The organism is Serratia sp. CY31944 (genome assembly GCF_052169175.1).
GTDB lineage: Bacteria > Pseudomonadota > Gammaproteobacteria > Enterobacterales > Enterobacteriaceae > Serratia > Serratia sarumanii.
The window spans coordinates 1-97,398 of record NZ_JBJNLG010000024.1 but is presented as its reverse complement, the minus strand read 5'-3'; the positions used below and the strand labels follow the sequence as shown (position 1 = coordinate 97,398).

General features: G+C 59.8%; 84 protein-coding genes, 2 pseudogenes and 1 riboswitch. Of the genes and pseudogenes, 43 read left to right on the top strand and 43 right to left on the bottom strand.

Going from position 1 to position 97,398, the window contains the following annotated elements; translation table 11 throughout:
• A pseudogene (locus ACJ8IN_RS21700) lies at positions 1-82 on the top strand (IS200/IS605 family transposase); the annotation flags it as partial.
• Positions 83-167: 85 nt separating this feature from the next.
• On the opposite strand, the gene rpoD reads toward ACJ8IN_RS21700, so the two are convergent.
• From rpoD to rpsU, 3 genes are all read right to left on the bottom strand, one after another.
• Positions 168-2,009, bottom strand: a complete 1,842-nt coding sequence (rpoD, locus tag ACJ8IN_RS21695; protein WP_033636080.1) for an RNA polymerase sigma factor RpoD — start codon at positions 2,007-2,009, stop codon at positions 168-170.
• Positions 2,010-2,166: 157 nt separating this feature from the next.
• Complete coding sequence (gene dnaG / locus ACJ8IN_RS21690) at positions 2,167-3,915, bottom strand: DNA primase (RefSeq protein WP_060424558.1); 1,749 nt, start codon at positions 3,913-3,915, stop codon at positions 2,167-2,169.
• A 136-nt stretch (positions 3,916-4,051) separates the two neighbouring features.
• Complete coding sequence (gene rpsU, locus ACJ8IN_RS21685; protein WP_001144069.1) at positions 4,052-4,267, bottom strand: 30S ribosomal protein S21; 216 nt, start codon at positions 4,265-4,267, stop codon at positions 4,052-4,054.
• Positions 4,268-4,592: 325 nt separating this feature from the next.
• On the opposite strand from rpsU, the gene tsaD reads away from it, so the two are divergent.
• On the top strand, positions 4,593-5,606 hold the full coding sequence (gene tsaD, locus ACJ8IN_RS21680; protein ID WP_033654813.1) for a tRNA (adenosine(37)-N6)-threonylcarbamoyltransferase complex transferase subunit TsaD: 1,014 nt from the start codon (positions 4,593-4,595) through the stop codon (positions 5,604-5,606).
• 30 nt (positions 5,607-5,636) lie between these two features.
• Here tsaD and plsY read toward each other — a convergent pair whose 3' ends face one another.
• Entirely contained in the window at positions 5,637-6,275 is a 639-nt protein-coding gene (gene plsY / locus ACJ8IN_RS21675; RefSeq protein WP_033636078.1) for a glycerol-3-phosphate 1-O-acyltransferase PlsY, read from the bottom strand.
• Positions 6,276-6,382: 107 nt separating this feature from the next.
• On the opposite strand from plsY, the gene folB reads away from it, so the two are divergent.
• Complete coding sequence (gene folB, locus ACJ8IN_RS21670; protein ID WP_033636077.1) at positions 6,383-6,742, top strand: bifunctional dihydroneopterin aldolase/7,8-dihydroneopterin epimerase; 360 nt, start codon at positions 6,383-6,385, stop codon at positions 6,740-6,742.
• A 136-nt stretch (positions 6,743-6,878) separates the two neighbouring features.
• Positions 6,879-7,703, top strand: coding sequence for an undecaprenyl-diphosphate phosphatase (bacA, locus tag ACJ8IN_RS21665; protein ID WP_041036750.1), 825 nt, complete (start codon positions 6,879-6,881; stop codon positions 7,701-7,703).
• Between the two features lie 39 nt (positions 7,704-7,742).
• Here the strand turns inward: bacA and ACJ8IN_RS21660 are convergent, their stop codons facing one another.
• Together ACJ8IN_RS21660 and ACJ8IN_RS21655 are read right to left on the bottom strand one after the other, a co-directional pair.
• Positions 7,743-8,987 (bottom strand): multifunctional CCA addition/repair protein, encoded by a 1,245-nt coding sequence (locus ACJ8IN_RS21660; RefSeq protein ID WP_033649056.1) that lies wholly within the window; start codon positions 8,985-8,987, stop codon positions 7,743-7,745.
• A 122-nt stretch (positions 8,988-9,109) separates the two neighbouring features.
• Positions 9,110-9,730, bottom strand: coding sequence for a TIGR04211 family SH3 domain-containing protein (locus ACJ8IN_RS21655; RefSeq protein ID WP_019453078.1), 621 nt, complete (start codon positions 9,728-9,730; stop codon positions 9,110-9,112).
• Positions 9,731-10,008: 278 nt separating this feature from the next.
• On the opposite strand from ACJ8IN_RS21655, the gene ACJ8IN_RS21650 reads away from it, so the two are divergent.
• From ACJ8IN_RS21650 to hldE, 3 genes are all read left to right on the top strand, one after another.
• A complete protein-coding gene (locus ACJ8IN_RS21650; RefSeq protein ID WP_060424557.1) occupies positions 10,009-11,316 on the top strand; it encodes a CYTH domain-containing protein in 1,308 nt (435 codons plus the stop codon).
• Positions 11,317-11,361: 45 nt separating this feature from the next.
• Entirely contained in the window at positions 11,362-14,199 is a 2,838-nt protein-coding gene (gene glnE / locus ACJ8IN_RS21645) for a bifunctional [glutamate--ammonia ligase]-adenylyl-L-tyrosine phosphorylase/[glutamate--ammonia-ligase] adenylyltransferase (RefSeq protein ID WP_308326056.1), read from the top strand.
• Positions 14,200-14,276: 77 nt separating this feature from the next.
• Complete coding sequence (gene hldE / locus ACJ8IN_RS21640; RefSeq protein ID WP_033636072.1) at positions 14,277-15,707, top strand: bifunctional D-glycero-beta-D-manno-heptose-7-phosphate kinase/D-glycero-beta-D-manno-heptose 1-phosphate adenylyltransferase HldE; 1,431 nt, start codon at positions 14,277-14,279, stop codon at positions 15,705-15,707.
• A gap of 58 nt (positions 15,708-15,765) precedes the next feature.
• Here the strand turns inward: hldE and ubiK are convergent, their stop codons facing one another.
• Complete coding sequence (ubiK, locus tag ACJ8IN_RS21635; protein WP_033654817.1) at positions 15,766-16,041, bottom strand: ubiquinone biosynthesis accessory factor UbiK; 276 nt, start codon at positions 16,039-16,041, stop codon at positions 15,766-15,768.
• 147 nt (positions 16,042-16,188) lie between these two features.
• A riboswitch (FMN riboswitch) is annotated at positions 16,189-16,349 on the top strand.
• A gap of 109 nt (positions 16,350-16,458) precedes the next feature.
• On the opposite strand from ubiK, the gene ribB reads away from it, so the two are divergent.
• A complete protein-coding gene (gene ribB / locus ACJ8IN_RS21630; protein ID WP_033636071.1) occupies positions 16,459-17,112 on the top strand; it encodes a 3,4-dihydroxy-2-butanone-4-phosphate synthase in 654 nt (217 codons plus the stop codon).
• Between the two features lie 53 nt (positions 17,113-17,165).
• Here ribB and ACJ8IN_RS21625 read toward each other — a convergent pair whose 3' ends face one another.
• The gene (locus ACJ8IN_RS21625; protein ID WP_308326055.1) at positions 17,166-18,698 is read right to left on the bottom strand and encodes an alkaline phosphatase; all 1,533 of its coding nucleotides are present in this window, start codon (positions 18,696-18,698) and stop codon (positions 17,166-17,168) included.
• A gap of 322 nt (positions 18,699-19,020) precedes the next feature.
• Between ACJ8IN_RS21625 and ygiD the strand changes: the two genes are divergently transcribed.
• Positions 19,021-19,803, top strand: coding sequence for a 4,5-DOPA dioxygenase extradiol (gene ygiD, locus ACJ8IN_RS21620; RefSeq protein ID WP_161764890.1), 783 nt, complete (start codon positions 19,021-19,023; stop codon positions 19,801-19,803).
• Between the two features lie 47 nt (positions 19,804-19,850).
• Here the strand turns inward: ygiD and ACJ8IN_RS21615 are convergent, their stop codons facing one another.
• Both ACJ8IN_RS21615 and ACJ8IN_RS21610 read right to left on the bottom strand, forming a co-directional pair.
• Positions 19,851-21,011 (bottom strand): glutathionylspermidine synthase family protein, encoded by a 1,161-nt coding sequence (locus tag ACJ8IN_RS21615; RefSeq protein ID WP_033649062.1) that lies wholly within the window; start codon positions 21,009-21,011, stop codon positions 19,851-19,853.
• 3 nt (positions 21,012-21,014) lie between these two features.
• Positions 21,015-21,677: a DUF1190 family protein gene (locus tag ACJ8IN_RS21610; protein ID WP_025304315.1), complete on the bottom strand. Its 663-nt coding sequence runs from the start codon at positions 21,675-21,677 to the stop codon at positions 21,015-21,017.
• 68 nt (positions 21,678-21,745) lie between these two features.
• On the opposite strand from ACJ8IN_RS21610, the gene ACJ8IN_RS21605 reads away from it, so the two are divergent.
• The 5 genes from ACJ8IN_RS21605 (at position 21,746) to dhaM (ending at position 26,337) form a co-directional block, all read left to right on the top strand.
• Positions 21,746-21,877 carry a hypothetical protein gene (locus ACJ8IN_RS21605; RefSeq protein WP_268257843.1) on the top strand — a complete coding sequence of 44 codons (132 nt, stop codon included), beginning with the start codon at positions 21,746-21,748 and terminating at the stop codon, positions 21,875-21,877.
• A 153-nt stretch (positions 21,878-22,030) separates the two neighbouring features.
• Positions 22,031-23,131 (top strand): glycerol dehydrogenase, encoded by a 1,101-nt coding sequence (locus tag ACJ8IN_RS21600; protein WP_047570470.1) that lies wholly within the window; start codon positions 22,031-22,033, stop codon positions 23,129-23,131.
• Between the two features lie 51 nt (positions 23,132-23,182).
• Positions 23,183-24,253, top strand: a complete 1,071-nt coding sequence (dhaK, locus tag ACJ8IN_RS21595; protein ID WP_047570472.1) for a dihydroxyacetone kinase subunit DhaK — start codon at positions 23,183-23,185, stop codon at positions 24,251-24,253.
• A 9-nt stretch (positions 24,254-24,262) separates the two neighbouring features.
• Positions 24,263-24,895: a dihydroxyacetone kinase subunit DhaL gene (gene dhaL / locus ACJ8IN_RS21590; RefSeq protein WP_308326054.1), complete on the top strand. Its 633-nt coding sequence runs from the start codon at positions 24,263-24,265 to the stop codon at positions 24,893-24,895.
• Positions 24,896-24,906: 11 nt separating this feature from the next.
• Complete coding sequence (dhaM, locus tag ACJ8IN_RS21585) at positions 24,907-26,337, top strand: dihydroxyacetone kinase phosphoryl donor subunit DhaM (RefSeq protein ID WP_060439223.1); 1,431 nt, start codon at positions 24,907-24,909, stop codon at positions 26,335-26,337.
• Between the two features lie 4 nt (positions 26,338-26,341).
• On the opposite strand, the gene dhaR is transcribed toward dhaM, so the two are convergent.
• Both dhaR and hasF read right to left on the bottom strand, forming a co-directional pair.
• Positions 26,342-28,291: a dihydroxyacetone kinase operon transcriptional regulator DhaR gene (gene dhaR, locus ACJ8IN_RS21580; RefSeq protein ID WP_060439222.1), complete on the bottom strand. Its 1,950-nt coding sequence runs from the start codon at positions 28,289-28,291 to the stop codon at positions 26,342-26,344.
• A 150-nt stretch (positions 28,292-28,441) separates the two neighbouring features.
• Entirely contained in the window at positions 28,442-29,959 is a 1,518-nt protein-coding gene (gene hasF, locus ACJ8IN_RS21575; protein WP_060439221.1) for a multidrug efflux transporter outer membrane subunit HasF, read from the bottom strand.
• A 347-nt stretch (positions 29,960-30,306) separates the two neighbouring features.
• Here hasF and nudF point away from each other — a divergent pair, with 347 nt between their 5' ends.
• The 6 genes from nudF (at position 30,307) to ACJ8IN_RS21545 (ending at position 35,743) form a co-directional block, all read left to right on the top strand.
• The gene (gene nudF / locus ACJ8IN_RS21570) at positions 30,307-30,939 is read left to right on the top strand and encodes an ADP-ribose diphosphatase (RefSeq protein WP_060439220.1); all 633 of its coding nucleotides are present in this window, start codon (positions 30,307-30,309) and stop codon (positions 30,937-30,939) included.
• Positions 30,939-31,364: a DUF1249 family protein gene (locus tag ACJ8IN_RS21565; RefSeq protein ID WP_004937244.1), complete on the top strand. Its 426-nt coding sequence runs from the start codon at positions 30,939-30,941 to the stop codon at positions 31,362-31,364. Before nudF ends, ACJ8IN_RS21565 begins: the two co-directional genes overlap by 1 nt.
• 27 nt (positions 31,365-31,391) lie before the next feature.
• Positions 31,392-32,219, top strand: coding sequence for a 3',5'-cyclic-AMP phosphodiesterase (gene cpdA, locus ACJ8IN_RS21560; RefSeq protein ID WP_033636061.1), 828 nt, complete (start codon positions 31,392-31,394; stop codon positions 32,217-32,219).
• Positions 32,219-32,803, top strand: coding sequence for an esterase YqiA (gene yqiA, locus ACJ8IN_RS21555; RefSeq protein ID WP_025304306.1), 585 nt, complete (start codon positions 32,219-32,221; stop codon positions 32,801-32,803). Before cpdA ends, yqiA begins: the two co-directional genes overlap by 1 nt.
• Positions 32,804-32,849: 46 nt before the next feature.
• Entirely contained in the window at positions 32,850-34,745 is a 1,896-nt protein-coding gene (gene parE / locus ACJ8IN_RS21550) for a DNA topoisomerase IV subunit B (protein ID WP_025304305.1), read from the top strand.
• Positions 34,746-34,828: 83 nt separating this feature from the next.
• Entirely contained in the window at positions 34,829-35,743 is a 915-nt protein-coding gene (locus tag ACJ8IN_RS21545) for a LysR substrate-binding domain-containing protein (protein ID WP_049212936.1), read from the top strand.
• Between the two features lie 5 nt (positions 35,744-35,748).
• Here ACJ8IN_RS21545 and ACJ8IN_RS21540 read toward each other — a convergent pair whose 3' ends face one another.
• Both ACJ8IN_RS21540 and ACJ8IN_RS21535 read right to left on the bottom strand, forming a co-directional pair.
• Entirely contained in the window at positions 35,749-36,057 is a 309-nt protein-coding gene (locus tag ACJ8IN_RS21540; RefSeq protein ID WP_033638602.1) for a putative quinol monooxygenase, read from the bottom strand.
• A gap of 33 nt (positions 36,058-36,090) precedes the next feature.
• Positions 36,091-36,672: an NAD(P)H-dependent oxidoreductase gene (locus ACJ8IN_RS21535; protein WP_060439219.1), complete on the bottom strand. Its 582-nt coding sequence runs from the start codon at positions 36,670-36,672 to the stop codon at positions 36,091-36,093.
• Positions 36,673-36,987: 315 nt separating this feature from the next.
• On the opposite strand from ACJ8IN_RS21535, the gene parC reads away from it, so the two are divergent.
• From parC to ftsP, 4 genes are all read left to right on the top strand, one after another.
• On the top strand, positions 36,988-39,261 hold the full coding sequence (gene parC, locus ACJ8IN_RS21530; protein ID WP_033636058.1) for a DNA topoisomerase IV subunit A: 2,274 nt from the start codon (positions 36,988-36,990) through the stop codon (positions 39,259-39,261).
• 3 nt (positions 39,262-39,264) lie between these two features.
• Positions 39,265-39,447, top strand: coding sequence for a hypothetical protein (locus ACJ8IN_RS21525; RefSeq protein ID WP_133159880.1), 183 nt, complete (start codon positions 39,265-39,267; stop codon positions 39,445-39,447).
• 60 nt (positions 39,448-39,507) lie between these two features.
• Positions 39,508-40,242 carry a 1-acylglycerol-3-phosphate O-acyltransferase gene (locus tag ACJ8IN_RS21520; RefSeq protein WP_033636057.1) on the top strand — a complete coding sequence of 245 codons (735 nt, stop codon included), beginning with the start codon at positions 39,508-39,510 and terminating at the stop codon, positions 40,240-40,242.
• A 132-nt stretch (positions 40,243-40,374) separates the two neighbouring features.
• Positions 40,375-41,790 carry a cell division protein FtsP gene (gene ftsP / locus ACJ8IN_RS21515; protein WP_033654827.1) on the top strand — a complete coding sequence of 472 codons (1,416 nt, stop codon included), beginning with the start codon at positions 40,375-40,377 and terminating at the stop codon, positions 41,788-41,790.
• Between the two features lie 17 nt (positions 41,791-41,807).
• On the opposite strand, the gene ACJ8IN_RS21510 is transcribed toward ftsP, so the two are convergent.
• Positions 41,808-42,719, bottom strand: coding sequence for a LysR family transcriptional regulator (locus ACJ8IN_RS21510; RefSeq protein ID WP_033654828.1), 912 nt, complete (start codon positions 42,717-42,719; stop codon positions 41,808-41,810).
• 137 nt (positions 42,720-42,856) lie between these two features.
• Here ACJ8IN_RS21510 and xapA point away from each other — a divergent pair, with 137 nt between their 5' ends.
• Both xapA and ACJ8IN_RS21500 read left to right on the top strand, forming a co-directional pair.
• A complete protein-coding gene (gene xapA, locus ACJ8IN_RS21505; RefSeq protein WP_308326053.1) occupies positions 42,857-43,678 on the top strand; it encodes a xanthosine phosphorylase in 822 nt (273 codons plus the stop codon).
• A gap of 81 nt (positions 43,679-43,759) precedes the next feature.
• Positions 43,760-45,010, top strand: coding sequence for a nucleoside permease (locus ACJ8IN_RS21500; RefSeq protein ID WP_308326052.1), 1,251 nt, complete (start codon positions 43,760-43,762; stop codon positions 45,008-45,010).
• A 34-nt stretch (positions 45,011-45,044) separates the two neighbouring features.
• Here the strand turns inward: ACJ8IN_RS21500 and ACJ8IN_RS21495 are convergent, their stop codons facing one another.
• Positions 45,045-45,977 carry a PfkB family carbohydrate kinase gene (locus tag ACJ8IN_RS21495; protein WP_308326051.1) on the bottom strand — a complete coding sequence of 311 codons (933 nt, stop codon included), beginning with the start codon at positions 45,975-45,977 and terminating at the stop codon, positions 45,045-45,047.
• Positions 45,974-47,371 carry a purine-cytosine permease family protein gene (locus ACJ8IN_RS21490; RefSeq protein ID WP_025304294.1) on the bottom strand — a complete coding sequence of 466 codons (1,398 nt, stop codon included), beginning with the start codon at positions 47,369-47,371 and terminating at the stop codon, positions 45,974-45,976. The genes ACJ8IN_RS21495 and ACJ8IN_RS21490 overlap by 4 nt, the downstream gene beginning before the upstream one ends.
• Before the next feature lie 658 nt (positions 47,372-48,029).
• On the opposite strand from ACJ8IN_RS21490, the gene ACJ8IN_RS21485 reads away from it, so the two are divergent.
• Both ACJ8IN_RS21485 and ACJ8IN_RS21480 read left to right on the top strand, forming a co-directional pair.
• Positions 48,030-48,764: a GntR family transcriptional regulator gene (locus tag ACJ8IN_RS21485; protein ID WP_308326050.1), complete on the top strand. Its 735-nt coding sequence runs from the start codon at positions 48,030-48,032 to the stop codon at positions 48,762-48,764.
• A gap of 80 nt (positions 48,765-48,844) precedes the next feature.
• On the top strand, positions 48,845-51,013 hold the full coding sequence (locus ACJ8IN_RS21480; RefSeq protein WP_041036717.1) for a YgiQ family radical SAM protein: 2,169 nt from the start codon (positions 48,845-48,847) through the stop codon (positions 51,011-51,013).
• Between the two features lie 63 nt (positions 51,014-51,076).
• Here the strand turns inward: ACJ8IN_RS21480 and ACJ8IN_RS21475 are convergent, their stop codons facing one another.
• The 3 genes from ACJ8IN_RS21475 to yqhD form a co-directional block, all read right to left on the bottom strand.
• A complete protein-coding gene (locus ACJ8IN_RS21475; RefSeq protein ID WP_197846498.1) occupies positions 51,077-51,682 on the bottom strand; it encodes a transglycosylase SLT domain-containing protein in 606 nt (201 codons plus the stop codon).
• Between the two features lie 142 nt (positions 51,683-51,824).
• Positions 51,825-52,649: a 2,5-didehydrogluconate reductase DkgA gene (gene dkgA / locus ACJ8IN_RS21470; protein ID WP_047570489.1), complete on the bottom strand. Its 825-nt coding sequence runs from the start codon at positions 52,647-52,649 to the stop codon at positions 51,825-51,827.
• Between the two features lie 287 nt (positions 52,650-52,936).
• Positions 52,937-54,100 carry an alcohol dehydrogenase gene (gene yqhD / locus ACJ8IN_RS21465; protein ID WP_308326049.1) on the bottom strand — a complete coding sequence of 388 codons (1,164 nt, stop codon included), beginning with the start codon at positions 54,098-54,100 and terminating at the stop codon, positions 52,937-52,939.
• A 226-nt stretch (positions 54,101-54,326) separates the two neighbouring features.
• On the opposite strand from yqhD, the gene ACJ8IN_RS21460 reads away from it, so the two are divergent.
• Positions 54,327-55,214: an AraC family transcriptional regulator gene (locus ACJ8IN_RS21460; protein ID WP_194243347.1), complete on the top strand. Its 888-nt coding sequence runs from the start codon at positions 54,327-54,329 to the stop codon at positions 55,212-55,214.
• Between the two features lie 67 nt (positions 55,215-55,281).
• Here ACJ8IN_RS21460 and ACJ8IN_RS21455 read toward each other — a convergent pair whose 3' ends face one another.
• Both ACJ8IN_RS21455 and metC read right to left on the bottom strand, forming a co-directional pair.
• Positions 55,282-55,944: a DedA family protein gene (locus ACJ8IN_RS21455; protein ID WP_033636044.1), complete on the bottom strand. Its 663-nt coding sequence runs from the start codon at positions 55,942-55,944 to the stop codon at positions 55,282-55,284.
• Between the two features lie 130 nt (positions 55,945-56,074).
• Entirely contained in the window at positions 56,075-57,286 is a 1,212-nt protein-coding gene (gene metC, locus ACJ8IN_RS21450; RefSeq protein ID WP_047570493.1) for a cystathionine beta-lyase, read from the bottom strand.
• A gap of 431 nt (positions 57,287-57,717) precedes the next feature.
• On the opposite strand from metC, the gene exbB reads away from it, so the two are divergent.
• Both exbB and exbD read left to right on the top strand, forming a co-directional pair.
• Entirely contained in the window at positions 57,718-58,695 is a 978-nt protein-coding gene (gene exbB, locus ACJ8IN_RS21445) for a tol-pal system-associated acyl-CoA thioesterase (RefSeq protein WP_072265252.1), read from the top strand.
• Positions 58,696-58,698: 3 nt separating this feature from the next.
• Positions 58,699-59,121: a TonB system transport protein ExbD gene (gene exbD / locus ACJ8IN_RS21440; protein WP_004937307.1), complete on the top strand. Its 423-nt coding sequence runs from the start codon at positions 58,699-58,701 to the stop codon at positions 59,119-59,121.
• Positions 59,122-59,180: 59 nt separating this feature from the next.
• Here the strand turns inward: exbD and ACJ8IN_RS21435 are convergent, their stop codons facing one another.
• The 8 genes from ACJ8IN_RS21435 to ACJ8IN_RS21400 form a co-directional block, all read right to left on the bottom strand.
• Positions 59,181-60,215 (bottom strand): LacI family DNA-binding transcriptional regulator, encoded by a 1,035-nt coding sequence (locus ACJ8IN_RS21435; RefSeq protein WP_041036713.1) that lies wholly within the window; start codon positions 60,213-60,215, stop codon positions 59,181-59,183.
• Between the two features lie 30 nt (positions 60,216-60,245).
• A complete protein-coding gene (locus tag ACJ8IN_RS21430) occupies positions 60,246-61,655 on the bottom strand; it encodes a sucrose-6-phosphate hydrolase (RefSeq protein WP_060424592.1) in 1,410 nt (469 codons plus the stop codon).
• Positions 61,655-63,025: a sucrose-specific PTS transporter subunit IIBC gene (locus ACJ8IN_RS21425; RefSeq protein WP_060424535.1), complete on the bottom strand. Its 1,371-nt coding sequence runs from the start codon at positions 63,023-63,025 to the stop codon at positions 61,655-61,657. Before ACJ8IN_RS21425 ends, ACJ8IN_RS21430 begins: the two co-directional genes overlap by 1 nt.
• Positions 63,026-63,088: 63 nt before the next feature.
• On the bottom strand, positions 63,089-64,498 hold the full coding sequence (locus ACJ8IN_RS21420; protein WP_033654846.1) for a carbohydrate porin: 1,410 nt from the start codon (positions 64,496-64,498) through the stop codon (positions 63,089-63,091).
• 195 nt (positions 64,499-64,693) lie between these two features.
• A complete protein-coding gene (locus ACJ8IN_RS21415) occupies positions 64,694-65,620 on the bottom strand; it encodes an aminoimidazole riboside kinase (protein WP_033636040.1) in 927 nt (308 codons plus the stop codon).
• 179 nt (positions 65,621-65,799) lie between these two features.
• Entirely contained in the window at positions 65,800-67,326 is a 1,527-nt protein-coding gene (gene abgT, locus ACJ8IN_RS21410; protein ID WP_028127596.1) for a p-aminobenzoyl-glutamate transporter, read from the bottom strand.
• Positions 67,327-67,426: 100 nt separating this feature from the next.
• Positions 67,427-68,878, bottom strand: coding sequence for a M20 family metallopeptidase (locus tag ACJ8IN_RS21405; RefSeq protein WP_060424533.1), 1,452 nt, complete (start codon positions 68,876-68,878; stop codon positions 67,427-67,429).
• The gene (locus ACJ8IN_RS21400) at positions 68,875-70,191 is read right to left on the bottom strand and encodes a M20 family metallo-hydrolase (RefSeq protein WP_060424532.1); all 1,317 of its coding nucleotides are present in this window, start codon (positions 70,189-70,191) and stop codon (positions 68,875-68,877) included. Before ACJ8IN_RS21400 ends, ACJ8IN_RS21405 begins: the two co-directional genes overlap by 4 nt.
• 272 nt (positions 70,192-70,463) lie before the next feature.
• Between ACJ8IN_RS21400 and ACJ8IN_RS21395 the strand changes: the two genes are divergently transcribed.
• Positions 70,464-71,360: a LysR family transcriptional regulator gene (locus tag ACJ8IN_RS21395; RefSeq protein WP_025304273.1), complete on the top strand. Its 897-nt coding sequence runs from the start codon at positions 70,464-70,466 to the stop codon at positions 71,358-71,360.
• A gap of 27 nt (positions 71,361-71,387) precedes the next feature.
• On the opposite strand, the gene ACJ8IN_RS21390 is transcribed toward ACJ8IN_RS21395, so the two are convergent.
• From ACJ8IN_RS21390 to ACJ8IN_RS21335, 12 genes are all read right to left on the bottom strand, one after another.
• Positions 71,388-73,511, bottom strand: a complete 2,124-nt coding sequence (locus tag ACJ8IN_RS21390) for a TonB-dependent receptor family protein (protein ID WP_308326048.1) — start codon at positions 73,509-73,511, stop codon at positions 71,388-71,390.
• 160 nt (positions 73,512-73,671) lie between these two features.
• Entirely contained in the window at positions 73,672-74,808 is a 1,137-nt protein-coding gene (locus ACJ8IN_RS21385) for an ABC transporter substrate-binding protein (protein WP_308326046.1), read from the bottom strand.
• 86 nt (positions 74,809-74,894) lie between these two features.
• Complete coding sequence (locus ACJ8IN_RS21380; RefSeq protein ID WP_308326045.1) at positions 74,895-77,042, bottom strand: phosphocholine-specific phospholipase C; 2,148 nt, start codon at positions 77,040-77,042, stop codon at positions 74,895-74,897.
• A 123-nt stretch (positions 77,043-77,165) separates the two neighbouring features.
• On the bottom strand, positions 77,166-78,005 hold the full coding sequence (gene queF, locus ACJ8IN_RS21375) for an NADPH-dependent 7-cyano-7-deazaguanine reductase QueF (RefSeq protein WP_033649092.1): 840 nt from the start codon (positions 78,003-78,005) through the stop codon (positions 77,166-77,168).
• The gene (locus tag ACJ8IN_RS21370) at positions 77,983-78,879 is read right to left on the bottom strand and encodes a queuosine precursor transporter (protein ID WP_004937338.1); all 897 of its coding nucleotides are present in this window, start codon (positions 78,877-78,879) and stop codon (positions 77,983-77,985) included. Before ACJ8IN_RS21370 ends, queF begins: the two co-directional genes overlap by 23 nt.
• A complete protein-coding gene (locus ACJ8IN_RS21365) occupies positions 78,880-79,494 on the bottom strand; it encodes a helix-turn-helix domain-containing protein (RefSeq protein WP_033636033.1) in 615 nt (204 codons plus the stop codon).
• 529 nt (positions 79,495-80,023) lie between these two features.
• Positions 80,024-81,325, bottom strand: a complete 1,302-nt coding sequence (locus ACJ8IN_RS21360; RefSeq protein ID WP_033649111.1) for a cytosine permease — start codon at positions 81,323-81,325, stop codon at positions 80,024-80,026.
• Between the two features lie 20 nt (positions 81,326-81,345).
• The gene (locus ACJ8IN_RS21355) at positions 81,346-82,035 is read right to left on the bottom strand and encodes a helix-turn-helix transcriptional regulator (protein ID WP_060422946.1); all 690 of its coding nucleotides are present in this window, start codon (positions 82,033-82,035) and stop codon (positions 81,346-81,348) included.
• 27 nt (positions 82,036-82,062) lie between these two features.
• Positions 82,063-82,473 (bottom strand): GNAT family N-acetyltransferase, encoded by a 411-nt coding sequence (locus ACJ8IN_RS21350; protein ID WP_004937348.1) that lies wholly within the window; start codon positions 82,471-82,473, stop codon positions 82,063-82,065.
• Between the two features lie 426 nt (positions 82,474-82,899).
• On the bottom strand, positions 82,900-83,814 hold the full coding sequence (locus ACJ8IN_RS21345) for an alpha/beta hydrolase (RefSeq protein WP_060424585.1): 915 nt from the start codon (positions 83,812-83,814) through the stop codon (positions 82,900-82,902).
• 603 nt (positions 83,815-84,417) lie between these two features.
• On the bottom strand, positions 84,418-85,302 hold the full coding sequence (locus ACJ8IN_RS21340) for an ATP-grasp fold amidoligase family protein (RefSeq protein ID WP_047570512.1): 885 nt from the start codon (positions 85,300-85,302) through the stop codon (positions 84,418-84,420).
• Between the two features lie 50 nt (positions 85,303-85,352).
• Positions 85,353-86,648 (bottom strand): lysine N(6)-hydroxylase/L-ornithine N(5)-oxygenase family protein, encoded by a 1,296-nt coding sequence (locus ACJ8IN_RS21335; RefSeq protein ID WP_047570515.1) that lies wholly within the window; start codon positions 86,646-86,648, stop codon positions 85,353-85,355.
• 885 nt (positions 86,649-87,533) lie between these two features.
• Here ACJ8IN_RS21335 and ACJ8IN_RS21330 point away from each other — a divergent pair.
• Together ACJ8IN_RS21330 and ACJ8IN_RS21325 are read left to right on the top strand one after the other, a co-directional pair.
• Positions 87,534-88,292 carry a winged helix-turn-helix domain-containing protein gene (locus ACJ8IN_RS21330; RefSeq protein ID WP_060439213.1) on the top strand — a complete coding sequence of 253 codons (759 nt, stop codon included), beginning with the start codon at positions 87,534-87,536 and terminating at the stop codon, positions 88,290-88,292.
• Positions 88,282-88,767: a hypothetical protein gene (locus ACJ8IN_RS21325; protein ID WP_033636027.1), complete on the top strand. Its 486-nt coding sequence runs from the start codon at positions 88,282-88,284 to the stop codon at positions 88,765-88,767. The genes ACJ8IN_RS21330 and ACJ8IN_RS21325 overlap by 11 nt, the downstream gene beginning before the upstream one ends.
• 136 nt (positions 88,768-88,903) lie before the next feature.
• Here ACJ8IN_RS21325 and ACJ8IN_RS21320 read toward each other — a convergent pair whose 3' ends face one another.
• Positions 88,904-89,680 (bottom strand): transcriptional regulator, encoded by a 777-nt coding sequence (locus ACJ8IN_RS21320; protein ID WP_049196207.1) that lies wholly within the window; start codon positions 89,678-89,680, stop codon positions 88,904-88,906.
• 507 nt (positions 89,681-90,187) lie between these two features.
• Between ACJ8IN_RS21320 and ACJ8IN_RS21315 the strand changes: the two genes are divergently transcribed.
• The 9 genes and pseudogenes from ACJ8IN_RS21315 to ACJ8IN_RS21275 all read left to right on the top strand — a co-directional run.
• Positions 90,188-90,733: a fimbrial protein gene (locus ACJ8IN_RS21315; protein ID WP_047570521.1), complete on the top strand. Its 546-nt coding sequence runs from the start codon at positions 90,188-90,190 to the stop codon at positions 90,731-90,733.
• A 91-nt stretch (positions 90,734-90,824) separates the two neighbouring features.
• Positions 90,825-91,367 (top strand): fimbrial protein, encoded by a 543-nt coding sequence (locus ACJ8IN_RS21310; RefSeq protein WP_223307136.1) that lies wholly within the window; start codon positions 90,825-90,827, stop codon positions 91,365-91,367.
• Positions 91,368-91,411: 44 nt separating this feature from the next.
• Positions 91,412-93,952 carry an outer membrane usher protein gene (locus tag ACJ8IN_RS21305; protein WP_060424522.1) on the top strand — a complete coding sequence of 847 codons (2,541 nt, stop codon included), beginning with the start codon at positions 91,412-91,414 and terminating at the stop codon, positions 93,950-93,952.
• 14 nt (positions 93,953-93,966) lie between these two features.
• Positions 93,967-94,722, top strand: coding sequence for a fimbria/pilus periplasmic chaperone (locus ACJ8IN_RS21300; protein ID WP_094860153.1), 756 nt, complete (start codon positions 93,967-93,969; stop codon positions 94,720-94,722).
• 56 nt (positions 94,723-94,778) lie between these two features.
• Positions 94,779-95,312, top strand: a complete 534-nt coding sequence (locus ACJ8IN_RS21295) for a fimbrial protein (protein WP_080298879.1) — start codon at positions 94,779-94,781, stop codon at positions 95,310-95,312.
• 35 nt (positions 95,313-95,347) lie between these two features.
• Positions 95,348-96,010, top strand: coding sequence for a fimbrial protein (locus ACJ8IN_RS21290; RefSeq protein ID WP_047570525.1), 663 nt, complete (start codon positions 95,348-95,350; stop codon positions 96,008-96,010).
• A gap of 13 nt (positions 96,011-96,023) precedes the next feature.
• Positions 96,024-96,527 carry a fimbrial protein gene (locus ACJ8IN_RS21285; protein ID WP_052133481.1) on the top strand — a complete coding sequence of 168 codons (504 nt, stop codon included), beginning with the start codon at positions 96,024-96,026 and terminating at the stop codon, positions 96,525-96,527.
• Between the two features lie 46 nt (positions 96,528-96,573).
• Positions 96,574-97,086, top strand: coding sequence for a fimbrial protein (locus ACJ8IN_RS21280; RefSeq protein WP_047570527.1), 513 nt, complete (start codon positions 96,574-96,576; stop codon positions 97,084-97,086).
• 62 nt (positions 97,087-97,148) lie between these two features.
• A pseudogene (locus ACJ8IN_RS21275) lies at positions 97,149-97,398 on the top strand (hypothetical protein); the annotation flags it as partial.

Here is a 97,398-nt window from a genome sequence, read left to right as displayed (position 1 = left end):
AGAAATTATCAGGCGATACGTGAAGCATCAGGATAAGAAGGACCAAGAGATCGAACAGCAGATGGAGCTGTTGCAGGATTAACTCGAAAATGGCCCCCTTTTAGGGGGCGTCGTGTAAAGCCACCTCCTCAGGAGGTGGTCTTTTACTTTTGCTGCGGCAGCCGGACTTAGTCGTCCAGGAAGCTGCGCAGCACTTCGGAGCGGCTTGGGTGACGCAGCTTGCGCAGCGCCTTGGCTTCGATCTGACGGATACGCTCACGGGTAACGTCAAACTGCTTGCCTACCTCTTCCAGCGTGTGGTCGGTGTTCATGTCGATACCGAAACGCATGCGCAGCACTTTCGCTTCGCGCGCGGTCAGGCCGGCCAGCACGTCGTGGGTGGCGGAACGCAGGCTTTCCGAGGTCGCGGAGTCCAGCGGCAGCTCGAGGGTGGTATCCTCGATGAAGTCGCCCAGATGCGAATCTTCGTCGTCGCCGATCGGCGTCTCCATCGAGATTGGCTCTTTGGCGATCTTCAGCACCTTGCGGATCTTGTCTTCCGGCATCAGCATGCGCTCGGCCAGCTCTTCCGGCGTCGGCTCGCGGCCCATCTCTTGCAGCATCTGGCGCGAAATACGGTTGAGCTTGTTGATGGTCTCAATCATATGCACCGGAATACGGATGGTGCGCGCCTGGTCGGCGATGGAGCGGGTGATAGCCTGACGGATCCACCAGGTGGCGTACGTCGAGAACTTGTAGCCGCGGCGGTATTCGAACTTGTCTACCGCTTTCATCAGGCCGATGTTGCCTTCCTGAATCAGATCCAGGAACTGCAGGCCGCGGTTGGTGTATTTCTTGGCGATAGAAATAACCAGACGCAGGTTGGCCTCAACCATTTCTTTCTTCGCGCGGCGCGCTTTCGCTTCACCGATCGACATGCGACGGTTGATGTCTTTGACCTGCTCAATGGTCAGGCCGGTTTCTTCTTCGATCTGGCGCAGTTTCTGCAGGCTGCGCTGCACGTCTTCAGCCACGTCTTTCAGCTTTTCCGACCATGGCTTGGCCATCGCCAGCGCGGCTTCGAACCAGGAATCGCTGGTTTCGTTGCCGGCGAACAGGGTGACGAAGTTTTTCTTCGGCATTTTGCACTGTTCAACGCACAGCTTCATGATGATGCGTTCCTGGGTGCGAACGCGATCCATCATGGTGCGCATGCTGTTGACCAGGAAGTCGAACTGTTTCGGCACCAGGCGGAACTGCTTGAACACTTCGGACAGCTTCAGGATCTCGTCCGCGGCGCTGGCGTGGCTGCGGCCGTTCTTCTTGATCACCAAGCGCGTCGCTTCATACTGATCGCGCAGTTCGGCGAACTTCTGACGCGCCAGCTCAGGATCGATGCTGTTGTCGTCTTCGGTGTCGTCCTCTTCGGCATCCTCATCTTCTTCGTCGTCGTCTTGCTCTTCGCTCGACAGTTCGGAACCGATGTGGGTGGCGGTTGGGGCGATGTCCTCTTCCGCGTTAGGATCGACGAAGCCGGTGATCAGGTCGGACAGGCGCGCTTCGCCCGCTTCGACGCGATCGTACTGTTCAAGCAGGTAGGTAATGGCTTCCGGGTATTCGGCAACCGAGCACTGCACCTGGTTGATGCCGTCTTCGATGCGCTTGGCGATGTCGATTTCGCCTTCGCGCGTCAGCAGTTCGACGGTACCCATTTCGCGCATGTACATGCGCACCGGGTCGGTGGTGCGGCCGATTTCGGATTCCACGCTGGACAGAACCTGTGCGGCGGCTTCTTCCGCATCTTCGTCCGTGCTGTTCGAGTTTTCGGCGAGCAGCAGGTCATCGGCGTCCGGTGCTTCTTCCATCACCTGGATGCCCATGTCGTTAATCATCTGGATGATGTCTTCGATCTGATCGGAGTCGACGATATCTTCCGGCAGATGGTCATTGACCTCAGCATAGGTCAGATAGCCTTGCTCCTTACCACGGGTGACAAGTAGCTTCAGCTGTGACTGCGGGTTTTGCTCCATAAGACGGTATCCACACTTCAGAGTATTTAGGTTGGTGTCGGTCGGCGAAACCGCCAACAATAGCATTTGGGGCGTTTTCGTTATCGCCGCGGCCCACTATGGCGGCACTGTGCAGGGCTCTGCCCTCGCAATTATCGGCACTTAAGCCGTTTGGTATTCAGTTTTTCTTCGCTAAAACCTGGTTGAGGGAACGGACTTCTTCACGTTCCTCCGGGCTCAGGCCACGCGTTCTGGCCTGGGCGATCAGCGTTTCCAGCCGTTGCTCGAGCACCGAGTCGTACAGGCTGGCCAACGTATCCAAAAAGGTCTGCTCGACCATATCCTCAACGATCATATGGTTCCAGGTCGCCAAGGTTTCAAGCTGCTGGCTGAATTTGTTGTCGCGATACAACTCCAGCAATTGCCCGGTCGTCAGGCCCGGCTGCGCCAAACAGGTCTGCACCAGTTCGACGAACAGCGGCAATCCCGCCTGTTTGGTCTGCTCCAGCCCTTCAAGCGAAGGGATAAGTGTAGCCAACTGCGGATTTTGCACCAGTAACCCTATCAGTATACGCATGGTTGTGCGTTTTAGCTGGGGCGCCTGATAAGGATTCGCATTTTCCGCCTGCTTGGGCATCAGCTTGTCGAGCTGGCTGTCGTCCAGCAGCCCCAGCTTGTTGCCGAGCTCCTGGCGCAGGTACAAGCGCAACGTTTCGCCCGGCACCTGAGTAATCAGCGGCAGCGCCAGCGTGCTCAGCTTGGCGCGCCCGTCCGGGCTGCTCAGATCCACCTGCGGCAGCAGGCTTTCGAACAGGAAAGTGGACAGCGGCTGCGCCTGCTCCATTCGCTGTTCGAAGGCTTCTTTGCCTTCCTTGCGCACCAGGGTGTCCGGGTCTTCGCCGTCAGGCAAAAACATGAACCGCAGCTGGCGCCCGTCGTTCAGGTATGGCAACGCGGTTTCCAACGCCCGCCATGCCGCTTCGCGGCCGGCGCGGTCGCCGTCGTAACAGCAGACGACGTTGTCGGTGGCGCGGAACAGCAGCTGAATGTGTTCAGCCGTCGTCGAGGTTCCGAGCGAGGCGACGGCATAATCGATGCCGAATTGCGCCAACGCCACCACGTCCATATACCCTTCCACCACCAGCAGCCGCTGCAGGGTAGGGTGGTTCTGCTGTGCTTCATACAGGCCGTAAAGCTGGCGGCCCTTATGGAAAACTTCGGTTTCCGGCGAGTTCAGGTACTTCGGCATGCCATCGCCCAATACGCGGCCGCCGAAGGCGATCACGCGCCCGCGTTTGTCGCGGATGGGGAACATCACCCGTTCGCGGAAACGGTCGTACGAACGCCCCTGATCGTTAGTCACCAGCATGCCGGCATCGTTCAATGCGCGGCGCGAGTCGGCGTCGCGGCCGAAACGCTTCAGGGCGTTGTCCCATCCCGCCGGCGCGAAGCCGATGGCGAAATGGCGAATAACGTCGTCACTTAATCCGCGCTGCTGCAAATAGCTGCACGCCGGTGCCCCGGAGGACTGCTGCAGTGACTGTTGATAGAACGCGCTGAGCTGCTCCATCAGTTGGTACAGGCTCTGGCGCTGATGGCGTTCGATCTGGGTTGGCCCGGTGCCCGCTTCGTAAGGCACTTCCAGCCCGTGCATGGTCGCCAGCTCTTCGATGGTTTCGACAAACTCAAGCCGGTCGTAATTCATCAAAAAGTCGACGGCGTTGCCGTGCGCACCACACCCAAAACAGTGATAAAACTGCTTTTCGCCATTAACGGTAAAGGAAGGCGTCTTTTCGTGGTGGAACGGACAGCACGCGTGGTAGTTCTTGCCTTGCTTCTTGAGCTTCACGCGGGCGTCGATCAGATCGACGATGTCGGTGCGAGCCAGCAAGTCATTGATAAATACGCGCGGAATTCGTCCAGCCATAAGCCCTTACTTCATTAGCCTATAAACGAGAACAAGCCGCGCATTCCTTTCGGAAAGCACGGCCTTCGTATGCAACTACTCGGTCTGCGCGATTTTGAAAATCAGAAATTCACGCGGTGGGGTTGCCCCCGAAGAATTAATACAGACGAGTGCGGCGTGCGTTTTCGCGAGCCAGTTTCTTCGCGTGACGTTTCACAGCAGAAGCTTTAGCGCGTTTACGTTCGGTAGTTGGTTTTTCATAAAACTCACGACGACGAACTTCAGCTAAAACACCCGCTTTTTCGCAAGAGCGTTTGAAACGACGCAGAGCAACGTCAAATGGCTCGTTTTCACGTACTTTAATTACCGGCATGTGCCTCTCACCTCAATAAAATTCGGTTTGCTGCTGGCCAAGCGCCAGCCTTTTCAAAATGGTGCGGAATTTTACTCCAATGGATGCTGCTTTGTAAAGCACCACAGCAAATTGAAACCCGCGTCGCTCTGCCGCAACGTGCGCAATTTTGCACCGGGCGCTGATTATAGACTAATCAGAAAAAAATGCTCGTGTTTAATCGCCTGGGCATTTTCTGCATGAATCATCGACATAGGTGCGAGCCGGTGACAAGATGCGCCGCGCCGGCGGTAAATGCGGCGGAATGTGGTAGACTGGCGGCCGCACGTGAATGATGGGAAATGTAATGCGAGTACTGGGTATAGAAACGTCCTGCGATGAAACCGGAATTGCAGTGTATGACGATCAAACCGGTTTGTTGGCCAACCAATTATACAGCCAGGTGAAGCTGCACGCCGACTACGGCGGCGTGGTGCCGGAACTGGCCTCCCGCGATCACGTGCGCAAAACCGTGCCGCTGATTCAGGCGGCGCTGAAAGAGGCCAACCTGACCCCGGCCGACATCGACGGCGTGGCCTACACCGCCGGGCCGGGCCTGGTGGGGGCGCTGCTGGTCGGCGCGACCGTCGGGCGCGCGCTGGCGTTCGCCTGGAACGTGCCGGCGGTGCCGGTGCACCATATGGAAGGCCATCTGCTGGCACCGATGCTGGAAGACAATCCGCCGGCATTCCCGTTCGTCGCGCTGCTGGTCTCCGGCGGCCACACCCAGCTGATCAGCGTCACCGGCATCGGTGAGTATGAGCTGCTGGGCGAGTCGATCGACGACGCGGCCGGCGAAGCGTTCGACAAGACCGCCAAGCTGCTCGGGCTGGATTATCCCGGCGGGCCGATGCTGTCGAAGATGGCGCAGCAGGGCACGGCGGGGCGCTTCACCTTCCCGCGGCCGATGACCGATCGTCCGGGTCTGGACTTCAGCTTCTCCGGGCTGAAAACCTTCGCCGCCAACACCATTCGCTCCAACGGCAACGACGATCAGACGCGTGCCGACATCGCCCGCGCCTTCGAGGATGCGGTGGTGGATACGCTGGCGATCAAATGCAAACGCGCGCTGGAGCAGACCGGCTTCAAGCGCCTGGTGATGGCCGGCGGCGTAAGCGCCAACCGCACGCTGCGCGCCAAACTGGCGGAGATGATGCATAAACGCGGTGGGGAAGTGTTCTATGCCCGCCCGGAATTTTGCACCGACAACGGCGCGATGATCGCCTATGCCGGCATGGTGCGCCTGAAGAGCGGCGCCAACCCGGAGCTGAGCGTTTCGGTGCGGCCGCGCTGGCCGCTGGCGGAATTGCCTGCGGTATAAAACAAAGGGCCGGACTATCCGGCCCTTCTGCTATTCGTCTTTCGGCTGGTCGCCGTTATCCGCGTCGTTTTTCTTCTTGCGCAGCTTGCCCCAAATCTTGCCTTCCTGGCCGCGCCACAGGCGCTGAATATTGTCGTGATGCCGCATCAGGATCAGGCAGGAGAGCATCGCTACCGGGAAGGTGAACTGCGGTTTGAACCACCAGACGTAGAACGGGGCGATCAGCGCGCTGACGATGGCGCCGAGCGAAGAGTAACCGCTGAGCAGCACCGTCAACAGCCAGGTACCGGTCATCAGGCCGGTCAGATCCCAGCCGATAGGCGCGATGGCGCCAAATGCCGTCGCCACGCCTTTACCGCCACGGAAGTGGAAGAACACCGGATAGATGTGCCCCAGACAGGCGGCGATCGCCGTCAGGCCGAGGTACAGCGGCGGCACATCGAGTTTGTAGGCCAGCCATACCGGCAGCATCCCTTTCAGAATATCGAACACCAGCACCGCCGCCGCCGCCAGCCGGCCGCCGATGCGCAGGACGTTGGTCGCCCCGGGGTTTCCTGAGCCATGTTCACGCGGATCCGGCAGCCTGGCGATCCGGCAAACCAGGATCGCACTGGAAATCGAGCCGCACAGATACGCGAAGATAATCATGCCAAGCGCGGTAGCACTCATAACGCGGTTCCGTTTAATAATGGTCGTTTTACTCGCAACATCCATGGATAATACGCACATTCCGCTGGAAGTGGTATCCGGCAAGGCCAAAAACAGAGAATGACGTGATGGATATCGTATTTATTGAAGAGCTTACCGTAATTACCACCATTGGCGTTTATGAGTGGGAACAGGGCATTCGTCAGAAGCTGGTGTTCGATATCGAAATGGGCTGGGATAACCGGCCGGCCGCCGCCAGCGACGACGTAACTGACTGTCTGAGCTATGCCGACGTCAGCGACGCCGTGATCCGGCACGTTGAATCGAACCGGTTCGCGCTGGTGGAACGCGTGGCGGAGGAAATATCCGAAATTTTGCTTCAGCGCTTCAATTCCCCGTGGGTCCGTATTAAGGTCAGCAAACCGGGCGCTGTAGCACATGCCAATCGGGTCGGCGTGATCATTGAGCGCGGCACTCGTCCCGCATGATTTTATGTCATCTGCTTGCAACGAAAGACCGTTAAGCTGGTCTTAATCCTGAGAATTGTTTTAGCGGCATTGTCTTTAAGCACTGCCGCTTTTTTATGTTTATGTTAGTCGCAAATTTATGGGGTGAGCGAAGCACATGACGGACATGCATTCACTGTTTATTGCGTTTGTTCTTGGGGTTGTCGAGGGATTAACCGAATTTCTGCCGGTGTCTTCCACCGGGCATATGATCATCGTTGGCGAGTGGCTGGGCTTTACCGGCGACAAAGCCAAGACCTTTGAAGTCATCATCCAACTGGGGTCGATCCTGGCGGTGGTAGTGATGTTCTGGCGCCGGTTGTTCGGCCTGATCGGCATCCATTTCGGCGGCAAGCCGGTGGAGCACGAGGGCAAAACCCACGGCCGGCTGAAGCTGGGGCACATCCTGTTGGCGATGATCCCGGCGGTGGTGCTGGGGTTGATATTCCACGATGTCATTAAATCGCTGTTCGCGCCGAAAAACGTGATGTACGCGTTGGTGGTCGGCGGCCTGCTGTTGTTAACGGCGGAATGGCTGAAGCCGAAGAAACCGCGTGCGGAAGGGCTGGATGACATCACCTACCGGCAGGCGTTTTTGATCGGTTGCTTCCAGTGCCTGGCGCTGTGGCCGGGCTTCTCCCGTTCGGGTTCCACTATCGCCGGCGGTATGCTGGTGGGCGTGAACCGCTATGCGGCGTCCGAGTTCTCCTTCATTTTGGCGGTGCCAATGATGATAGGCGCCAGCGGTCTGGATCTGTATAAGAGCCTGCACTTCCTGACCTGGGGCGACCTGCCGATGTTCGCCGTCGGTTTCGTTACTGCCTTCGTAGTGGCGCTGATTGCGATCAAAACCTTCCTGTCGCTGATCAAACGCATCTCGTTCGTGCCGTTCGCCATCTACCGCTTTATCGTGGCGGCCGTGGTTTACATGGTATTCCTGTAAGCCCGATGCCAGGAAAAAACCCCGCTCTGCGGGGTTTTTTTATGCCTGATCGTTGAGGATGGTTTGATTGAGCTTCCAGTCGGCCAGCGCCTGCTGGCGACGGCGTTTGAGCTCGTCGCGGATCGCGGTGCCCTGCAGCCCGCTGGCTACCACTTCTTTAATAGATACCGCGTTCGCCACCTGATACGCCTGGCGCAGATAGTCGCCCTGCGGATAAGGATTCTCCTCAAAGCCGGTGCGGCCGCGCGCATCCGCTTCGCTGGTCAGGATCATCTGCTCCAGCCGTTGCGGTTTGCGCCAGACGTCGATGGCGTCGAACAGCTTCAACAGGGTCTCCGGACGCAGCTTGTTCACGGTGTGGATCAAATCATGGTACTCGGCCACCAGCTTGCTCAAATCCCGTACCGGGTTGGGCACCCGCAGCCGCTGGCACAGCGCTTCGACCAGCCGCACGCCCGCCGGGCCGTGGCCGTGGTGATGCGGCCAGAACTCTTTCGGCGTCAATCCTTTGCCGAGATCGTGGCACAGGGTGGCGAAGCGCACGTCCACCTCCGGCGTGAGGCGGGCGGCAATCGCCAACGCCATCAGCGTGTGTACGCCGGTGTCGATCTCCGGGTGCCACTTGGCGGGAGCCGGCACGCCGAACAGCGCATCGATTTCCGGGAACAGCACCGCCAGCGCACCGCAATCGCGCAGCACCTGAAAATACACCTGCGGGCTCTGGCTTTGCAGCGCCTTTTCGGTTTCCTTCCAGACGCGTTCGGCGGTCAGCGCGGCCAGTTCACCGCTGTGCGCCATCTGGCGCATCAGGGCGAGCGTTTCGTCGGCGATGCGAAAACCCAGATGGGCGAAGCGGGCATTGAATCGCGCCACGCGCAATACGCGCAGCGGATCTTCGCCGAACGCGTCGGAAACGTGGCGCAGCACGCGCGCCTGCAGATCGGCCACGCCGCCGTAAGGATCAATCAGCTCTCCTTCGGCGGAGCGGGCGATGGCGTTGATGGTCAGATCGCGCCGCAGCAGATCTTCTTCCAGCGTCACGTCCGGCGCGGCATAGCAGGTAAAACCGGTGTACCCCTGGCCGGATTTGCGCTCGGTGCGCGCCAGCGCGTACTCCTCGTGGGAGTCGGGGTTGAGGAACACCGGAAAATCTTTACCGACCTGCTGGTAGCCCAACGCCAGCAGCTCTGCCGGCGTGGCGCCCACCACCACCCAATCATGATCGACCACCGGAATATTGAGCAGGCTGTCGCGAACGGCGCCGCCGACCAGATAAATCTGCACTGTTGACTCCTGAATATCGTGTAAGGCTCTGTCTATCAGATTACATGAATTGGCCGCGGGATGTCGGCGCCAATGAAAAGGGCGCCCGCAGGCGCCCATACTCAAACTGAACGATACTGAGATCAGTTCATCCAGCGGTTGTTGTTCTTGCGGCGCGGGATCAGGTGCGGCAACAGCAGGCCCAGCAGCAAACCGACGCCGGCGACGCCGCCGCCGTACATGAACCACTGCAGGATAATGGTGCGCTGCTTGTCGTCGAGCTGCAGGTTAACGGCGTTGACCTTCTTCTGCGCGACCACCAGCTGGTTTTTCAGATCCTGGTTTTCCTTCTGCAGGCTGCTGATGGTGCTGTCGCTGCCCGCGACTTTTTCCTGCATTTCCGAGGTACGCTGGTTCCAGGTGTTGTCGATGTTGGCCAGCTTGTCGGTCAGGGTTTTCACCTGCTGTTCCAGTTCGGGCACGCGGGTGCGCAGGCTTGGTGTCTGGCTGAGCTGGTCGAGCGGGATCCAGGTGGTGCGGCCTTTCGGATCGCGGATCTGGCCGTAGTTGGTGCTGTCGTTGACGCTCAGCAGGGTCACTTCTTCACCGGCGTTGAGAGTGCCGACAATACGGTACTGATTACCTGGGCCGCTATGGACGTAAGTGCTTAACTCATCGGAGATATAGCGTTTATCTTCGGCATGTGCGGCCCAAGTGATGCTGAAGCTCAGCGCGGCAAGGCAAATCAGGCGTAATTTCTGCATTAGTTCATCGTTTCTGGGTGAATTTATGGAACGATAGTAGAGGGTTCAGTCTGACGACGCAACGCCAAAACCGGAATGAGAACTATCTTACTGTGGCTGATTCTGTGAGTTGCGCAGTGTTTTATAACGTAACAGGTTTTTTCTACAGTTAGCAGGGTTAAGGCGCCGGGAATCGCGGTAAGATAACGGCAACTGTGCGTCAGTGGGCAGCATACGGTGGGCCGAACGCGCCGCGCTGAAACCGACGTGAATGCATAACTTATTGGTGTTAAAGAATTATGACCGTTGAAATTGAACTGAAATTCATCGCCGCGCCGCAAGCGGTGGCCGCTCTGCCACACTGGCTCGCCGCCTGGCCGCATCAGCATTCCGCGCCGCAAAAACTGACCAACATTTACTTCGAAACGGCCGACAACTTCCTGCGCCGTCACGACATGGGGCTGCGCATTCGCGGTTTCGACGATCGCTATGAGATGACCATCAAAACCGCCGGTAAAGTGGTGGGCGGCCTGCACCAGCGCCCGGAATACAATGTCGCTATCGCCGAGCCGCAGCTGGCGCTGGCGCAGTTTCCTGCCGACATTTGGCCGCAGGATTGCGATATCGCAGCGTTGCAGCAGGCGTTGCAACCGCTGTTCCGTACCGATTTCGTGCGTGAGAAGTGGGTGGTTACTTACGGCCAAAGCGAGATAGAGATTGGCCTGGATCAGGGCGAGGTGCGCGCCGGTGATCTCAGCGAAGCCTTGAGCGAGATCGAGCTGGAGCTGCTGAAAGGCAATACCGCCGATCTGCTGGCGTTGGCCGGTGAGCTGGCGGCGTACGACGGGCTGCGTCAGGGCAGCCTGAGCAAGGCGGCGCGCGGTTACCACCTGGCGCAGGGCAATCCGCCGCGCGAGGTGCGCCCGCTGCAGGTGCTGAAGCCGGCGGCGAAGGCGACCGTCGAACAGGGGATGATCGCCGCCTTCGAGCTGGCGCTGAGCCACTGGCAGTACCATGAAGAGCTATGGCTGCGCGGCGACGCGCAGGCGCGCGCTTCGGTGATTGAGGCGGTCGGCACGATCCGCCAGGCGCTGGTGATCTTCGGCGGCCTGGTGCCGCGCAAGGCCAGCGCCGATCTGCGCGCCCGCCTGACCGAGCTCGAGCCGCTGTTGGCGGACAAATCCGCGCAACCAGAGAGCCTGTGCTACAGCGCGGCCTACCTGCAATGTAAGTTAGCGCTCACATCATGGCTGGTGAGCGGCGCCTGGCGGCCGTTTATCGACGCCAAAGGGCAGGCCAAGCTGGACGGTTCTTTCAAACGCTTCAGCGACATCATGCTGGGGCGCAGCGGCGCGGAGTTGAAAGAGGCCTTCAGCCGTACGCTGAACGAAGATGAATATCAGGAACAATTGCCGCGCCTGACGCGTCAGATTTCGGCGCTGGTCCTGCTGTCGGGCGCTTACCCCGACGAGCAGACCGGGCCTTACATCGAGGCCTGGCGCGAACTGCAGGCGGCGCTGAGCGAGCGCCGCCAGGGCTGGTATGAAGCCAGCCGCAAACAGGCCTTATCGCATGCGCCATTCTGGTTAAACGGCGCGCTTCGTTAATCAAGCCGGCCCGCCAGCCGTGGGCCGCAGAACGGGTCATACACTATGTCGCCATTTTCAGCCGCGTTACAGGCTCAGGCACAGCAGGTTGTGCAGCGTTTTCAGGAAGTTCACGGTGCGGACAGCGCCTTTAGCGAGCAGGAGCAGTGGGTGCTGGCGTCGAGCGACTTCGTCAGCGACGCACTGCTCGCCCAGCCGGCCTGGCTGGCGACGCTGCGCGAACAGCCGCCGGCGCCCGGCGAGTGGCAACACTATGCCGCCTGGCTGCAGGACGAGCTGGAAGAGGTGCGCGATGAGGCGCAGCTGATGCGCACGCTGCGTCTGTTTCGCCGTGAAACGCTGGTGCGCATTGCCTGGGCGCAGGCGCAGGGGCTGTGTTCGACCGAAGAAACGCTGCTGCAGCTGAGCGGGCTGGCAGAGACGCTGATCGTCAGCGCGCGCGACTGGCTGTACCAAACCTGCTGCCGCGAGTGGGGCACGCCGTGCAACGCCGCCGGTGAGCCGCAGCCGCTGCTGATCCTCGGCATGGGCAAGCTGGGCGGCGGCGAGCTGAATTTCTCGTCGGATATCGATCTGATCTTCGCTTATCCGGAAAACGGCCAGACCCAGGGCGGGCGGCGCGAGCTGGACAATGCCCAGTTCTTCACCCGCCTGGGCCAGCGGCTGATCAAGGCGCTGGATCAGCAGACCATCGACGGCTTCGTCTATCGCGTCGACATGCGGCTGCGGCCGTTCGGCGACAGCGGCCCATTGGTGATGAGCTTCGCGGCGCTGGAAGACTACTATCAGGAACAGGGGCGCGACTGGGAGCGCTATGCGATGGTGAAGGCGCGCCTGATGGGAGGGGCGGAAGACGCCTACAGCCAGGAGCTGCGCAAAACGCTGCGGCCGTTCGTGTTCCGTCGCTATATCGATTTCAGCGTCATCCAGTCTTTGCGCAACATGAAGGGCATGATCGCCCGTGAAGTGCGGCGGCGCGGCCTGAAGGACAACATCAAGCTGGGCGCCGGCGGCATTCGCGAAATCGAATTCATCACCCAGGTATTCCAGCTGATCCGCGGCGGCCGCGAGCCGGCGCTGCAGGGGCGTTCGCTGCTGCCGACGCTGCAGGCGGTGGGGGAGCTGGGGCTGCTGGAGGCCGAGCAGGTGCGGGCGCTGAGCGCCGCCTACCTGTTCCTGCGGCGGCTGGAGAATCTGCTGCAGGCGATCGGCGATCAGCAAACCCAGACGCTGCCGCAGGATGCGCTCGACCAGGCGCGGCTGGCCTACGGCATGGGGCTGGCGGATTGGCCGGCGCTGATGGCGACGCTGGAGGTGCACATGCAGGCGGTGCGGGCGGTGTTCGACGATCTGATCGGCGACGATAGCCCGGATGTCGGCGAAGATCCCGACTACCAGCACTATCACAGCCTGTGGCAGGACGCGCTGGAGGAAAATGAGCTGGCGCCGCTGACGCCGCACCTGGACGAAGAGGGGCGCCGACAGATGCTGCGCACCATCGCCGATTTCCGCCATGACGTCGACAAGCGCACCATCGGCCCGCGCGGCCGCGACGTGCTCGATCAGCTGATGCCGCGCCTGCTGGCAGAGGTGTGCCCGCGCCAGGACGCGCCGACCGCGCTGGTGCGGCTGGCGCAGCTGCTGCTCAGCATCGTCACCCGCACCACTTACCTCGAGCTGCTGGTGGAGTACCACGCGGCGCTCAGCCATCTGATCCGTCTGTGCGCCGCTTCGCCGATGGTTGCCAACCAACTGTCGCGCTACCCGCTGTTGCTGGACGAACTGCTGGATCCGGCCACGCTGTATCAGCCGGTGGCGCTGGACGCCTACCGCAGCGAGCTGCGCCAGTACCTGCTGCGGGTGCCGGAAGACGACGAAGAGCAAAAGCTGGAGGCGCTGCGCCAGTTCAAACAGGCGCAGCAGCTGCGCATCGCCGCAGCGGATATCGCCGGCGCGCTGCCGGTGATGAAAGTGAGCGACCACCTGACTTATCTGGCGGAGGCGATCATCGACGCGGTGGTGCAACAGGCCTGGAGCGACATGGTGGCGCGCTACGGCCAGCCGACCCATCTGCAGGAGCGCGAAGGGCGCGGCTTTGCGGTGATCGGCTACGGCAAGCTGGGCGGCTGGGAGCTGGGTTACAGTTCCGATCTCGATCTGGTGTTCCTGCTGGATTGCCCGCCGGAGGTGATGACCGACGGCGATCGCTGCATCGACGGCCGCCAGTTCTACCTGCGGCTGGCGCAGCGGGTGATGCATCTGTTCAGCACCCGCACTTCCTCCGGCATTCTGTATGAGGTGGACGCGCGTCTGCGGCCTTCCGGCGCCGCGGGGATGCTGGTCAGCACCGTCGAGGCGTTCGCCGATTACCAGCAAAACGAAGCCTGGACCTGGGAGCATCAGGCTCTGGTGCGCGCGCGCATCGTGCATGGCGACCCGGCGCTGCACCAGCAGTTCGACGCGATTCGGCGCGAAATCCTGTGCAAAACGCGTGATGCGGAGACCCTGAAGCGCGAAGTGCGCGAGATGCGCGAAAAGATGCGCAACCATCTCGGCAACAAGCAGCGCGATCTGTTTGATATCAAAACCGATGAGGGCGGCATTACCGACATCGAATTTATCGCCCAATATCTGGTCTTACGCTATGCGCCGGGTGAACCGCGGCTGACGCGTTGGTCGGACAACGTGCGCATCTTCGAGCTGATGGCCAATTACGACATCATGCCGGAAGAGGAAGCGCGCGCGCTGACCCAGGCCTATGTCACCATGCGCGACGAGATCCACCATCTGGCGCTGCAGGAGCATTCCGGCAAGGTCGGCAGCGAGCTGTTCACCGCCGAGCGCGAGCAGGTGCGCGCCAGCTGGGCCAAATGGCTGGATTAATACCTTTTTGCGGGTATTCCGGCGGTCTGTGGTAATATCTGCGCCACTAAAATTTTGTTCTTTTTTGGAGTTATCGGATGAAAGTTACGCTGCCTGATTTTCGCCGCGCCGGTGTGCTGGTGGTCGGTGACGTCATGTTGGATCGCTATTGGTATGGGCCGACCAGCCGCATCTCACCGGAAGCCCCGGTGCCGGTGGTCAAGGTCGACACCATCGAAGAGCGTCCCGGCGGCGCGGCTAACGTGGCCATGAACATCGCTTCGCTGGGCGCCAATTCCCGCCTGGTGGGCCTGACCGGCATCGACGATGCGGCGCGGGCGCTGAGCGCCAAGCTGAATGAAGTCAACGTGCGCTGTGACTTCGTCTCGGTGCCGACCCATCCGACCATCACCAAGCTGCGCGTGCTGTCGCGCAACCAGCAGCTGATCCGTCTCGACTTCGAAGAAGGCTTCTCCAACGTCGATCCGCAGCCGATGCTGGAGCGCATTCAGCAGGCGCTGCCGCAGATCGGCGCGCTGGTGCTGTCCGATTACGCCAAGGGCGCGCTCAGCCAGGTGCAGGGCATGATCCAACTGGCGCGCGCCGCCAAGGTGCCGGTGCTGATCGATCCGAAAGGCTCTGACTTCGAGCGCTATCGCGGCGCGACGCTGCTGACGCCGAACCTGTCCGAGTTCGAAGCGGTGGTGGGCCACTGCAAGGATGAGGCGGAACTGGTGGCGCGCGGCATGAAGCTGGTGGCGGATTTCGAGCTGTCGGCGCTGTTGGTCACCCGTTCCGAACACGGCATGACGCTGCTGCAGCCTGGCGTTGAGCCGCTGCACCTGCCGACCCAGGCGCAGGAAGTGTTCGATGTGACCGGCGCCGGCGACACCGTGATCGGCGTCTTGGCCGCTTCGCTGGCCGCCGGCAATTCGCTGGAAGAGTCCTGCTTCCTGGCCAACGCCGCCGCCGGCGTGGTGGTGGGTAAGCTCGGTACCTCTACCGTGTCGCCAATCGAGCTGGAGAACGCGGTGCGCGGCCGGGCCGAAACCGGCTTTGGCGTGATGACCGAAGCGCAGTTGAAAACCGCTGTTGCTCAGGCGCGTCAGCGCGGCGAGAAAGTGGTGATGACCAACGGCATTTTCGACATTCTGCACGCCGGCCACGTCTCCTATCTGGCCAACGCCCGCAAGCTGGGCGACCGCCTGATCGTGGCGGTGAACAGCGACGCCTCGACCAAACGCCTGAAAGGGGAAAAACGCCCGGTCAACGCGCTGGAGAATCGCATGATCGTGCTGGGCGCGCTGGAAGCGGTGGATTGGGTGGTGCCTTTCGAAGAGGACACGCCGCAGCGCTTGATCGCCGACATCTTGCCGGATCTGCTGGTGAAGGGCGGCGATTACAAACCGGAAGAGATTGCCGGCAGTGCGGAAGTGTGGGCCAACGGCGGCGATGTCAAAGTGTTGAACTTTGAAGACGGGCTGTCGACCACCAACATCATCAAAGCGATCAAAGACGGGCGCGGCTAACGCCGGGCGACCGAAAGAACAAGGGCGCGCGGTTCAGGTGCGCGCCCTTGGCGGGAATTTATTCGTCTTCCTGCTTGGCTGCCGGTGCCGCGCTCAGCTTGCTTTCCAGCTCGGCCAGGCGCTGTTCCAACAGCGCCAGCTTTTCGCGGGTGCGCAACAGCACCTGAGTTTGCACGTCGAACTCTTCGCGGTTAACCAAATCCAGGCGGGTCAGCTGCGACTGCAGCACCTGACGGATTTTTTTCTCAACGTCTTCCCCGAATTCACGAACGCCTTTAGGCATGGACTCATGAACCTGGCGTGCGATTTGTTCGATTTTTTTCGGGTCAATCATGGCGTATCCCTTTCAGAGTTTAATTGCTGCCGCTTAGTGTAATGCGAGTTGCCCGCCGGATAAACACCATTAAGCGCATTCGCCGCGCGTGGCCGAATTGTGCTTTTGCCAATTGCCCTGTCTACCCATTAGCGTTATAGTCATCCTGCTTATTCTCAGGGCGGGGTGAAAGTCCCCACCGGCGGTAAATCACCTTCTACGGTGAAAGCCCGCGAGCGCTCAGCCAGCCTGTAAAGGCCGGTTAGAGGTCAGCAGATCCGGTGCAATTCCGGGGCCGACGGTTATAGTCCGGATGGGAGAGAGTAACGGTATCTGCCGGGCTTGCGCCCGCTTGCGTTATTTTTTTAGCTATTGTTAGCTACTCCTCAAGATCGCCCTGGTTCTGGTAATCCATAATTTTTAATGAGGTTTTTTACCATGAATCAGACGCTACTTTCAGACTTCGGCACGCCGACAGAACGCGTTGAACGCGCGATTGACGCACTGCGCAACGGGCGCGGCGTAATGGTGCTCGATGATGAAAACCGTGAAAACGAAGGTGACATGATCTTCGCCGCGGAAACCATGACCGTTGAGCAGATGGCGCTGACCATTCGCCACGGCAGCGGTATCGTGTGCCTGTGCATCACCGAAGAACGCCGTCAGCAGCTTGAGCTGCCGATGATGGTGACCAACAACTCCAGCCAGTTCCAGACCGCCTTCACCGTGACCATCGAAGCGGCGCAGGGCGTGACCACCGGGGTTTCCGCTTCCGATCGCCTGACCACCATCCGTGCGGCGGTGGCAGACAGCGCCAAGCCGAGCGACCTGAACCGTCCGGGCCACGTGTTCCCGCTGCGCGCGCAGCCGGGCGGCGTGCTGAGCCGTCGCGGCCACACCGAAGCGACCATCGATCTGGTTTCCATGGCCGGTTTCAAACCTGCCGGCGTGCTGTGTGAACTGACCAACGACGATGGCAGCATGGCGCACGCGCCGGAAGTGATCGCCTTCGCCAAACAGCACGACATGGTGGTGCTGACCATCGAGGATCTGGTGGCCTACCGCCAGGCGCACGAGAAAAAGGCCAGCTGATAGCCGGTCGCTTTCAACGATAAAAAAAGCCGCGTAACGCGGCTTTTTTGTGGCTATCGTTCTGACAGGCGTTCGCCGATGCGGCTGGCGTAATTCATCACGTGGAAGGTGTAGTTCTCTTCCACCGTACCCTGGAACAGATGGGCCCAGGGGCCGATGGCGTAGATGCCGAGATCTTCCCCGCCGTGGGTCTCGCTTTTCAGCGGCACCAGCGCCGGCTGAATAAAGTCGGGCGCGGTGGCCTGTTCCATGGTCAATGTCGGGCGTTCGGTCAGCGGGATCGTGCCGCCGGGGCCATTGGCGAAGCCGACGGTGGTGTAAGGCTTGCCGTCGCTGCCCAGCCGCGGTTTGCCGTCGACGCCGACGGAAATGCCGAGGATAGGATTACCCCGCTTGGCATAGCCGGCGATGGTCAACGTGTGGCTGTGATCGCCGGTCACGATCACCAGGGTTTCGTCCAGATTGACCTTGTCGACGATGGTTTTCACCGCCTCGTTCAGGGCGACCGCGTCGCTCAGCGTGCGGTAGGCGTTACCGTTGTGGCTACCGTGATCGATGCGTCCGCCCTCCACCAACAGCAGGTAGCCTTCGGGATTCCTGGCCAGAATATCGATGGCCTTGCCGGTCATTTCCGCCAGCGAAGGCTCTCCCGCCGCGTCTTGCCGCCGATCGTGCTCGAAGTTCATGTGCGACGGCTCGAACAGGGCCAGCAGATGATCGACCTTACCCGGTTCGATTTTGTCGAACTGCGCCTGATTCCAGACGTATTGCCCGCGCTCGCCATAGCGTTGCAGCCAGGCCTGCGTCAGATCGCGGCCATCCTTTCTGGCGCCTTTCTTGCCGGGGTGTTCCGGATCGCTCACGCTATCGGGCAGGAAGTTGGCGCGCCCGCCGCCCATCGCCACGTTAAGGCCGTTGCCGTACTTCATTTCCACCAGCTGGCGCGCGATATCGCGGCAGCCTGCGGCCAGAGCCGCTGCCGGCATTTTGGCGTCGGATTCCCAATCGCGGTTGGCGATATGGGCATAGGTCGCGCCCGGCGTGGCGTGGGTGATGGTGGCGGTCGTCACGGCGCCGGTGGCCATGCCGAGCGTTGCGGCCATCTCCCACAGCGTGGTGACGGTCTTGGTTTGCTGATCCTCACAATTGTTGAGGGTGGCCGTATGGTTGAGGCCCATCAGATCGTTGATGGTTTTGACGCCGGTGGTCATCGCCACCGCGCTGGGCGCGGAGTCGGTGATTTGGGCGTCGGCGGAGTAGGTTTTGGCCGCCGCCAGATAGGGGAAGGCCTCCCAGGCCAGCACGTTGGATTCGCCGTCCACGCCGCGCTGCTGCCCTTCAAAAATGCGGGCGGCGGTCACGGTGGAAAACCCCATGCCGTCGCCGACCACCAGAATGACGTTTTTGGCGCGGTTGGTGTTTGGCGTCTGTTTCAGCCGCTGTTGCAGCTGAGCTTGCGCCTGAAGGAAGTAAGGATCTTCGCGCTGCGTCAGCAGCCCGTTGTCCGCCGCGCCGGCGGGGGACGTCCAGCCGGTGAGCAAGGATATGGAAAGCGCCAGGCGGGTTGCCAGTGTGAGTCTGAACATGAATTCCTCCTTGGTGAGACGTAATTCCCATCGCGCGGCGGGGTTGCCTGCTCCCGTCGGCAGAGGAGGAGTGTATAGATTGCGTTAACAAAAAATACATAAATTATTCACAAATTAGATCTGTGTGGCAGTAATGTCATGGCATTCACTGATCTTATTAATCTATTGAAATATATTAATTTTTTATCTTTCTGTCTGCCGGTGCATTCCTCCGCTTTTAATTCAAATTTATTGAATATCTTCATCACGGTTATCCGGCTGTGTTGGCGCGGCAAAGCGCGTAATGTAGCGGCATAGCACAATTTGAACTAAGGATCTCCCTATGAACACCTCTCGTATGCCGGCACTGTTTCTTGGCCACGGTAGCCCGATGAACGTGCTGGAAGACAACCGCTACACCCGAGCATGGCGTGCGTTGGGTGAGTCATTGCCGCGCCCGAAGGCGATCGTGGCGGTTTCCGCGCACTGGTATACCCGCGGCACTGCGGTCACCGCGATGGAAAAACCCAAAACCATTCACGACTTCGGCGGGTTCCCGCAGGCGCTGTTTGATACCCGTTATCCGGCGCCAGGTTCTCCCGCGCTGGCTGCGCAGTTGCAGCGCATGCTGGCGCCTGTGCCGGTGACGGCCGATCTCGGTGAGTGGGGGTTGGATCACGGAACCTGGGGCGTGTTGATCAAGATGTACCCCAATGCTGACATCCCGGTGGTGCAGCTCAGCGTCGACGGCACGCAGCCGGCGGCCTATCACTATGAGCTGGGGCGCAAACTGGCGGCGCTGCGCGATGAGGGGGTGATGATCGTCGCCAGCGGCAACGTGGTGCACAACCTGCGCATGGTGAAATGGCAGGGCGATACCAGCGCCTACCCGTGGGCGGAATCGTTCAATAACTTTGTCCGGGATAACCTGCGTTATCGGGGCGATAACCATCCGCTGGTGGATTTCATGCGCCATGAGGGGGCAGCGCTGTCGAATCCGACGCCGGAACACTATCTGCCGTTGCTGTACGTGCTTGGCGGTTGGGATGGCAAAGAGGCCATTAGCGTGCCGATCGACGGTATCGAAATGGGAGCGCTGAGCATGCTGTCGGTGCAGGTGGGCTAAAGAAAAACGCCAGTCAGAGACTGGCGTTTTTGTCTTCGGCGGGGCGATCAGCCGAGGATGGTGTGCGGATAGAAGCGCGACAGATCCTGCGTGATCAGTTCGCGATCTTCGCGCAGGCCGATACCGCAAGGCTGATCGTTCACCAGCCAGCTGCCGATCAACGTGTAGCTGTCTTCAAACTTCGGCAGCGGGTGGAACTGCTGCACGATCATGCCTTCTTCACCATAAGGTCCGTCCACACGCGCCACTTCCTGACCGTTTTCGACGATCTGGATATTGGCGCCTTCGCGTGAGAACAGCGGCTTGGTGACGTAATGATCCATCGGCGGATGATCGTCTTGCGCGAAATAAGCCGGCAACAGATTCGGGTGGTTCGGGAACATTTCCCACAGCAGCGGCAGCAGCGCTTTGTTGGAGATGATGCTCTTCCAGGCCGGCTCCAGCCAGCGCACGCCGGCGTCTTCCAGCTTGGTGGAGAACATCTCGCGCAGCATGAATTCCCACGGGTAGAGCTTGAACAGGTTGCCAATCACCTGATCCTGCAGATCGGTAAACTGGCCTTTCTCGCCGAGGCCAATCTCTTCCATGAACAGGAACTCGGTCGGCAGACCGGCTTCCTGCGCGCAGTCCTGCAGATATTGCACCGTGCCGCGATCTTCTTCGCTGTCCTGGCAGCACGCCAGGTGCAACAGGCCGAAGCCATGATGCGCTTTCAGTTCGGCGAAACGCTCGATCAGCTTCTCCTGCAGGCTGTTGTACTGATCCGATTCCGGATCCAACTTGCCGGCGTTGATCTGGTCTTCCAGCCACAGCCACTGGAAGAAGGCCGCCTCATACAGCGAGGTTGGCGTATCGGCGTTGTTCTCCAGCAGCTTCGGCGGGTTAACGCCGTCGTAGGCCAGATCGAGACGCGAATACAGCGACGGCTGATTGGTGCGCCACGAACTGCGCACGAACTCCCAAGTGTGTTTCGGGATGCAGAACTTGGCCATCAGCTCGTCGCTGCCGACCACTTTTTCCACCACCTGCAGACACATCTGGTGCAGCTCGGCGGTGGCGCTTTCGATCTCTTCAATCTGCGCCAGCGTGAACTGGTAATAGGCGTCTTCACACCAGTACGGCTCGCCGTACATGGTGTGGAAACGGAAACCGAACTCGGTCGCTTTTTCACGCCAGTCCGGGCGCTCGGTAATAGCAATACGTTTCATGCATCAACCGCCCATGCTGCGAGAGCCGGAGTTGGAGGTGGCGCTGCTGCGCTGCATGCTGGTCTGCTTGGCTACGGTCTCGCCGAAGCCGCCGCGGGTCACGGTGTTGGTGACCGCAGGCTTCGGCGCCATGGCGGTTTTCGGTACCGTCATGGTGCGGCCGCCGGCGGTGGCCGGGCCGTAGCTCTTGCCGCTGGCGTCGACAAACTTGCCGTTCGCCGGGCTGGCGGCGTTCTTGGAGGTGAACAGCGGCTGCTGCGCGAAGCCGGAACCGCCCATCAGGCGGCCCATCATGTAGCCCGCCATCAGCGGCATCCAGAAGCTGCCGCTGCTTTGCGATTCCGCCGCCATGCCGGCCTGTGCCGGCGCCTGGGTGCACTGCGCTTCGCCGAACTCGGCGACGCAGTCTTCGCGGGTGGCGTATTTCGGCGCGGTTTTCGCCGCTTCTTGCAGGGCGTTGTTGTAGGAGGTGGTGCACTGCTCGCTCATCGAAGGATTGGCGCGCGAACAGTCATCGGCATTCTGATACAGGGAGACCGTTTCATCGCTCTTCTCGCAGCCGGCCAGCATAAAGACGGCGCTGATCGCCAAGGCCACGGGCGCGACACGGTAGCTGCGCCAGGATTTGCGGAACGTCTCTTGGTTGATGTTTTTTGTCCGTTTCATCGTTATCAATCCCATCATGCGGGCTGTTTTCGCCCTTTCCCAGTAGTGGCGCTAAGGATAGGGGAAACATGGTCAAAATTAAAGCTGAAACGCCCGCAGAATCGACTCTTTACGCAGTTATACGTTGGGGTGTGCGCCAGTTCGCTTTCGCGGCGAAAAAACGCGCGCTGGCGTTTCATCATGAAACGTTTTCGCTATGATGATGTTCCATAATGGAACAAAAATCGCGAGGCTCGCCAGGCGGGCTGCGGGCGCTCATAGTCGAAGCACAACAACAAGCCGGCGGCGAAGTCGGCGCGTCATCACCTGATATCTGAACGTTACCATCGCCAACTCCCTACAAGGATCCGGTTATGTTGAGAATCATCCAGTCACCAGGCAAATACATTCAGGGCGCCAATGCGCTGGCCGCCGTCGGCGAACACGCCAAATCCCTCGCCGATCACTATCTGGTGATCGCCGACGACTTCGTGATGCAGCTGGCGGGCGACACCCTAATGGGCAGCCTGCAGCAGCACGGCGTGAAACATCATGCGGCCCGCTTCAACGGCGAATGCTGCCGCAAGGAGATAGACCGGCTCGGCCATGAGCTCCAGGCTCACGGCTGCCGCGGCGTGATCGGCGTCGGCGGCGGCAAGACGCTCGACACCGCCAAGGCCGTGGCGCACTACCAACAGCTGCCGGTGGTGCTCATTCCCACCATCGCCTCCACCGATGCGCCGACCAGCGCGCTGTCGGTTCTCTACACCGAACAGGGCGAATTCGCCGAGTACCTGATTTACCCGCGCAACCCGGACATGGTGGTGATGGACAGCGCCATCATCGCCAAGGCGCCGGTGCGCCTGCTGGTGGCCGGCATGGGCGACGCGCTTTCCACCTATTTCGAGGCGCAGGCCTGCTTCGACGCCCAGGCCACCAGCATGGCCGGCGGCAAATCGACGCTGGCGGCGCTCAGCCTGGCGCGGCTGTGCTACGACACGCTGCTGGCGGAAGGGGTGAAAGCCAAACTGGCGGTCGAGGCCGGCGTGGTGACGGAAGCGGTGGAACGCATCATTGAGGCCAATACCTATCTGAGCGGCATCGGCTTCGAGAGCAGTGGGCTGGCGGCGGCGCACGCCATTCACAACGGTTTTACCGTGCTGGAGGAGTGCCACCACCTGTATCACGGCGAGAAAGTGGCGTTCGGCACCCTGGCGCAGCTGGTGCTGCAGAACAGCCCGATGGCGCAGATTGAAACCGTGCTGGCGTTTTGTCATGGCATCGGCCTGCCGATCACGCTGGCGCAGATGGGCGTCACCGGCGATGCGGCGGCGAAGATGATGGCGGTGGCCGAAGCCAGCTGCGCCGCCGGCGAAACCATTCACAACATGCCGTTCAAGGTTACTCCCGCGGGCGTGCAGGCGGCGATCCTGACGGCGGATCGGCTGGGCGCCGCCTGGCTGCAGCATCATTGATATCGTTGGGGCGCGGTGCGCCGCGCCCCTGTTCTTACAGAGGAAACCATTGTGAAAAAACTGATTAATCAGGTCGAGTCGGTGTTGGAAGAGCAGTTGCAGGGGCTGGCGGAGGCCCATCCCGAGCTGCTGGTGCACGCGGATCCGCTGTTCGTGACCCGCGCCGACGCGCCGGTGGCGGGCAAGGTGGCGATCCTGTCCGGCGGCGGTAGCGGCCACGAGCCGATGCACTGCGGTTTCGTCGGCGAAGGGATGCTCGACGGCGCCTGCCCGGGCGAGATTTTCACCTCGCCGACGCCGGATAAAATGTACGAGTGCGGCCAGGCGATCGACGGCGGCGCCGGGGTGCTGATGCTGATCAAGAACTACACCGGCGACGTGCTCAACTTCGAAACCGCCACCGAGCTGCTGCACGACAGCGGCGTCGCGGTGGCGACGGTGCTGGTGGATGACGACGTGGCGGTCAAAGACAGCCTGTTTACCGCCGGGCGGCGCGGGGTGGCGAACACCGTGCTGATGGAGAAACTGCTGGGCGCCGCCGCGGCGCGCGGCGACGATCTGGACAGCGTGGTGACGTTAGGGCATCGCATCAATAACCACGGGCATTCGATCGGCATCGCGCTGGGGGCTTGCACCGTGCCGGCCGCCGGCAAGCCGTCGTTCACCCTGGCGGAGAACGAAATGGAGTTCGGCGTCGGCATTCACGGCGAGCCGGGCATTGCGCGCCGCTCGTTCACCACGCTCAACGCGGCGGTGGACGACATGTTTCATACGCTGATCGACCACGGCCACTATCAGCGCACGATCCGCGTCTGGGATCGTCAGCAGGGCGAGTGGCGCGACGAGATGCAGACCAAGCAGCCGCTGACGCGCGGCGATCGGGCGATCGCGCTGGTCAACAACCTGGGCGCCACGCCGCTGTCTGAGCTGTACGGCGTATACCATCGGCTGGCGGAGCGCTGCGCCGAGGCGGGCATCATCATTGAGCGCAATCTGGTGGGCTCTTACTGCACTTCGCTCGATATGCAGGGCGTGTCCATCACGCTGTTGAACGTGGACGACGAGCTGTTGTCCTTGTGGGATGCGCCGGTGAAAACGCCTGCGCTGCGTTGGGGTTGCTGAGGAGGAATCATGGCGTTGACCAAACAACAGGTTGTCGATTGGCTGATGCGTTGCGGCGAGGTGTTCAGCCGGGAGCGCGATTTTCTGACTCGGCTGGATACCGAGATCGGCGATGCCGACCACGGTTTGAACATGAATCGCGGTTTCAACAAGGTGGTGGAAAAGCTGCCGTCGGTGGCGGACAAGGACATAGGCTTCATCCTGAAAAACACCGGCATGACGCTGCTGTCGAGCGTGGGCGGCGCCAGCGGTCCGCTGTTCGGCACCTTCTTCATCCGCGCGGCGCAGGCGGCGAACGCCAAGCAAAGCCTGGATCTGGCGGAGCTGCATCAAATGATGCAAGAGGGGGTTGAAGGCGTGGTGATGCGCGGTAAGGCGGAGCCGGGCGACAAGACCATGTGCGACGTCTGGTGGCCGGTAGTGGAAAGCCTCGGGCAGTCCGCACAGCAGAACCTGAGCGTGGCGGAGGCGCTGCAGCGCGCCGCCGACAGCGCCGAGCGGGCGGTGGAGAGCACCATTACCATGCAGGCGCGCAAGGGGCGGGCCAGTTACCTGGGCGAGCGCAGCATCGGCCACCAGGATCCCGGCGCCACTTCGGTGATGTTGATGATGAAAACGCTGGCCGAGGTCGTCGGCAGCTAGCAGGAGGCGAGATGATTAATATCGTGGTGGTTTCGCACAGCGCGTTGCTGGCGCGCGGCGTTGAGCAACTGGCGCGGCAGATGATGCGCGGCGACGGCTGCAAACTGGCGCTGGCGGCGGGCGTGGATGACGAGCAGCACCCGATCGGCACGGACGCCGTCAAAGTGATGGAGGCGATCGAAGCGGTCGCCGACGGCGACGGCGTTCTGGTGCTGATGGATCTGGGCAGCGCGCTGCTCAGCGCCGAAACCGCGCTCGATCTGCTGGATCCGGACGTGGCTGTCAAAGTGCGGCTGTGTGCGGCGCCGCTGGTCGAAGGTACGCTGGCGGCGGTGGTGGCCGCCAACTCTGGTGCCGCGCTGGAGCAGGTGGTGGCGGAGGCGCAGGGCGCGCTGCAGGCCAAACAGGCGCAGCTGGGCGAAGGCTCGCCGGCCGCAAAAAGCGCGGCCTTGCCGCTGGCGCAGGGCAAAAGCGCAACCTGGACGGTGCAGAACCCGCATGGGCTGCATGCGCGCCCGGCGGCGCGGTTGGTCGAGGCGCTGGCGCCGTTCAAGGCTGAGCTGGTGCTGGAAAAGCAGGGGCAGTGCATCGATCCGCGCAGCCTCAATCAGCTGGCGCTGCTGCAGGTGCGCCACGGCGACACCATTCGCCTGATCGCCGACGGCGCGCAGGCGGACGAAGCGCTGGCGGCGTTCAAAGCGCTGGCGGAACAACATTTCGGCGAGACGGTTTCCGAGCGGCAGCAGCCTTCGCTGCATGGCATTCCGGTGGCGGAAAGCGTCACCAGCGGGCCGGTGTTCCAGGCCCATAGCTTCTGGCCGCCAGCCGCCGATCGACGAATCGGCGCAGACGAGGTGTTGGGCGAACAGCAACGCCTGCGTGAGGCGCTGCAGCGCACGCTGAGCGATCTGAACCGGCTGGCAGAGCGCACCGGCACGCTGATCGGCAAGCCGCAGGCGGCGATCTTCGGTGCCCACAGCATGCTGCTGGACGATCCGGATCTGCAGCAGGCGGCGTACACCCGCATCGCGCAGCAGTTGTGCAACGCCGAGCAGGCCTGGCGACAGGTGCTGGAGGCGATCGCCGAAGAGTACCGCGAGCTGGATGACGACTACATGCGGGCGCGCGAACTGGACGTGCGCGACATGCTGCGCCGCACGCTGTGCCATCTGCAGGGGCTGCCGTTACCGACGATTGCGCTGGCAGAGCCGTCGATACTGGTGATGGACGAACTGATGCCTTCGGAGGTGGTGATGCTCGACAGGCGGCTGGTGCTCGGCATCTGCCTGAGCGGCGGCAATGCCCTGTCGCACAGCGCCATTCTGGCGAAGGCGATGGGCATGCCGATGGTGGTCGGCATGCAGGATTGCCTGAGCAAAACCCGCAGCGGGCAGAAGGCGATGCTGGACGCCGCGCGCGGGGTACTGCAGCTCAGCCACTAGGCGTTCAGGCGCGCAGCTTGAACTGGCGGATGTCGATCCCGTGCTGTTTGATCTTCCGCCACAGGGTGGTGCGGCCGATGCCCAACAGCTGCGCCATTTCCGTCAGCTGGCCGCGGCTGACGGTCGCCGCGCGCAGGATCGCCTGGCGCTCCATGTCCGTCAGCGTCAGCAGCGGCGCGCCGGGCTGCGGATCGCTTTCCAGCAGCGACGGCTGGCCGAGCAGGTGCGCCGGCAGATCCGCCAATTGGATGTGGTGGCCGTGGCAGATCATTGCCGCGCGCTCCACCACCCCTTTCAGTTCCAAATCGTTGCCCGGCCACAGGTAGAGCGCCAGCTGGGCCATCACTTCGTCATCCACCCGAAAGCGACACTGAAAATGCTGCTCCAGCGTGCGCAGATGGTGTTTGACCAGCAGCGGAATATCGCTCAGCCGCTGGCGCAGCGGCGGGATCTGAATCTCGAACGCCTGCAGGCTGTAAAACAGCTGGCGGCGGAAGCGGTTTTGCTGCACCAGCAGCGGCAGATCGGCGGCGCTGCCGGCGATGACTCGGACATCGACCGGGATCACCCGGCTGGAATTGAGGCGGATCACCACGCCGGTTTTCAGCACCTGCAGCAATGCCGATTGCATCTCCGCCGGCAGGTATTCGATCTGTTCGAGGTACAGCGTGCCGCCGTTGGCCAATTCGAATTTACTCAGCTGGCCCGCCTCTTCTTCGTTGGCGTCGCTGCCCAGCAGTTCACGCAGCCCCTGCGCCTGCGGCAGCAGCTGGCAGTTGAGGGCGATATACGGCCCGGCGGCGCGTTCGCCGGCGTTGTGGATAGCCTGGCTGAGCCGCTCTTTACCAACCCCTTCCTCCCCGCGCAGCAGGATTGGATGCTGGCCCTTGGCCGCCTGCTGCCCGTAACGGATCAGCCGCCGCATCTCCAGCGAGGCGGAGGGCATTTGCTCGAAGCTGTGGCTGACGCGCCCCAACTGGCTGCTGACATACTGGCGTAGCCGCTCGAGCGGGTGCAGCAGGGCGATGAAACTGCAGCGATCGCCGTCGAAAATCGGCTTTAGCGTCAGCAGGGCGGCGATAAACTGCCGCTGGCTTTCGAAGGTGACTTCGACGTGTTGCAGCGGCTGCCGGTCGGCGATAGCGCGCTTGAGCAGGGCGGGCAGCGTCAGCAGCTGCGCCAGCGGTTTGCCCTGGCTCTGCTGCTCGTCCAGCTTCAGCAGGGCGGCGGCGCGCTGGTTGATATATTGCAGGTAGCCACGGTGATCCCAGGCCATGACGCCGTCGTCCACGCCGTCCAGCAGGCCGTAAAGCTGGTTAAGATGGCGGTTGGATTCCGCCAGCAGGCCGTCGGCGTTCAGCGAATTGCCGATTTCGCGAGCGATGGCCAGCGTCAGCGACAGATCGCCGGCGGCGCAGTCGGCCAGCAGGCAGCCCAGCGCGATCGAGCCGCGTTGGCGGCCGCTGTTGTCGTAGACCGGCGTCGCGCAGAATGACCAGCCGTGCAGCGCCCGGCGCACGTGCTCCTCGCCGCTCACCCGCACCGGGTGGCCTTCCGTCGCCGCCAGCGCCGGGGCGTTGGTGCCGATCTGCCCCTCGGCCCAGTAAGCGCCGGGGGCGAACCCCAATGGCTGCAACAGCTCCCAGGTTTGGGTGTCGCCGCAGCGCCACAGCATGCAGCCGCTCTCGTCGAGGATCATCAACAGGCAACGACGCGGCTCCATGTATTCGCAGGCGTCCTCCAGCGCCGCCTGGCCGAGCGTCAGCAGGTCGTTCTTGCGGCGGCAAATCGATTCGAAGGTGGCGCCCTGGGCGCGGTGCGGTGCTTGCCAGACGTCGGGCTGCATCAGGCTGCGGCAGCGCAGCCAGGAGGCGTAAACCGCCTGTGTCGGGCGCAGCGGCGGCGGCAGTTCGCCGTCGTTAATCAAGCGCTGCCAGCGTGAATCGTTGTCCATCGAACCTCACCAGACTGCGAAAACGAGAGTGACGATGATACCACCTGGCACAGCGGCGGCTGTGAGGCGGCGGGCAGAAGTGGGGGAAATCGGGGCAAAAAAAACGGGGCGCGGCGCAGGCCGGACCCCGTATTTATCAACGCGTGCGCATCAGTTGCGGAATGGGTTGCCGCTCTGGCGAGCCGGTTGGCTGGTGGTGACGGCCGGCGCGGATGCGCGAGTGGCCGCCGGTACCGGCGCCGCGGTTTGCTGCATCGGCGCATTGTCCTGATAGCCGTCTGCATAGGCGTCCTGCGCGCGATTCTGCGGCGCCACGGCGTCAGGTGCGGTCGACACCGGTTTGCCCAACGCGCCGTTCAGCAGCAGCAAATCGTTCTGGTTCAGCGTGCCGAGCGCCGACTTGATGTTCAGCTGGTTGATCAGATAGGTATAACGCGCGTCGGACAGCTGACGTTTGGCGTTATACAGCGTGGTGGTGGCGTCCAGCACGTCGACGATGGTGCGGGTACCGACCTGATAACCGGCTTCCATCGCGTCCAGGGAGCTTTGCGCGGAGATCACCGCCTGTTTGTAGGCGTTGATGCTGCTGATCGAGGCGTTAACGTTGTTGAACGACGAACGCACGGTCTGCACCACGCTGCGGTGTGAGCTTTCCAACTGCTCGCTGGCGCCGACGAAGCCGTACTGCGCTTGTTTGACCTGCGAGTTGGTCGCGCCGCCGCTGTACAGCGGCAGGTTGAAGCTGATGCCGACCTTATTTTGGCCCGCATCGGAGTCGCTGTAGCGTGCGGCATTCGCGCCGCCGGTGTTGGAGCCGTTGTATTTGGTATTGCTGATGCCGGTTGACGCGCTGACGTCAATCGTCGGCATATAGCCGGTTTGGGCTGCGCGGATTTGCTCGCGCGCCAGGTCCTGGCTCAGACGGGCGGACAGCAGGCTCAGGTTGCGCGCTTCCGCTTCTTTCAGCAGGTTGTTCACCGCTTCCGGGCGCTGGGTACTGAAGCGATCGGTATTCAACGAGGCCAGCTCCGGGTAGAAGGCCCCGGTCACCTGGCGCAGCGTTTCCAGCGCGTTATCCAGATCGTTGCGGGCGGAGACTTCCGCCGCCAGCACGGTGTCATAGTTCGAGCGGGCGTTCTGCACGTCGGTGATCGCCACCAGGCCCACGTTGAAGCGCTGGGTGGTTTGATCCAGCGTGCGGTATACCGCATCTTTCTGCGCCTGGGTATAGGACAGCGTGTCGATCGCCTTCAGCACGTTGAAGTAGGCGGTGGCGGTGTTGAGAATCAGCGACTGCTCAGCGGTCTGGAAGGTGACGTCGGAGATGCCGGCGGTCTTTTCCTGCAGCGTCAGCTGGCGCCATTTCGACATGTCGAAAATAGTTTGCGTCAGCGCCAACGAACCGCTGGTCACGTTGCTGTTAACGCCATTGCTGTCACGATAACCGTTGGTGTAATCGTAACCTGCGGTTAAACCGAGCTGCGGCAGCAACGGGCTGCGCGCTTCATTGATCTTTTCGAATGCGGCGTCGCGGTCAGCAGCACTTTTGCGCAGATCCGGGTTACTTTCCCTGGCCTGTTTGTAGACCTGCAGCAGGTTCTCTGCCTGGCTCATTGCACTGAAGCCGCCCAGGCTCAGTCCGATAAGAAGGGGGAGCAGTTTCTTCATTTGCATTCCTTGTTGTGCAGCAATATTGCTATGTTAGCGCTGACGATAGACGAAATAGTTGCCGATTCTAGCAGAGTCTGGGGTACGCATCAGGTGGCTGAATGTGCCATCTCACGTAACTTTTACCTTTCAGACCGCCCATTTACCTTGGCGTACTGCCCGGGTCGACTGCAGCTGATATTATGGCTGACAATCCGGATTGTTTCCCGCTATTACCTGCGAGCGCACAAACGTGCCGCATCCGGCGGCGGAAAACAGCCTAACATAAAGCCGCGGCGGAGAGTCCCGCTGTTTCTGTCATCAAAACCGATTATTTTATCGGCATACTCAAGCAGGAGAATTCGCGCATGAACCGTTCGCAGCCGTCGCCCGTTACTTTCGAGAAAAAAGATGTAGAAATTATTGCACGCGAGACGCTGTACCGTGGTTTTTTTTCACTCAATTTATACCGGTTTCGCCATCGGTTGTTCAATGGCGAAATGAGCCCTGAAATCACGCGTGAAATTTTTGAACGCGGCCATGCGGCGGTGCTGCTGCCCTACGATCCGGTGCGCGACGAGGTTGTGCTGATTGAACAACTGCGCATCGCCGCGGTTGATACCAGCCATTCGCCCTGGCTGCTGGAAATGGTGGCGGGTATGATCGAGACCGGCGAAAGCGTCGAGGACGTGTGCCGCCGCGAAGCGCAGGAGGAGGCCGGCGTGGTGGTCGGGCGCTGCAAGCCGGTGCTGAGCTACCTGGCCAGCCCCGGCGGCACCAGCGAACGTCTGTCGATCATGGTCGGCGAGGTGGACGCCGGCACCGCTGAGGGCATCCACGGCCTGGTGGAAGAACATGAAGATATCCGCGTCCACGTGGTCAGCCGTGAGCAGGCTTACCGCTGGGTTGAGGAGGGCGCGATCGATAACGCCGCATCAGTGATTGCATTGCAATGGCTGGCGTTGCACCATGAATCGTTGAGAAAAGAGTGGGCCAACTAATGAAACAGCGCTATACCCCTGATTTCCCCGAAATGATGAGATTGTGCGAAACCAACTTCGCGCAATTGCGCCGCTTGCTGCCGCGCAACGACGAAGCGGGCGAAACGGTGACTTATCAGGTGAACGGCGCCGGCTATCGTTTGACCATCGTTGAGTCCACGCGTTACACGTCGCTGGTGGAGATCGAGCAGATCTTTCCGGCGGTCAGCTACTGGAGCCTGCCCGCGATGACGGTGCGGCTGTACCATGACGCCATGGTTGCGGAAGTGTGTTCCAGTCAGCAGATCTATCGCTTTAAAGCGCGTTATGATTATCCTAATAAAAAGTTGCATCAACGCGACGAAAAGCATCAAATTAACCAGTTTCTTGCTGATTGGCTGCGCTACTGTTTGGCGCATGGAGCGATGGCGGTTCCGGTTTGTTAGACAGACTGAAATAACAAAGGACACCATTTGGAAAGCCTGTTTAAACTGCCCGTGGCGAGTGGGGCCGCGGTCAGGATTCTACAAATAACAGATACCCACCTTTTTGCCGGCGAACACGAGACGTTGCTCGGCATCAATACCTATCGCAGCTATCACGCGGTGCTGGACGCCATCCAGGCGCAGCGCCGCGACGTCGATTTGATCGTCGCCACGGGAGATTTGGCGCAGGATCATTCGCAAGAGGCCTACCGCCACTTCGCCGCCGGCATCGCGCAATTGCCGGCTCCCTGCGTGTGGCTGCCGGGCAACCATGATTTTCAACCGGCGATGGTCGATGCGTTGGCCGCCGCCGGCATCGCGCCTTCCAAACAGGTGCTGCTGGGCGACAGCTGGCAGGTGCTGATGCTGGACAGCCAGGTGTTCGGCGTGCCGCACGGCGAATTGAGCGAATACCAGCTCGAGTGGATGGAGCGCTGCCTGCAGGCTCACCCCGAGCGCTATACGCTGTTGCTGCTGCACCATCATCCGCTGCCTTCCGGCTGCACCTGGCTCGATCAGCACAGCCTGCGCAACCCGCATATGCTGGGCGCGATCCTGCTGCGTTATCCGAAAGTGAATACCGTGGTGTGCGGGCACATTCACCAGGATCTGGATCTGGAATGGCAGGGCCGACGCCTGTTGGCGACGCCGTCCACCTGCGTGCAATTCAAGCCGCACTGCACGAACTTCACCATTGACGACGTCTCCCCCGGCTGGCGCTACCTCGATCTGCTGCCGGACGGCCGCGTCGAGACGCAGGTGTTCCGCCTGGAAAACGACGATTTCCGCCCCGATATGGACTCGGATGGATACTGATGCCTTCGACACTGCTCTACCTGCACGGTTTCAACAGTTCGCCGCAGTCGGCCAAGGCGGTGGCCTTCAAGGCCTGGCTGGCCGAGCACCATCCCGATATCGAAATGCTGGTGCCGCAACTGCCGGCCTTTCCGGCGGAGGCCGCCGAGATGCTGGAGAATATGGTGCTGGAGCGCGCCGGCCAAACGCTCGGGCTGGTCGGTTCATCGCTGGGCGGCTATTACGCCACCTGGCTGTCGCAGTGTTTTTCGCTGCCGGCGGTGGTGGTCAACCCGGCGGTCAAGCCGTTTGAGCTGCTGGTCGACTATCTCGGCGCCAACGAGAACCCCTACACCGGCCAGCAATATGTGTTAGAGTCTCGGCACGTTTACGATCTGAAAGTGATGCAGATCGATCCCTTGGAGTCGCCGGATTTAATCTGGCTGCTGCAGCAAACGGGCGATGAAATTCTCGATTACGGCCAGGCCGTGGCGTATTACACCGCGTGTCGGCAAACGGTGGAGTCGGGTGGAAACCACGCCTTCGTCGGTTTCGAGCACTACTTCCCCCAGATTGTGGATTTTTTAGGGCTAAACGCGGTCTGACGGACCGTTCCGGCACCTCCCTTTAACCACGAAAAAATAATCAACGATGACTCAATCCAGCTATAACGCTGATGCCATTGAAGTACTCAGCGGTCTAGAACCAGTGCGCCGTCGTCCCGGCATGTATACCGACACGACGCGCCCAAACCACCTCGGCCAAGAGGTGATCGATAACAGCGTCGACGAAGCGTTGGCCGGTCACGCCAAGCGCATCGACGTGATTTTGCACGCCGATCAGTCGCTGGAAGTGATCGACGACGGCCGCGGCATGCCGGTGGACATCCACCCGGAAGAGGGCGTGCCGGCGGTTGAGTTGATCCTGTGCCGGCTGCACGCCGGCGGTAAATTCTCGAATAAAAACTACCAGTTCTCCGGCGGCCTGCACGGCGTGGGGATCTCGGTGGTCAACGCCCTGTCGAAGCGGGTGGAAGTCAACGTGCGCCGCGACGGCAACGTCTACGGCATCGCCTTCGAAAACGGCGACAAGGTGCAAGATCTGACGGTGACCGGCACCTGCGGCAAACGCAACACCGGCACCAGCGTGCACTTCTGGCCGGATGAGCAGTTCTTCGACAGCCCGCGCTTCTCGGTATCGCGCCTGACTCACCTGCTGAAAGCCAAAGCGGTGCTGTGCCCCGGCGTCGAGATCTATTTCATCGACAAGGTGAACAACACCGAACAGCGCTGGTGCTATCAGGACGGCCTGACCGACTACCTGATGGAGGCGGTCAACGGCCTGATCACCCTGCCGGAAGCGCCGTTCGTCGGCAATTTCGCCGGGGACACCGAAGCGGTGGACTGGGCGCTGCTGTGGCTGCCGGAAGGCGGCGAGCTGCTGACCGAAAGCTACGTCAACCTGATCCCGACCATGCAGGGCGGCACCCACGTCAACGGCCTGCGTCAGGGGCTGTTGGACGCGATGCGCGAGTTCTGCGAATTCCGCAACATTCTGCCGCGCGGCGTGAAGCTGTCGGCGGAGGATATCTGGGATCGCTGCGCCTACGTGCTGTCGGTGAAGATGCAGGATCCGCAGTTCGCCGGGCAGACCAAAGAGCGTCTCTCCTCGCGCCAGTGCGCGGCCTTCGTTTCCGGCGTGGTGAAAGACGCCTTCAGCCTGTGGCTGAACCAGAACGTTCAGGCGGCGGAACAGCTGGCCGAGCTGGCGATCTCCAGCGCCCAGCGCCGCCTGCGCGCCGCCAAGAAAGTGGTGCGCAAAAAGCTGACCAGCGGGCCGGCGCTGCCGGGCAAGCTGGCGGACTGCACCTCGCAGGATCTGGCCATGACCGAACTGTTCCTGGTGGAAGGGGACTCGGCGGGCGGATCGGCCAAGCAGGCGCGCGATCGTGAATATCAGGCGATCATGCCGCTCAAGGGCAAGATCCTGAACACCTGGGAAGTCTCCTCGGACGAAGTGCTCGCCTCGCAGGAAGTGCACGACATTTCCGTGGCGATCGGCATCGATCCGGACAGCGAAGATCTCAGCCAGCTGCGCTACGGCAAAATCTGCATCCTGGCGGATGCGGACTCCGACGGCCTGCACATCGCCACGCTGCTGTGCGCGCTGTTCGTGCGCCACTTCCGTTCGCTGGTGAAAGGCGGCCACGTCTATGTCGCCATGCCGCCGCTGTACCGTATCGATCTCGGTAAAGAGGTGTTCTACGCGCTGGATGAAGAAGAGAAAGCCGGCGTGCTGGAACAGCTGAAGCGCAAGAAGGGCAAGCCGAACGTACAGCGCTTTAAAGGGCTGGGCGAGATGAACCCGCTGCAGCTGCGCGAAACCACCCTCGATCCGAACACCCGCCGTCTGGTGCAACTGACGGTGGCAGAGGATGACGTCGATCAGACGCTGGCGGTGATGGACATGCTGTTGGCCAAGAAGCGTTCGGAAGATCGCCGCAACTGGCTGCAAGACAAGGGCGACATGGCCGAGTTGGCGGTCTGAGCCTGACCCTGGCCCGGTGAAACGCCGGGCCTGCTTTCCCGCAGGGCGTTGCATGCGGCGCCCGTCAACCTGGGGCGAACCGCGTGAAGATCACCCTCGAAGAGCTGCTGGCGTTCACTGCGGTGGTCGACAGCGGTTCGGTCACCGCCGCCGCCGATCGGCTCGGCCAAACCACCTCCGGCGTCAGCCGCGCACTCAGCCGCCTGGAAACGAAACTCGACGCTACGCTCTTGCGCCGCACCACGCGTCGCCTGAGCCTGACCGAAGAAGGGCAGAGCTTCCTGGCGCCTGCGCGCGAAATACTGCGTTCGGTGGATCAGGCCGAAGAACTGATGGCGCTGCGGCGCCAGCTGCCCGCCGGTCGGCTGCGGGTCAACGCCGCCGCCCCTTTCATGGCGCACGTGCTGGTGCCGATGGTGGCGGAGTTCCGCCGTCGTTATCCGCAGATTGAGCTGGAGTTGGACACCGACGATCGCAATATCGACCTGTTGGAGAAACGCGCCGATATCGCGATCCGCATCGGCGCGCTGCGTGACTCCACGCTGCATGCGCGCCTGCTGGGGCACAGCCGGTTGCGCATCCTCGCCAGCCCGGATTACCTGCAACGGCATGGCGAACCGCGCGGCGTGGAAGATCTGCACCGCCATTGCCTGTTGGGATTCACCTACCCGGAATCGCTGAACCAGTGGCCGCTGCGTTACCGGCAGGCGCGGCATTTCGCCATCGAACCGACGATCTCGGCCTCCAGCGGGGAGACGCTGCGTGAGTTGGCGCTGCGCGGAGCGGGCATTGTACAGCTGGCGGACTTCATGACGCGACGCGATCGGGAAGCGGGCAGGCTGGTACCGCTGTTGGTGCGGGAGACGCTGGACGTGCGTCAGCCGATCAACGCGGTGTATTACCACGACGCCCAGCTGGCAGCGCGCCTCACCTGTTTTCTCGACTACGTCAGCGCCCGCCTTGAGGGAGAGCCGCCAGAGGCCGCAGAGGGCCTCTGAAGGGATTACAGCGCGTTTTCCAGCACGTAGATCTCGGTGCCCAGCACGTAGTCCTTGATGGTCTCGCGGTGCTTGAGCATATGGTCGATCTGCAGGTGTTTTTCCAGATGCGCCTGGCTTTGCCATTTTTCCAGCATAAACACCGAATCCGGCGACAGTTTCTGCCAGGGAGCCTGCGTGTGGCTGTCTACCATCGGCGTGTATTCGCCGCAGCCTTCTTCCGCCAGCACCAGCGGCACCAGTTTTTCAATGGCTTGTAACACGGTGGCGCGGTGGCCGGGTTTGACTTTGATTTCTGCGATTACGGTGATCATTATTACCTCGTTGGTTAAGCCCTTCGCTGCCAGTTAAGCAAAAATTCCCGCCAGATGCTCGCGATAACGTGCGATGTCCGTTTCGATATCCGGTTGTTTTATCACGTCATTGCAGATAAAGGTCGGCAAGGCTTCCATCCCCAGGAACTGATTGGCCTTGTGGAAGTGCAGGTAAACGCCGTCGACGCCGACGCCGTGGAAGAACTGGTTCGGATCGGTGAAGGCTTCGAGCGGGGCGTTCCAGGTCAGGCTCAGCAGGTATTTTTTGCCCTGAGTCAGGCCGCCGGAGCCGTACTTCTTGCCGGCGTCGGAGCGGGTGCGGCCATCGCTGGCGTACAGGCTGCCGTGGCCGGCGGTGAACACTTCGTCGATGTATTTTTTCAGGATCCACGGCTCGCCCATCCACCAACCCGGCATCTGATAGATGACCGCGTCGGCCCACAGGTATTTCTGCACTTCGGCTTCGATATCATAGCCGTCGTCGACCACCGTGACCTGCACCTCGTGCTGCAGATCGCGCAGGAAGCTTTCCGCCACGTCGCTCAGGGTTTGGTTGAGTTCGCCGTTGGAATGGCCGAATTGCTTTTTAGCGTTGATAATCAGGATATTGCTCATCTTTTGCGTCTCCCGTCAGAGTTAAGATAGATGCCGTTTTCCGCTGCGGTGCGCAAAAACAGCTTGCTGAACGAGAGTGTAATCGCTGACCAGGCAAGTAAAAACGTGACGACAGACACAACAGTGTTGATTCTTAATCAACAATCGCGATGGAATTTTGCCTAAACGTCCCGGCGGCAGCGCCTTCGGCCGGCGATCCTTGCGCCAACTGTGACAGCCACCCCGCAGATGGGTTACTATCGCGGGCAGAGTCGACAAGCGATGCCTTATTGTCGTCCAGGGATTGCCAAGCCACGGTCTGAGGATAATTGAGTAATGAGTGATCTGACTCATGATGGTGTAGAGCGTTTACCGCTGCACACATTCACTGAAAACGCCTATCTGAACTATTCCATGTACGTCATCATGGATCGGGCGTTGCCGTACATTGGCGACGGTTTGAAGCCGGTACAACGCCGCATCATCTACGCCATGTCTGAGCTGGGGCTGAACAACAGCGCCAAATTCAAGAAATCCGCCCGCACCGTGGGCGACGTGCTGGGTAAATACCACCCGCATGGCGACAGCGCGTGTTATGAAGCCATGGTGCTGATGGCGCAGCCGTTCTCGTACCGCTATCCGCTGGTGGACGGCCAGGGGAACTGGGGGGCGCCGGACGATCCCAAGTCGTTTGCGGCGATGCGTTATACCGAATCGCGCCTCTCCAAATACGCCGAAGTGCTGCTGGCCGAGCTGGGGCAGGGCACCGTCGACTGGATCCCGAACTTTGACGGCACGCTGCAAGAGCCGAAGATGTTGCCGGCGCGCCTGCCGAACATCCTGCTGAACGGCACCACCGGCATCGCCGTCGGCATGGCGACCGACATTCCGCCGCACAACGTGCGCGAAGTCGCCGCCGCTGCGGTGGCGCTGCTCGACAAGCCGGGCGCCTCGCTCGACGATCTGCTCGAATTCGTGCAGGGGCCGGACTTCCCGACCGAAGCCGAGATCATCACCCCGCGCGACGAAATCCGCAAAATTTACCAGAGCGGGCGCGGCTCGGTGCGCATGCGCGCCGTGTGGAAGAAAGAAGACGGCAGCGCGGTGATCACCGCCTTGCCGCACCAGGTGTCCGGCGCCAAGGTGCTGGAGCAGATCGCCAGCCAGATGCGCGCCAAGAAGCTGCCGATGGTCGAAGATCTGCGCGATGAATCCGACCACGAAAACCCGACGCGCCTGGTGATCGTGCCGCGCTCCAACCGTATCGATCTGGAACAGGTGATGAACCACCTGTTTGCCACCACCGATCTGGAACGCAGCTACCGCATCAACATGAACATGATCGGTCTGGATAACCGCCCGCAGGTCAAAGGGCTGGTGGAGATCCTCACCGAATGGCTGGCCTACCGTCGCGACACGGTGCGCCGCCGCCTGAACTACCGCCTCGAGAAGGTGCTGAAACGCCTGCATATCCTCGAAGGTTTGCTGGTGGCGTTCCTCAATATCGACGAGGTGATCCACATCATCCGCAGCGAAGATGAGCCGAAGCCGGTGCTGATGCAGCGTTTCGGCATCTCCGATACCCAGGCGGAAGCGATCCTCGAGCTGAAACTGCGTCACCTGGCCAAGCTGGAAGAGGTCAAGATCCGCGGTGAGCAGGATGAGTTGGCGAAAGAGCGCGATCAGCTGCAGGCGCTGCTGGCGTCCGAGCGCAAGCTGAACACGCTGATCAAGAAAGAGATCCAGGCCGATGCGCAGACCTACGGCGACGATCGCCGTTCGCCGCTGACCGAGCGTGCGGAGGCCAAGGCGATGAGCGAGCACGACTTCGTGCCGTCCGAGCCGGTGACCATCGTGCTGTCGGAAATGGGCTGGGTGCGCAGCGCCAAGGGCCACGACATCGATCCGGCCGGCCTGAGCTACAAGGCCGGCGACAGCTTCCGCGGCGCGGCGCGCGGCAAGAGCAACCAGCCGGTGGTATTCATCGACTCCACCGGGCGCAGCTATGCACTCGATCCGATGACGCTGCCTTCAGCGCGCGGGCAGGGCGAGCCGCTGACCGGCAAGCTGACGCCGCCGCCGGGCGCCACCATTGAGCAAGTGCTGATGGCGGCCGACGATCAGAAGCTGCTGATGGCGTCCGATGCCGGTTACGGCTTCGTTTGCACCTTCAACGATTTGGTGGCGCGCAACCGCGCCGGCAAGGTGATGATCACGCTGCCGGACAACGCCAGGGCGCTGCCGCCGATGGAAATCCACGGCGCAGACGACATGCTGCTGTCGATCACCGCCGCCGGGCGCATGCTGATGTTCCCGGTCGCCGATCTGCCGCAGCTGTCGAAGGGCAAAGGCAACAAGATCGTCTCCATTCCGGCAGCCCAGGCGGCGGCCGGTGACGACAAGCTGGCCTGGCTGTTCGTGCTGCCGCCGCAGGCGTCCGTCACGCTGCACGTCGGCAAACGCAAGCTGACGCTGCGGCCGGAGGATTTGCAGAAGTTCCGCGCCGAGCGCGGGCGCAAGGGCACCCAGCTGCCGCGCGGCCTGCAGCGCATCGATCGCGTCGAAGTGGATGCGCCGGTGCGGGCGTCGGGCGGCGACAGCGAAGAGTAAGCGTTGACGCCAGCGTTAACGGGCGGTCGCAGCATGCTGTGGCCGCCTTATTTATTTTTACTGGCGTTTATTTTCCAAATAGTTAACATTTCTGCGCATAAAATTATTGTGCGTATTGCCGGCTGGCGGGAAAATAGCGAGAAAGGCAGGCGACATCGGCGTGCTTATCGCCTGGCCGGCAAATAATGAGTAAAGGAATCTGCGCAGCGAAGTAAACTGCGTTGGCAGTGTGCTAATGAGGTTGTTATGTTATTGATTTTGCGTGCCGTTCTCGCCACTCTTTTCTGTATTCTGGTGTGTATTTTCGGTTCTGTTTATTGCTTGTTCAGCCCGCGCAATCCCCGCCATGTGGCGACCTTCGGCCACCTTTTCGGCCGCCTGTCGACGCTGTTCGGCATCAAGGTTGAAACCCGCGTGCCGGCCGATGCGGCCAACAACGGCAACTGCATCTATATCGCCAACCACCAAAATAACTACGACATGGTGACGGCCGCCAATATCGTGCAGCCACGCACCGTGACCGTCGGTAAAAAAAGTCTGGTGTGGATCCCGTTTTTCGGCCCGCTGTATTGGCTGACCGGTAATCTGCTGATAGATCGTGATAATCGCGCCAAGGCGCACGGCACCATCGCCCAGGTGGCGGAGCAGTTCAAAAAGAAAGACATTTCGATCTGGATGTTCCCGGAAGGGACCCGCAGCCGCGGTCGCGGGCTGATGCCGTTTAAAACCGGCGCGTTCCACGCGGCCATCGCCGCCGGCGTGCCGATTGTGCCGATCTGCGTATCGACCACCAGCGGTAATATAAATCTTAATCGCTGGAATAACGGTCACGTGATCGTCGAGATGTTGGCGCCGGTGGATACCAGCAAATACGGCAAAGAAAACGTGCGCGAGCTGGCGGCGCATTGCCGCGAGCTGATGGAGGCGAAAATCGCCCAATTGGACGCCGAAGTCGCCCAGCGCAACGCCGCCAAAAAATAACAGTCTACCGGCTTCAAAGAATACGTTTTTAATTGGCGTTCAGCGCCGTTAACGCCTGAGCGCCTGCTAATCTTGATTGGCGGGCGTTTGGGTTTTGCACACGGTTTAGTTATTGCTTTTCATGGAGAAAATATGTCACTCAGTCGACGTCAGTTTATACAGGCATCGGGCCTGGCGCTGTGCGCGAGCGCCGTGCCGCTGAGGGCAGAGGCGAGCGGAACGCAGACCCCATTACCCATCCCTCCACTGCTGGAGTCTCGCCGCGGTCAGCCGCTGTTCCTGACCCTGCAGCGCGCCCACTGGGCGTTTATGGATAACCGAAAGGCGGCGGTGTGGGGTATCAACGGCATGTATTTGGGGCCGACGGTGCGGGTTTACAGCGGTGACGACGTCAAACTGATCTACAGCAACCGCCTGCAGGAGCCGGTGGCGATGACCATCAGCGGTCTGCAGGTGCCGGGCACGCTGATGGGCGGCGCGCCGCGCATGATGTCGCCCAACGTCGACTGGTCGCCGGTGCTGCCTATTCGTCAGGCGGCGGCCACCTGCTGGTACCACGCCAATACGCCGAACCGCATGGCGCCGCACGTATACAACGGGCTGGCCGGGCTGTGGCTGGTGGAGGATGCCGTCAGCAAAGCGCTGCCGCTGCCCAACCACTACGGCGTCGACGATTTCCCGCTGATCATTCAGGACAAGCGCTTCGATAACTTCGGCACGCCGCAATACGATGCGCCGTCGCAGGGCGGTTTCGTCGGCGATACGCTGTTGGTCAACGGCGTGCAAAATCCGTATGTCGAGGTGTCGCGCGGCTGGGTGCGTTTGCGCCTGCTCAACGCCTCCAACGCGCGCCGCTATACCCTGCAGCTCAGCGACGGGCGCCCATTCAACGTGATCGCCAGCGATCAGGGCTTCCTGCCCGCGCCGGTCGCGGTGCAGCAGCTGTCGCTGGCGCCGGGCGAACGCCGGGAAGTGCTGATCGACATGTCGAAGGGCGAGGAGGTGACCATCACCGCCGGTGAAGCGGCGGGCATCATGGATCGCCTGCGCGGCCTGTTCGAGCCGTCGAGCATTCTGGTGTCCACCCAGGTGCTGACGCTGCGCCCGACCGGCCTGCTGCCGCTGGTGACCGACAACCTGCCGATGCGCCTGCTGGCGGATCAGCTGTTGGACGGCAGCGCCAGCCGCACCCGCGATTTCCGCCTGGGCGACGGCGGCGTCGGCATCAACGGCGCGATTTGGGACATGAACCGCATCGACGTGCAGGCGCAGCAAGGCACCTGGGAACGCTGGAACATTCATGCGGATACGCCGCAGTCGTTCCATATTCAGGGCGTGCAGTTCCTGATCAAACGCGTCAACGGCGCGCAGCCGATGGCGGAAGATCGCGGCTGGAAGGACACCGTCTGGGTCGATGGCGACGTCGAGCTGCTGGTGTATTTCAACCAACCTACCTCCGAACACTTCCCGTTCCTGTATTACAGCCAGACGTTGGAGATGGCCGATCGCGGCACCGCCGGCCAGCTGATGGTGCAGCCGACGATGTAATCTGCGCTGCGGGCCGCTTACGGCGCCCGCAGCATCTCCAGAAAGGCCTCTACGACCGGCGTGACGCTGTCGGCGCGGTAAACCGCGTACAGATCCGCCGGCGGCGCCTGCTGCAGCGAGCAAAAGCGGACGCCGGGCCACGGGATGCGGCCGTAGCTGTCCGGCAGCAGCGTAATGCCGCAGCCCTCCGCCACCAGCGCCAGCAGGGTTTGCGGCTCGTTGACCTGATAAGCGACGTCCGGCAAAAATCCCTGCTGCAGGCACAGATTGTGCAGATACAGCCCCAGGCTGGCCTCGTGCGGCGGCAGCACGATGAAACTGTCGTTCTGCAGCGCCGCCAGCGGGATGCTTTCCTGCTGCGCCAGCGGATGATCGAGCGGCAGCACCACGGCGATGCTCTCGCTCGCCAAGCGTTGGCAGGTCAACCCCGGCAGCGTCTGTTGCTGCGCCTCTCGCCAGACCCCGATATCGATATGCCGCTTTTGCAGCGCGGCGATTTGCTGGCTGGGCGTCAGCTCGTTCAACGACCAGGTGACGCCGGCGTTTTGCTCGCTGAACCGCCGCAGCGCCGCGATCAGGCCGCCCCAGGCCGAGGTGCCGACCATGCCGACCACCATGTGGCCGCCTTCGCCGCGCCCCATCTGTTGCACCTGATGCAGCGCGCTGTCTGCCTGATCCAGCAGCCGCTCGACGTTGCGCAGCAGCGTGCGGCCGGCCGGCGTCAGCGTCATGGAGCGGGTGGTGCGTTTGAACAGCACCACGCCGAGCTGGCTTTCCAGCTCCTTGATGTGCTTGCTGAGCGGCGGCTGTGACATATTCAGCCGCCGCGCCGCCTGGGTGAAGTTCATCTCTTCCGCCACCACGCGGAAATAGTGCAGCAGGCGGAAGTTAATCCGGCCGGGATCGGGCAGGGCATGGGGCTGATTCATCCGGGGTATCGCCTCCTTGTGACGCAGCTCAACTTATAGGTAAATGGAATAAATCGGCCGCCAAGAATGTATTGGTCTCGGCCGCGCCTCGCTCTCTACTATGGGGATTATTATCCCCCGCTGAAAGAGAGAATACGATGTTTAATCAAGAAGATGCTTTTACCTGCGCCGATGCTGTCCGCGCACGCCTGCCGGGTTTCCAGCCGAAAGCGGCCTTGATTCTCGGCTCCGGGCTCGGCGCCCTGGCGGAGGTGATGACCGAAACCGTCACCATCGACTACGGGGAGCTGCCGGGCTTCCCGGTGAGCGGCGTCGCCGGCCATGCCGGGCAGTTGGTCGCCGGCAAGCTGGAAGGCGTGCCGGTATTGTGCATGAAAGGGCGCGGTCATTTCTATGAAGGGCGCGGCATGCAGGTGATGACCACCGCGGTGCGCACCTTCAAACTGCTGGGCTGCGAATTCCTGCTGGCGACCAACGCCGCCGGTTCGCTGCGCCGCTCGGTGGCGCCGGGCAGCCTGGTGGCCATCACCGATCACATCAACTTCATGCCGGAATCGCCGCTGGTCGGCGCCAACGACGAGCGCTTCGGGCCGCGCTTCTTCAGCCTGGCGAACGCCTACGATCGCGATCTGCGCGCCCGGCTGGCGGCGGTGGCCGAAAGCGCGGGCATTCCGCTGGCGGAAGGGGTGTTCGCCGCCTACACCGGGCCGAATTTCGAAACGCCGGCGGAGATCCGCATGATGCAGACCATGGGCTGCGACGTGGTGGGCATGTCGATCGTGCCGGAAGTCCTGACGGCGCGCCACTGCGGCCTCAAGGTGCTGGTGGTGTCCGCGATGACCAACTATGCCGAAGGGCTGTCGGATACGCCGCTCTCCCATGAACAAACGCTCAGCTGCGCGGCGCTGGCGGCGGACGATTTCATGCGCCTGATCCGCGAGCTGTTCAAAACGCTGTAACACCGCAGGCAAACCGGCGGCGGGCTGCAGGGGGCCCGCCGCACCAATCATCGTTGAAAGCATAATAACAAGGTGATGGCGATGGTGATAAAAGCACGATTGAAAGTCATGATTTTCCTGCAGTTCTTTATCTGGGGCGCCTGGTTGGTGACGCTGGGCTCCTACATGATCAACACGCTGCATTTCAGCGGCATGCAGGTGGGGATGGTTTACAGCGCCAAAGGCATCGCCGCGCTGATCATGCCGGGGCTGGCGGGCATCATCGCCGATCGGTGGATGAAGGCCAACTACCTGTATGCGCTTTGCCACCTGCTCGGGGCGCTGGCGCTGTACTGCGCGGCGCAGGTCGAGCAACCGATGCTGATGTTCTGGGTGATGCTGTTCAACGCCATGGTCTATATGCCGACCATCGCGCTCTCCAACGCCATTTCCTATTTTTGTCTCGAAAAGCACGGCTTTGACACGGTGAAGGACTTTCCGCCGGTGCGGGTGTACGGCACGGTGGGGTTCATTCTGGCGATGTGGCTGGTCGGCTTCAGCCGAATCGAGCTCAGCAATCTGCAGCTGTATCTGGCTTCTGCGGCGTCGCTGCTGCTGTCCGCTTATTCACTGACGCTGCCGCGCTGCCCGACCAACCGCGCGGCCGAGTCGAAGAGCTGGGTGAGCGTGCTGGGGCTGGATGCGCTGGTACTGTTCCGCCAGCGGCGCATGGCGCTGTTTTTCCTGTTCGCCATGTTGCTTGGCGCGGCGCTGCAGATAACCAATACCTTCGGCAACCCGTTCCTGCACGATCTGTCGCTCAACCCGCTGTATCAGGACAGCCTCAGCGTCCGGTATCCGGCGGTGCTGCTGTCGCTGTCGCAGATCTCCGAAGTGTTCTTTATCCTCACCATTCCCTTCTTCCTGCGCCGTTACGGCATCAAGCAGGTGATGCTGATCAGCATGGCGGCCTGGACGCTGCGCTTCCTGTTCCTGGCCTATGGCACGCCGGTCGGCTTTGGTTTCGTTCTGCTGCTGCTGTCGATGATCGTCTACGGCTGTGCGTTCGACTTCTTTAATATCTCCGGCGCCATCTTCGTCGAGAAAGAGGCCGATCGCCGCATCCGCGCCAGCGCGCAGGGGCTGTTCATGACTATGGTGAACGGTTTGGGCGCCTATCTGGGGGCGCTCGCCAGCGGCGAGGTGGTGGACTTCTTCAGCCATGACGGCGTGAAAGACTGGCAGAGCATCTGGCTGGTGTTTGCGCTGTATACGCTGGTGTTGGGGATCGTGTTCGCGTTGAGTTTCAACTATCGCCACCCGCCGCAGGAGAGTGCGGTAGCGGCGCAGTAAGGCAGAGGGCGCCGCGTGACGGCGCCTTGAAACGTCAGGCCTGCGGGAAGCGCTGTTGCAACTGCTGCCGGTCCGGCGGATTGGCGGCGCCGAGGCTGGCCACCACGCAAGCGGCGACCCGGTTGGCCAGATCGACCGCCTGCGGCAGTGGCCAGCCGGCGGACAGGCCCGCCAGCAAACCGGCGCAGTGGGCATCGCCCGCGCCGATGGTGTCGACGACGTCTACCGGATAGGCGGGCACGTGCAGCGGCGGCGTACGGCCGTCGCAGATCCACGCGCCGTCGCGATCCAGGCGGCAGACCAGCGTTAGGTTACGGGCGGCGGCATAGCGCTGCGCGGCCTCCACGGCGTTGCCGCCGCCGCACAGCGCGGCCACTTCGTCGCGGTTGAGCGTCAATAGGGTGTGGCTGTCGCTGAGCATGGCGAAGAAATCTTCGCTGAGCTGAGCGATGCGCGGGCCGGGATCGATCAGGCGCGGTTGGTCGAACGGCATGCGCGTCAGCCACTCGCGCAGCGCTTCGCCGTTTTCGCCCGCCAGCTCGTAGCCGCTGGCGTAGATCAGGGTGTGTTCCGTCAGCGGCAGCGTGGCCAGCTGCGCTTTATTCCATTGGCTTTCGCAACCGGAAACCGTGATGAAGGTACGTTCGCCGTTCGGCTCCACCAGCGCCAGGCACCAGCCGTTGTCCATCTGGCCGTGGCGCAGCAGCACCTCCAGCCCCAGCTCGCCCATGGCGGCTTCGACCGCCGCGCCCCATTCGCCGTTGCCGACCGGCATGCCGTTGATCACCGGCACCTCAAGGCGCACCAGCGCGCGCGCCACGTTGAACGCGCAGCCGCCGATTTGCCGCGCCTGCGGCTGGGCTTCGATATCTTCGCCGCTGGTCGGCAGGCGCGGCAGCGTCATCACCAGATCGCCGACCGCGCCCCCAATCACCAGGACAGGTGTTACAGCTTCCCACTCACTCATTGATGTTCTCTGCGTTGGGTCAGGTACAGACCGTAAGCGATCAGACTCACCGCGAACGACACAAACAGCCCCAGGCTGGAATCGGCGAACAAGCCTTTGGCCAGCGGGCCGTCGATAAAACCGGTTTTGGTGACCAGCAGGCCGCACAGGGCGCCGAGGAACCAGCAGAACAGCGGGGCTTTGCGCACGCCGCGGTTCTGGCCATGCAGGCCGTACAAAGCGTTGCCATCATACCCGTGGCGGCGGCGCAGGCACAGGTAATCGAGCAGGAAAATCGCCTCCCAGGCCGCCAGGAAGACGCCGCAGAACACCAGGAAGGAGATGAACGGCCCCATGAAATCGCCGGAGATGAACAGCACATACAGGGCGATGCCCAACACCACCACCGCGTCGATCGATACCGCCAGCCACTGCTTGACCTGCACGCCGATGGTCAGCAGGTTAAGGCTGGCGGAATACAGGCTGAGCACCGCGATGGTGACGATGCCGGCGGTGGCGGCCAGCAGATAAGGAATGGCCATCCAGGCGGGCAGCACCGAGCCTATCAGCGCGATGGGGTTGGCGGCGCTGGCCAGATCGGGCAGCTGCACGGAAAGCAGGATGCCGGCCAGCATCAGCAGCATCAGCGGCAAACAGGCGCCGCCCATCACCGCGGCGAAAATGCTTTTGCTCGACGAGCTCGGGCTTTGATAGCGGCTGTAGTCGGCGCCGGCGATCGCCCAACTGATGCCGGTGCCGGCGGCAATCACCGATACCGCCGGCAGGAAGCCGGTCAACCAGCTGCCGGAAGGCAGCGCCAGCACCTGGCTCCACTCGGTGTTGAACAGGATATAGAGCACCACGATCAGCGTCATGGTGCCGAAGATGCGGCTGAACCAGCTTTGCATCCAGACCACGGTATTTTGCCCCAGCAGGCTGACGACGACAGTGAGCCCGCCGAACAGCAGCAGGCTGAGCGCGGTCAGCAGGTGGCTGCTACCCAACCCGAAGGCCTCGAACAGCGCCGCCAGCGTCAGGGTGCCGGTGATCACGTTGACTGCTTCCCAGCCCATCAGGTTGATCCAACTGAACAGGGTGGGCGCCACGTTGCCCTTCAGGCCGAAAATCACCCGCGAGAGCGTCAGCGTAGAGGTGCGCCCGCGCTTGCCGGCGAAGCTGGTGAGGCCGACCAGCACGAAGCTGGCGACGCCGACCAGCGCGGCGAGTACCGATTGCAGGAAGGATAAGCCGAAGCCGACGATAATGGCGCCGTACACCACGCCGAGAATGCCGATATTGGCCGCCGACCAGATCCAAAACAGCTCGATGGGCTTGCCGGTCTGTTCCGCGTCCGGCACCCGATCGATACCGGTGCTTTCTACCTTCCATGCTTCATTGCGATTGATATCGGTCATAGCAAATGATCCCTGTAGCGCAGGGCCGCGAGGGCCGCCGCAGTTGACTGAAAATCGATTCCGTTGGCGCGGTTGACGCCGGCTATTTCGTTGTCGGTGAAGACGCCGATTCCGCGCAGTGTGTAGCGGCTGATACCGCCGGGTCTGTCAAAGTGAGGGCGGTATCCGCCTTATCGGGTGAGGCACGTCGGCCGCACGGCGCCAATGAGTGTAGTCAAAGAGTGGGTCTGCAGCGGGGTTTGGCGAAGCGGGAACGTTTCTATTTGCCGACATCGATCCGTTGCGCCCACCGCGAGGGGATCCTGTGATGTGGCTATGAGCAGTGAGCAAGCTATCCATTAGCTACGTTGCTTATTCTCGGCCGTTTGTGCTGACAGTATATCCCCGCTGCCGGCCATCAAGGGTATCCTTTAGGCCTGGCAGCGGGTTTTTTATTGTTTTTAAAGTGGGTCCCTGGTGTTGGTGCGATTGATGTATCAACATCAATAAGCACAGATTACGCGCGATCTAGATCCAATGAAAGTCCATTAGGCAAAAATTGTGATGCCACTCTGAAAACATTAGCGATATTTTAGTTAAGGTGAGGGGCTTATCGCCGGATCGGCGATAGGATAAAAAACGAAATCCAGACAAATGGCATAGGTAAGAGGGCGGGCGAATGACGGATTTTATGGCCTGGCTGCGTGGCCATCTGGCGCAGGGGGCGGTAGCGCCGCGTTATATTCAGTTGGCATCGGCGATAGAGACCGCGATCAGGCAGCAGGTGCTGGCGGCGGAGGCGTTTCTGCCGCCCGAACGGCAGATGGCGGAAGGCCTGGCTCTGTCGCGCGTCACCGTCAGCAAGGCGATGAAACTGCTGGAGGAGAAGGGGCTGATTTTGCGACAGCAGGGCGTTGGCACCCGCGTGGCGATGCACATTGGCTATTCCCTCGATAAGGACAGCGGTTTCACCGCTCAGGCGCTGCGCCACGGCAGCAGCGTCAGCAATCGATGGTTGCTGCGCACCCGGGTCGGCGCACCGGCCAAGGCCGCGGCGGCGCTGGGGCTGGCGGAAGGAGATGAGGTGGTCAAACTGCGGCGTTTGCGCTTGCTGAACGGCAGCCCGGTCTCGCTGGAAACCACCTATATTCCGCCGCGCTTCCTGCCCGAACCGGGGCAGCTGGAACATTCGCTGTATGCGTTATGGCAATCGCGCGGCATCGTGCCTGAAGATAAACACTTTCTGCTGAAGGCGGTATCCTGCAGCGACGAGGTCGCCGAGCTGCTCAACGTGCCGTGCGGCGCGCCGTTGTTGCACATCGCCCAGACCAGCCGCAATGCCCAGGGTGAGGCGCTGGAGTTCAGCGATATCTTGTGCCGCAGCGACGTTTATGAATTCGAAGTGAACGGTTAGCGAAATAACCATGCTCTTTTTGCAGCTAGTGCGTATAATCGCCGCCCGGCGATTAATTAACCTGTAAAAAGAGCAGCAGAATGAGCACCACCAGCCTGATCCAACCCGATCGTGAACTGTTTTCCTATAAGCCTTATTGGGCGGAATGTTTTGGCACCGCGCCGTTTTTACCGATGTCGCGAGCAGAGATGGATCAACTGGGCTGGGACAGCTGCGATGTGATCATCATCAGCGGCGACGCCTATGTCGATCACCCGAGCTTCGGCATGGCGATCATCGGCCGCATGCTGGAAGCGCAGGGCTTCCGCGTCGGCATCATCGCGCAGCCGGACTGGAGCAACAAAGAAGACTTCATGCGGTTGGGGAAACCGAACCTGTTCTTCGGCATCACCGCCGGCAACATGGACTCGATGATCAACCGCTATACCGCCGATCGCAAACTGCGCCACGACGATGCTTACACCGCCGGCAACGTCGGCGGCAAACGCCCGGATCGCGCTACCCTGGTCTACAGCCAGCGCTGTAAAGAAGCCTACAAAGACGTGCCGATCGTGCTGGGCGGCATCGAAGCCAGCCTGCGCCGCATCGCCCACTACGATTACTGGTCGGATACCGTGCGCCGCTCGGTGCTGGTGGATTCCAAGGCCGACATGCTGATCTACGGCAACGGTGAACGCCCGCTGGTGGAAGTGGCGCATCGCCTGGCCGCCGGTGAGAAGATTGGCGACATCCACGATATTCGCAATACCGCCGTAATGCGCAAAGAAGCGCTGCCGGGCTGGAGCGGCGTGGATTCCACCCGCCTCGACAAGCCGGGCCGCATCGAACCTATCCCGAACCCGTACGGCGACGATCTACCGTGCGCCGACGGCGCCAAGCCGAAAGAGCCGGAAGCCAAGCCTGTCACCGTGCGCGCCGCCAAGCCGAAGCCGTGGGAGAAGACCTATGTGCTGCTGCCGTCCTTCGAGAAAGTGAAGGGCGACAAGGTGCTGTATGCGCACACCTCGCGCATTCTGCACCATGAAACCAACCCGGGCTGCGCCCGTGCGCTGATGCAGAAACACGGCGACCGCTACGTGTGGATCAACCCGCCGGCGATCCCGCTGACCACGCCGGAGATGGACAGCGTCTTCGCGCTGCCTTATCAGCGCGTGCCGCACCCGTCCTACGGCCAGGATCGCATTCCGGCCTATGACATGATCCGTTTCTCGGTGAATATCATGCGCGGCTGCTACGGCGGCTGCTCGTTCTGTTCGATCACCGAGCATGAAGGGCGCATCATCCAGAGCCGTTCGGAAGATTCGATCGTTCGCGAAATCGAAGAGATCCGCGACAAGGTGCCGGGCTTTACCGGCGTGATCTCCGATCTCGGCGGCCCGACCGCCAACATGTATATGCTGCGCTGCACCAACCCGCGCGCCGAGCAGACCTGCCGCCGCGCCTCGTGCGTGTATCCGGAGATCTGCACCTACATGGACACCAACCACGAGCCGACCATCAAGCTGTATCGCCGCGCGCGTTCGCTGGAGGGCATCAAGAAGATCCTGATCGCTTCCGGGGTTCGTTACGATCTGGCGGTGGAAGATCCGCGTTATATCAAGGAACTGGCGACCCACCACGTCGGCGGTTACCTGAAGATCGCGCCGGAGCACACCGAAGAAGGGCCGCTGTCGAAGATGATGAAGCCTGGCATGGGCAGCTACGATCGCTTCAAGCAGCTGTTTGATCACTATTCGAAGCAGGCGGGCAAAGAGCAGTACCTGATCCCGTACTTCATCTCGTCGCATCCGGGCACCCGCGACGAAGACATGGTGAACCTGGCGCTGTGGCTGAAGAAGAACCGTTTCCGCCTCGATCAGGTGCAGAACTTCTATCCTTCGCCGATGGCCAACTCCACCACCATGTATTACAGCGGCAAAAACCCGCTGAGCAAGGTGGGGTACAAGAGCGAAGACGTGGTGGTGCCGCGCGGCGATCGCCAGCGCCGCCTGCACAAGGCGCTGCTGCGTTACCACGATCCGGCCAACTGGTCGCTGATCCGCGCCGCGCTGGAAGAGATGGGGCTGAAGCACCTGATCGGCAGCCGCCGCGAGTGTCTGGTGCCGGCGCCGAGCATCGACGAGCAGCGCGAAGCGAAACGCCTGCAGCGCCATACCCGGCCGGCGCTGACCAAACATACCGATATCAATCGGCAGCGCACGCCGTCCAACCGGCCGCCGCGCAAACCGATTCGCAAAGCCAAGCCGTAACGGCCACGCCGCGGGCGCAAACAAAAAGGAGAACCCTCGGGTTCTCCTTTTTACTTTTACTCATCACAGCCGATCGTAGGCGGCTTCCACTTTCATCAAATGGCGCGGCGCCTGCGGAGCGGGATGGTATTTGCGCACGTGCCAGTTAAAGGCTTCCGGCGACAGGTTGTTGATCATCGCGATGGCCTGCTGGCGGTTACTGGAGAAGGTGCGCAGCAGCGCGCCGGTGCCGTTGACGTAGGCGATGATGGTGGCGTAGCGCAGCGTAACGGGATTGGCGATCCCTTTAAGCTGTTGTTTTTGCAAGGTGGCCAGGTAGGCGGCGCCGAGATCGATATTGGTGTCGGGATCCAGCAGATCGTCATCATCCGGGCAACCGCGTTTGCCTTTGTAGCGATAGGCGTCGCAGCCGGCGGTATCGGCTTTCAGCTGCATCAGGCCGATCGCATTGGATCTGCTCACTGCGGCGGGGTTGAAACCGGACTCCACCTGGATCATGGCGGTGATCAGCTTGGCGTCTACGCCGTATTCGCTGGCGGCGTCTTTAATGGCGCTGTCGAAGGCGTGGCGATCGTAGCTGACGCGCTGTTTCTTGCCGGCGCAACCCGCCAGCACCAGCATGATGCAAAGCATGCTCAGCCGTGACCCGTGTGAGAAAGAGAATTTCATGGTGCTCCGTGCTTGTCTGTTTTTTAACGGTATTAACCGGCAGGCGGAGCCTCCGGCGTCGTCATCATAACGTCAGGCGGCGCAAGGGAGCAATGTGCGGAAAGGAAAAGCCCCCTCCGGCGGGAGAGGGCTTGGGGAGGAATTACAGGGTATCCGGATCCGGCCCGAGGCGGTTGCCGATGTCCAGCTTGGCGATCTCGCCCAGTTCGTCCTTATCGAGTTTGAAATCAAACACCTCGAAGTTTTCGCGGATGCGCGACGGCGTGACCGATTTCGGGATCACGATCAGGCCGCTGTCCAGGTGCCAGCGCACCACGATCTGCGCCGGGGTTTTCTCGTATTTTTCGGCCAGCGCCTTGATCAGCGGCTGGTCGAACACCCCTTCACCGCCCTGCGCCAGCGGGCTCCAGGATTCGGTGGCGATGTGGTGCGTGGCGTTCCAGGCACGCAGCTGGCGCTGTTGCAGCAGCGGATGCAGCTCTATCTGATTGACGACCGGCGCCACGTTGGTTTCATCCAGCAGGCGCTGCAGGTGCGGCGTATGGAAGTTGCATACGCCGATGCTTTTCACCAGGCCTTGATCGCGCAGTTTGATCAGTTCGCGCCAGGCGGAGACGTATTGATCCTGCTGCGGGCGCGGCCAGTGGATCAGATACAGATCCACATAGTCCAGCTTGAGTTTTTCCAAACTGGTTTCCAGCGCCGCCAGCGGATCGCCCTGATCGTCGTTCCACAGCTTGGTGGTGATGAACAGGTCGCTGCGCGGCAGCGCGCTGGACTGCAGCGCGGCGCCGACGCCTTCCTCGTTTTTGTAGATCGCGGCGGTGTCGATGGAGCGGTAACCGATCTCCAGCGCTTTGCTCACCGCGCGGGTGGTCTCTTCAATACTCGCCTGCCAAACGCCGAGACCCAACTGCGGCATCAGATTACCATCGTGGAGTTTGATGATGGGTTGTTGCGTTGTCATGCGCATCTCCTTGTGTACGGATTGCGGCGCCTGCGGCACCGAAACGGCTATAGATAAATTCTAGTTGGCAAAGTGGGCGGTTGCCGGGTTTGCCAGCCTAATTTCAGCGGTGGCGGGAGGGCGACTTTCTCGCCGCTCTCCCTGCGAATGAGCGGTAAGACGGGTGGTGCGAAACGATCGGCGGCGCGCTGAGGCGCCTGACGGCGCCCGGTGATCGGCCGGGCGCCGGATGCGGCGAAAAATGGCTGACGGAGACTAAAGCCTAGCAAAAAATCGCCGTTTTGCGATTAACGCGCCGCTTCATAAATGCGGCGGCTGACGTCCAGGGTAATGTCCTGATGCTCTCCCAGGGCGGTCATGCCGTGCTGATGCAGCTTGTCGAGCAGCGCCGGAATGCTGCTGCCGTCGAGCTGATAATCCGCCATGCGGGTCGGTACGCCCATCAGCTCGAAGAAGGCGCGAGTGGCGGCGATGGCGCCGTCGATGCGGCTGTCTTCGCTGCCTTCGCGCAGGCCCCAAACGCGGTCAGCGTACTGCAGCAGTTTTGCGCGCTTCTGCGCTTTCTTCTCGTGCAGCAGCGCCGGCAGCACGATGGCCAGCGTTTGCGCGTGGTCGAGATCGTGCATGGCGGTCAGCTCGTGGCCCAGCATGTGGGTTGCCCAGTCCTGCGGCACCCCGGCGCCGATCAGGCCGTTCAGCGCCATGGTGGCGCTCCACATCACGTTGGCGCGCACCGCATAGTTCTCCGGTTCGGCCAGCGCGCGCGGGCCGTCTTCCAGCAGGGTCAGCAGCAGGCCTTCGGCGAAGCGATCCTGCACCTTGGCGTCGACCGGGTAGGTCAGATACTGCTCCAGGGTGTGCACGAAGGCGTCGACCACGCCATTGGCGATCTGGCGCGGCGGCAGCGAATAGGTCACCACCGGATCCAGCACGGCGAAGCGCGGCTGCACCAGCGGCGAGAAGAAGTGCTGCTTGTCGCCGCTGCTTTTACGGGTGATCACCGCGCCGCTGTTGGATTCGGAACCGGTGGCCGGCAGCGTCAGCACGCAGCCCATCGGCACCGCGTCGGCGATGTGGCTGCCGACGGTCTGCAGGATATGCCAGGCGTCGCCGTTGGCGGTATAACGGGCGGCGGCGGCGATGAACTTGGTGCCGTCAACCACCGACCCGCCGCCGACCGCCAGCAGGAAATCGATGTTTTCTGCCTTCACCACCTCGACCGCTTTCATCAGCGTTTCGTAGGTTGGGTTCGGCTCGATGCCGGAGAACTCCCGCACGTCGCGGCCGGCCAGCGCGCTATACACCTGATCCAGCACGCCGTTTTTCTTCACGCTGCCGCCACCGTAGGTGATCAGGATGCGTGCGTCCGCCGGGATCTGGCCGGCCACTTCGGCAATTTGGTCCTTGCCGAACAGGATTTTGGTTGGGGTATGCAGAATGAAGTTTTGCATGGTTGATTTCTCTCTTTCTGTCAGGCGGGCGCCAACGCGGCGCAAAGGTTTCTGGCCCGTATTGTCAGCAACCTGCCGGCAGCGCACAATGCACATTCCTGTTTGGTTCTTGCCTATTTCTACAATCCTCTGTAGGAATAGCGAATTTTAAATTATGATTTATGCCGAATCGTTCTGACTGTAAGAGGGTGTTTCCGTGATTGAAATCGATGCGCAGCGCAGCCGCATGGCGCGCCAGGCGATGGCTATCGCCACCGGCAACGGCTACACGCCGTCGCCGGTGCCGCGGGTGAAGATCCTGTATGTCGATCGCCACTGCCCGCGCCAACCGGTGATGTACGAACCGGGGATCGTCATCATCTTTCAGGGGCACAAGGTCGGCTATTGCGGCAGTAAGGTGTTCCAGTACGATCCGCGCAACTACCTGCTGATGACGGTGCCGCTGCCGTTCGAATGCGAAACCTTCGCCAGCCCGGAACTGCCGCTGGTTGGATTGGCGGTCAATATCGATACCCAAATGCTGCAGGATTTGCTGATCGACATCGGCGACGACGACTACCTGATGCAACCGCGGGCGGAGAGCAACGGGGTGAACCTGGCCGAGCTGACGGAAGCGCTGCTGTGCGCCACCGAACGCCTGCTGGACGTGATGGCCAAGCCGCTCGACGCCCGGGTGCTGGGGCCGCAGATCGTGCGCGAGATCCTTTACTACGTGCTGCGCGGTACCTGCGGCGCGTCGCTGCAGGAGTTGGTCAATCGCCATACCCACTTCAGCCAGATCGCCAAGGCGCTGCGGCGCATCGAACATCAGTATGCCGACAACCTCAACGTCGAGCAGTTGGCCGGCGAGGTCAACATGAGCGTCTCGGCGTTCCACCACAATTTCAAAGCGGTGACCAACACCTCGCCGCTGCAGTACGTGAAGTCGTACCGGCTGCATAAGGCGCGCCTGCTGATGGTGCATGACGGCCTGAAGGCCAGCACCGCGGCGATCCGCGTCGGCTACGAGAGCGCGTCGCAGTTCAGCCGTGAATTCAAGCGGCTGTTCGGCATGACGCCGAGCGATGAAGTCGCCCGGCTGCGCGAGGCCAACCCGCTGCTGCTGGAGGGCTGAGCCGCGTTTACGGGGGCAGTGCGATCTTGCCGGGCGCTGGTCGAGAAGGCGCTGTAGCGCGCCGGATTTAGGAAGAGGAAGCGCGCTTTTTGCGCCAGATCACCAGCATGGCGCCCAGCAGGCCGACGAACAGCAGCAGCAGCGGCAGCAGCATCAGGCCGGTCATCACCTGGCTTTCGTAGCGTTTTACCAGAGGGATTTGACTGAAAGCGTAGCCGAGGCCCACCAGAGCACAGACCCAGATCGCCGCGCTCAGCCAGTTGAACACCTGGAAGCGCGAGCTGTTGAGCCCGGAAATGCCGGCCATGGTCGGCAGCAGGGTGCGCACGAAGCCGAGGAAACGGCCGATCAGCAGCGCCGTCAGCCCGTGGCGGTTGAACAGGTTGTGCGCGCGCTGGTGGTACTGCGCCGGCAGCTGCAGCAGCCAGCTCTTCACCAGGCCGGTGTGGCCCAGCCAGCGGCCCTGGATATAGCTCAGCCAGCAGCCGAGGCCGGCGGCGGCGGTCAGAATCAGCAGGGTAGGGGCAAAGCCCATCACGCCTTTGGCGATCAGCGCGCCCGACAGCAGCAGCAGGCTGTCGCCGGGGAGGAAGGAGGCGGGCAGCAGTCCGTTTTCCAAAAACAGGGTGGTGAAAAGTACGGCGTAAACCACCCAAATTACGCTGGGATCGGCGAGGGCGATAAAGTCCTGCTGCCAAAGCGCATGAATAATCTCTCGTAATACATCCATTTTATGTCCTGTTGCATGCCGGTTGCGCCCGGGGTCACGTTCTCCAGGATGCGGCGGTTACCGTATCTGACAGTTACCCGATTAGTGTACCGCTAATAGCTTAAGCCGACATTAAACAAGGCGAAGAAAATTACCGGAATCCGTCTTGGCGCACGCCGCTGAGGCGATCGAAGCCGGCCGCCAGATCGGCGATCAGGTCTTCGACGTTCTCCAGGCCGATGTGCAGGCGCACCAGCGTGCCGGAGAAATCGACGCCGCCCGCCGGACGGATCGCTTCCAGCTCTTCCGGCTGGTTGGCCAGGATCAGCGACTCGAAGCCGCCCCAGGAGTAGGCCATGCTGAAATGGCTGAAGTTGTCCAGGTAGGCGGCCAGCTGCGCATCATCCAGCCGCTCTTTCAGCACGAAGGAGAACAGCCCGTTGCAGCCGCTGAAGTCGCGGCGGTAGAACTCGTGGCCCTTGCAGCTGGGCAGGGCCGGGTGATTGACCGTCGCCACCTCCGGCCGTGCCGCCAGCCAGTTGGCGACTTCGATGCTGCTGCGCTCGTGCTGCTTCAGGCGCACGCTCAGGGTGCGCAGGCCGCGGCTCGCCATGTAGGCGGTGTCGGCATCCACCATCTGCCCCATCAGGTAGGAGTACTCGCGCAGCCGATCCCAACAGCGCGCGTTGGCGACGGCGGTGCCGAGCATGTAATCGGAATGGCCGATCAGATATTTGGTGCCGGCCTGAATCGAAATGTCGATGTCGAAATCCAGCGCCTTGAACAGCACGCCCGCCGCCCAGGTGTTGTCGATCATGATCACCACCTCCGGCGCCACGGCGCGGATGGCCTGCACCATCGCCGGAATATCCTGCACTTCCAGGGTGATGGAGCCGGGGGATTCCAGGAACACCACGCGGGTATTGGGCTGGATCAGCGTGGCGATATCGGCGCCAATTAATGGATCGAAATAGGTGGTGCTGACGTTCATGCGGCCGAGGATATGGGTGCAGAAATCCTGGGTCGGTTCGTACGCCGAGCCGGTGACCAGCAGGTGATCGCCGGCGCCGACGAACGACAGGATCGCATTGGCTACCGCCGCCGCGCCGCAGGGGTACAGCACGCAGCCGGCGCCGCCCTCCAGCTCCACCATCGCATCCTGCAGCGCGAAGTGGGTCAGGGTGCCGCGTCGGCCGTAAAACAGCTCGCCGTGGGCGCGCTGCGCGGTGGCGTGTTTTTTGGCGGCGACGGAGTCGAAGACCAAAGAAGAGGCGCGTTGCGTGACGGGATTGACGGAGCCCTGGGTGTAGCGCTTGCCGCGGCCGGCGCCGATCAGCGTGGTTTCGATATGTTTTGACGTCATGGTACCTGGCTCACCTCTGGTTGCTCTGCACGTGCCCGTTTGCGATAGCCCTTACGTTATCATGAGTTAATATAGCCATCCAGACGTTTTAACTTCCAGATACAGAAACGGCTATAATTGGCTGCCGACTGCGCATTTCTCGCCTCATCCTTCTGCCGAGCGGCGAGAGAGAAGCCCATTCATCGGTCGAGATGCCTTTCGGCAGCGTGGCCTTGTTGCGCCGTTGTGGGGGAAAAGTAACGAAATAACCCCATAAAAGGGGCGTTTGGCGGTGAACGGACGCGGATTGGCGCTTTGCCGCGGGGTTGGCTAAAATTTTCTCGTTTATTTGGTAAATAATAATGAGAACTACTATCAATCCCCGGTTGGTTTGATATGATCGCACGCTGAATTATTCCTTAATTTTGATCGGTAATGGGTGGAGGCACAGCGTGAAAACGGCTGGCAAGAATTTAAATCAAGGATCGTTCGGCCAAGGCCGGGCGCAGTGGGGCAAGGCCTTTGGCCGCAGCCTGATGGCTTCAATGGTGTTGGTCGTGGGGCTGGCCGGCAGCGCGCAGGCGGCGCCGGCGGCCAATCCGGCCGTTACCGAAAGCGTTGCGCCGACCGCCGCGCCTGCACCTGCAGCCGCCGCGCCGGAAAGCATCACGCCGGTGAACCCGGCGCCAACGATCCAGCCACCGGAAACCCGCGGCATGGATCTGTCCGTTTGGGGCATGTATCAGCACGCCGACGCGGTGGTGAAAGCGGTAATGATCGGCCTGGTGCTGGCCTCGATCGTGACCTGGACCATTCTGTTCTCCAAAGGCAGTGAATTGCTGCGCGCCAAACGCCGCCTGCGCCGCGAACAGCTGGCGCTGGCCGACGCGCGCTCGCTGGATGAAGCTTCCGAGCTGGCGCAAAACTTCGGCTCGCAGAGCGTCAGCTCTGTCTTGCTGAACGACGCGCAAAATGAGCTGGAGCTGTCCGCAGAGTCCAGCGACAACAACGGCATCAAAGAGCGTACCGGCTTCCGCCTCGAGCGCCGCGTGGCGGCCTACAGCCGCAACATGGGCCGCGGCAACGGTTTCCTGGCCACCATCGGCGCCATCTCGCCGTTCGTCGGCCTGTTCGGCACCGTGTGGGGCATCATGAACAGCTTCATCGGCATCGCCCATTCGCAGACCACCAACCTGGCGGTCGTGGCGCCGGGCATCGCGGAAGCGCTGCTGGCGACCGCGCTGGGCCTGGTCGCGGCGATCCCTGCCGTCGTTATCTACAACATCTTTGCCCGCGTCATCAGCGGCCATCGCGCCCAGGTGGGCGACGTGGCGGCGCAGGTCTTGCTGCTGCAGGGCCGCGATCTGGATCTGGCCGCGACGGCGGAAGCCAAGCGCTCACAGCACGCACACCAACTGCGGGCGGGGTGAGTCATGGCGATGCGCTTAAATGAAGATCTGGACGACAGCGGCGAACTGCATGAAATCAACGTGACGCCGTTTATCGACGTCATGTTGGTGCTGTTGATCATCTTTATGGTGGCCGCGCCGCTGGCAACGGTAGATATCCGCGTCGATCTGCCGGCTTCTTCCGCCAAACCGCAGCCGCGGCCGGAAAAACCGGTGTTCCTGTCGGTGAAGGCCGACAAGCAGCTCTACGTTGGCGATCAGCCGGTGAATGCCGATCAGCTGACTTCGGTGCTGGATCAACGCACTCAGGCCAACAAAGAAACCACCATCTTCTTCCAGGCGGACAAGAGCGTGGACTATGAAACGCTGATGAGCGTGATGGACACCCTGCGTAAAGCCGGCTACCTGAAAGTGGGGCTGGTGGGCATGGAAGGCGCCGCCAAGTAAGTAGCGGCAGCAAAACGATAAAGGGCGCTCAGGCGCCCTTTTTTATTGATTCAGAAATATCACTCCCCGGCCAACAACGCCCGCGAACCGGCATGGCGCCAGTGGATACGGCCCGGCAGATAAAGCGCGTTCTGTTCCAGCGGCCGCTCGTCGATGAGCGCGGTGACCTGGCTGAAGCTATGTTGCGCCAGCGCCCGGCAGTCCTGAGCGACTGTGTCTATTTTCAACGTCATGCAGTCGAACAGGTAGTGATCGTCGAAGCTGCACAGGTGGATGTCGCTTTCCATCAGCTGATGCTGAGTCAGATAACGCAATACCCCTTCCAACAGGCCGCAGGCGGCGGTGAACAGCGCTTTGGGCGGACGCCCCAGCTGCGCGCACAGCTGAGCGAACATCTCGTAACCCGAACTGGGGTGATAGCTGCCGTTGATGATCCATTCCGGTTTGCACGATACGCCGGCGCGCTCCAGGCCAAGCTGGAAGCCGGCTAGCCGATCGCGAGTCGGTGAAATGCGCGGCTGCCCGCCGAGAAAATAGATCTCATCCGGATGCTGGCGCGCGACCTTCTCCACCAGGTCGGCGGTCGAATTGACCGAATCGGTGATCACCAGCGGCAGTTCGGAACCGGCGATCAGGCGATCCATCTGCACCACCGGCAGCCCGGCGTTGATCTTCTGGTATTCCGCGTCGTTCAGCTGGCTGGAAGCGACGATCAGGCCGTCGACCTGCCGCTGCACCAGACTGTTCACCGCCATCATCTCCTGCGCTGGGTTTTCATCGGTACAGGCGATCAACAGCTGCAGACCGGCCTCGCGGCACAGCGTTTCCAGCTCGCGCGAGATCACCGCAAAGCCGTAGTTGGTCATCTCCGGCACCACCAGCCCCAGCGTGTGGCTGCGGTTGGAGCGCAAAGAGCGGGCGTGGATGCTGGGCTGATAATGGTGTTCGTGCGCCAGCGCCAGAATGCGATCGCGGGTGTCGTCGGACACCCGGTATTCCTTGCTGCGGCCGTTCAGCACCAGGCTGGCGGTCGATTTCGACACCCCGGCCAGCGTGGCGATGTCACTGATGGTAATGCGTTTATTTTTTTTCACTGACGCCGTCTGAAGTCATCGGAGGATGCGTCATTCTAGCATGCATGGCGTCAGCGGCCAGTATTCCAACGCCAGCGGCGCGCTCCCGTTCAGCCGCAATTGCGGTTCAGCTGCCGGGAAGTAGCGCGCGCTCATCACCGCCTCGCCGTGGTTGATGAAAATCTCCACGCTGGAACGATCGAACAGCAGCTGCAGATGCGTGACCGGGCCGCGCCAGTAACGGTGCTCCGGCCTACCGTCGGCCAGGGAAGCACGCGTCAGCTGCAGCCGTTCGCCGTCCCAGCTCAGCGTCATGGCGTCGCCAAAGGCGGCGCTGAACGCGCCCTGCGGCGTCAGCTGCAGCTCCGCGGCGCCCAGCGCATAGGCGGGGGCGTCATCGGCGTGGCCTTGCCAGCCAGCCCGCTCGCCGCGCAGCTGTTGCAGCTCGCGCGCCGGGCGCTGGTAGAGGCGGCCATGCTGCAGCGACAGCTCGCGCGGGCAGGTCATGGTGTGGATCCAGCCGTAACGGCGCGTCGGGTGGGCTTCTTCATCTTGCTCGGGCACGCCCATCCAGCCGAACAGCAGGCGGCGGCCATCTTCCGCCTGCGTCGTCTGGGGCGCGTAGAACTCGAAGCCGGCGTCCAGCTCGCGAAATTCGCCGTGGCTGAAGGCCGCCTGCCGGTAATCCAGCTTACCGAGCAGATAGCCGGCCTGATAACGGTTGAGATAGCGTTCCGGCTGCGGCGCCAGCCCCTGCGGGCAGCAGATCAACACGTCGTCGCCGTCCAGCGAGAACAGGTCCGGGCACTCCCACATGTAGCCGAATTCACCCAGGTCGTTCAGGCCGGAACCGGCGATCTCCCCCAGCGCTTGCCAGTCGCGCAGATCGCAGGAACGCAGCAGCAGCACCTTGCCGCGATCCTGCAAGTCACGCGCGCCGAGCACCATGTACCAGGCATCCTGATGACGCCACACTTTCGGATCGCGTACGTGGCCGCTGTAGCCCTCCGGCAGCGGCAGCACCGGCCCGAGTTTGCGGTATTCGCCCCGATCGCTTTCCTGAGCCAGACATTGGTAAGCGGTGCGCGAGCCGTCGGGGAATTTCACGTTGCCGGTGTAGATCAGCGTGATTTTGTCTTCCGCCACCACCGCCGAGCCGGAGTAACAGCCGTGGCTGTCGTAACAGGCGCCCGGCGCCAGGGCGATCGGCTGATGTTCCCAACGCAATAAATCGGTCGATTGCCAGTGTCCCCAGCACTTGTTGCGATGATCGCAGCCCAGCGGGTTCCACTGATAGAACAGGTGATAAACGCCGTTGTGCTGGATAAAGCCGTTGGGATCGTTCAGCAAGCCAACGCTGGGCGCCAGATGCCAGGCCGGGCGGTGCGGATCGCGCAGCGCGCGTGGCTGGCCGTTCATTACCGCCCGCAGCGCCTGTTTGATTAAGCTGAGTTCTTCCATCATTGCGCGTCCGTTTTATATTTCAGCAGCAGGGAGAGCACGAAGGCGCTGCCAAAAGCGATCGCCAGGCCGAGGATATAGCTGACCAGCGAACTGGCCTGCACGATCGCCATGCCGGGGATCGCCGTCAGCCCGACCGCGTTCATGCCGACGTGGTTGGCCACCACCCAGGCGCCGCCGAGCGCGCCGCCCGCCAGCGCCGCCAGGAACGGTTTCACGAAGCGCAGGTTGATGCCGAACAGCGCCGCTTCGGTGATGCCGAGCATGGCGGAAAAGGCCGACGGCACCGCGATGGCTTTGATTTTGGCGTCGCGGGTTTTGAAATACACCGCCAGGCAAGCGCCGCCCTGCGCGATGTTGGCCATCGACCAGATCGGCAGCAGGAAGTTGACGCCGATATTGGGGTTGCCGAGCAGCCCGGCCTCTACCGCATGGAAACTGTGGTGAATGCCGGTGATGACGATAGCGGAATAGAGGCCGCCGAACAGCAGCCCGGCGAACCAGCCCGCATGGGCAATCAGCGTGCTGAGCACGAAGGAGATGCCGTCGCCCAGCGCGCGGCCGGCGGGGCCGATAAACAGCAGGGCGACAAAGCCCGAGATGACCACCGTCAGGAACGGCGTCAGGATCAGATCGAGCGCGTTGGGGATCACCTTGCGCAGCCGCTTTTCCAGCACGCTCATGAACCACACCGTCAGCAGCACCGGGAACACGGTGCCCTGATAGCCGATCATGGCGATCTCCAGACCGAAGAAGTTCATGGTATGGAAACCCTCGGCGACGCCCCAGGCGTTGGTCAGCGCCGGATGCGTCAAAATGCCGCCGAGCGTGGCGCCCAGATAGGGGTTGCCGCCGAATTCGCGTGCGGCGGTGAAGCCGATCAGAATCGGCAGGATAATGAACGCCGCCGAGCTGAACATATCCAGCATGATGAACAGCGCGCTGTTGGCATCGGCCCAGCCGTAGGTTTTCACCATGCCGAGCAGCCCCATCAGCAGGCCGGAAGCGACGATCGCCGGAATGATCGGCACGAAGATGTTCGACAGCAGGCGGGCGATGCGCTGCAGCGGGTTGAGCTTTTTCGCCGCGATATCGGCGGCTTCGGCCTTGCTGGATTCGCTGACGCCCGCCGCCTTGATGAATTCCGCATGCACCTTGTTCACCAGCCCGGTGCCGAAGATCACCTGGATTTGACCGGCGTTGCTGAAGCAGCCTTTGACGCCGTCCAGTTTGCCGATGGCCTCTTTGTCCACCTTGCCGTCGTCCACCAGCACCAGGCGCAGGCGCGTGGCGCAGTGGGCGGCGCTGGCGATATTCTCTTTACCGCCAAGCAGCGGCAACAGCGCGTTGGCGGTTGCGGTAATGTCCATGTTGTCCCCTTGCTAAATAAAAATGCCGCCGCGCCGTTTGCGGCGCAGCGCCGTGAATCGATGTCAGAAGAAATACTTGAATCTGGCGCGCATGCCGTAACGTTGATCGTTGTCGCCGTTGGCGATCTTGTTGTCGGCGTTGGCCTCCAGCAGCGACACATAGGCGCCTAAATACAGATTGAAATTCTTCATATTCATAATGTCAGGTATCTGATACGACGCGTGAACGGTGTGGATGTCGTAGTTGCCCGGTTCGCTGAGCGGGTTGTGGATATCGGCGGCGATCCCGGCGGTATTGAACTCTTTGATATTGTTATGGGCATAGATATAACCCAGTTCGAAGCGCCGCCACAGCACGTTGACGCCGGCGGTGAAGTCTTGCTCGCCTGAGGCATCCAGATAGGCGGTGCTCAGGTTGGCCACCACGCCGTTGTCCGGATCGGCGGCGCTGTTGTTCCAGCTCATCGTCATGCCGTAGCCGTTGCGCTTGGACTGATCGACGAAACGGCCCTGGCTGTCCCGATAGCCGTAGGCGTTATTCACCACGTTGCTTTCCATCGCCGCCGCGATGCTGAAGGCGTCTTTTTTCCAGGCGATCACCGGCCGTAAATAGGCGACGTTTTTCTTATTGTCCAGGGCGTTGCCGTGGTAGCTGTTGTCCTGGAACAGCGAAGTGCCGTCCTCCACCAGCGTGTTCAGCTCGAAATAGACATCACCGGCGTATTTGCTCAGCATCAGGTTGCCGCCGCTGCTGCTGCGGCCGCGGCCCTCTTTCATCATGTAGATATAGCCGAAGCCGTCGGCGTACAGATCGTTGGCGGTATTGCCGGAGTATTGAATGAAGGTGTCCTGATTCAGCGGGAACATGTCGTAGGCTTCAAAGCGGCCGATTTTGGTTTGCCAGTTCTTTTCATTGCCGAAGAAGAAGGCGGCGTCGTCCAGGTTCATTTTGCCGGTCATGTCCGCCAGCGGCTGCACGCTGAAGCCGGAGAAGTTGCCGTCCGGATTGCGGCGGTAGCCGTCCAGCCCGACCAGAATGCGGCCGTTGATATCCCAACGTTCTTTGTTGCCGGGTTTCCAGTCCTTGTGGTCGCTGCCTTTCAGCGACGTCAGTTGGCCGCTGCGGCTGGCGCCGTCCAGATTGAACTCCACGTCGCCGTACAGCTTCAGGTCATTGAATCCGCTCAGCTGCAGCGCGCTGGCCGGGGCAACCGGCGTTTCCGGCGTGGCGGCCTGCTGCGCAATCTGTGCGGTTTGCCGTTCGGTGTTGGCGGTGCGTTGTTCCAGCTGTTGCGCCCGACGTTCCGCCGCCGTCGCGCGGGTTTCAGCCTGTGCAGCGCGCCGTTCCGCCTGCGCCAGACGTTGTTCCAGCGCGTTGAGACGCGCCTCGATGCTGCCGCTGCCCGAGGCCGCTGCGCTGGAAGCGGAGAGGAAAAGCCCTGTTGTTATCGCCAAATAGCTGAGTTTTTTTATCATCGTCTATCATCCGGGTAAGGGTTGTTATTATTGTTTGCTAAATTGCTAAACCGGTTTTTCATGGCGAAAGATAACGAGAGCGAAGCGAGCTGGCAACTCAGTTAGCTAACCCGATTCAGCTATTGTGATCGAGCGCGCAAATCGTGGGTAAAAGAGCACGGCGAACCTGCGGATCGCCGTGAATACTGTGGATCAACGTAGGAAAGCGGCCAGCTCGTCGGCGCGGGGTAGGGCGGTCATGGCGCCTTTGGCGGTGGTGGCCAGCGCGCCGCAGGCCTGGGCCTGGGCGATAACCGCCGGCCATTGCGCTTCCTGCGGCAATTCGTGAAGGCGCGCCAGCGCCGCTAACAGCCCGGCGACGAAGGCGTCGCCGGCGCCGGTGGTATCGACCGGCACGATCGATGGCGCGTGGAAATGGCGCAGACGCTGCCCATCGTGTACGCAGACGCCGTCGCCGCCCAGCGTCACCAGCAGCAGGCGTAGCGGATAGGTTTGCATCATCCAGCGAATGGCGTTCTCCAGATCGTCAAGATGGCTGATGAAAGCCAGCTCTTCGCGCGACAGTTTCACCACGTCCGCCAGCAGCAGCGCCTTTTGCAGGCAGGGGCGCAGCGCTTCCGGCTGGCGCCAGACCTCTTCGCGGATGTTGGGATCGAAACTGACCCGGCCGCCGGCCGCCCGAATGCGTTCCATCGCCGTAAAGGCCGCGCTGCGGCTGGGCTCCTGCGAGAGCGCGATGGAGCAGAGGTGCAGCCATTCGCCCCGTTGGAAAGCCGGCAGATCGTCGGGCTGCAAAAACAGATCGGCGCTGGGCTGCACCATAAACGTGAATGAGCGCTCACCCTGCAGATCGAGATCCACCACGACCGTGGAGGTGTGGTGTTCGGGATCCGGCCGCATATGGCCGATATCCACCCCTTCATCGCTCAGCACCCGCTGCAAAAAGGCGCCGAAGCTGTCTTGCCCCACTCGCCCGATAAAAGCGCTGTCGCCACCGAGCCGGGCGATACCCACCGCCACGTTAGCCGGCGCGCCGCCGGGGCATTTGAGATAACCGTTGGCATTTTCCGGCACCAGGTCGATCACGGCGTCGCCCAGTACCCATACGCGATTCATCATGCTTAATCCCTGTTTTTGTCCTTGTCAGATGGGGTGCTAAAATAGAAGAACCGGTTTAGCAAGGCAATGAAATAATGCGCTGGGGCGTTGGGAGGGTGAGGAGGATCAATTTTTTTCGGGGATCGGGGGGAAGAGAACCCGCCCCGCGAGCCGGCTCGGGGGCGAGGTAGCGGGGCGGTTTAGCCCAGTTTCGGATACACGCCCGGGCCGATTGGCAACCCAAGCGCATACCAAACCAGCAGCAGCAAAATCCACACGCTGAAGAACACCACAGGATAGGGCAGGATCAGCACGTAATAAGTGCCGAGCTGCGCGTCTTTGCGGTAGCGCTGCAGGAAGCCGAGGAACAGCGGCAGGAACGGCGACATCGGCGCCAGCGGCAGCACCGCAGAGTCCGCGATGCGAAAGATCATCTGGGCGAACGCCGGGTGAAAACCGAGCAGCATAAACATCGGCACGAAGATCGGCGCCAAAATTGACCAGATCGCCGAGCCGCTGGCGATGAACATGCACAGGAAGGCGGAGAGGAACATCAGGCCGAGAAATGCCGGCGCGCCACTCATGCCGGCGGCTTCCAGCATATCGGTCAGGCCGACGGCCATAAACTTGCCCATGTTGCTCCAGTTAAAGAACGCCACGAACTGCGACAGCGGAAACACCATCACGATAAAACCCGCCATGCTTTTCATCGGATCGAGCAAGTGGTGGGGAATGTCATCCGGCCGCCGGATCTGTTTGGTGACTACGCCATAGGTAATGGCGACGGTGAAGAAGAACAGGATGATGATCGGCACAATGCCCTTGATGAACGGGGAAGGGATCACCGAACCGGTGTTCGGGTCACGCAGCGGCGCGGCCTCCGGCACCACCAGAGCGGCGATGATGGCGATAAACACCAGCGCGGCGATCCCGCTCATCATCAGCCCCCGGTTTTGCAACGGGGTCAGCGCGGCGATTTTGTCTTCGGCGCCGCCTTGCCACTTCGGCAGCCGGGGCTCGATAAACTTGTCGGTGAGCAGCGCGCCGGCGATGGTCAGCACGATCACGGAGGTGGCCATAAAGTACCAGTTGTCGATTACGCTAACGTGAACCGCGCCATCCACCGCTTTGGTGGCTTCGGTGCTGATGCCGGAAAGCAATACGTCGGTGGTGACGATCAATAGGTTGGCGGTAAAGCCGGAGGCGACGCCGGCGATCGCCGCCAGCAGTCCGGCTATCGGGTGGCGGCCCACCGCCACAAACATCAGCGCGCCAAGGGGCGGCATCACCACCAGCGCGGCGTCCGACGAGATATGGCTGAAGAAGGCGATAAACAGCACCATATAACTGGCGTAGCGGGCGCTGACGCGCGAGGCCATTTTGTACATCAGCGCCTGCAGCAGGCCGACCTTTTCCGCCAGGCCGGCGCCTATCACCAGCGCCAAAATAGCCCCCAGCGGCGCAAAGCTGCTGAAGTTATGGATGATGTTGGGAAATATCCACTGCATGCCCGCCACGCTCATCAGGTTATTCACCTTGATGAGCTCGCCGGTGGCCGGATTTTTCACCGCCACGTCGAGCCAGGAAAACAGCGCGGTGGCCAGCATAAGCACCAGGATCAAATAGACGAACAGTAAAAACGGATTGGGGATCTTATTGCCGATGCGTTCCACCCAGTAAAAAACGCGTCCGGGGCTTTTATTGATTGGCGTTGTGGCCTCACTCATGATTTTACCCTCTGTGTTTGCTCTGTTGTGTGATTGTTATTATTTGATTTATTTATAATTATGCTTAGTGGCCCGGTTCTCCGGGCCCTGTCTGTTCATGCTATTTCAATGGGGAGGGTTTCACCCCCTGCGGGATTGGGCAGCGGTACGGCTGTTCGGCGCGCCGGCGTTCAAACTCGCTGCGGCAGCGCGCCAGCAGAGCGCTGTCGCTCAGCAGATCGATGGCGGTCGCCGCCATCACCTTGCCGGCCAGGCACATGCCCTTATGGGCGATAGCGGTGCGGCCCTGCGCCACCAGTTGCCAGGTGTGCAGAGGGGTGCCGAGTGCGAAACAGGGGCTAAAGCATTGGGCGGTCGGTGCCACCCAGCTTACGTCGCCAACGTCGGTAGAACCGTACAGCAGGTCGTCGGATTCCACATAAGGAGCGACCTCGTCCATCAGCACCTTTTCTCCCAGCAACTGCACCCACTCGCGCCCGGCTGCGCCGCCGGTGCGGGCAATGTTGAGTTTGGCGTTGCGCAGATCGTCGCGGCTCAGCGTCTGGCGGATTTCCTCGGCGAAGCGGCGTTCGGCGTCGCTGTACTCGGGCAGACCGAAATCGCACAGGTTTTGATACATCGCGCGTTCCAGGCTGCGGTTTGGCTCATAGTTGGAGCAGGCCTTGTCGAAGCGCACTTCCATCTGGGTGTCAGTCATCAGTGCTGCGCCCTTGGCGATGTTAATCACCCGTTGGTAAATGTCCTGCGCCTGGTCGAGCTGCGGCGCGCGGATCAGATACAACACTTCGGCGTCGGCCTGTACCACGTTGGGGGAGCTGCCGCCGGTGTTGGTGACCGCGTAGTGCAGCCGCGCTTCTTGCACGATATGTTCGCGCAGGAAGTTGGCGCCGGTATTCATCAGCGTCACCGCGTCCAGTGCGCTGCGCCCCAGGTGCGGCGAGTTGGCGGCATGGGCGGCGACGCCCTTGAAGTGAAACGCCGCCTGAATGTTGGCCAGCGTACTGGTATTGAACATGCCGCTGAAGCCTTCCGGGTGCCAGGTGAGGGCGGCGTCGACGTCGTCGAACAGGCCTTCGCGCACCATAAAGGTTTTGCCGGAGCCGCCTTCTTCGCCCGGGCAACCGTAGAAGCGCAGGGTGCCGGTCAGCCGGTTTTGCTGCATCCACGCCTTGGCGGCGAAGGCGCCCGCCAGCGCCGCGGTGCCCAGCAGGTTGTGGCCACAGCCATGGCCGTTGCCGTTTTCCACCAGTGGCTGCGGCGTGGCGCAGCCCGCATGCTGGCTCAGCCCGGCCAGCGCGTCGTACTCGCCCAGCAGCGCGATGACCGGGTGGCCGCTGCCGTAGCTGGCGATAAATGCCGTCTCGATGTCGCCCACGCCGCGCTCAACCGAGAAACCTTCCTGCTCCAGCGCATCGGCCAGCAACGTGGCGGAATAGGTCTCGTTGAAGCGCGTTTCCGGGTGGTCCCAAATCGCGTCGCTCAGCGCGCTGAAGCGGGGCCGGCGTTGGTCAATGTAGTCGTCGATAAATGCCTGCAGTGCTGAGTTGCTCATGCTTCGCTCCCGAATGTCGGCAGGTTCAGCGCCAGCGACGCCAGCGTTTTCACCGCCACCGCCATCACCTGCTCGTTGAAGTCGAATTTTTCGTTATGGTGCCCGGCGCTCAGCTCGGTGCCGAAAATGACGTATGAGGCCTGGCCGCCGCGGGATTTCACCCGCTCCATCATGTAGGTGGCGTCTTCTGAACCCGCAGCCTGTTCGCGGCGATCGACCACCGAGGTCAGTTCGGTTACCTGCTGTGCCTGGCGGCGGATGTAATCCACCCACGGTTGGGTCGGTTTGCTGCTCTGCGCAGCGCCCATCAGCGCGATGTCGCAGGCGACGCCGTGTATCTTGGCTGCGCCTTCGATGGCGTTCAGCGCCTGCTGATAGACGAACGCGTTGATCTCATTGGTGGCGCCGCGCGTTTCCACCTTCATAAACGCCCGATCGGCGATCACGTTGCGGCCGGTGCCGGCCTGCAGCACGCCGACATTGATGCGCGAGCTGCCTTCGCTGTGGCGCGGGATGGCGTAAAGCCCCAGCGCAGCCTGGGCCGCTGCCAGCAGAGCGTTGCGACCGTCTTCCGGCCTGGCGCCGGCGTGGGAGGCGACGCCGCGGAAGGTGACGTCCAGCTTGCTGGTGGCCATAAAGCTGTCGCTGCCGCACACCAGCTCACCGGCCGGCACGCCGGTGCCGATATGCACCGCGGTGAAGAAATCGACGTCGTCCACCACGCCGGCCTCCACCATCGATTTTGCGCCGCGGGTGCCTTCTTCCGCCGGCTGGAAGATCAGTTTGACGGTGCCACTAAGCTGGGACTCCAGGCTTTTGAAGACGTGCGCCAGCCCCAGGCCGATGGTGGTATGGCCGTCATGACCGCATGCATGCATCATGCCGCTGTTGCAAGAGGCGAAGCCTTCACGGAACGGCAGGTGTTCGGGGGACAGCAATTCGTTGAGATCGAGGGCGTCCATATCCACGCGGTAGGCGATGGTTGGGCCGGGGCGGCCGGTATCGAGCGTTGCGACGATGCCGGCGAAGCCGCCGGAAAAGTGCGGCAACCATTTTTCCAACGCCCCCTGATTGCGGGCGCGCTGTTCCTGCGCTTCCAGCTCATCGGACGAAGGCAGCCCCATGCGAGACTCTGCCTTGATGACCTCGCGGCCCAGCTGCAGGCGATAACCCAGCCGATCGAGTTCTTCCGCCACCAGGGTAGCGGTGCGGAACTCAAACCAGCCGGACTCGGCATAGCGATGGAAGTCGCGGCGCCAGGCCTGCAATTGCGGGTACAAATCGGCCACCAACATCGAAAGCGAATTAGTCATAGTGATATCTCATAAGTTATCGCGCGCTGGATCGCTCCAGGCAGCAGTTATGCTCTGAACTGAAATCAGACGGTGAAGCTATTGCAAAGAAAAAGGTGTATTTGGTTACTAACTGCCGTGAATGGCGCTTATTGGCGCAGAAAATGCGCTTAATTAAGCGAAATAAGAATTTGGTTATTTATTATGTTTTTTCCGAATGTACACAATGGAATCTGGCTAAATAAGATGCCAATATCTTGCTATTGATAAATAACGGTTATCGCCTTTCGCCTATGCCAGCCTCGATAAAATTGCACCAATTGCGTGCATTCGTGGACGTTAGCCGCCAGGGCAGCATCCGCGCCGCCAGCCGCACCTCACGCCTTTCCCAGCCTGCACTGACCAAGGCCATTCAGGAGCTGGAGGAGGTGCTGGGCGCCAAGCTGTTTATTCGCCGTAGCCAGGGTGTGGTCTTGACCGACTGCGGCGATAACTTTTTCCAGCATGCCAGCCTGATCCTTGAAGAGCTGCGGGTGGCGCAGGAAGATATCCAGCAGCGGCTGGGGTTGGCGGGCGGCACGGTGAATATCGGCGTCGGTGGCAGCATTGCGCGCACCGTGATGCCGCAGGTGGTCACGCAGTTTCATCGTGAGTATCCCAACGTGAAGGTGCGCATCGTCGAGGGGCAGCTGGTGTCGATGATCCCTGAACTGCGCCAGGGCGAGCTGGATTTTACCGTCAATACCTACTATCCCAGCAGCCTCGACAACGAGTTGCAGTACGAACGGCTGATGGAAAAAGAGTATCGGGTGGTGGTGCGCAAAGGGCATCCGATGGAGGGGGCGACCTCGCTGAAACAGCTGCAGCACTGCGACTGGACCATGCCGACACCGAAAGGCAGTTATTACCGGTTATTGCACGATCTGTTCGGGGACTTGGGCATGGCGCCGTCGATCAGCGTGACCTGCGAGACCTTTATGGCTTGTACCAGCCTGGTGGCGCAGAGCGATTTTGTTAGCATTCTGTCGGTGGACGTGATTTCGGATCCGATTCTGGGCAAGCATTTGGTGCCGCTCGAGCTGGAAGAGAGTCTGCCGAAAGCGACGTTTTATCTTATCCAACGCAAGGACACCACTTTGACGCCGATGGGCGCGCACCTGGCGCGCCTGTTTCGCCTTTACTGTCGGTGATACCGAGGCCCCGGCGGGGCCTCGGTATCAGAAGGCGATCGACCCCTGCACGAAGAAGGTGCGCGGTTCGCCGACGTACTTGCCGAAGTTATTGTCGTTGGAGCGGGTGAAGTAACGCTGATCGAACAGGTTTTTCACCCCGGCGCCCAGCGTCAGGTTCGACAGCTGCGGCCCGAAGTTATATTCCCCGCGCACATTCCACACCATGTAGCCGGCGATATCGCCGAACTGACCATCGGCGCTTTCCTGCGTGACGTACTCCGGCCCGGTGCCCGGCGAATGCTGTTTGGACTGCGCGTAGCCGTCCAGATTCCATACCCAGCTGCCGGTGGCGTAGCGCGTGCCGACGGTATAGACCTGGCGCGAGTAGAACGGCAGGTCTTTACCGGCGAAGTCGCCCTTATCGGTGCTGGCCTTGGTGTAGGTATAGCTGGTGTAGACGCTGGCGCCGTCGAGCGCCCGGTTCAGCTCGCTGAGATCGTAGCTGAGCGCCAGCTCGATGCCTTTGTGCTTGGTGGCGCCCATATTGGTCCAGCCCACGTCGTTGCTGATGTATTGCAGCTGATTATCGAAGTCGATATAGAACAGCGTGGCTTCGGCTTTGACCACGGTATCGTCGTAGCGGGTGCCGAATTCATAGGTATGCGCTTTCTCCGCCGTCAGCCCCGGCGCCGGTTGGTTGCCGTTGCCGCCTTTGGTCAGCTGGAAATACTGCATGCTGCCGAACGAGGTGTTGGCGTTGGCGAACAGTTTCCAGGCATCGGACAGGTGGTACATCACGTTCAAGGACGGCAGCGGTTCGCTGTAGCTTTTCTTGCGGCTGATGTTGTTGAAGGCATCGTCCACGTGGGTGCGGATGCTTTCATAACGCAGGCCCGGCGTGACCGTCCAGTTGCCGACGTTGATGGTGTCGTCGATATAGAACGCGTTGGCCGCGGTGCCGCCGGAGGTGTGCTGGTAATAGTCCGGGGTCTCCGGCGTCGAGCCGATATCCGCCGGGTTATACCAGGCCGAACGCGACGCCTTTTCGTCCATGGTTTCATTCAGGTAACGGTAACCGAGGGTGATCTCGTGCGCCATATCCCAGAAGCGGAAGACCTGCGAATAGCTTGGTTCGATAGCCCAGGTTGAATAGTGACGCGGATAGGAGACCATGCGCCGCTGGCCCGCGTTTTTGCCGGTGCCTTCCGATTCGATGTTGCTGCCGCGATAACTGTCAGTGAAGTAGGTCAACACTTCGAACTGTTTGTCGTCTTCCTGATGTTTGTACTTGAACGACATATCCTTGCGGCGGCCTTCGAACTGGTCCCACGGCCGCGTGGATTGGAACGGGTTTTGCGCGTATTGCGCGGCACTCAGCCCGCCCGGCATGCCGGCTTTGGCGTCGTAGTAGTGGAAATTGGCCAGCAGCTCGTCGCGATCGCTGAACGCATAACGCGTTTTCAGCATGAAATCGTCGATGTCGGTGTTGTCGTTGTTGTCGCGGTAGCCCTGACCGTGCAGGCCGGAGTAGAGCAGCTCGGCGCCGAGGCCGTTGTCTGCGGTGCCGCCCACGGAGGCGCTGGTCAGGGTCTTCAGGCCGCCGTGGCTGGCACCCTGGGTTTGTACGCTGGCGGTGCCGCCAAACGTTTTGGGAATGTCTCGGGTAACGAAGTTGATCACGCCGCCGACGTTCTGCGGCCCGTAGCGCACCGCGCCGCCGCCGCGCACCACGTCCACCGATTGCAGATTACCGATAGACAGCGGGGCCATCGACAGCTGCGGCTGGCCGTAAGGCGCGACCGCCAGCGGGACGCCGTCCATCAAAATGGTGGAGCGCGGAGAAAGACGCGAAGTCAGGCCGCGCACGCCGACGTTGAGCGAGATGTCGCTGCCGCCGGTGCCGTTGCTGTCGCGCACCTGCACGCCGGGTACGCCGCGCAGGCTGTCGGCGATGGTTTGGTCGCCCTGTTCGTGCATCTGCTGCTGGGTGACGATGGAACGCGCGCCCGGATGGTTGAGCAGCACCGAACTGGTATCAGGGTTGTCCAGCCAGTTGCCGACGACGGTCACAGTGTCGGTATCGTTCTGAGATGAATTATCAGTAGCAAGGACAGGGAACGCGACGGCGATGGCAGCCGTCAGCAGGGAAAGCCGAAAAAGAGGTGACATAATAATGCCTTAAGAGTTTCAGACCCGGATGTGTTTTTTTAGAAAAGACAATCTTAATGATAATTATTGGCAAGTAAATAGAATTGTTACGGGATAGTTAAGTGGGTAACTAAATAATGAATGCGGGAAACAGGGCCCGGCTGGCGGGCCCTGGCGGGGGTTATTGCGGCGTAAGCCAGAAGACGCCGCTGTAATCCAGCGCGGTGAATTTCTGATGCATCATTTCGATATCCGCTTGCGGATCAATATCTTTAAACAGCGCCGGGTGCAGGAATTTGGCGATCGCCTCAACGGCGATAAAGTTGAGCGGCGTGTCGTAAAATTGATGGTAAATCGCCATCACGCGTTTTTCTTTCACCGCTTTCAGCACGTTAATGCCGGTGCGATCCAGCAGATGCGCCAGTTTCTTTTGGCTGGTGGCCATATCTGTAGCGTAACCCAGCGGCACCGCCAGCGTGCCGCGATGCCCGCGGCTCCAGTCGGCGCCGGTCAGCAGATAGAAATCCGGGTTGCTGCTGATCACCTGCTCGACGTTCACTTCACCGCCCATGTCTGAAAACAGCTTGCTGCCGATATTGTTGCCGCCGGCGGTATCGATGAACTGCCCGAAGCTGCCTTTGCCGAAGGTGTTGCAGCACTGATCGCCTTTGATGCCGGCGCTGCGCTCGATGAAGACGCTGGGGCGCTGCTCCGGTTTCAGCGTGGCGACGCGCTGGCGCACCAGCTCGAGGCGCTGCTGATAGAGGCGAATAAAGGCGTCGGCGTTGGGCTGCTCGTCAAACACTTTACCCAACAGCGCCATGCTGGCGACGGTGTTGGTCAGCGGCTGCTGGCGAAAATCGATGATCAGCACCGGGATGCCGACTTTTTCCAGCTGGGTCAGTACGCCGCTGTCTTTCAATTTGCTCAGCAGACCGATGTCGAAAATGATCAGGTCCGGTTGGCGCACCACCGCGCTTTCCACGCTGAAATCACTGGTGTAGGGGTTGTCGAAGGTAGGGATTTGCATGACCTGCGGAAATTTTTTCGCATAGGCCTCAACCAGATCCGGTGCTTTGACCTTCAGCGAGTTGTCCCAGGCGATGATGTTTTTCAGCGGCTGCTGCGGGTGCAGAATATTCAGCGCCAGCAGCGCGCGGGCATCGGCCAGAATAACGCGTTTGGCCGGTTGCGGCAGGGTGACCTGACGGCCGGCGACATCGGTGACGACGATAGGCGCGGCTTGAGCGGCGCCGGCCAACAACAAAACGCAGGCGGCCAACCAGCGGCCGGTTTTGGCGATAAGAACAGCGGGCATGAAGATCCTTGGGTAATCGGCTGGGAACGAGAACGCAATGATAAGCGATATCCTTTCGCTTTTTGAACTCCCTTGATGCCGATCGATTACCCCTGGCCCATCAGCGGATCGCTGACGCTGTGTTCGCCATCCTCCAGCCGCCCCGCCAGGCGGCGCAGCCAGCCGTCGGCGCCTTGCAGCGTAAGGTCATACCAACCGCCGCTGGAGCGGGCGTCAAACGCTTGCTGGTGGCTGCCGCCCGCCGGCAGCGTGATAGGCCACGGCCCTTGCTGCGTGTAGGGGCAGCGTTCGAGGGTGACCGCTATCGCTTCGGTGCCCGGATTGTTCAACTGCAGCAGCAGGCTGCGGCCCGTCGGGCGCAAACGCACCTCCGGCTGTGGCCGGCTCAGGGTGCCGCGCAGCTCGCGATGAAAGCCGTTGGGGCCGAGCAACCACAGATGGTACTCATTCTCCGTCTGCCAGTCGTCGCTGACCGCCTTGCCCGCCTCGACGGTAAAACGGCGCGGGATCTGCGTCAGATCCCGCCGATCGTAGACGTGAAACACCGCTCCCTGCTCGCCGGTATTGAACAGGTTCAGCGTCACGCGGCGCTGCTCGGCCGCGACGGTGGCTTCGACGTGCAGCTGGTAGGGCAACGCGCGGGAAGGGCGTGCCAGGCGGCGTTGGTGGGGCAAACGCTGGTGGGCGGGGGATGGCAGCGGCACCTGCGGCAGCTGTTCCTGGCGCAGGCGCAGGCCGTCGGCGGCGTGGCGGCTGGTGGCGGGCAGGCTCGGCAGCGCTTCGCCGTTAGGATCGACAAAGTTGAACGCCGAGGTGAGATCGCCGCACACCGCGCGGCGCCAGGCGCTGATGTTGGGTTCATGCACCTGAAAGCGCTTTTCCAAAAATTGCAGCACCGAGGTGTGATCGAAGACCTGCGAGTTGACCCAGCCGCCGCGGCTCCAGGGCGACAGCACCAGCATCGGCACCCGTGGGCCGGGGCCGTAGATGCGGCCGTCCGGCGGCGGTTGATCCTGCGAACCGGGCGGGGCCACGTGCTGGAAGATCTCGGTGTCGAACGGCACGGTCGATTTACCGGCGAAGCTGCCGTCTTCGCGCAGCGACGGCGCGGAAGGTGAAGGCATATGGTCAAAAAAGCCGTCGTTCTCGTCGTAGTTAACCAGCAGGACGGTTTTACTCCACACCTCCGGATTGTCGGTCAGCGCGTTGAGGATCTCTTGGGTGAACCAGCCGCCCTGCACCGGGCTGGAGGGATCGGGGTGTTCCGAATAGGCCGCCGGCGCGATGATCCAGCTGACCTGCGGCAGTTTGCCCTGCTGCACGTCGGCGCGAAATCCGGCCAGCATGGCGTCCAGATCGTTGCCGTCGGCGGCCGGCAGGGTGTTGCCGTTGCCCTTGTACAGCGGCGCGGCCTCGTTGAGCGCATCGCTGTAGGGCACGAAGGCGTTGAAGTCTTTCGGCGGCCGCGCCGGATTGCCCACCTGAATGCTGGCGGCGCGGTATTGGCGAAAACCCGCCAGCGGGTTGTCGGTAAAGTTGTCCGGCAGGAATTGATACACCTTCCAGCTGACGCCGCTTGCCTCCAGCCGTTCCGGATAGGTTGTCCACTGGTAGCCAATCTCCGCCGGGCCGGGGCTGTCCCACTCGTTGACCACCACCGCCACGTCGGCGGCGGACGGGCCGTTGGTGCCGGTCCAGTGGAACAGCCGGTTGGTGTTGGTACCGGCGTGAATGGAGCAGTGATAGGCGTCGCACAGGGTAAAGGCGTTGGCCAGCGCGAACTGGAACGGCAGCTCCTGCTGGCGGTAGTAGCCCATCGAGGCCGGCGTTTTGTAGGTGGGCCAGGCGCTCATGCGGCCGTGATCCCAGGCGGTTTGCTCATCCACCCACGAGTGCGGCGTGCCGGTGACGCGCTGGGCGTTGCCGCGTTGGCTGTCCAGGTGGTAGGGCAGCACCAGCCGCTCGGCGCCCTGCTGCTGCCAGACATGGCGATCGCCGGGCAGTGGAATGGTGAAGCGATCGCTGAAGCCGCGCACGCCAGGCAGGGTGCCGAAGTAGTGGTCGAAAGAGCGATTCTCCTGCATCAGGATCACCACGTGTTCGACGTCGCGCAGGGTGCCGGTGCGGTTATTGGCGGGAATGGCCAGCGCTTTGCGAATCGAGGCGGGCAACAGCGAGAAAGCCGATCCGATGGCGGCAGCCCGCAGGATGTCTCTGCGTGAAAGGTCAGGCATGCGTCGTTAATCTCCGTCAGTGTGCTTTGAAGATAGCCGCTGACGACGATAATGGCGAAAAATAACAGGGAGATGAATGCGAGGGAAACAATGCTCCCCGGCGGGAGCATTGGGGGATAACGCTTACTGTCTGATCAGGCGCCCGAGCGCCGGCGCCGTTTCGAAATCGCTGCGGAAGGGGTTGATGTCCAGGCCGCCGCGGCGGGTGTAGCGCGCGAACACGCTGAGTTTTTCCGGGCGGCAGCTCTGCTTGATGTCGTTGAAAATGCGCTCGACGCACTGCTCGTGGAATTCGTTGTGCTGGCGGAAGGAGATCAGATAGCGCAGCAGGCTTTCGCGATCGATTTTGCGGCCTTCATAGCGGATCACCACGCTGCCCCAGTCCGGCTGGTTGGTGACCAGGCAGTTGGATTTCAGCAGGTTGGAAGACAGCGTCTCCGACACCGGTTCCCCTCTCTCGGCCGCGCCGCTCAGGTATTCCGGTTTGAAGGCGAAGTCGTCGACCGCGATATCCAGATCGTCGATGTTGATGCCCGGCAGGCGGTCGATCTGCGCCGGGTAACCTTCCAGCCCCGGATAGAGCTTGACGGTGACCTGGCCGTTGGCCGCCTGCGACAGATCTTGCTGCATGGCGGCGCTCACCTGTTCTACGCTGTCGAAGCGCGTTTGGTTAAAGCTGTTGAGATACAGCTTGAACGACTTGGATTCGATCAGGTTCGACGAGGAGTGCGGGAAGGTAAATTCGCCGATGCCTACCACCGGCTTACCCTTGGCGTTGAGCCAGGACAGCTCGAAGGCGGTCCACAGATCAAAGCCGCTGAACGGCAGCTGCCGCTCGTCCACGCCGATCAGATCGCGGCCGCGCGCGCGCGGCAAGGCTTCGAGCAATGCGGGAGCATATTGATCCGGATAATCGGAGTTGGCGCCAAGATGGGTGATCTTATCTTGCTTTTGGATATGCATATTCATTGCCCTTTGCTTGTTCGGTATTGATGTAGCGGTTAAACAGACTGCGGGTGGCGTAGATCGGCCCGACGCCCAGCAGGGCGTAAACCACCTTGATCAGGAACTGCGACAGGATCATGGTTTTGATGATGTCCCAGCTCAGCACGTTGTAGAACGCCAGCGTACAGAACACCACGCTGTCGATAGCCGAAGCCACTACGGTACTGGTGATCACGCGCACAAACAGGTAGCGGGAGTTGGTCAACTCTTTGATTTTGCAGAGTAGGTAGGAGTTGACGTTCTCGGAGATCAGATAGGCCGCCGACGAGGCCACCAGCACCGCCATGATGCTGTGCACGATGCCGTTGTAGGTCTCGCTGTACTCCCACTGCGGAATGCTCGGCACCAGCGTCGTTACCCAAACTCCCAGGACGAAGGTCAGGTTGGCGATAAACGAGATGATGATGGTGCGCCTGGCCAGCCGCAACCCGTAGAATTCGTTGAGAATGTCCACCAGAATGAACGTGAGCGGGTAGATGAAGATCGCCGGCGGCGTGATGAGATTCAGCACCGGGATTTGGATCGGCTTGACGCCGCACAGCGTTGAGAAAATATAAATCACGCTGAGCGCCACGGTAATAATCAGGTAGGCGTACCAGGATCGTTCGTGGCGATCGCTGAGCTCGTAGGCGGTTTTTTGTTGGTTGTCGCCATAGAGTTTGCGGTACAGCGCCTGCAGCTCGTGCCGGCTCAGATCTTCCGATATTTCGCTGTCGGCCAGCTCATTCAGCCCCATGGTAATGGTTTTGCCGGTGGCCAATACCATGACATTGGCCGCGATGGTGCCATGCCGGGTGAAGCCCAACAGCTTGAACTTCTGATTCGGTTCCATTTATAACCTTTCTCCAACGATGTAACCCAGGAATTGCACGGTGTCCTGAGGGCGTTTGTCCATGCTTTCGCTGTCTTTGTCGTCAACCACAAAGAAGCCGCTTTTTCCCGAGTGATACAGCAAAGGCGAATCGCAAATCAGTACCGGCGGACGTTTTATGATGATGATCTCGCCGGGAATAAATGACCCTTTAATTTCGGTCTCTATTTTCATTGCCAACATGTTCGACTCATCGCCGAAGAAATAAGTCAGAGGAAACTCGGTGACCAGTTGCCCGATCTTGCGCTGCGAGACGGCCAGATAGCGCGACTGCGGGATCACCGGAATGGCGGAAGGGTTCTTGTTGCCCTCGGTGGACAGCGTCTCGTTGAGCAGCTCCAGCTTTTCCAGATCGTAGTCTTCGATCTCTTCACAGGAGACACCGAAGAAATCGGAGATCCGATTCACGGTGGATTGCTGAACGTTGTTCACTCTTCCGTCAAGAATTTTGTAGAGGGTCGTGCGCGTCAGGCCGCTGCGATTGGAAAAGGAAGCCTTGGTTTCACCTCGGGTACGCATCAGATATTCAATATTTTTAATGATGTTGATTTTGCGCTGTGCGTTGGTGGTTTTCATTGGCTGTCCTTACAAACATTACGCAGGCTTCACTATATCCTACGCACTGGCGTTGTCCAGATAAAAAGGCGCGGACGCGCGGGTAACAGGCTGATTATTGGCGGTAATTATTGTTTCTCGTCAGCCGTTTAGCGCAGTGATGTCAGCGGGGGTGGCCTGCTTTCTCTGTGCGAAAGATAAAGCCGTGTAAATCAATTGATTAGGTTTTGCTTATGGAAAAGTGAACACAAAAGCCGGTTTTATGTTTACTTTTATGTTGACCAAAACCGATTTCATGGGCTACTGTTCATGCAAGCTGAAGTTTTTCTTTATGATCAAACACGGAAGCCAACAATTTTTATAATAAAAAGCCCAGAGGGGGCGTTGCCACACTCTGAGCATAATGGATAGCTTGCTACCGACACCAGGGACCCTAACTACCACGGCCGTTTGTCTGCGCGATCGGCCTATTCTTTTGCACTGAATCTCCCTTTTCGAGCATCAAACACTCCCCCGTTACCGGAGGAGTGCATTAACGCATGCGCGAAAATCAGAGCGATTTCTGTGAGGCCAGCGGTTTTTGCGCCCGGCTGAAGGCCAGTTTGAGCACCCAATACAGCAGGCTGGCGGCCACCAGAGAGTTGATGGTCGGCACGCCCCATTCGGTCGCCAGGCCAACGGCGCCGCCGACGATGCTGGCGACGATCGCCGCCCAGCCGATGGTCGGCGTTTCGCTCGGCAGCTGGCCGGTACGGCGGCTCTCGTCCAGGATCTTGCGGTGACTGCGCAGCAGGTAATAGTCCACCAGCATGATGCCGATAATCGGCGGGAAGACCACGCCAAGCACCGTCAGGAAGTCGACAAAGCGGTCAAGAATGCCCAGCACCGACAGCGTGGTGCCCAGAATGCCAATCACCAACGTGGTGTAGGTGTACTTCAGCTTTTTGCCGGTGATGCCTTCCACCGCGTTGACGATGCCCAGCGAAGAAGAGTACAGGTTGAGATCGTTGACGCGCAGGGTGGAGAACACCACCACCAGCAAACCGGCGCCGCCGGCCGCTTGTGACATGATGGTGACCACATCGGCGGTGCCCAGGGTTTTGGCGATCAGGATTGCCAGGCCGTTCACCACGAACTCGCCGGCGATGATGGTAAAGAGCGTGACGCCGAGCACGTGCTTGCCGTTTTTGGAGTAACGAGTCAGATCGGGGGTCATCAGGCTGGCCACGATGGCGCCGCCGACGACGATGGTGATGCCGGCGCTGATGGTCAGCGGTTCACCCGGCGGCGCCAGCTGGATGATCTCCTGCAGGTTATGGCCGGAAAGCGCGGTCACCGAAATATAGGCCACCAGCATGATGAACATCGGCACCGCGATACGGGCGGCGATGCGCAGCGCCTTGAAGCCGAATGCCACCAGGATGGTCAGCAGCGTGCCCGAGAGCCCGGCGGCCAGGCCGAAGCCCAGCTTATTGCCGAGCGCGAAGTCGAGCGACTTGGCGAAAATGGCGTTCTGAATGCCGAACCAACCCAGCAGGCTGACGGCCACCACCACGCCGATCAGCACCGAGCCCAGACGGCCAAAGCCGCACCAGCGCGCCAGCAGGCTGCCGGAAATGCCTTCGCGCATGCCCGCCAGCCCCAGGCCGTAGGTCACCACGCCGAAGATCAGGCTGCCGACGAAAATGGCGGTGAAGGCGTCAATCAGCGTCATGGAGTTGCCGAGCACGGCGCCGAGCATGAACTGGTCCAGCGCGGTCAACATGCCCATATGCACGATGGCCACGCTTAAAAACGAAACTCGTTTATCCTGCGGCACCCGGGTGAGCGGATAATCTTCGATCTTTATCACGGTGAGATCTTCCTTGCGGTTCAAATAAACTGAATGCCTTTGGTTATCAGGCGATCGGGAATGTAGTTATCCAGATTGGCGTATTTGCAGTATTCCTCAAATTGCTGCTGAGTATGCACGTTGGCCTTCTGGTAGATGTTATAAATGCGGTTTTCGATGGTCTTATTGCTGACGTTATAGATTTTGGCGATCTCTTTCACCGTAAATCGTTGCAGCATAAGGAAAATGACATCGAGTTCGGCACGGGTGAACAGCTCGTTATTGACTTCGGTGGTCAACACGCTGGGTTTTTGCTGATTGATGTATTTCAGCGGCGACAGGCTGTTCATCGGCTTGGCGTTCCAGATCACGCCAATCACCTGTTTGTCATCGTTGTACACCGGCAGCTTTTCGCTGATAAACGGCGTCAGGCTGTCTTTGCCGTACCAGTAGTGCGTTTCTATGACCGTGACCCGATCGCGCGCCGCTTCGGTCATCTTGTCATGTTCGATAAAGTCGGCGGCGGAGTCGGCCCAGTCGGCGGGGAATTCGTGGTCATATTTACCGGCGACGTCGAAATTCAGCGGCGTATTGGTATAGAGATAAGCGGCGCGGTTCATATAGAGGTGGCGGGACAGCTGATCTTTGATGCCCCAGGGTTCGCTCAGGTGCTCCATCATGGTGATGAGGCCCTTAAAATAAGATTCATTATCTTTATGCGATGAACCCATACCCACCTCTGTGCCGCTCAGGCTGCGTTACAGGCTTTTAGCCAGGTAATGGCGGGTGTGGCGATGCGCATAGTCGCCCAGCTCCCCGTAGACCCGGTAGCCCAGTTTTTCGTAGAAGCCTCTGGCCTGGAAATCGAAGGTATCGACATAGGCCATATGGCAACCGCGCTTGCGGGCTTCTTCTTCTGCCAGCTCCATCAATTGGCGGCCGTATCCGCTTTTGCGGCATTGATCGCCGACCCACAGATACTGCACTTCCAGGCCGCCCCACCAGGTGCGCGCGACCAGGCCGCCGACGATCTGCTGGTTGTCGTCGGTGACGGTCAGGAACAGCGGGTGAATGTCTACGGGCTGGGTTTTGTGATTGTGCGCCCAAAGGCTGTCGATAACGAACTCTTCATCCTGCGGGTTGGGTTTGTCGGTGATATTAATATTCATTTTTAATATAATTCCCTGATTTAATTATTCAAAACCGAACTAGGCGCTTTCGCTCCAACCGCTTCTAATATCACTTTAATTAATGTATTTCAAGGGTGGTTTTCACCCTTTTCCACCCGGTGAGCGGGCGCTTATAGTAGGCGTCACAGGGAGAAGAAAATAGTGAACAGGCGGTATTAAAACGCTGAAATGCCCTGCCAACACCATCTTTTCCTACTTGCGCCTCACCAGGGCCCCACCGGGAAAACTGCAGTACTGTATGGCTCCACCGGATAGAGCAAGCTCACTTGCCGACGGGGGAGCCACTTTGTTTTTTGACGCCCCCATCCGCGACCACCCTTCACCGTCTCAGATAGTAAACACTCTTCTCATCAGAAGATATGTGCCGCAGATGAAAATGCGGCCGATACCTTCCAATCCGCGGATTCAATCCTCTGCGATGACGCTGCTCAGCGCCGGCTCGATGGCCGCGCCCAGCATGGCGCCGTGCCCTAAGGCGGGCCACTCCCGATAGCCGATGGTGAGACCGCCGAGCTGCGCCAGCTGTTCGGCCAGCAAATGCGTTGCATCCGCCGGCAGAGTGGGGCTCTTCACGCCGGGCGGAGCCGCGCGATCGCGTTCCGCCAGGCCAACCCACAGTTGCAGCCTTGTCGCCGGCACCGCACGTCGTTCCGTCATCTGCTGCGCTTCTTGCAGGATCATGCCGTTGCCCCACCACAGCGAGGGTTCCACGGCGATGTAACGCTGGAAGGCGGCGGGATGGGTGAACAGCGTGTGCAGAACGAAGAGCCCGCCGTAGGAGTGGCCCCACAGCGTTTGCCGCTGCGGATCGACCGCCAGTTTGGCGGCGATCGCCGGTTTGATCCGAGCTTCAATCAATTGCAGGAACGCATCCGCGCCCCCGACGGCTCGCGGCGGTTTCTTCATGCCTGCCGGCAGAGGGAGCGTATAGTCGTAGGCGCGGCCGGCGGCATCGATGCGCAGATCGTTGTCATAACCGATCATCACCAGCACCGGCGGCCGCTTCGCCGCTGCCAATTTGGCCAGTAAGGCGGCGTTCAACTCCATCAGCACCGCATTGCCGTCGAGGAAATAAACCGTTGGATAGCCGTCAGGCGCAGGCGCCCGACGCGGCTGGGCGATGCGAACACGGTAATGCCGTTGGCCATCGGCGGAGGTGAAGCGCAGATCGCTGAAACGATAATCCGCAGAATCGCTATCGGCTACGGTAGTGCCGATCTTGCGTTCCAAATCGGGCCTGGCCAGCACGGAGCCCGGCAGCCAAAGGCCGATGGCGAGCGCCAGAAGCGCGGAGATAAAATGCCGGTTGGACAAGAACATGCGGATCAACATCCTCGAAAAAGGCCGATAGTAGCATCCGTTCGCGTCAGGCAAAAACCTACCTTTAGGGTGGACATTCCGGCCGCGGAACCCGGAAGCGCGCCGCCAGTTGCTTTGCCGGGTTAATAGCAACTCATTGTTATTATTGGTAAGTCAGGAATAAGAAGGATTAGCATTAATTAGAAATGGTTATGGTTTTTATGGGGCGGAGAATAGCGAAGGCAGGTAAAAAATCACGGTTATCAACGATTTTTGGCAAAAAAAGCCCTATAAAATAGGGCGAAGACACACAACAACACCAGGGAAACTTTCCTGTATCTTATATTATAGCTTCCTATACATATAGAACATTTTATTATAAATATGTAAGTGATTCTTATTAATCGTTTAATGCCATTATTTTTCAAATGGTTATGTGGTCTGGCTGAGGTATTGTTCTTGGGCCGGGCGTGGGCTGCCAGGGATTGCCGGCAGGGGTTTTGCTGTAACGGCGGCATGAACCGGCGAGATCGGCGGCCCGATAACCCTCAGGGCAATACCGGCCGGCAGGCCGCGAACATGCCGGCAGGTATTGCCGATCTTCACCGTGGAGCCAGGTGAAAATCAGTGCTGTTGCAACGTCAACATCTCGCCAAGCAAAACATCGGTTGGCGGCAGGATATCCGTATCCAGCCCGGCGGAGGGGGTAAAGGTCAATTCGCCGAAAATGATCTGGCCTTTGGAGATGTAGAAATCAACGCGAACAAACTCGAAGGGCGCGGACAAGCGTGAGGCGTACTCAAACAGCTCATCGTAGCCTTCTGGCTTCACGAAGGCGTCTATTTCTTCCTGGCTCAAGGCCAGGCAGTCATCGCTGTAGCACAGAAACTTGAAATCTTTGTCAAAGAAGTAATACTTCGGCGACCCGGTATCTCTGCCGACACACAGCAACGTGCAGTAAGGCACGCCGCGGAAACAATAGATTTTATAGTCTTCAGGCCCGTGACCATTGGCCGATTCGATATATTTCTCCCCAATGATCTTTTTTTGTATCCCTTTGTAGTTGAGTTCTACATAGGTTTTCCAATAATCGTCTTTCATCCAGCCGTCGATCAATTTTTTGGCGCTCGTGATATTCAGCATTTTTTTATTCTGGCAAATCAGGTTATATCCGGAACCGTGATTCCCTTTGATCACAAATTTGTCCGGCAACGCGTCCCACGGAATATCGTTTACTGAATCGCAGGCAAAGTACAATTCATTCAGGATCTCTTCGCACCCCTTTTCTTTGATGTACTCTCTCACCGCATATTTATCTGCGCATTGCTTCACCAACGCATTGTGACTATAGCCATTCAACTTCAGGTGATTGATCTTTTCATTCCAGGTGGACGGCGCCTGTAAGTTTAACGGTTTGCCAAACGCTTTTTTGTAGAGCAATCTGGCCTTGAATTCGGGGGCCAATACGGCCAACTGCTTTATAATAAATTTAATAATTTGTCTTTTCATATACGTCATTCCATCATAGCGCTGTGATAATGATTAAGGCGTGCTCGCGGTTAAAACGTGGGAGAGACACCTTCACTTCGCCATTGAATTGCACTCGGCGTTGTACTCAGATCAAACGGCTGTTGTTCTAAAGCGCGATTAAGAATACGGGCCGATCGCCACGCCATCAGGCTCAACTGCGGATCGGCAATGCCGTGATTATGCATACTGGCGTTCATGGCGAATAAGCAGTTCTCCGCAGGGCCTTCCCACTCAAAGGTAAAGTCGGGAGCGATGCGGTATTCGCCATCCGCAGTGGTCAGCAAACGGTGGGCCAAAGGCTCAAGGAACTCTGGCGTTGCCGATTGGTAACCGGTGGCAAAGATCACCACGTCCGCCTTGAAGGCTTCTTCGCCGTGATCGAGATGATGGCGCGTTTCGAGTTGGTAGGCGTTATCCAGCGTGTGTTTCACGGCCGTCAGCGAACGGCTGGGCAGCAGGCGCACCCATAATTTCTCGCGCAGGACGTCGAAGCGGTGGTACATGGCGCGATAAATCGCCAGCAGCGACTCACTGGTGATGCCGTCTGAGGTCATCTTCTGTTCGGCCAGCATATGCCGCTTGGCCGCGCTATCCAGTGAGTAAAAGCTCTCGACGTAATCGGGCGTGAAATATTCGTTGGCAAAGGCCGCTTCATCGAGCGCGTTGTAATTGTTGCGGCGCGATATCCAGTCGAGCTGTTCCGGTTGTCCCCATTCTCCTTTAAAAATATTCAGGAACAGGTCGGCGCCGCTCTGGCCGCCGCCGACGATCGCCACGCGTTTGCCTGTCAGATCGGGATTACGCAGCATCATTTCGCTGGCATGGAAACAGCGATCGCTTTGCGCCGTCACGCAATCAGGCAACTTTATTTTCTTGCCAATCCCAATGCTGACGTGCCTGGCGTGGAAGACCTTATTCGAGGTGGTCACCACGAACTGACGCTGCCGATCGTCAAACTCGACCCGTTGAACGTCTTGATTAAATGCTAATGAGCGCATGCCGCCGGCGGCCCAGGAGAGGTAATCGGCAAACTCTTCACGCGATGCGGTGCGCTGTTCCGTGGTCAGGAAACGGTAGAACTTCCTGTTTTTTACCAGATAGTTGAGAAAGCTGTACCGGTTGGTTGGGGCAACCGCGCTCACCAGGTCTTTTAAAAAGTTGGTCTGCATGCTGCAATCCGCCAGGATCATCCCTGGGTGCCAGGAGAAATGGGGTTTGCGTTCCAGGAATTGCCCCGTAAATCCCTCTATTTCACTCCCTAAGGCCGCCAGGCTAAGATTCGACGGGCCAAGACCAATACCGATGATATCCAAACGCTGATTCATTAATAAGCTCCAGTATAATGAGAATAATACCCAGAAATACGGCTGCAGAAGGGCGGCTTATAGCAACCAGGCTGCCTCTTTCTTATAAGTAAGCTTCACGAATTAAATGTAATTAAAAGGTGTGCGGGCCAAAAATACCGCATTATTTAAATGCCCGTTTAGAATTCGGTAGCACATCAGGTAAAGGCTACGGGCGTATTTCTTTCCATGAAAGTCCCAATGAAAGCTTGCGTGTGTTTATAATTAATTCGTTTAGGTATAAATCCGATAAAGTCTTATTTATCATTCCATAAAAACGCCAACCCAGGGAAAAGAAAAGCCGTTGGGTTTTCATCAGTTGTTCTCGTGTCGACGCTGGCCTGCGTTCGTCTTATGTCTCTGGGATCAAGTATTCGTTGCCTAGAATAGCCCTAAAATGCGTCCTGGGAAGGTGAAATAACATGATATTAGAAGCAGAGGGCGTTTTGAAAATATGAAATTAAAAGTGAAATTATGAAATCAGCCTATTGTGATTTGTTTTTTGTCATATAATTCAAGATGTTGAAGTGTAACTTGTAATGGTGTGGCGAGGCAGTGAGCAGGGGGGGTTCCTGCTGCAGTGAGCCTCTTCCTTCGCTGTATCCCTCCTGAATCCTAAGCATTCCCTCCCTGCGGGCACTGATCGGCTGAGCAAAGATTGCTCATGCTGCATGCAAAATGCGCTGTTCGTTTAGTGGACACCGGCTCAATGCCGGCGGAAGGTCAGAGAGGCTGGCCGTCACGCTCGACGTGGTTACGTTGTGAGAAAGACTTGTCTAACCGCGCGGCGGTTAATTGTTCGTGTGATAGGAAGATTCTTATGTTTCAGCTATAATCCGCGCCAGGAGTAGGTCTAAGAGAGCGATTATGAGGTTCTTAATCAATAACCGAATTATCTTCGATGAGGATAACTCGACGCTGGCGTTGGCGGAGGAGAACCTCGAACCGGTGACGCTCACCACGATAGCCAATCGTCTGCTCGCGCTGTTGGTAAAAAATAACGGCATCTTGATTAGCCGGGACTTTATTTTTTCCACCGTCTGGGACGATCATGGCAAAACGGCCTCGAACAGTAACCTGAACAACTATATCGCCAGCCTGCGCCGTACATTTTCCGGCTTGGGAGAGAGCGAAATTCTGGTTACCGTGCCGAGGCAGGGATTTATGTTTACCGCCGCCAGCATTCATTCCGTGGCGGACAATATGACGCAGGACGAAAGCGTTCCTGCCGCGCCTTTACCCGTCCGGCGCCGTTGCGATGCCATTTTACCTAAGGTAACGCTGCTGTTTATCGGGATTGCGTTGGTATTGGCGGGCGTTTACTTTTTTACCGAACGTTACGACACCGCTTATCAGACCCAGATCGCCAGCTACAAATCTTGCCGCGTGGAGACGCTGAACGCCAGCGAGCGGATCGACGAGCGGTATATTGCCGACGCCCTGGAAAGGCTCAAAAGCCGTGGTTTTGATTGTGATGTACCGGCAACGGTTTATTACTCTCGATTGACATACCATTATACGAACTACAAAAAGCTGATTGATTTCATCTCGTATTGCCCGAAACACCGCGTTAAGAATATGGATGCGCACTGTGAAGATGAGTTTGAGGTGATCAATGAAGGTTAGTTCGCGCCGTGCTTTCTACCTGGCATTATCTGCTGCTATTGCCCTTGTTATTGTTATATTGATTTATTTATTGACCGCCTCGCGAGATTTTCCTGAGTGTAATGCGTCTTTATCGACGACGCGCATGACGCCGAATGGGACGGTAACCAGCGGTTTGTACGTGAACATCGTGCGTTCGGGATGGCGCCGCGCGACCATTACGCTTAACGGTTTAGCCTATCGGGATGGAAAGAAGCAGGTGATAGCCCGCGTGCTCGAAACGAAGTATCACTATCATCGTGGGTACTACTATGTCGCCATTGAAAAGAAAATCCTTCAATCCATGGATAACTTCACCTACTCCGATGCGCAGACGTTTCTGTTGGGTGAGGAAAAACATTACTATGTTTTAAAAATTGCCAAATTGAATGATGACAATTTTATTATGTACTACGGCAGGCAGCCTGAGCTGCTGTGTTCCGTAACCAGAAAATGATGGGAACATCCCATAATGAGACGATTATGGGATGTGGTTGGTGATGGCGTGTATAGCAAATAACGGCAGGTTGAACGTGTCCGTGAACGGATATCTTGCTGTTTTTGTATCACTGGTAGTGAAAAACGTTACTCAATTATGGAATATAAACCACTTCGCAAGGTTGGCGGCCTGCGTTTTCCCGGCAGGATACGAGCATTTTCTCTTCAAACTGCCTGTTATCCTGAGTGATTTTGTTATAGTAATAAACTTTAGTCTTTTTCTGGCAATTGACATAGGCCTTTACCATGTCGGTTACCGTTTCCTTCTCTGGGTAATCCCACCCCATATTGTATATTTGGCAACCCGCGAACTGAGTGCCGCTGAATAGGTTGTTACGCACGGAGTACTGATGGCTGGCCATGATCAATGCAGCGATGCTGATGAATAGGATGAGATTAACCCATTTATTCCAACTCTGAAACTGCCGCCAGGCCGATAATAATTTTCCGCTACCACGGCCTCTGGGGGCGGCTTGCCCCGGCGGTTGCGTGGGAACAGCGGTTTCCTCCATTATGTTTTGTTCTTTTTCCGGTTCGGCAGTGGCGTGTCGGCTAATTTTTTTTGCAACGAACTTAAAGCCTTGTCGGGGGTAAGTGATTATCAACTCCGTCTCGCCAAGTTGCGCCAGATGGCGACGCAATAGTGAGATATAGTTATTCAAGTTGCTGTTTGTTCCTTTTAGTCCCCGTTCTTCCCAGACCTCTTCAAGTAATTGTTGACGCTTAATCAACATTTCATTGTTCCTGACGAAAATAGAAAGCAAACGGCAAGCCGCGGCCGCTAGCGGCTGCATATTTTGCGGGGCATTGACGCTCTCCAGGGTTCCTTCGTATTCATTGAACTTAACCCTTCCATTTATAATGAAAATCATAGGAATCCTCTCATTTTTTGTTTCGGGAAGGGATTTTGCGCTGAGAGGTTATATTTTTCAATAACCCTGATTCTCTGTGTTTTCCAATAATACTGATATCTGTCACTAAGTGATAATTTATCCATAATGAATTTTTTATGGAGATCTAACTATTGAGCTAAATGATGTCATGTTTAGTGTCTGTTTGTAATTTAATGGTGTTTTTTAGTTTTTAATATCGTATTTACAGTGTTTGATGAAATAATATTTCAAGATTGCGGCAGGGGCGCTAAAGTGGCTTCACCCCGTCGATGGAGGATTTCATCGGTTGGGAAAAACAGGAGAGTAATTGGTTTATTCCTTGAATAGTATGTGGCTGACCTATTAATCATGGTTATCCACTACATCAGTAATAGCCGCGTGAAAAGGCGGCTTGGTTTTTAAAGCATCAGGCCAGGCCGTTGATACACATTACTCATTGTTAAGAAAATACCTTATGTATTAATACGATTAAGGATAATTGGTTATATGAAACTGAATAAAATCATGCTGGCTGCCGTCATGGCGTTTGGTGTTTCTTCTCTGGCTCATGCTGCTAATCAGGGCAGTGGCACTGTGACCTTCAGCGGTTCCATTATCGATGCGCCATGTTCCATCGCGCCTGAGTCAATCGATCAGACCGTTGAGCTGGGGGCTATTTCCAATGCGGCGCTGAAAAACGGTAGCAAGGCATCGACCCCGCGCGATTTTCATATTCAGCTGGAAGGCTGTGATCTGAAAACGGAAGCGCCAGGGAAAAATAACACCGTTACGCTGACGTTCAACGGTACCGCTTCGGAAACCGACAAAAAACTGCTGGCTATTACCGGTGAGGCGAAAGGCGCAGGTATTGCTATTACCGATGCTAACAAGAACCTGATCGAACTGGGCAAAGCTTCCAATGCGATTGAACTGCAAAATGGCCGTAACAAACTGAGCTTTGCTGCTTATCTGCAGGGCAGTTCGGCTTCTGATTCGGTCATCGTGCCTGGGGAATTCCAAGCCGTAGCCGATTTCACTCTGGCATATCAGTAATCTATTACCCGGTGAAATACGCGTGATTATCGGCATGCGGGGGAACTCGCATGCCATTTATAAATAAACGTTATTTCAAAAGGGAATGGTAATGAAATTTGGTTTAAAAGGTGTGAAAAGACTTCTCCTGTTTTTGGGAGTGCTAAGCGTTGAGGGAACAGCTATATCCTCCCCACTTTTTCAGGGGCGGATAAACATGCAGGGCGCCATTAATGATGCTGCTTGCGCCATTGCTACAGAGAGCCGTGAACAAGTGTTTGATCTGGATGTTACATCATTTTCGGATATTTATCCGGGCGGCGAAGGGAAAGTAACCCCCTTCAGCATTCATCTGGTGAATTGTATTTCAGCGCTGGGGAGTAACTCAATATCTGAATGGAGACAGTTTCAGATAACTTTTGACGGCAATGTTGACGGGCAGATGTTTGGCGTGGGGGGGAAGGCGTCGGGTGTGGCACTGGCTATCAGCGATGCGGATGGCAATATCGTCAGGCCGGGAATACCTCTGCCGCTAAGTAATAATTCATTTAAAAATGGTCGATTGGATTATGTCATGAAGTTAATGACTAACAGGCAGCCATTTAGATCGGGTGAGTATTTTACTTCGGTGAGATTCAAAATGGATTATTACTGAGTCGGCCGGCTATTTCAGGGACGTTTATAGTAAAGGGTTTGAATATGATGTTTTTGTCTGCAGGAAAGCCGTTTCGTTTACCCATTCTGAGCGTCTGGATAGCGCTGGCATTGGGCAGCCTGGTGACCAATGCTGGAGCCGTGGAGGAAATCCAATTCAATACCGACGTATTGGATATAAACGATCGCAAAAACATCGATCTGAGCCAGTTTACGCGCGGCGGTTACATTATGCCGGGGACTTACGGCATGACGGTGCATGTCAATAAAAGCGATCTTCCTGAGCAACAGGTGCCTTTTTATGTCCCTGAAGACGATCCCAACGGTAGCCGCGCCTGTGTAAACCGAGCGCTGGTGGCACAGTTGGGGCTGAAAGAGGCGATGCAGAAGGAACTGACCTGGTGGCACCAGGGAGAGTGTCTGAATGAAACCAGCCTGAAGGGCATGGAGGTGCGAGGCGATCTGGCGTCGTCGTCGCTGTATCTCAGCATCCCACAGGCTTATCTGGACTATATCTCGGAGGATTGGGAGCCGCCATCCCGCTGGGACGAAGGCATACCGGGAGTGCTGCTCGATTACAACCTTAATGCGCAGGCGCAACGTCAGTTAAAGGGCGGTACGCGGTCATACAATGCCAGCGGCAACGGCACGGCGGGCGCCAACATGGGGGCCTGGCGGCTACGGGCCGACTGGCAAGCGAGCATTAGCCAGCAAAGCGGGGCCGGGCAGGGCGCGGAAAAACGGTTGGAATGGAGCCGTTACTACGCTTATCGGGCTTTGCCAGCGCTGCGTTCGAAATTGACCGCCGGTGAAGATTATCTCGATTCCGGGCTGTTCGACAGTTTCCGCTTCGGCGGCGTGAGCCTGCGTTCCGACGACAGTATGTTGCCGCCCAACCTGCGCGGCTATGCGCCGGAGGTGGTGGGCGTGGCGAAAAGCAACGCCAAGGTAATCATCAGTCAGCAAGGGCGGGTACTGTACGAAACCACGGTAGCGGCGGGGCCGTTCCGCATTCAAGATATTGATGATGCGGTGTCTGGTGAATTGAATGTGCGGGTGGAAGAACAGGATGGCAGCGTACAAGAGTTCACGATGAACACCGCCAGCATCCCGTATCTGACTCGTCCCGGGTCAGTGCGCTATAAGCTGGCTTTGGGCAAACCCTCCGATATGAATCACCGTTATCGAGGGCCGCTGTTCGGCACCGGCGAGTTTTCCTGGGGGGTGAGCAACGGTTGGTCGCTGTACGGCGGTGCACTGCTGGGCGGGGATTACAATGCTGCGGCGCTGGGCATCGGCCGCGATCTGATGCTATTGGGCGCGATGTCATTCGATATCACCCAGTCGCGCGCCAGATTGCCCTACGACCGCGAGACGCTGAGCGGCGGATCATACCGGCTCAGTTACTCGAAGAGTTTCGACGAGCTGGACAGCCAGGTCACTTTCGCCGGCTACCGTTTCTCGGAGCAGAGCTTTATGAGCATGAGTGAGTTTCTGGACGCTCGTCAGTTCGGGCGACGGTTCGGCAACAGCAAGGAGATGTACACCATCAGCTATAGCCAGCAACTGCGCGAGCTGGGGCTGAGCGCGTACTTGAACTATAACCACCAAACCTATTGGGACCGGCCGGCTAACGATCGTTACAACCTGACGATGTCGCGTTATTTCGATATTGGCCGGTTCAGAAGCCTGAGTTTGTCGCTAACGGCTTACCGCAACCGCTACAACGAGCGTAACGACGACGGCGCCTATTTGTCGCTGTCGGTGCCGTGGGGCAATGGCGCCAGCGTCAGCTATAACGCCACGCTTAACCGCAGCGACAACACCCATCGGGTGAGCTATTACGATCGCCTCGACGAGCGCAGCAACTACCAGCTCAGCGCCGGCGGCTCGCGCAGCGGCGCGAATTTGAGCGGCTATTACACCCGCGATAGCGATATGGCGCGCGTTAGCGCCAACGCCAGCTATCAGCAGGACAGGTACAGCGCGATCGGCCTGTCGGCACAGGGGGGCATGACGCTGACCGCCGAAGGCGGTGCGTTGCACCGTAGCAACATACCGGGCAGCACCCGGCTGCTGTTGGATACCGAAGGCGTGAGCGGGGTGCCGGTGCGCGGCTATGGCAGCGCCGCGGCGACCAATCGCTGGGGCAAGGCGGTGGTGACGGACGTCAACAGTTACTACCGCAACAAGGCCAGCATCGATCTCGACAAGCTGGGGGATAACGCCGAGGCCACCAAATCGGTGGTGCAGGCGACGCTGACTGAAGGGGCTATCGGCTACCGCAAGTTTGCGGTGATCGCCGGGGAGAAGGCGATGGCGGTGATCAGGCTGGCGGACGGCAGCGAACCGCCGTTCGGCGCCACGGTGCTGAACGCCCGCAAGCAGGAGACCGGTATCGTCAACGACGGCGGCAGCGTTTACCTGAGCGGCATCAACGCCGGCGAGCGCATGACGGTGCGCTGGGGCGGGGCGGGGCAGTGCGAGGTGCAGATGCCGACGCCGCTGCCGGCGGAGATGTTGACCACCAATTTACTGCTGCCGTGCCGGGCGCTGAGCGCGGGCGACGGCGGCAACGAACACTGAATTTAGGAGTTTTTATGATGAGCAAACGTCACGTTATCGGCCTGCTGGCTACCACTTCGCTGCTGGCGGGGGCTTTGACCCCTGCGGCGAATGCCGCCATCGCGCTGGATCGCACCCGGGTGGTGTTTGATGGCAGCGTGCAGTCGGTGAGCCTGAGCGTCAGCAACCAGAACAAGCAGCTGCCGTACCTGGCGCAGGGCTGGCTGGAAGACGCGCAGGGCAACAAGATCCAGAGCCCACTGACGGTGCTGCCGCCGGTGCAGCGCATCGAGCCGGGCAAGCCGAGCCAGGTGAAGATCCAGGCGTTGCCGGCGGCGAAGATGCTGCCGCAGGACAGGGAGACGCTGTACTACTTCAACCTGCGCGAGATCCCGCCGAAGAGCAACAAGCCGAACTCGCTGCAGATTGCGCTGCAGACGCGCATCAAGCTGTTCTACCGCCCGGCGGCGATCGCGCCGGAACGCAATGCCGCGCCGTGGCAGGAGCAGCTGACGCTGACCAAACAGGGCGACAAGTACATCGTCAATAACCCGACGCCGTATTACGTCACTATCGTCGATGCGGCCAGGGGCAAAGGTGCGGCCAGCCCGCATAATTTTGAACCGTTTATGGTGCCGCCGAAGGGGCAGATACCGTTGACGGTGAGCGCCTCCAGCGTAGGCGGTAGCCCGGTGCTGACCTACATCAACGACTACGGCGGCCGTCCGCAATTGGCGTTTAACTGTCGCGGCGGGACTTGTACGGTGGCGCCGGAGAAAAAATCGTCTTAATGACGAGATGGCGATTGGTTGACGTCAGTACCAGTGTTCAAAGCCTAGGGAGTCAGATGAAAAGCCTGTTATTGCGCATGACGCTCGCCCTGAGCGCGAGCATGAGTTCGTATTGTTCAGTCGCTACGACGGACAACATGTTATTGCACGGAGCGTTGGTTACGGAGCCATGTACGTTGCGAATGGGCGATGAAGATATTCAATTGGAGCTGGATCCGGTTATTGACAAATACCTCTACATGCACAGTCGCACACCGGCAAAGCCGTTTAGCCTGACCTTACAGGATTGCGACGTCAGCGTGGGAAAAACGGTAAAGCTCACGTTTAGCGGTACTGAAAGCGCCGCTTTGCCCGGCCTGCTGGCTTTGGATGGCGGCAGCCAGGCCAGCGGCATCGCCTTAGGGATAGCGACGGCGGAGGGGAAACCCGTCGTATTGAACAAGCCAGGCCAAGGCTATGCGCTGGTTAACGGCACCAACAGTTTGCAACTGCAGGTTTACATCCAGGCGGAGGGGGAGGCGATAGCGCAAAAGAAAATCAGTCTTGGCGCATTCTCAGCCGTCACCACTTTCGGTCTGGAATATGAGTGAAGGCGGGCTGCGACAGTTACTCAGGAGGGGATGATATGACAAGGGAAAAAGCGAGAGTACATCGCTCATATTCATATGTTGCTTACGAACTCTGCTATTACGCCGTATTGGGCGGGCTGGCGCTGATGGTGCCACTAATTATTATGACAACGCTGTGGCTCATGCCTGCAGCGCAAGCGGCAAACGATCTCGATACCTACGGCGCCGACGGCGTGCTGCATGTGAGAGGGGCTTTGACGGAAAGCGCCTGTCGGCTGGAGATGGACAGTGCCAGGCAAGACATACGTTTGGACGATATCGGCACCGCGGAGTTGCGGCGGGCGGGGGATCGTGGTGAACCGGTGGCATTTTCCTTGAGGTTACGCGATTGCCTACGCAGCGTAGGCGCCGGCACCAGAGATGAACGCACCGGCTCTTTGAGCTGGGCGCCTTATCAACCGGCGGTCACTATCGGTTTCAGTGCTCCTGCGGATGCGGATAATCCGCAGTTGGTCAAATTGGTGGGCGTTTCAGGCATCGGGCTGCGGGTAACGGATGCCGCGGGGCGTGATGCCCGATTGGGTGAACGCGGCGCCCCGTTATTGCTTGAGCAGGGGAACAATGTACTTACGTATAAGGTGGCGCCGGAACGAACCCCGGCGCCATTAAGGGCCGGTGCTTATGCCGCAACGATAGATTTCAGGCTGAATTATGACTGACGGAGCGAAATAAATGGCAAGTGTGAGAGGAAAACTCCGGGTGGCGGCATGGCTGTTTTTGGCATTGTCGGTTATACCCGCCGGCACCTCTTGGGCGGATACCGCCATCTCTTTCAGCGGCACCGTGACTGCGCCGATGCCTTGCTCAATTAACGGTAAACGGGCAATAGTCACTCATTTTGGCAACGATCTAGTCACTACTCGTATCGATGGCAGTAATTACCTGAAATCGTTGGATTATACGCTGGAGTGTCATAGTAACAGCCCGAATGCGCTTCGCATGCAGCTGCAGGGCGATGTCTCTGATTTCAACCAGCATGCGTTGCGAACGACCACGATGCCTGACTTGGCTGTCGAGCTACGCGTCAACGGCAAACCTGTGGCACCTAATAGCTGGTTTAAGTTTATTTATCCCGAGACGCCGTTGCTGCAGGCTGTGCCGGTTAAACGTCACGATGCGAAGCTGTCCGGCGGCTCGTTTTACGCTACGGCGACCATGCTGGTGGATTATCAGTAGCGACCGGATTGAGGCGCAAAACATATTTTCTTCAAGGAGCCCAGCGATGTGTCCGTATTGGAAAGCGATAAGAGCGAAACGCCTGAGCGCGTTGGCTCTCTTGGCATTGATGCAAACCGGCGCGGCTCAGGCTGCAGCCACCGCGGATATGGTCTTTTACGGCACGCTGAATGCCCCACCGCCTTGCACGATCAACAATGGGCAAACCGTTGAAGTTGATTTTGGCGATCGGGTAGGGGTGAGTAAGGTGGATGGTAAAAATTACCTGCAATTGATCAACTACCGCATTACCTGTGAGCAGGGCGGTGGCGGGATGGCGTTGGGATTGACGCTTTTCGGGCCAGTCAGCGGCTTTGATACGGCGGCTTTGCAAACCAACGTTCCGGATTTGGCAATTCGCATAATGCGAGACGGCCAACCACTTGAATTAAATAAGCGCATCGATATTGCAATAGACAGCCCGCCAATATTGCAGGCAGTGCCGGTTAAAAGAGCTGGGATGCAATTATCATCAGGCACCTTCAGCGTTACGGCGACGCTGTTGGCGGATTATCTCTAGAGGCTGTAAAAGACGGTATTTTTTATTTAACTTGTGGTGAATAACCATAGAGAAACGATATTATGTATAAAGTTAATGCTCCGTGCGTGTTATTGAGTGTGCTGCTCTTTTTATTGATGGGTGAAGCACGTGCCTTTACTTGCATCACCTCTGATGGTGGGGTTATTGGAGCGGGTGGCAGTGAAGAACCTCTTCCGGTAAGAATTAGAGTTTCCCCGAATTTGGTGGATGGGAAAAACAGCATTGTTAATGTTAGTCAGATTTATTGTAAGAACGATTTGCCTGGAAATTATATATGGACTGACTATCTCT

What these genes read in the sequence shown, in the direction of transcription:
- rpoD (WP_033636080.1), bottom strand. Translation starts at nt 2,009, where the DNA reads ATGGAGCAAAACCCGCAGTCACAGCTGAAGCTACTTGTCACCCGTGGT.
- dnaG (WP_060424558.1), bottom strand. Translation starts at nt 3,915, where the DNA reads ATGGCTGGACGAATTCCGCGCGTATTTATCAATGACTTGCTGGCTCGC.
- rpsU (WP_001144069.1), bottom strand. Translation starts at nt 4,267, where the DNA reads ATGCCGGTAATTAAAGTACGTGAAAACGAGCCATTTGACGTTGCTCTG.
- tsaD (WP_033654813.1), top strand. Translation starts at nt 4,593, where the DNA reads ATGCGAGTACTGGGTATAGAAACGTCCTGCGATGAAACCGGAATTGCA.
- plsY (WP_033636078.1), bottom strand. Translation starts at nt 6,275, where the DNA reads ATGAGTGCTACCGCGCTTGGCATGATTATCTTCGCGTATCTGTGCGGC.
- folB (WP_033636077.1), top strand. Translation starts at nt 6,383, where the DNA reads ATGGATATCGTATTTATTGAAGAGCTTACCGTAATTACCACCATTGGC.
- bacA (WP_041036750.1), top strand. Translation starts at nt 6,879, where the DNA reads ATGACGGACATGCATTCACTGTTTATTGCGTTTGTTCTTGGGGTTGTC.
- ACJ8IN_RS21655 (WP_019453078.1), bottom strand. Translation starts at nt 9,730, where the DNA reads ATGCAGAAATTACGCCTGATTTGCCTTGCCGCGCTGAGCTTCAGCATC.
- ACJ8IN_RS21650 (WP_060424557.1), top strand. Translation starts at nt 10,009, where the DNA reads ATGACCGTTGAAATTGAACTGAAATTCATCGCCGCGCCGCAAGCGGTG.
- glnE (WP_308326056.1), top strand. Translation starts at nt 11,362, where the DNA reads ATGTCGCCATTTTCAGCCGCGTTACAGGCTCAGGCACAGCAGGTTGTG.
- hldE (WP_033636072.1), top strand. Translation starts at nt 14,277, where the DNA reads ATGAAAGTTACGCTGCCTGATTTTCGCCGCGCCGGTGTGCTGGTGGTC.
- ubiK (WP_033654817.1), bottom strand. Translation starts at nt 16,041, where the DNA reads ATGATTGACCCGAAAAAAATCGAACAAATCGCACGCCAGGTTCATGAG.
- ribB (WP_033636071.1), top strand. Translation starts at nt 16,459, where the DNA reads ATGAATCAGACGCTACTTTCAGACTTCGGCACGCCGACAGAACGCGTT.
- ACJ8IN_RS21625 (WP_308326055.1), bottom strand. Translation starts at nt 18,698, where the DNA reads ATGTTCAGACTCACACTGGCAACCCGCCTGGCGCTTTCCATATCCTTG.
- ygiD (WP_161764890.1), top strand. Translation starts at nt 19,021, where the DNA reads ATGAACACCTCTCGTATGCCGGCACTGTTTCTTGGCCACGGTAGCCCG.
- ACJ8IN_RS21615 (WP_033649062.1), bottom strand. Translation starts at nt 21,011, where the DNA reads ATGAAACGTATTGCTATTACCGAGCGCCCGGACTGGCGTGAAAAAGCG.
- ACJ8IN_RS21610 (WP_025304315.1), bottom strand. Translation starts at nt 21,677, where the DNA reads ATGAAACGGACAAAAAACATCAACCAAGAGACGTTCCGCAAATCCTGG.
- ACJ8IN_RS21605 (WP_268257843.1), top strand. Translation starts at nt 21,746, where the DNA reads ATGGTCAAAATTAAAGCTGAAACGCCCGCAGAATCGACTCTTTACGCA.
- ACJ8IN_RS21600 (WP_047570470.1), top strand. Translation starts at nt 22,031, where the DNA reads ATGTTGAGAATCATCCAGTCACCAGGCAAATACATTCAGGGCGCCAAT.
- dhaL (WP_308326054.1), top strand. Translation starts at nt 24,263, where the DNA reads ATGGCGTTGACCAAACAACAGGTTGTCGATTGGCTGATGCGTTGCGGC.
- dhaM (WP_060439223.1), top strand. Translation starts at nt 24,907, where the DNA reads ATGATTAATATCGTGGTGGTTTCGCACAGCGCGTTGCTGGCGCGCGGC.
- dhaR (WP_060439222.1), bottom strand. Translation starts at nt 28,291, where the DNA reads ATGGACAACGATTCACGCTGGCAGCGCTTGATTAACGACGGCGAACTG.
- hasF (WP_060439221.1), bottom strand. Translation starts at nt 29,959, where the DNA reads ATGAAGAAACTGCTCCCCCTTCTTATCGGACTGAGCCTGGGCGGCTTC.
- nudF (WP_060439220.1), top strand. Translation starts at nt 30,307, where the DNA reads ATGAACCGTTCGCAGCCGTCGCCCGTTACTTTCGAGAAAAAAGATGTA.
- ACJ8IN_RS21565 (WP_004937244.1), top strand. Translation starts at nt 30,939, where the DNA reads ATGAAACAGCGCTATACCCCTGATTTCCCCGAAATGATGAGATTGTGC.
- yqiA (WP_025304306.1), top strand. Translation starts at nt 32,219, where the DNA reads ATGCCTTCGACACTGCTCTACCTGCACGGTTTCAACAGTTCGCCGCAG.
- parE (WP_025304305.1), top strand. Translation starts at nt 32,850, where the DNA reads ATGACTCAATCCAGCTATAACGCTGATGCCATTGAAGTACTCAGCGGT.
- ACJ8IN_RS21540 (WP_033638602.1), bottom strand. Translation starts at nt 36,057, where the DNA reads ATGATCACCGTAATCGCAGAAATCAAAGTCAAACCCGGCCACCGCGCC.
- ACJ8IN_RS21535 (WP_060439219.1), bottom strand. Translation starts at nt 36,672, where the DNA reads ATGAGCAATATCCTGATTATCAACGCTAAAAAGCAATTCGGCCATTCC.
- parC (WP_033636058.1), top strand. Translation starts at nt 36,988, where the DNA reads ATGAGTGATCTGACTCATGATGGTGTAGAGCGTTTACCGCTGCACACA.
- ACJ8IN_RS21520 (WP_033636057.1), top strand. Translation starts at nt 39,508, where the DNA reads ATGTTATTGATTTTGCGTGCCGTTCTCGCCACTCTTTTCTGTATTCTG.
- ftsP (WP_033654827.1), top strand. Translation starts at nt 40,375, where the DNA reads ATGTCACTCAGTCGACGTCAGTTTATACAGGCATCGGGCCTGGCGCTG.
- ACJ8IN_RS21510 (WP_033654828.1), bottom strand. Translation starts at nt 42,719, where the DNA reads ATGAATCAGCCCCATGCCCTGCCCGATCCCGGCCGGATTAACTTCCGC.
- xapA (WP_308326053.1), top strand. Translation starts at nt 42,857, where the DNA reads ATGTTTAATCAAGAAGATGCTTTTACCTGCGCCGATGCTGTCCGCGCA.
- ACJ8IN_RS21500 (WP_308326052.1), top strand. Translation starts at nt 43,760, where the DNA reads ATGGTGATAAAAGCACGATTGAAAGTCATGATTTTCCTGCAGTTCTTT.
- ACJ8IN_RS21495 (WP_308326051.1), bottom strand. Translation starts at nt 45,977, where the DNA reads ATGAGTGAGTGGGAAGCTGTAACACCTGTCCTGGTGATTGGGGGCGCG.
- ACJ8IN_RS21490 (WP_025304294.1), bottom strand. Translation starts at nt 47,371, where the DNA reads ATGACCGATATCAATCGCAATGAAGCATGGAAGGTAGAAAGCACCGGT.
- ACJ8IN_RS21485 (WP_308326050.1), top strand. Translation starts at nt 48,030, where the DNA reads ATGACGGATTTTATGGCCTGGCTGCGTGGCCATCTGGCGCAGGGGGCG.
- ACJ8IN_RS21480 (WP_041036717.1), top strand. Translation starts at nt 48,845, where the DNA reads ATGAGCACCACCAGCCTGATCCAACCCGATCGTGAACTGTTTTCCTAT.
- ACJ8IN_RS21475 (WP_197846498.1), bottom strand. Translation starts at nt 51,682, where the DNA reads ATGAAATTCTCTTTCTCACACGGGTCACGGCTGAGCATGCTTTGCATC.
- dkgA (WP_047570489.1), bottom strand. Translation starts at nt 52,649, where the DNA reads ATGACAACGCAACAACCCATCATCAAACTCCACGATGGTAATCTGATG.
- yqhD (WP_308326049.1), bottom strand. Translation starts at nt 54,100, where the DNA reads ATGCAAAACTTCATTCTGCATACCCCAACCAAAATCCTGTTCGGCAAG.
- ACJ8IN_RS21460 (WP_194243347.1), top strand. Translation starts at nt 54,327, where the DNA reads ATGGCGCGCCAGGCGATGGCTATCGCCACCGGCAACGGCTACACGCCG.
- ACJ8IN_RS21455 (WP_033636044.1), bottom strand. Translation starts at nt 55,944, where the DNA reads ATGGATGTATTACGAGAGATTATTCATGCGCTTTGGCAGCAGGACTTT.
- metC (WP_047570493.1), bottom strand. Translation starts at nt 57,286, where the DNA reads ATGACGTCAAAACATATCGAAACCACGCTGATCGGCGCCGGCCGCGGC.
- exbD (WP_004937307.1), top strand. Translation starts at nt 58,699, where the DNA reads ATGGCGATGCGCTTAAATGAAGATCTGGACGACAGCGGCGAACTGCAT.
- ACJ8IN_RS21430 (WP_060424592.1), bottom strand. Translation starts at nt 61,655, where the DNA reads ATGGAAGAACTCAGCTTAATCAAACAGGCGCTGCGGGCGGTAATGAAC.
- ACJ8IN_RS21425 (WP_060424535.1), bottom strand. Translation starts at nt 63,025, where the DNA reads ATGGACATTACCGCAACCGCCAACGCGCTGTTGCCGCTGCTTGGCGGT.
- ACJ8IN_RS21415 (WP_033636040.1), bottom strand. Translation starts at nt 65,620, where the DNA reads ATGATGAATCGCGTATGGGTACTGGGCGACGCCGTGATCGACCTGGTG.
- abgT (WP_028127596.1), bottom strand. Translation starts at nt 67,326, where the DNA reads ATGAGTGAGGCCACAACGCCAATCAATAAAAGCCCCGGACGCGTTTTT.
- ACJ8IN_RS21405 (WP_060424533.1), bottom strand. Translation starts at nt 68,878, where the DNA reads ATGAGCAACTCAGCACTGCAGGCATTTATCGACGACTACATTGACCAA.
- ACJ8IN_RS21400 (WP_060424532.1), bottom strand. Translation starts at nt 70,191, where the DNA reads ATGACTAATTCGCTTTCGATGTTGGTGGCCGATTTGTACCCGCAATTG.
- ACJ8IN_RS21395 (WP_025304273.1), top strand. Translation starts at nt 70,464, where the DNA reads ATGCCAGCCTCGATAAAATTGCACCAATTGCGTGCATTCGTGGACGTT.
- ACJ8IN_RS21390 (WP_308326048.1), bottom strand. Translation starts at nt 73,511, where the DNA reads ATGTCACCTCTTTTTCGGCTTTCCCTGCTGACGGCTGCCATCGCCGTC.
- ACJ8IN_RS21385 (WP_308326046.1), bottom strand. Translation starts at nt 74,808, where the DNA reads ATGCCCGCTGTTCTTATCGCCAAAACCGGCCGCTGGTTGGCCGCCTGC.
- ACJ8IN_RS21380 (WP_308326045.1), bottom strand. Translation starts at nt 77,042, where the DNA reads ATGCCTGACCTTTCACGCAGAGACATCCTGCGGGCTGCCGCCATCGGA.
- queF (WP_033649092.1), bottom strand. Translation starts at nt 78,005, where the DNA reads ATGCATATCCAAAAGCAAGATAAGATCACCCATCTTGGCGCCAACTCC.
- ACJ8IN_RS21370 (WP_004937338.1), bottom strand. Translation starts at nt 78,879, where the DNA reads ATGGAACCGAATCAGAAGTTCAAGCTGTTGGGCTTCACCCGGCATGGC.
- ACJ8IN_RS21365 (WP_033636033.1), bottom strand. Translation starts at nt 79,494, where the DNA reads ATGAAAACCACCAACGCACAGCGCAAAATCAACATCATTAAAAATATT.
- ACJ8IN_RS21355 (WP_060422946.1), bottom strand. Translation starts at nt 82,035, where the DNA reads ATGGGTTCATCGCATAAAGATAATGAATCTTATTTTAAGGGCCTCATC.
- ACJ8IN_RS21350 (WP_004937348.1), bottom strand. Translation starts at nt 82,473, where the DNA reads ATGAATATTAATATCACCGACAAACCCAACCCGCAGGATGAAGAGTTC.
- ACJ8IN_RS21345 (WP_060424585.1), bottom strand. Translation starts at nt 83,814, where the DNA reads ATGTTCTTGTCCAACCGGCATTTTATCTCCGCGCTTCTGGCGCTCGCC.
- ACJ8IN_RS21340 (WP_047570512.1), bottom strand. Translation starts at nt 85,302, where the DNA reads ATGAAAAGACAAATTATTAAATTTATTATAAAGCAGTTGGCCGTATTG.
- ACJ8IN_RS21335 (WP_047570515.1), bottom strand. Translation starts at nt 86,648, where the DNA reads ATGAATCAGCGTTTGGATATCATCGGTATTGGTCTTGGCCCGTCGAAT.
- ACJ8IN_RS21330 (WP_060439213.1), top strand. Translation starts at nt 87,534, where the DNA reads ATGAGGTTCTTAATCAATAACCGAATTATCTTCGATGAGGATAACTCG.
- ACJ8IN_RS21325 (WP_033636027.1), top strand. Translation starts at nt 88,282, where the DNA reads ATGAAGGTTAGTTCGCGCCGTGCTTTCTACCTGGCATTATCTGCTGCT.
- ACJ8IN_RS21320 (WP_049196207.1), bottom strand. Translation starts at nt 89,680, where the DNA reads ATGATTTTCATTATAAATGGAAGGGTTAAGTTCAATGAATACGAAGGA.
- ACJ8IN_RS21315 (WP_047570521.1), top strand. Translation starts at nt 90,188, where the DNA reads ATGAAACTGAATAAAATCATGCTGGCTGCCGTCATGGCGTTTGGTGTT.
- ACJ8IN_RS21310 (WP_223307136.1), top strand. Translation starts at nt 90,825, where the DNA reads ATGAAATTTGGTTTAAAAGGTGTGAAAAGACTTCTCCTGTTTTTGGGA.
- ACJ8IN_RS21305 (WP_060424522.1), top strand. Translation starts at nt 91,412, where the DNA reads ATGATGTTTTTGTCTGCAGGAAAGCCGTTTCGTTTACCCATTCTGAGC.
- ACJ8IN_RS21300 (WP_094860153.1), top strand. Translation starts at nt 93,967, where the DNA reads ATGATGAGCAAACGTCACGTTATCGGCCTGCTGGCTACCACTTCGCTG.
- ACJ8IN_RS21295 (WP_080298879.1), top strand. Translation starts at nt 94,779, where the DNA reads ATGAAAAGCCTGTTATTGCGCATGACGCTCGCCCTGAGCGCGAGCATG.
- ACJ8IN_RS21290 (WP_047570525.1), top strand. Translation starts at nt 95,348, where the DNA reads ATGACAAGGGAAAAAGCGAGAGTACATCGCTCATATTCATATGTTGCT.
- ACJ8IN_RS21285 (WP_052133481.1), top strand. Translation starts at nt 96,024, where the DNA reads ATGGCAAGTGTGAGAGGAAAACTCCGGGTGGCGGCATGGCTGTTTTTG.
- ACJ8IN_RS21280 (WP_047570527.1), top strand. Translation starts at nt 96,574, where the DNA reads ATGTGTCCGTATTGGAAAGCGATAAGAGCGAAACGCCTGAGCGCGTTG.